Genomic DNA, 113,596 nt, shown 5'->3' with positions numbered 1-113,596 from the left:
TGGTGAGGCTGACGCCGGGCTTGGCGACCACGAACATCTTGATCGCCTCGCCGGATTTCTCGTCCGGCACGCCGATGGCAGCGCACTGCAGCACGCCCGACAGGGTCGCCAGCACGTCTTCCAGTTCGTTCGGATACACGTTGAAGCCGGAGACCAGGATCATATCTTTCTTGCGGTCGACGATGCGCATGAAGCCATCGTCCTGGATCACCGCAACGTCGCCGGTCTTCAGCCAGCCGTCGGCGTCGAGCATTTCATCAGTGGCTTCCTGGCGCTGCCAGTAGCCCTTCATGACCTGCGGCCCCTTCACGCACAGCTCGCCGGGCGCGCCCAGGCCAACGTCGTTGCCTTCGTCGTCCACCACCTTGCACTGGGTGGAGGGCACCGGAATGCCGATGGTGCCGATCTGGATGTTCTGGAACGGGTTCACCGACACCACCGGACTGGTCTCGGTCATGCCGTAGCCTTCGCAGATGGCGCAGCCGGTGACCTGCTTCCAGCGCTCGGCAGCGGCCAGTTGCAGGGCCATGCCGCCGGACAGGGTCAGCTTCAGCGCGGAGAAGTCCAGCTTGCGGAAGTCCTCGTTGTTGCACAGGGCCACGAACAGCGTGTTCAGCCCCACGAAACCGGTGAACTTGTACTTCGCCAGCTCCTTGGTCATGGCCGGCAGGTCGCGCGGGTTGGAGATGAGGATATTGTGGTTGCCGGTCAGCATCATCGCCATGCAATGGAAGGTGAAGGCGTAGATGTGATAGAGCGGCAGGGGGGTGATGAGAATCTCGCAACCTTCGTTCAGGTTGGCGCCCATCAATGCCTTGCACTGCAGCATGTTGGCGATCAGGTTGCGATGGGTCAGCATCGCCCCCTTGGCCACGCCAGTGGTGCCGCCGGTGTACTGCAGCACGGCAATGTCGCCACTCTGCGGGCTGGCCTCTTTGACGGCACGGCCACGGCCCTTGGCCAGGGCATCGTTGAGCTTGACTGCCTGGGGCAGACTGAACGGCGGCACCATCTTCTTCACATGCTTGATCACGGCATTGACCAGCAAGCGCTTGAAGGTCGGCAGCAAGTCGCCCACTTCGGTAACGATCACGTGCTTCACGCCGGTCTTGGGCAGCACGTCTTCGGCCAGGTGAGCCATGTTGGCCAGGCAGACCAAGGCCTTGGCGCCGGAATCGTTGAACTGGTGCTCCATTTCCCGCGCGGTGTAGAGCGGGTTGGTGTTGACGACGATCAGGCCGGCACGCATGGCGCCGAACACCACCACCGGGTACTGCAGGATATTCGGCAGCTGCACGGCGATGCGGTCGCCGGGCTTGAGGTCGGTGTGATTCTGCAGGTAGGCGGCGAAGGCGCCGGAGAGTTCGTAGAGCTCACCGTAGGTGAGGGTCTTGCCCAGGTTGCTGAATGCGGGCTTGTCGGCAAAGCGTTGGCAGGACTCCCTCAATACCGCCTGGACGTTGGGGTATTGGTCGGCGTTGATCTCGGCAGGAACGCCCGCTGGGTACTTGTCCTTCCAGAAGTTATCGGTCATGGAGGCCCACTCCTAAGCAACAGCTGATTTCACTACCCTCCAAGGGGCAGTTGTTTGTTGTGTTCTGTGCAATTGTGCGCCCGTGCGGGCAAAAAAACGCGCCGAGATTAACAGCTTTACCAAGGGCCCACCAGCACCAAACCAGCCCCACACAGTCACGAAAGTGACCAAAATGGTGCGAAGCAGTCACCTTTGGAGTCCAAACTCTAATTCGCCGACAAACGGCGTATTTCGGGGCTTTCACGGGTTCTGGGGAGCGAGATGAGCGAATCGGACAGGGCGGCCGGGGCGGAAAGTGGGTCACACGCGGAGGGAAGAACGAGGGCAGGACGGAGGACCCGTCCTGCCCTTTTCGGTCAAGCGATGTCGCGAAGCTCGCGACGCAGGATCTTGCCCACCGGGGTCATCGGCAGGGCGTCCTTCAGTACGATGTGCTTGGGCACTTTGTAGCCGGTGAAGTTCTCCTTGCAGTACGCCTTCAGCTCCTCGACGCTGACGCCGCCCTCGCGGGCCACCACGAAGAGTTTCACCGCCTCGCCGGACTTGTCGTCAGGCACGCCGATGGCCGCGCAGCTGGCCACCTTCGGGTGGGCCATGACCACATCCTCGATTTCGTTCGGATAGACGTTGAAGCCGGAAACGATGATCAGGTCCTTCTTGCGGTCGACGATGCGCACATAGCCATCCGGGTCGATCACGGCGATGTCGCCGGTCTTCAGCCAACCCTCGGCGTCCAGCACTTCGGCCGTCGCCTCGGGGCGCTGCCAGTAGCCCTTCATCACCTGCGGCCCCTTGATGCACAGCTCGCCGCGCTCACCGAGGGGCAGTTCGTTGCCCGCATCGTCGACGGTCTTGAACGCGGTGCCCGGCACCGGGATGCCCACGGTTCCCAGGCGTGCCTGGCTGCCATAGGGGTTGGTGCTGGCCACGGGGGAGGTTTCGGTCAGGCCGTAGCCTTCCACCACCGAGCAGCCGGTCATCGCCTGCCAGCGTTCGGCAGTGGCCTTGACCAGCGCGGTGCCGCCGGAGTTGGTGACCTTGAGGTTGGAGAAGTCGAGGTTCTTGAACTCGGGGTGGTCCATCAGCGCCACGAACAGGGTGTTCAGGCCCAGCAGCGCGGAGAAGCGCCACTTCTTCAGCTCCTTGATGAAGCCGCCGATGTCGCGCGGGTTGGTGATGAGGATGTTGTGGTTGCCATTGACCATCATGCACATGCAGTTCGCGGTGAAGGCATAGATGTGATACAGCGGCAGCGGCGCAATCATGATCTCCTGGCCCTGCTTCATCAGCGGCGCACCGTCCGGGCCCAGCTGCGACAGGCAGGCGTCCACTTGCTGCATGTTGGCCACCAGGTTGCCGTGGGTCAGCATGGCGCCCTTGGCCACCCCGGTGGTGCCGCCCGTGTACTGCAGCACGGCGATGTCGTCCAGGCCCACCCGGACCGGCTTCAGCGCATGGCCCTGGCCCTGCTTCAGTGCCTCCTTGAAGGGCACCGCCTGGGGCAGGTGGAAGTCGGGGACCATCTTCTTCACCTTCTTCACCAGGGTGTTCACCAGCCAGCCCTTGAGGCTCGGCAGCATGTCCCCCATGCGCGCCTCGATCAGGTATTCGATACCGGTGTCGGGCAGCACCTCTTCGACCAGCTTGCCGAACAGGTTGATGTAGACCAGCGCGCGCACCCCGGCGTCCTTGAACTGATGACGCATCTCGCGGGCGGTGTAGAGCGGGTTGGTGTTGACCACAATGAGCCCGGCGCGCAGGGCACCGAACACGGCAATGGGGTACTGCAGGACGTTGGGCATCTGCACGGCGATACGGTCGCCGGGCGCAAGGTCGGTGTTTTTCTGGAGGTAGGCGGCGAAGGCGGCGGACAGGCGATCCAGCTCCGCATAGGTCAGGGTCACGCCCAGGTTGCTGAAGGCCGGACGGTCGGCGAATTTCTTGCAGGACCGCTCGAACACCTCGATCACCGACTTGTAGGCGGCCAGATCGATTTGATTAGGCACACCGGCCGGGCGTTTGTCGCTCCAGAAATCAGGTTGCATTGTTCTTATCCTCGAATCCCTGAAATAGTCTGGCCCGCACTGCGGGGCTGCCCGGAACTTAGCAGTTCCGACGCAGCGCGCAAATACACGACCGAGTGTCATTGACCACGTGAATCTTGCCGATAGTCCAGTTAGATTCGCCTAGCATCAGAACAAGAACATGACATTCGGATTACCTATCACCCATGCGTTTGCCCCTGGCCCTGTGTGCGCTGCTGTCCTGCCTGTTCCTCAGCTGCGGCGTACGGGCCGACCTGCGTCTGGCCACTCTGGAATACCCTCCCTACTGCTCGCAGTACCTGCCGCAAGGCGGCAGCATCGTCGAGCTCACCACCCGTGCCTTCGCATCCCAGGGCTACAAGGTCCAGGTGGACTTTCTGCCCTGGGCCCGTGTTCGCGCCGCCCTGCACAGCGGCCACTACCAGGGCGCTCTGGCCCTCTGGCCACGGGAAGTGGTCGAGGAAAACCTGCGTGCCTCGCGGCCGCTGTTCTATAGCGAGCTGGGATTCTTCGTGCGCACCGACTCGCCGGTCCGGTTCAAGAACCTCACCGAACTCAAGGGACGCAAGGTGGGCGTAGTTCGGGGCTACGGCTACCCGGCCAGCGTGCTGCATTCGGGTTTCCGCGCCGAGGAAGCGGTGGACGATATCTCCAACCTGCGCAAGCTGGAGGCACGGCGTTTTGACCTGGTGCTGCTGGAGCGTGTGGTGGGCCAGTATCTGATCGCCACGGACGCGCACCTGCGCGGCAAGCTCCAATGGCAGTCCCCCGCCCTGGAACGCATCCCCCTGTTGGCGGGATTCACCGCACCGCAGCCCGGGCAGCCGGACTGGGCGCATGTGTACGAGCGCGGGCTCAAGACCCTGCTGGCCAGCGGCGAATACATGCGCATACTCGAGCGCCAGAACATCCCTCCCCGCTGAGCAGGCTTTGCGCCACTAGCGCACCCGTGCACAATGCGTCGATTCCCCGGCAAAAGGATCGGCCATGCGCCACGATGCCTTCTGGCTCGACGCCAGCGATGCAGTGCCCTTGTACGTCAATCACTGGTCCGGCGAGGCACCACCCCGGGCGGTGGTCATGCTGTCCCACGGCATGGCCGAGCACAGCGGCCGCTATGCCCGCCTGGGTGAGGCCCTGGTGGCCGCCGGGTTCGAACTCTATGCCCTCGACCAGCGCGGACACGGCCGCACCGCCGAGCATGGCGTCCTCGGTCAGTACGCCGCAGATGACGGCTGGAGCAAGGTCATCAACGACCTCGCCAGCCTCAACCACCATATCCGCCAACAACATCCGCAAGCGCCCATCCTCCTGCTGGGCCACAGCATGGGCAGCTACATCGGCCAGGCCTACCTTATGCAGCACAGCTGCAGCCTGCAGGGCGCCATCCTCTCCGGCTCCAACTACCAGCCGGTGGCGCTGTACAAGGTGGCCAGCCTGGTAGCGCGGTTCGAGCGCTGGCGCCAGGGCAAGGAAGGCCGTAGCCCGCTGATGGAGTTACTCTCCTTCGGCTCCTTCAACAAGGCCTTCAAGCCCAACCGTACGGCCTTCGACTGGCTCAGCCGCGACCCGCAGGAAGTGGACAAATACGTCAACGATCCGCTCTGCGGCTTCCGCTGCACCAACCAGTTGTGGCTCGACCTGCTCGGCGGGCTTCAGAACATCACCCCGCCGAAGCACCTGGCGCAGATCGACCCCGACCTGCCGATGCTGGTGATAGGCGGTGAACGCGACCCGGTCAGCGAAGGCCGGCGCCTGCAGGATCTGGCCGCGGCCTTGCGCCGGGCCGGCCTCAGGAACGTGCAGTTGAACATTTACCCCGGCGCCCGCCACGAGTTGCTCAACGAGAGCAACCGCGACGAGGTGACCAGCGACTTGATCGACTGGCTGGAGCAGACCCTTGCCCACAGTCGGCCCAACCAAACGCAAGCCAAGGAGACCGCATGAGCCAGGTAACCAACTTCACCTACGATGCCCTGGAGGTCGGCCAGAAAGCCACCTTCTCCACCACCGTCGAAGAGCGTCACATCCAGCTGTTCGCCGCCGTTTCCGGCGACCGCAATCCGGTGCACCTGGACGCGGCCTATGCAGCGACCACGATGTTCAAGGAGCGCATCGCCCACGGCATGTTCACCGGCGCCCTGATCAGCGCCGCCATCGCCTGCGAAATGCCTGGCCCGGGCAGCATCTACCTTGGCCAGCAGCTCAAGTTCACCCGCCCGGTGAAGCTGGGCGACAGCCTGACCGTGGAGCTGGAGATCCTCGAGAAACTGCCGAAGAACCGCGTGCGCATCGCCACCCGCGTGTTCAACCAGAACGCTGAACAGGTGGTCGATGGCGAAGCCGAAGTGCTGGCGCCCAAACAGCAGCTGTCGGTGGAGCTACCAGAGCTGCCGCCGATCACCATCGGTTGAGGTTGCGCTGGATATGGAAAAGCCCGGACTCGATCCGGGCTTTTTTTTTGGCGCTGAGTTACCGCACCTGTGGGGGCGAATTCATTCGCCAAGCAGGCCGAAGGCCTGCCCTACTCCTCCACCGTCACACTGGCCGTCATCCCGGCGCTCAGGATCACGTCCTCCGGCACCTTGTCCAGTTTGATCCGCACTGGAATCCGCTGGGCCAGGCGCACCCAGTTGAAGGTCGGTTCGACATTGGCCAGCAGCTGGGTATCCGGAATCGCATTGCGGTCGGTGATCCCACGGCTGATGCTTTCCACCTTGCCGGCGAGCGGTTCGCCGGCACTCATCAGCCAGACCTTCACTGGTGCGCCGACCTTGATGCGCGGCAGCTTGGTTTCCTCGAAGTAGGCCTGGACATAGAACGAGCCGTCGTCCACCAGCGCCATGACCGGCTGACCGGCACTCACGTAGTTGCCCTGGGCGAGGCGCAAGTTGGTCACCTGCCCGTTGCGCGGCGCGCGCAGTTCGCTGCGGGCGAGGTTCAGTTCGGCCACCTTGAGTTCAGCCTGGGCCTCGCGGAATTCGGCACGGGCGACCTCAGCCGTGATCAGGGCGTTCTCACGCAGCTCCGCGCTGATGGCCTGGGGGCCGAGGTGCTGGCGGCGGGAGGCCTCGTGCTCGCGAAGGCGCAACTGGTGTTGACGCGTATCGGCCACGGCGCGGGCCTTTTCCATCGCCGCCACATAGCGCTCGCGGTCAACGGTAAGCAGCAAGTCACCCGCCTTCACCTGCTGGTTGTCCTGAACCTTGAGGTCCATCACCCAGCCGGACACATCCGGCGATATCACCACCACGTCGGCGCGGACCCGCGCGTCCCGGGTCCAGGGTGCAAGCATGTAGTGCTGCCAGAGGCCATAGCCGGCCACCAGGGCCACCACGACCAGGGAAAGAGTTATCAGCACACGCAGCATGGAACGCATCTTTTTCTCCTCTACCAGTGCCCGGTCAGCGCAACCAGCGCGGCCAGCACACAGACATACAGGGCACAATCGAACAGCGCTTCGTGCCAGATCCAGCGCGCCAACCCGACTCGCGCCAGGCCGATGCGCAGCACGCCGGTCACCAGCAGCGCCAGCAACGCATAAAGCAGAAAGGGACTGAGCAGCACGCCGCCCAGGGACCATTCACGCAAGCCCATGGCTCGCCTCCTGTTGTTCACACCATTGCCGCCAGCTCTGCTGCAACTGCAGCAATGCTGCCTGGGCCAGACGACGGTCGATGCTCCGCCCCGCGCCGCGTAAAGCCTCCAACAACTCCCTTGCGGGCTCATCGAGGAGCTGGGCGCGACCGGGTGCCGGACCTTGCAGCAGGATGCGCTCTAGCTTGCGCAGGAAGCGGTCCTCCGACTCCCCGAGCGGCCTGTCGGCAGCTGCCAGGCAACGCCGCAGATGCAGCAATTCGTCGCCCAGGTCCAGGCTGGCAATGCCGTCGTCCCAGCGACTACGGCTCTGCTCCGGCAGCACCGGGTAGAGTCGCGCCAGTTGCAGCAGGCGGTCGGCCATGCGCCCACCGAACCAGTTCTCCGCACCGGCCAGCCGCACGCCGGTCAGGCGCGCCAGATCGGCGAGCGACGCCTTGAGCAGGCGCCGGCCATGCCACATGGGATTGCGCAGCGGAATCAGGCGGAACGCGACCACCGCGAAGCCCACCCCCAGCAACATGGAAACCGCCTCGTTGAAGAACAGCCCGACGTCGAAGCGCATGAGGTTCTGTGGCGCGCAGAGCACAATGAAATGCAGGCAGAAGGACGTAGCCGTAGCGCCCAGAGCCGGCTTGGCCATACCCAGCGCGCCGAAGAACAGCGGCACGCCCAGCGCCATGCAGAGCATCGGGAAACCACTGAGCTGGGGCAGGAGTACCTGGCCAACGACAAAGGCCACCGGCAGTGCGTAAACGATCCCGCGCAAAAAAAGCATACCTATCTGCTCGGCGTTCTCGCGGCTGGCGAACAAGCCGCAGATCACGCAGGTCAGGGTCAACGCCCCGACCGCCGAGGTCCAGGCAGTGGCCAGCCAGAATGCCGACAGACCGAGGAAAGCCAGGGCACTGCGCAGTCCGTAGATGGTGGCGGTCTGGATATCACGATGGGTCGACAATGGCGGCGGAGCGTCCGCCGGTGCGTCGCCCCGCTCCACCGCGTACATGGCAGCCACCGCCTCGGCGGCCTGGCGCATCACCACCGCCATGCGCCCCAGGCAGTATTGCTGGACAGTGGAATATGACTCGTCCTCCGACAGGTGCAGCAGGCGTTGGCGAACATCATCCAGCCAGGCCACATCCGGCTCGGCCAGGGCCATCTCCACTTCTTCCAGCCAAGGCCGCAAGCTTTCCGCTTCGCCTTCACTCAGTTGCCGCCACTGACGGGCGACACCACGGGCCAAGCGCAACAGGCTGAGCAGGTCGCGGCTGAGCACCTGCAGGGCCGCCGCGCGCTGGCGGCCGCGGTGGCCCTCGAACCAGGCGTGCTCGCGTTGGGCGTCGACAGCCACGATGCGTCCCAGCACACCGAGCAGGCCCTGGCGCTCCTGACGCTCGCCCTTCAGGGCAGAAATCGCCGCCTGGATGCCGCACTGCCAGGCATCCCGCGCCTGGCGGGCCAACTGGCGCTCGACCCGCTGCGGCCATAGCAACGCACTGGTGGCCGTGGCGCAGATGATCCCAAGGCAGATCTCCGTCGAGCGCGCCACCGCCTGGTCGAACACCGTCAGCGGATGAGCGATGGCGGGCAGGCCGATGATGGCGACCGTGTAGCCGGCCAGCACGAAAGAATAAGACCAGGCGCTGCGCATCATGGTCGAGGCGGCAGTACAGATGCCCAGCCAGGTCGCCAGTGCCAGCAGGAACAACCAGGGCGTCTGGGCGAACAGACCGACAATCGTTACCGACATCACGGTGCCCACCAGGGTGCCGAGCAATCGCGCCAGGCCCTTCTGCACCACCATGCCCGACAGCGGCTGGGCGACGATGAAGGCGGTCATCAACGCCCACTGCGGCTGCTGCAGGTCGAAGCGGAATGCGCACCAGAGCGCTATGGCGCCGCCCAGCAGGGTCTTGATCGCGAATTGCAGCGCCGGGATATCAGGCGCCAGGAACGCACGCAGGGTATCGCGCACAGGCAAGGTCCAAAGGTGGTTCAAATAGGTAATGAAGATAGCCCGTCGGAACCGACGGGCTATATACAAAACTTATTATTAGCTTGCTATCTGTATGTCGTCCAGATCCGCCTGTGCATTCGTCGGCTTCTCGTTGTTAATTAATTAAATGCATATTTAAATAAAACATCTTCACTTGTCCGGAGAAAGTTACCGTGACCCGCCCCCGCTCCCCCGGTCGCCCCACAGGCGATTCCCAGTTCCAGCGCGAACGCCTGCTGAACGCTGCCACCGACGCCTTCGCCCATATCGGCATCCACGCGGCCAGCCTGCGTGGCATCGCCCAGCAGGCTGGGGTGACGCCTGCCCTGGTCAACTACTACTTCGGCAACAAGGAACGCCTGGTGGATGCCGTGGTGGAAGAACGCCTGTTGCCCCTGTTCCAGGGCATGGCCGAACGCCTGCAGCAGGTTGGCGATGATCCACTGGAACTGGTCGGTGCCTTCGTTCGCGGCATGAGCGCCAACCTCCGCAGGAACCCCTGGCTGCCGCCGCTCTGGGTACGCGAAATACTCTGCGAAGGCGGCGCTCTGCGCGAAATGCTCACGTCCCGTTTCGCCCCCATGGTGCCCATGCTGCTGGCCGAACGCTTTGCCAAGGCCCAGGCGGGCGGCCACCTCAACCCCGATATCGACCCCCGCCTGCTGGTGGTCTCGCTGGTCGGCCTGGTGATGCTGCCCTACGCCGCCGGACAGATCTGGCGCGGCATTTTCGCCAGCCCGGAGCTGGGCGACGAAGCCATGGTGAAGCACATCCTTGCCCTGCTCGAACGTGGCCTGGAGGTGAAGCCATGAAATGCTTGCTTCCTTGCCTGATGGCCTTCGTGTTGCTCAGCGGCTGTGAAGACCCCGCCCGAGAACCCTTGCTCGGCACCCTGGAATGGGACCGCATCGGCCTGCCCGCCGAAGCCTCGGAAACCATCCTTGCCTGGCGCGTAGTCGAAGGTGACCGGGTGCAGGAAGGCCAACTGCTGCTGGAACTCGACCCCCGCCGCCTCGACGCTCGGCTCAAGGAAGCCGAGGGCGATGTCGGCCAGGCAAAGGCGCGACTGGACGAACTCACCAACGGTGCGCGCAGCGAAACCATGGACGCCGCCCGCGCCACCCTCACCCGCAGCCGCGCGGAGCTGACCGATACCGAGCGCAACTTTCAACGCATCTCGACCCTTTACCAACGCCGCCAGGTGGCCATCGCCGAACTGGACCGCGCCCGCGCCGCACGCGACCAGGCCCTCGCCGCGGTGAACAACGCCGACGCCCAACTGCGCGAGCTCACCAACGGCACCCGCCCGGAACAGATCGAGCAGGCCACCGCCCTGCTCCAGGCCGCCCAGGGCCGCCTGGCGCAACTGCAGGTCACCCGCGAGCACCTCAGCCTGCGTGCACCCCGTGCTGGCCGGGTGGACGCCCTGCCCTTCAAGCCCGGTGACCAGCCCCCCGTGAACGCCGAACTGGTCAGCCTGCTGGTGGGCGACTCGCCCTATGCCCGGGTCTATGTGCCGGCCTCCGTGCGCCCGCAGATCGCCATCGGCGATGCGCTCAAGGTGAAGGTGGAAGGCGTGGCCGAACCCTTCGACGCCACCGTGCGCAGTATCGCCAGCGAATCGAGTTTCACCCCTTACTTCGCGCTGACCGGCGAGGATGCCAGCCGCCTGGTCTATCGCGCTGAACTGGTATTGCAGGGGGACGCGGCACGCAAGCTGCCCGCGGGCCTGCCGGTGCAGGCAGAGCGAGTCAGCCATGAACAACCATGAAGCAGTGATCCGCGCCAGAGGCCTGACCAAGCGCTTCGGTCAGCTCACGGCCGTCGACGGACTGAACCTGCACGTCAACCGCGCCGAAGTGTTCGGCTTTCTCGGCCCCAATGGCTGCGGCAAGTCCACCACCATCCGCATGCTCTGCGGCCTGCTGCTGCCCAGCGCCGGCGAGATTGAAGTGCTCGGCTGCCGCATCCCCCAGGACGCCGAAGAACTGAAGCGGCGCATCGGCTACATGACCCAGAAATTCTCCCTCTACGAAGACCTGACGGTGGGCGAGAACCTGGAGTTCCTCGCCACCGTCCAGGGATTGGACCGCCGCGAAGCGCGCCAGCGCATCGACGAACTGCTGGAACGCTATTGGCTGGCGGACCGCCGCAAGCAACTCGCCGGAACCATGAGCGGCGGCCAGAAGCAACGCCTGGCCCTGGCCGGCGCCGTATTGCACAAGCCCGACCTGCTGCTGCTCGACGAACCCACCAGCGCGGTGGACCCACAGTCGCGCCGGGAATTCTGGGATTCGCTGTTCGAGCTGGCCGAAGCCGGCACCACCCTGTTGGTCTCCACCCATTACATGGACGAAGCCGAGCGCTGCACCCGCCTGGGCATTCTCGACGCCGGCCGCCTGGTGGCCGACGGCAGCCCGGCGGAACTGATGGCCTCCCTGCCCGGCCGGCCGATGCTGGTGGAATGCGCCCAGCCACGCCGGGCCCAGCGTTGCCTGCAAGGTGCCGAAGAGGTCATCGCCATGGCCCAGATCGGCGCCTCGCTGCGGGTGCTCAGTGCCGTGGAAGATGCCCAGGAGCGCATCGCCCAGCGCCTCGCTGCCGCAGGCATCGAAGCCGAGGTGACCCCCACCGAAGCCAACCTCGAAGACGTCTTCGTCGCTGTCACCCACCGCCCGCTGGAACGAGCCGGAGCGCCGTCATGAACCTGCGCCGCCTGGGAGCCATCGTCCTCAAGGAACTGCGCCAGCTGCGCCGCGACCGGCTCACCTTCGCCATGATCGTCGGCATTCCCATCATGCAACTGGTGCTCTTCGGCTACGCCATCAACATGGACGTGCGCGGCCTGCACGCGGCCGTGCTGGACCAGGCCGACACTGCCCGCTCCCGCGAAGTGGTGGCCGAACTCGGCGCCAGCCAGGTGCTGGACTTCCGCTACAAGCTCAGCAGCCCGCAACAGCTGGACGCGCTGCTGCGCGATGGCAGCATCAGCGCCGCCCTGGTGGTCCCGCCCGATTTTGAGGCCCGCCTGCAACGCAAGGACCGCCCGCCACTGCAACTGGTGGTGGATGGCTCCGACCAGGTGGTGCAGGCCTCCGCGCGACAACTCGCCGCCTACCCGCTGCCCGGCTGGCCCAGCCTCACGGGCGTGCAAGTGGTGAATTTCTACAACCCCGAACGCCTGGCGCCGCTGAACACCGTGCCTGGGTTGATCGGCGTGATCCTCACCATGACCATGGTGCTGTTCACCGCCATCGCCCTGGTGCGCGAACGGGAACGCGGCAACATGGAACTGCTGATCACCACGCCGCTGTCACCCTGGGAACTGACCCTGGGCAAGGTGCTGCCCTTCGTCGGCATCGGCGTGGTGCAAGTGACGGTGATCCTGCTGGTGGGGCTGTGGCTGTTCGACGTGCCGGTACGCGGTTCGCTGCTGGAGCTTTACGGCGCGTCGCTGGTGTTCATCTTCGCCAGCCTGACCCTGGGGGTGTTCATTTCCACCCTGGCGCAGAGCCAGTTCCAGGCTATGCAAATGGCCTTCTTCACCTTCCTGCCGCAGATCCTGCTGTCCGGCTTCATGTTTCCCTTCGCCGGCATGCCGAAGGCGGCGCAGTGGATCGCCGAAATCCTGCCGCTCACCCACTTCCTGCGCCTGACCCGCGGCATCATGCTGCGCGGTGCCGGCCTGGCCGACCTCTGGCTGGAGCTGGTGGTGCTGCTGGTGTTCACCCTGGTGATGCTCACCGTTGCGGTGATGCGGGTGCACAAGCGGCTGGATTGAGAAGCGCCCACGTGGGGCACGCTTCTCTGTGGGGGCGAATTCATTCGCCCCCACAGAGACATGGCCATTCGCTACCCGAATCAGCCCAGCAACCCCGCCATGGTCCGCTCGCCCAGCGCCGGTCCGACGCTCATGCCCACGCCGCTGTGCATCAGCACGGCGGTCACCCCGGGCGCTGCCTTGAGCACCGAGAAGGGCCCCGGTCCACGCGCGCCGTATACGCCCTGCCAGCGCTCCACTACCTGCAGACGGGTGCCCAGGGTGTGCTCGGCCAGTTCCAGCATGATGTCGTCCACGGCTTCGGCGTTGAAGGGCGAGGCGTCGCTGCCGTAGTGGTGGGAGTCACCGACGATCAGCTCACCGTAGGGCGTCGGGCTCACCAGCAGGTGAATGCCGTGCTCTTCCAGTTCCGGCTGTTCGTTCTGGATCTGCTCGCGAATGGCCTCGGCTTCCGGCAGGTCGGCGAAGGCGCCGTAGTGCACGCAGCTGAGGCCGGTGAGCACCGCCTGGTTCAGGCCGAAGTCGTGCTCCGGGCGCACCCGCAGCATCTGCAGGCGGCACACCTGGGGTTGCAGCGGCGCGATCTGTTCAGCCAGCAGCGTCTGGTAGTCGTGCCCCGAGCAGATGACGATCTGCTCCGCGCGGCAACTGCCCTGGGTGCTGTGGATAACCCCCGGTTCGACCTCGCGCACCAGGGTGGAGAAATGGAATTCGACGCCATGCTCGCGGCGCAAGTAGTCCACCAGCGCGGGAATGGCCTCGCGGGAATAGATCTGCTGGTCGTCCAGGCCGAGCAATGCCGCGCGGTGGTGGCTGAACTGCCCCTGGTAGAGGTCGTGCAGGCGCTCGCCATGCAGCAATTCGACGCGGTAGCCGTGTTCCGGCGCGCGCACTTCGCAGAAGGCTTCCAGCAGCTCTTCCTCGGCGCGGGTGCGGGCGAACAACAGGGAGCCGTTGCGGCGTATCTGGAAGCCGGCGCCTTCGGCCCAGCCGGCCCAGATTTCACGGCTGTCACGGGCCAAGGCATGCATGGGGCCAGGCGGCTGGCCAGTGACCAGGGCCTGACCGAAGTTGCGCACCGAGGCGCCCAGCGGTGTGGCGCTGCGTTCGAAGACGCTGACGCGCAGACCGCGCCGGGCGGCGGCGTAGGCGTGGGAAAGGCCGAGGATGCCGGCGCCGACGATGGCGATATCGGTGTCTTGCAAGGGCATGGGTGACTCCTTGAAATCGAGCGGGGCCTGGCATCCCTCACCCCAACCCCTCTCCCAGAGGGAGAGGGGCTAACCGTGCATGAGGCCAGGCTTGTGTATTACTGCGGCAACTTCTCGGACTTGCCGTCGTAACGTTTGCGCCATTCGGCCAGGATCTGGTCGCGGTTCTGCGAGGCCCAGGCGAAGTCGTTCTTGATCAGGCGCTGCTCGTAGTCGGCCGGCAGTTCGGTCTGCGGCTTGGCGATGCCGGGGGCGGCGAGCACGGCGAAGTTCTCCTTGTACAGCTCCATGGCCGCCGGGCTGGCGGAGAAGTCGGCGAGTTTCTTCGCTGCTTCCAGTTGGTCAGTGCCTTTGACGATGCCAGTGGCTTCGATTTCCCAACCCAGGCCTTCCTTCGGCAGGACGATGTCCAGCGGCGCGCCCTGGCGCTTCAGCTGCACGGCGGGGTATTCGAAGGAAATGCCGATGGGGAACTCGCCGGCGGCGGCCAGCTTGCACGGTTTGGAGCCGGAGTGGACGTACTGACCGATGTTCTGGTGCAGGCGATCCATGTAGGCCCAGCCCTGCTTCTCACCGAAGGTTTGCAGCCAGGCGCTGACATCGAGGAAGCCAGTGCCGGAGGACGCCGGGTTGGGCATCACGATCTTGCCCTTGTACTCGGGCTTGGTCAGGTCTTCCCAGCTCACCGGCTTGGTCAGACCCTGCTTCTCGGCTTCCACGGTGTTGAAGCAGATCGTGGCGGCCCAGACATCCATGCCCACCCAGGCCGGCGGGTTGGCGGCGTCGCGGTAGTTGGCGCCGATGGTTTCCAGGTGCTTGGGCGCGTACGTCTCCAGCATGCCCTGCGCATCGAGGATGGCCAGGCTGGAGGCGGCCAGGCCCCAGACGGCGTCGGCTTGCGGGCGATCCTTCTCGGCCAGCAGCTTGGCGGTGATGATGCCGGTGGAGTCGCGCACCCACTTGATCTCGATATCCGGGTTCTGCGCTTCGAAGGCCTTCTTGTAGGCGGACAGCTGTTCGGCTTCCAGGGCGGTGTAGACGGTAAGCGTGGTAGCGGCCTGGGCCTGGAGGCTGAAGCCGGCCATCACGGCGGCGGCGAGAGCGAGGCGTTTGAACATGGAAAGCTCCTTGTCGGGATTGGCTTGCGGTTGTGGTTGTTCAGGCGGTGGCCGGCGCGCCCTGGCGCCAGGCCTGGGACCGGCGTAGCAAGCCGCGCGAGGTCCAGGCCAGCAGCAGGGATACGGCAGCCGAGGTGAGCAGGATCAGGGTGGACATGGCGGCCGCGCCGCCGACGTTGCCGGCGTCGTCCATGTTCAGCACCGCCACGGCGGCGAGGATGCTGTCCGGGCTGTAGAGGAAGATCGCGGCGGACACCGTGGTCATGGCCGAAACGAACAGGTAGCGGATGATGTCCAGCAGCGCCGGCAGGCAGATCGGCACCGACACCCGCAGGTAGTGGCGCCAGAGCGGGGCCTTGAGCGACAGCGCGGCGGCTTCGAACTCGCCATCCAGCTGACGCAACGCGGTGGTGGCGGTCATCTGCGCTGTGGTGAGGAAGTGCGCGATGGAGCAGATCACCAACAAGGCCATGCTGCCGTAGAGGGCATGCAGCGGGTTGCCCGGCAGGTTGAAAAAGAACACGTAACCGAGGCCGAGCACCAGGCCGGGGACGGCCATTGGCACGAAGCTCAGGAAGCGCAGCGACTGGTTCAGCCACTGCTGGCCACGGGTTTTCTCCATCAGGTAGGCGCCGGTGAAGATCAGCGCGCTGCCGAAAATTGCCGTGCAGGTGGCCAGGGTAAGGCTGTTGCGGTAGGCCAGCCATCCGCCGCCTGCGGTTTCCTCGAAGGCGTAATGACGCAGGGACAGCGACAGGTTGTAGGGCCAGAACTTCACCAGGGACGAATACACCGCCATGCCCAGCACCAGCAGGAGGATGGCGCAAACCACCAGCACCAAGGCCAGGAAGCAGGCATCACGCCCCCGCGACGGCGCCGGGTGAAAGACCTGGGCACGACCGCTCATGGCCTCGCCCTGACGACGACGCAGCCAGGCATCGACGCCGAAACTGAGCAGTGCCGGCAGCAACAGCACCATGCCGATCAGCGCTCCACGGCCGAACTGCTGCTGACCGACGACGGCCTTGTAGGCCTCCAGCGCCAACACCTGATAGTCGCCACCGACGACCACGGGCACACCGAAGTCAGTAATGGTCAGGGTGAACACCAGGCAGAAGGCGGCAAACACGGCTTGGCGAGTGGCAGGCCAAGTGATGCTGCGGAAGGCCTTCCAGGGACCGGCACCCATGCTGGCGGCGGCGTCGAACAAGCGCGCATCCGCCATGCCCAGGGCCGAGAGCAGCACCATCAACGCATGGGGGAAGGTGTAGATGGCTTCACCAAGAACGATGCCCCAGAAGCCGTAGATGTTGTCCGGCAGCCAGTCGCGCAACAGGCCCTGGTTGCCGAACAGGTAGATCAACGCGATGCCCGGCAGCATCGACGGCGCCAGCAACGGCAGCAGGGAGATGCCACGCCACAGGCCCTTGGCCGGAATCAGCGTGCGTTGCAGGGCGTAGGCGAACAGGTAGGCGGTGGGCACCACGATGGCGGCCACACTGAGGGACACCTTCAGGCTGTTGCCCAGCAACCAGTGGAAGTTGGCGCTGGCGAACAGCTCACGGGCTGCCGCGAAGCCGCCGCCCTGCCCCGCTTCGCCGCTGAAGCCACGCCAGAAAATGGCCAGCAGCGGCAGCAGCACGGCGAGGGTCAAAAAGCCCAGCAGTAGGTACTTGCCACCCGCCACGAAGAGTCGGTCGCCCAGCTCGGCGCGAAGGGAGCCCTTGGCACGACATTTTTCCAGCTTGATCACGGCGTCCATCTCAGGCGAACACCTGCAGGCTGCGGGCGGGCAAGGCCACCCAGATATCCGACGTGCCCAGGCGCGGCAGGCTTTCAGGGGCCAGCTCGGCCAGCAGGGGATGGCCCGGCAGTTGCTCCAGCTCGAAGCTCATGCGGCAGCGGTTGCCGAGGAAAGTGATCTCCCGAACCTGGGCGCGGAAACGGTTGTCCTGCTGCTCGGAGGGGTTGATGGCGATGGCTTCCGGCCGGCAGAACAGGCGCCCGCTGGCGGCACCGTTGGTCGACTCGGGCAGGCGCAGATCGAGGCTGCCGACACGCGCATGACCGTTCTGGCGGGACTCGAAAGGCAGCCAGTTGCCCTGGCCGACGAACTCGGCGACGAAGGGCGTGGCCGGCTGGCGGTAGATGTCCTGGGGCGTGGCGTACTGCTCGACGCGACCCTGGTTCATCACCGCGATACGGTCGGCCATCAGCATGGCCTCGTCCTGATTGTGGGTGACCATCAGGGTGGTGATGCCGAGGCGCTTCTGCAGCTGGCGCAGCTCGGTGCAAAGGTGTTCGCGGACACGGGCGTCCAGCGCCGACATGGGTTCGTCCAGCAGCAACAGGGACGGCGCCGGCGCCAGGGCACGGGCCAAGGCCACGCGCTGCTGCTGGCCACCGGAAAGCTGGCCGGGGAACTTCTTCTCGCTGCCGGCCAGCCCTACCAACTCCAGCATCTCGACGACACGGGCGCGGACCTGCTCGCGGCGGCTGCCGGACAGACCATAGGCGATGTTCTGCTCCACCGTCAGGTTCGGGAACAGCGCATAGGACTGAAACAGGATGCCGTAGTCACGGGCCTGGGGCGGCAGGCGCGAGATATCCCGCGAGCCCATGTGCAGCGTGCCGCTGTCCTGCTGTTCCAGGCCGGCAATGCAGCGCAGCAGCGTGGTCTTGCCGCAGCCGGACGGCCCCAGCAGGCAGACCAGTTCGCCTTCGGCGATATCCAGCGAAACCCCGCCAAGTGCGGTGAAATGGCCGAAGCGCTTGTGGATATCACGCACCTTCATATGGGTGGCGTGCTGATTGGCTGGGGTCATGGCGGTACCTCGTTAAGCGGTTGGCATGCACAGGTGCATGGCTCGACGAGGTGGATGCTAGGGAGGGATTGCGAAGGCTAGATGGCGGTTGGCGAAAAGATGCCGATAGTGGCATTGGTGGATTTGGGATGCCTGCAGAAGCGGAGCACTCACACACCGGGACGAGGAACTCCACGGGTTGCGCCAGGGTGTGCACTCAAGCGCATTGCCAATCCACCGATCGAGACCGCCATGTCAGTTGCCCCCCTCAACCTGCCCGACGACATCGCCGCCCGCCTGGCGAAACTGGCAAAAGCGACCGGCCGCAGCACCGACACGCTCGCCCAGGAGGCTCTGAGCGAATACATCCGCCGAGAAAGCTGGCAGATCGACGAAGTCCAACAGGCAGTGAAAGAGGCCGATGAAGGCGACTTCGCCACTCCCGAAGAAGTACGAGCCATCCTGGAGAAATGGAACGGCAATGCGTATTGAATGGCTGCGCAAGGCGCTGCGGAACCTGGACGAAGAAGCCACCTAAATCGCTCGGGACAATCCGCAGGCAGCAGGTAGTCCAGGCCATCCTGGCCGACATACAGCAGTTGGCGCGCTTCCCTGCCATGGGACGCGAAGGACGTATTGCCGGCACTCGCGAATGGACCATGCCCAACCACCCGTACCTCATCCCCTATCGCGTGCGTGGCGATTGACTGCAGGTCCTGCGCATCTTCCATACCCGACGCTTACCACCCGAGCATTGGTGATCAGTCCGTAATTGGATGGACTCGCCCTCGCCAAGCTGCTGCTGACCCCGACCATCCAGAAGGCCATATCCGAGTGCGACAGGAACACGACGGACGCCGCACTTGAATGGATGCGCAACAACATCGGCGAGCAGAAGCATGTCGAATACCTGCTCAACGACCTGATCGAAGATGAAGCGATCAGCAGCAGCCAGTTGGAAGGCGCCGCCACCACCACGCAAATCGCCAAGGACATGCTCAAGCGCAAGAGGCAGCCAAGGACCCCCGATGAGAAAATGATCCTGGGCAATTTCAAGATGATGCAGTTTGCCTGGCGGAACAGGAGCGAAGCGCTTTCCCTGGACCTGATCGCCGAGCTTCATCAAACCGGCGTGGAGGGGATCGATGACGATAAATATCGCCCCGGAGCCTTCAGGGCTAACGACACGGTCGTTGTGGAAGATGGCGAGGGGAACACGATATACACCCCACCGCCCGCACATGGCCTGGAGAAGAGGCTGAAAAGGTTCGTCGACTGGGTCAACACCGACCACTGCCAGACCCTCAGCGACAAGTACATTCATCCCTTGGTCAAAGCCATCATCATTCACTTCACGATCAGCTTCGAGCATCCATTCCATGATGGAAACGGGCGAGTGGCGAGGTCGCTCTTCTACTGGTTCATGTTCAAGCATGGTTTCGGCGCGTTCAGGTACATCGCCATCAGCACCCTGCTCAAGACCGCCCCGGTCAAATACGGAAAGAGCTATCTCTATACCGAAAGCGACTATCTCGACCTGACCTACTTCGTCGACTATCAAGGCGAAGTGGTGATAAGAGCGGTTCGCGCCTACATGGACGAGTACAGGAAAGCCGTCCTGGATATCGAGAAGTTCAATGTATTCCTCTATGAGTCCGGGCTGTTCGGAAAGCTTTCAGACAAGCAGAAAACCATTCTCCAGGTGGCAAAGAATGGCAAGGCGCTGCACTTTTCAGCGCAAAGCGTGCGGGAGAACCTGGGCTGCTCCTACAACACTGCCTCCGCGGCACTGAATGGGCTTGTCGAGAAAAAGCTGTTCATCAAGCAGAAGGAAGGCAGGGAGTGGGTATTCAGAATGCTCCCTCCCGGACAGATCATGGAGAACTGGAGAAGCTAGCTTCACGACAATGGATCGGACGTGATGCCCAGCGCCGCGGCAACCCGCTCTCGCGTGACCGTGCGTGGCCTGGACGGTGGGCTGGAGCGGAACGCCGCCCGACCACCCTGCCCTTGGACGGGCCTTTCTGTGGGCGAATTCATCTGCGATTGGCCTCGCAGCGGACACAAGACGCCTCGTGGCAGGCCTGCTTCGCGATTGAAATCGCCCCTACAAGGCTACGATTCTTTCGCAAGCCCGCCCAAGGCTCCGAACAAGCCCGAATGCAATCCGGTGACAGTGGCGGGACTTTCCCGGATTTCATTGGGCCATTCACGTCATAGTCGCGGTCCGAGAGAAGACTCACTCATACCGGATCATAAGCACCAGACTGGCGTTCTTCGGCCCAGGCTCTATCTCGAACACATTCTGCCGGAGGTACCGCGCAGACATGCGCAAGCTAAACGCCGATGGACCTGCATCTATCCAGTTATCCATTCCGCGGAAGTTGATCGCGAGGGTTTGATACTCCGGATATCTGCTATCACCCTCCACGCCAAGCACATACCCGTAATACCAGCGATTAACGAAATTGCCCTGCGGCTCCACACGCGGGCGGTAGGGGTCCGAGTAGCTACTTACTAGCTTACCGGCGGAATCCCAATTCTGCTGCAACGAGCCAGCGATGCCTGAGCAGCCGGAAAAACTCACGTCGAATGAGACCCAAGGTGTAGCGCTACCTTCGTGTTTCAGGGCGCTTTCCGGATGCTCGCCCAAATCCACCACCTGCTCCTCCGTAACCACCTTGCACGTGGGACGCTCAACCGTCAGGAGGCCGCGGGGACGCAAGACCAGCGCAGGCTCCCCACCGCCCAATGCGCACTCAAACTTAATGCCGGGCGTCATGCCGATATCCAGAATGCCCTCGGCAAGGGCGCCGTCACTGGACGCCTCATAGAAAAAATCAACCCACGCCGACGAATAACTGCCCGCATCAGCCAACGACTGCCCTGGCTGCAATGTGAAGAGCACCGGTTCGTCAATAAAGTCAGTATTGAACCGAGCTCCCATGGCGAGACCGGGAATGTCCGTCTTGAACAAGTAGCCATCGCGCGGCAAATCGCGCTCCAGTCTGGCAACCAGAGCAACCGGCCCCGGCGCATCCGCAGGCAGCCTCATCAGATCCCCTACCTCATACCCCTGAGACATCAGCGTCTTCATATCGCCCGCGCCCGATGCCGATACCGAGGAGGAAGGAAACGGGAACTCGACCACACGCCCTCGCGGGTACTCCGCCCTGGCGAGAACGCTGGCGCAACTTTCCTCGGCCCGGGCATCGGGCAGGAGGGCCAATGTGCTCAGCAGTCCGGCGCAGAGGGCGGTAAGCAGGCGATGGGGTTTCATGGAAGGCTCCTTGCTTGTCGAGTCGATCAGCGGGCGCACAGGACCTCCTGCATGTCCAGGTCGTTGGCGGCTTCGGGCAGGGTCACCCGGCACTGTTGTTCGCTGCCCTGCCCCCAGCGCACCTGGGCGTAGCCGGTGCCTTCGGCGACGCGGGCGTAGAGTTGGCCGTCCTGGCCGACCATGCCGATGTTCTGCCCGTAGTCGTCCTGCACGTTGGCGCCGAAGGGCACCGGGGTGCCGTCGGCCAGGGTGGCGCGCAGCAGCACCGCGCGGCCCCGGCTGGTCTCGTACTCCAGCAGCACCACGGCGCCGGCGCGGGGCGCCACCTGGCGGCTGGTTTCGGCCAGTTCCACGTCCAGGGAGCTGCCGCGCGGGTCGATTCCCACCTCGTTCATCTCGTAGGGCTGCAAGAAAGGCAGCACCGCCTGGCCGGAGCGGTCCAGGCGCAGGTTGGAGCGCCCGGTCAGCCGCGCGCCGCTGGCGCCCGGCGCCACCACCACGGCGATGGTGTCGCCGTTCTGCGGGCTCAGGGTTATGCCCCGGGGGTGGGCGACGATGCTGCCGCTCAGTCCCAGAGAGGCGCTCTTGTAACCCTTGCCCCGGCTCAGGCTGCCGCTGGCGCTGGCGTAGGGGGCGGCGTAGCGACCGCTGACCGAGGGGCTGACGCTGCGGGTGCTGCTGTCGCGGGAACCCGAGACGCTGTAGGTGTATTGGCTGTCTTCGCCGGCGATGCCGCTGAGGGAGGCGCGCTCGTTATGGCGGCCATCGCTGCCGCGACTGTAGGAGGCCGACACATACTGCCGGCTGGCGCGGCCACCGAAATCCAGCGGTGCGCTGAGGCTGAGCAGCAGGTTGTTGTCGGTGCCGGAATCCCGGCTAGTGGTGCGGGTACCCGTGACGGACAGGCCGATGCCACGTATCTGGCGGGCGTAGCTGAACTGGTACTGCAGGTCGTTGCCGGGCAGGTTCCAGTAGTTCTGGGCGATGCCGTTGAAAGTCACCCGCCCCCAGTCGCCGAGGTCCTGGCTGACCGTGGCGGAGAGGCGACTGCGCGTGCGGCCAAGGGCGCGGGCGGCGTAGCCGCGCTGCTCGTCGTCACGAATCCGCGCGGCGGTAGCCAGGTCCATGTAGTTTTCGGTGGAGAACCGGTAGGCGGCGATGGCGATGTTGGTGCCGCTCTGGGCCAGGTTCTTGTTGTAGGTCATGCGCAGGCTCCGGCCGTTGCGATCGCCGCTGGCCAGGCGCGCCTGGGCCTGGGTCAGGTCGATGGCGAGCGCGCCGACGGCGGTGCTGTAGGCCGAGCCGGCCATGAGCGCCATGAAGTCCTCGCTGGCCTGCGCCCCACCATAGGCGGTGACCAGATTGCTGAGGCCCTGTTGCAGGGTGCCCTGGGCGAAGTACGGCTCGTCCTTCAGGCTCTCGTTGCGCAGCCGCCCGGCGGACAGGTTGTAGCGCCGCGCGCCGGGGCGCAGCAACTGGGCCACCGAGGCGTAGGGCACGAAAAAGCGCTGTTCGCTGCCGTCGGCTTCGAGCACGGTGACCTCCAGGTCGCCGCCATAACCCATGGCATTGAGGTCGTCGATGACGAAGGCGCCGGGGGCCACGGTGGTTTCCAGCACCAGGTTGCCGAACTGCCGCACCTGCACCCGCGCGTTGGTTCGGGCGATGCCCTGGATCACCGGCGCATAGCCGCGCTGACTGTGGGGCTTCATACGGTCGTCGCTGGCCAGTTGCACGCCGGTGAAGGGCACGCTGTCGAACAGTTCGCCGCTGCTGGAGGTCTCGCCCAGGGTCAGTTGGCTTTTCAGGGCCGTGATGTCGCGTTGCACGTATGTGTTCAGCGCCTGGTAATCCTGCCCACTGCCGTCCTGCCAGGTCAGCGAGCCGTTGTGGCGTACGCGCCAGTCGCCCAGGTTGATGCCGCTGTCGAGCCCGGTATAGAGCGAGTCGGTGTTGCCTGAGCGGTTCTCCGAGCGGGTGGCGTTGAGGTTGTAGCCCAGTATCCCGGCGGTGACGCCGCTGTCCCAGAGCTCCGGGCTTACGTAGCCCCGGGCGTTGCGCCGCAGGCTGGCCTGGGGAACGCTCAGGTCCAGGCGCAGGGCACCCATGTCGAAGGTGGCGCTGGCGTTCTCGATCAGGGCGGCGAGGTCGGCGCAGGGGGCGGTCTGGTCGAGCAGCAGGCGGGCGGCCGAGTCCAGCCCATCGAGGTCCACGCCGACCTGTTCGAGCATCTCCCGGTCGACGCAGACCAGGGGCTCGCCCGCGGCGTCGCGGGCCACGCGCACGTCGCGGCGCAGCGTGAGCTTGCCGTTGAGGCGGATATCGGCGCGGTAGTCGCCGGGCACCAGGGGGTTTTCCTCGTTGAACAGGCTGAGGTCGACGATGCGTTCGTCCGGCGCGAGGAAGATGTCGTTGAAGATCACCTTGTCCGTCGCCTTGCCCTGCTCGGTCGCCACGGCGGCACCCGGCATCAGTGCCAGGCCGCCCAGCACAGCCGCACTGAGCGGGGCCAGGGCGAATCCTGGGGAACGATGTTCGTCCATGATCGCTCCCGGGGCTCAGCGGCCGAGCGGCAGGATGACGGGCACGGCGCCACCGAAGTCGTTGATCACCGAGAACTCGACCTTGGCGTCGGCCGGCGGGCGCGGCGCCCCAGCCGGCAAAGGGAACTGCCGGGTCTCCCCGGGCGCAAGCATGCCGCTGCCCACGGCTGTGCGGCTCTGGCCGGCCAGGGCCACTTCGCTGAAGGAGATGTGGAACTTCGAGGGATTGTGCCCTTCCAGGGCCTGGCCCTTGCCGTCGCCGGCGTCGGCCAGCCGCCAGCGTATCTGCTGTGGCGCCTCGTCCGCGCCGCGCAGGCCGGCGGGGCGGTAGAACAGCTTGATTCGGGTGCGGAAGGCCAGCTGCAGCATGTTCCGCCCGTCGACCTCGGCGGAGTCCGGCTTGGGCGGCAGCTCCAGCACGTTGAACCAGTACAGCGACTCTCGATCCTGCGGCAGGTCCTTGGCCAGCAGCCGCAGGCGCACGCTCTGGCCCTTCTGCGGGTTGACGCGGAACACCGGCGGGGCCAGCAGGAAGGGGCTCTTGGCCTTGGCCGCGCTGCTGTTCTCGTCACCATCGTCCACCCAGGCCTGGGCCAGCACCGGTGTCTGGCTGTTGTTCTTCAGTTGCACCGTCACCTCCTGCTGTTCGCCGGGGTAGATGACACGGGTGCCGGTGATGACCAGGGCGGCTTCGGCGGCGGGGCCGGAGAGGATGACGGCGAGCACGAGCAGCAGCCTCGGCAACGATGGAATGCGGAACATGGGACCTCTGGATGGATTCGGTGCGAGGAATGACCCAGCCATGCCGAGGGGTCGGCGGCCTTCGGGCACTTGCCAGCGAAGCGGGTCGGGGCACGGGTGATTCATGGAGGGCCGTCCTTGGCTGGAACGAATGGAAAGCGGCCTCACTCGCGGGCTGCCACGGGGCAAAAACCATATCCGGGGGCGAACCTCCGCTCCATGGCACGGCACCCCACGAACTTGTAGGAAGCGTCTATTTGGCTGGCAGGGGGTGGCCCCCATCCGTTCGGGGGGCGCGGCGGGGCCTGGACGGCGCAGGGTGTCGGGGCTTTCCCGGATTGCATCCGGGCTCCCAGGCTATGTCCGGGTCACGTGTTGGAGCTTTGTTCAGAGGCCCGTAAGGTGGGCCGGGCGGCGCTCCGCTTTGGCCCACCGAGGGACGTCCGCGTGGGCTAAAGCCCACCCTTGTATCTACGCGGCTAATCCAGGCACCAGATTGCCGAGAGCAGGCCATGCACGAAATAGCCCGCTCAGGTGACCTGAGCGGGCTCGGTGAATAAGTCAAGCGCGCCGTTGGGCGAGCTCCTAAACCTCGTCGACGCGATACACGATGCGGGAATCGCCAACCCGGATACGGCGGCACCCCGCCAAGCTTCCAGCCAGGGGCTTGCCCAGTTTGTCCGGCGCCCCCTCGATGATTCGATCCTGGATCACTTTCAGGATTCGCCTTGCTTCGGCCTTGCCCAGACGCTCAAGGGCGTCGCCAACCTCTTCGTGATATTGGTCACTCGCGCGTCAGTGGTACTGGATAGTGAACTCCGTGGCGGCTTCGAGATTGCCTTGGGTTGCGGCGCCGGTGGCATAGTACTCGGCTGTGTAGTCCAGCGTGGCTGCGCCGTTCCAGATGCTGAGCGAAGGGGTCGAGCTTTCATTCCCCACATCGATGATCCCATTTGTGAAAAACCAGTTACGCCTGAGCTGCAACTGGACGTTCTTGGCAGGATTCAATGACGCCATGTTGTCCAGTCGCCCATTGGTGACGGTCGTACCATTGCCGCCCTTGAACATGGCGCGCACGAACAAACGATTGTTGTTCGGACAGTTTTTCAGGTCGATCGAGAAGCCCGTTTTGCCATCGGTATCACCCTCCTTGGCAAGGCGAACAACCCGGGCATCCTGGAGGACCACGGTCGCCGGGTTCGGGGTTTCCACGCCGTCGACCGAGACAGTACAGGTGGTGCTCTTCACCGCCCCGTCGAACTGGAGGTTGCTAGTGGCAGGCGATGCCTGGGCCACCTGGCTTGCAGCGGCCATCAGCACCGCCAGGGAAAGTCGTCTGATCAGCATGAAGGCGCTCCTTGCTGGTCTGTCGTGGCTTGCCGAGGCTCCTGGCAAGCATGGCAGGAAAGCGGCCGGTGCTGGCCCGGCCGCTGGCTCCCTTACTGGTATTGGATGGTGTATTCGACGGCGCCCTCGACCTTGCCCTCGGTGGCGGCACCGGTGGCGTAGTACTGCACCGCGTAACCCAGGGTGGCCGCGCCGGCGGTGATATCGGCATAGGGCTGCGCGCTCTGGTCGCCAGCCACCTGGATGACGCCGTCGCTGGCACCGTAGGTCTGCTCCAGCTGCAGCTGGACGTTCTTGGCTGCGCCGGCGGCGCCAGCCATGTTGTCCAGGCGGCCATCGGTAATGGTGGTGCCGTTGGCGCCCTTGAAGCTGGCGCGCACCTTGGTCGCGGTGCCCGCGCAGTTCTTCAGGTCGATGGAGAAGGCGGATTTGCCATCGGTATCACCCGCCTTGCCCAGGCGCTCGGCCAGGGCATCGTTGAGGATCACGGTCGCCGGGTTGGGGGTGGTCACGCCATTGACCGAGATGTCGCAGGTATTGCCCAGCACCGAGCCCTTGAAGTGGATGATGCTGGTGGTCGGCGAGGCCAGGGCGGCCTGGCTGGCGACGGCGACCAGGGTGGCGAGGGTGGCGAGGGAGAGTCGTTTGAACAACATGGATGTACTCCTTGTACGAGTCGCTGTGTGCTTGGTCGCAGCGCGTGGCATGGCCCGGAGTGTCGGGTGACAGCGACCACGGAAGCCCAAGGCCGGGCCGTGCGGATGACGCCCGTCGTCGCACCGTGGAATTACGGGGCGCCGGGTCGGGCGAAGTGGTTCTAGCTGTGGGTATTTCACATGGGCCATCCTTGGCAGGAGAAACTGCTATCGCAGCCGTATTTCCAGGTGGGATACGGGACTGGAATGCTATTTCAGGAACCAAAAGCCGCACCATGGAGCCAGACCCCGGGAGCTCGTAGGAAACGTCTATCTGGCTGGATGGAAGGCCACAGGAAAGGCTTCGAGCGGGGCGAGCCGGCATGCCGAAGGGCGGCAGGCATCTGAGCGAGGTCGGTCACGGGACATGCGACGTAGCCCCGGGCCCGCCGGTTGGTCCGAGCGCGGCGAAGCCCAGCGTCGAGTGTCCCGCTCGGACAAGTGGGGCTTCAGCGGAATGCCGTCCGGCCCGATCCGTGGTTATTCCGTACTTTCCCGCGCCAGCGCCAGGAAAGCCGCCGGCAGGCGGGCCTGGCGCCGTTCCTTGAGGCAGTAGAGGTATTCGTCGATCTGCGGCGCGCCCTTGAGCTCGATCACCCGCAGCTCCGGGTTATCCGGTACTTCGTGGCGGGCGATGATGCTGATGCCGAGGTTGCGGATCACCGCCTCTCGGATGGATTCGCGACTGCCGATTTCCAGCAGCGGGCCAATGGAGATGCCGGCATCCCTGAGCATGTCTTCGGTGAGCTGGCGCGTGGTGGAGCCGGATTCGCGCATCAGCAGGCAGTGGCCCTTGAGATCTTCCAGGCTGACGGACTTGCGCCGCGCCAGGGGGTGTTCACGGTGCACCGCGAGCACCAGCGGGTCGCTGCCGAGGACGATGCGGGTCAGGCGGGCATCGTCCAGCTTTTGCGAGGAGGCGGCGAGGTCGACGCGGTACTCCTCCAGGGATTCGATCACCTGCTGGGAGTTGCCGATCTCCAGTGAGACATCCGTCTGCGGAAAGCGAGTGCGAAAGACCCGCACCAGATCAAGGATGTAGTAAGGCGCGGTGGCGCCGATACGCAGCGTGCCCTGAATCTGCCCGCAGTTACGCAGGAAGAACTCGATATCGGCCTCCTGCTGAAGCAGCACCTTGACCATGGGCTGCAACCGCGCGCCCTCCTCGCTCACCGTCAGGCGGCGGCCGCCCCGGTGGAACAGCTCGACGCCGTACTGGCTTTCCAGGTTGCGGATCTGGGTGGTCACTGTGGGCTGGCTGAGGCCGAGCTTCTTCGCCGCCTGGGTGATGCTGCCCAGGCGGGCGACCATGTAGAAGGCCTTGAGCTCAGCGCTGAGCATGGCAATGGAACCTCGGAGCTGGGAAGTCCGGGCATTCTAGCCGTACACCAGGACAGCTCCGATAGCTGTGGGCGCGAATTCATTCGCAAAGGAGGACGAAGCCCCCCCCGACGCTTGGCGTCAAGCGAAGCGCAGCCCGGCAAACCACCGTTCTTCGACTGTGCCGGGCTCCGTCTGCCACGGCCCAACAGGATTGAGCTCATGGGCGAAGCAGGACACAGACCTGCCTGTGGAACCTACAGCGTGTGCGCGATGCTACTTTCAGGAAAGATCAAAGACTGTCAAAAGCCATCAGAACGACACCCGCCATGGCCGATGCTGTGACCGTTTCCCGCTACACCGCCCTCCTCTGCCTGCTGAGTGGCGAGCAGGTGAGTGCGGCCGATCCGCAACCGCTGGAAGCCCCCGCGCTAGTGATCAGTGGCAGCCGTTATCAGGCACCGGCCTTCGACCTGCCGTTCTCGGTGGACCGGGTCGACCCGGTGCAACGGGCACAACCGGGCATCAACCTGTCAGAGCAGCTCTCTGGCGTGCCCGGCCTGGCCATCCAGAACCGCCAGAACTACGCCCAGGAACCGCAACTCTCCTCCCGCGGCTTCGGCGCCCGCTCAGCCTTCGGTGTGCGCGGCATCAAGCTACTCAGTGACGGTATTCCCGCCACTACTCCGGACGGCCAGGGTCAGGCCTCCAGTTTCGACCTCGACGTGTTGGACCATATCGAGGTGCTGCGCGGCCCCTTCGCAACCACCTACGGCAGCAATTCCGGCGGCGTGATCCAGTTGTTTTCCCGCGATGGAGAAGGTCCGCCGCGCCTGTCCGGTGGTGCCACCCTGGGGAGCTGGGCGACCCAGCGGGAAAGGCTGACCCTGGAAGGCGGTGACGGCCGTGTCGGTTACTTGGTCAACCGCTCTCACTTCGAGACCGACGGCTACCGTGACCACAGCGCCGCGCTGATCGACAAGACATTCGCCAAACTCACCCTGCGCCCCGACGCCGATACGCGCTTGGCGCTGATCTATAGCGACCTCGGCCAGGACAGCACCCAGGACCCGCAAGGCCTGACCTGGCAGGCCTATCGCCAGGACCCTCGCTCGGTGTCGGCCAATACCCTGCTGTTCAACACCCGCAAGACGGTGGATCAGCGCCAAGGCGGCCTCAACCTGGAACACCGCTTCGGTGAGGGCAGTTGGCAGACGACGCTCTACAGCGGCACCCGGCGGGTAACCCAGTTCCAGTCCATCCCGGTGGCGGTACAGGCCAACCCACGGCATTCCGGTGGAGTGATCGACTTCGAACGCGACTACCAGGGCATCGGCAGCCGCTGGATACAGCCCTTCGACACCGAGCAGGGGAGTTTCACCGCTACTGCGGGCGTCGACTACGACCGGTCCAGCGACGATCGGCAGGGCTATGAGAACTTCAACGGCGACAGCCTGGGGGTAAAGGGTGCGCTGCGCCGTGATGAGCGCGACGAGGTGACCAGCGCCTCGCCCTACATGCAGCTCTCATGGGAACGCGGCGATTTCCGGGTGCTCGCAGGTCTGCGGCACAACGAGGTGGCGTTCGAAGTGGACGACCACTACCTGGCCAATGGTGACGACAGCGGCAGCGTCACCTACCGCGAGACGACACCCAGCCTGGGCCTGACCTACGCCCTGACGCCGGACCTGAACCTGTACGCCAGTTGGGCACGTGGCTTCGAGACGCCGACGCTCAACGAGTTGTCCTATTCCGGCGCCGATGGAGGGTTCGGCTTCGGCCTTCAACCAGCCAGCAGCCGTCAGTTGGAAGTCGGACTCAAGGCCCTGCTGCCGCGAGACGGACGACTGGAGCTGGCGCTGTTCGAGATCCGCACCGAGGACGAACTGGTGGTGGCCGCGTCCTTGGGCGGACGCACCCGCTACCAGAACGCCGCCGAGACCCGCCGCCAAGGCCTGGAGTTGGGCCTGGAGCAACCGCTGCACCAGGACTGGCGCCTCGAGCTGGCTTACACCTGGCTGGACGCCCGCTACACGGAATCATTCAGCAGCGCCGGGCAAACCATCCCGTCGGGCAAGCGCATGCCGGGCATCGCCGAACACACCCTTTTCGCCACCCTGGCCTGGTCGCCCCGCAGCGGCCTGGACGCCGGCCTGGAGGGCCAGTGGCGCAGCAGCCTGGAGGTGGAGGACAGCGCCCGGGCCCGCGCCGCGCCGGGCTTTGCCCTGGCCAACGCGTATCTGCGCCTGGAGCAGCGCCAGCGCTCCTGGACCTTTAGCCAGACCCTGCGGCTCGACAACCTCTTCGACCGCGACTACGTCGGCTCGGTGATCATTGGCGAAGGCAACCAGCGCTACTACGAGACAGGGGCCGGGCGCAGCTGGTACGCCGGCCTGGCGTTGGAGTACGCCTTCGACTGAAGCCGCATCAGTCACGTCCCAGCAAAGGATCGAGCTGCCCTTGCCGCTCCAGCGCCGCCAGGTCGTCGAAGCCCCCGACATGGTGCGAGCCAATGAAGATCTGCGGCACGCTGCGACGTCCGCCGCTGCGCTCGAGCATTTCCCGGAAGCGCTCCGGGTCGAGCTGGACATCCACCTCGGTGGCCAGCACACCCTTGCGCTGCAGCAGGGACTTGGCGGCGACGCAGTAGGGGCACGTGCGGGTGGTGTAGAGGATCACATCGTTCATGGCGAAGCTCCTGGCGAGCGGGCAGTCACCTGCCCGCGTGGATAGAGGGTCACTGGGCCGGCGGGAAGTCCATGTCGGTCTGGGCGAGGTTGTTGAGGTAGTTGGTCAGGGTCATGAGCGCGATCTGGGCCACCACCTCGATCAGCTTGGCGTCGGAAATCCCGGCAGCACGGGCGGCCGCCAGTTGAGCGTCGTCCAGGGCACCACGATTCTCGGCCACCTGGCGGGCGACGCGAGTCAGGGCGTCCAGCTCACCGGCCCTCGCAGCCTGGATCTCGCCGTCGGACAGGCCGGCCTTGGCACTGAAGTAGCCGTGGGCGGCCAGACAGTAGTCGCAACCGTTGAGTTCGGAAACCGCCAGAGCGATCTGCTCCCGCTCCCGGGTACCCAGGGTGCCCCGGGACAGTGTCTGGGAAAGCTGCAGGTAGCCGGACAGCACGGAGGGTGCATGAGCGAGGGTCTGGAACAGATTGGGGACGAAGCCGATCGTTTTCTGCACGCCGTCCAGCAGCGGACGGGCAGCAGTGGAGACTTCTTCTGCGGTGGCAATGGCGATACGGGGCATGGCGTACTCTCCTGTAGATGAGTATCCCCTGTTGGATACGGCGTCCATCCTAGGGTCCTACCCAGCCCCTTTGGACGCAGGAACTCGCCAATTTGCAACCAATCATCCAGACTTTTGTTTTTGACAGGAGTCCGACTATGGACCGTCTTTCCGTCCTGCTGGGGCACTTCGGCGTCCAGGCCGGCACCTTCTTCAGTGGCGTTTTCTGCGGCCTGGAAGCCTTCGGCCGGGAAGGCCATAGCGGCCACGTCCACCTGCTCCAGGGGGGCCGGGCGGACCTGCACATGGCGGACGGCAGTCATTGGAAACTGGAGGAGCCCACCCTGGCCTTCTTTCCCCGGCCCTACGCACATCGCCTGGAGTCCGCCGAGCGCGACGGCACCCGGCTGGTGTGCGCCACCCTGGCCTTCGGCGGTGCCTCGGGCAATCCCCTGGCGGGCGCCCTGCCTGACTATCTGCTGCTGCCGCTGAAGGACTTGCCGCTGCTGGCGGGCAACCTGGATTGGCTGTTCGCCGAGGCCTTCGGCGAGGAATGCGGTCGCCGCGCGGTGATGGATCGCCTGTTCGAGCTACTGGTGATCCAGTTGCTGCGCCACCTGCTGGCACACAGCGGCCTCGCCACCGGCATGCTGGCGGGCCTGGCCGACCCGCGCCTGTCCAGGGCCCTGAACCTGATGCATGAAAATCCGAAGCACCCCTGGACCGTGGCCGAACTGGCCAGCGCGGCCAACATGTCCCGCGCTGCCTTCGCCGCGCACTTCCGCGAAGTCACCGGCCAGACCCCTGCCGACTACCTCGTGCATTGGCGCGTGGGCCTGGCGCAGAAGCTGCTCCGCGATGGCCGGCCAATTCCCCATGTGGCGGACGCAGTGGGCTACGAAAGCCCTTCAGCGCTGGCACGGGCGTTCCGCCGCAAGACCGGGGCGAGTCCGCGGGAATGGTTGCAGGCACAAGGTTGAACGAAAGGAAACGACGGCCGGAGCGGCGAGGAAATGGCGTCCCAGAGTGGGTTCGAACCACCAACCTTCCCCTTAGGAGGGGGATGCTCTATCCAATTGAGCTACTGGGACGCGGCGACCCCGCCGGGCGGCGAGGTCGTGAGGACGGGCGGCATGTTAGCGACGTCCGTGCGTTTTGTCATGCCTTGCGGGACAGGCGTCCCGCAAGGCATTGCCGTCAGCGGCCGAAGCGCTCCTCGGCCAGGCGGTCGGCCACCGCAGTGGTGGTGCGGCCTTCGCTGTCGGCGCGCACGAAAATCTCCTGCAGGGTCTCGCCGATGCCTTCCACATGCTGGCGCAGGGCGGCCTCGCTGCCGTTGCTGCGCTCGTACCAGACATCAATGATGCCGCCGGCGTTGATGGCGTAGTCCGGCGCGTAGAGGGTGCCGCGACGGCGCAGCTCCTCGGCGAGGCCCGCGTCGGCCAGCTGGTTGTTGGCGGCGCCGGCGATGATGGGGGCACGCAGGGCTTCGAGGGTTTGCAGGTTGATGATGCCGCCCATGGCACAGGGCGCGAAGACGTCCACATCGAGGCCGTAGATCTCGTTCTGCCCGACTACCTGGGCGCCCAGTTGCTCGGCGGCGCGGCGGGCGTTGGCGTCGTGAATATCGCAGACCCAGAGCTGGGCGCCAGCGTCCTTGAGGTACTGCGCCAGGCTGAAGCCGACTTGGCCGACGCCCTGGATGGCCACGCGTAGGCCGGAGAGGTCATCGCGTCCGAGGCGATGCTTCGCCGCCACACGGATACCAACGAAGGTGCCGTAGGCGGTGGATGGCGACGGGTTACCGTCACGCACGCCGCCGCCCAGGGCTTCGCGGGTGCCGGCACCGGCCACATGGCGGCTGCGCTCGGCCATGATGCGCATCTCGGTGACGCCGGTGCCGGAATCGGCAGCGGTGATGTAGCGGCCACCCAGGCTATCGACGAAATCGCCCATGGCCTGGAACAGCGCCTCGCTCTTGTCGCGGTGCGGATCGCCGATGATCACGGCCTTGCCACCGCCCAGCGGCAGGTTGGCCAGGGCGGACTTGTAGGTCATGCCACGGGACAGGCGCAGCACGTCGCGCAGGGCCTGCTCGTCATTCAGGTAGGGCCACATGCGGCAACCCCCCAGGGCCGGGCCGAGGTTGCTGTTGTGGATGGCGATGATGGCCTTGAGACCGGAGGCCTTGTCGTGGCCGTAGACCACCTGCTCGTGATGATCGAACTCGACGTGTGTGAAGACGGACATGGGTGTTCCTCGATTCTGTGGTGACGTATTGCGAATTGAACGGGTGCCCGCCCCCCTCTCCGCAAGCGGAAGAGGGAGGTGAGCTGGAGTGGGTGGGTTCAGGCAGCCGGGTCGAACAGGTGCAGCACCTGGATTTCGCTGGCGGTGAAGCGGGTGCGCAGCTGCTTCTCCTGCTCGCGGACCTTGGCCAGGGCGCGTTCCTTGACCGGGCCGTAGCCACGGATCTGCTCAGGCAGCTCGGCCAGGGCGACCGCCGCTGCGTAGTTGCTCGGCTTCAGTTCCTTGATCAGCAAGTCGACGGTGGCTTCGTACTCGGCGATCAGCTCGCGCTCGAGCTTGCGCTCCTCGCTGTAGCCGAAGGGATCGAAAGCGGTGCCACGGAGGAACTTGAATCCGGCCAGCACGCCGAACGCTTTGAGCATCCAGGGACCGAAGCGGCGCTTGCGCGGCTCGCCGGTGACCGGGTCAGCCTTGGCCAGCCAGGACGGCGCCAAGTGGAACTCCAGGTGGTAGTCACCCTGGAACTGGGCTTCCAGTTGCTTGCGGAAGGTAGCGTCGCTGTAGAGGCGCGCCACTTCGTACTCGTCCTTGTAGGCCAGCAGCTTCGCGTAGTAACGGGCCACGGCGCGGGTCAGGGCCTTGTCTTCGCTGCTGTCGGCTTTGCGCACGCGCTCCACCAGAGCACGGTAACGCTCGGCGTAGGCGGCGTCCTGGTAGGCACGCAGGTGATCGGCGCGATACTGGACGATCTCTTCCAGGGTTTCACAGCGCGGCGCTTCCTCTTCGACAGGCTTGGCCAGCTTCTCTACCGCGGTCAGGTCGTGGGCAGCACGGCGACCCCAGAGGAAGGCCTGCTGGTTGAGGGCGACCGACACGCCGTTGAGTTCGATGGCTTTATCGATGGCATCAGCGGAAATGGGTACCAGGCCGCGCTGGTAGGCGTAACCGAGCATGAACAGGTTGGTGGCGATGCTGTCGCCCAGCAGGCGGGTGGCCAGGCGGGTGGCATCGACGAAATGGGTCTTGGCCTCGCCCACCGCTTCCACCAGTGCCTCGCGCATGGCCTGGCCCGGTACCTGGGCGTCGGGGTTGCGGGTGAACTCGGCAGTGGCAGCCTCATGGCTGTTGACCACCGCGTGGGCGATGCGGTCATTGAGCTTGGCCAGGGCCTCTTCGCTGGCGGCCACAACCAGGTCGCAACCCAGCAGCAGATCGGTTTCACCGGCGGCGATGCGCACGGCGTAGATGTCGTCCTGCTTGGCGGCAATGCGGATGTGGGTGATCACCGGGCCGAACTTCTGCGCCAGGCCGGCCTGGTCGAGGACGGTGCAGCCCTTGCCTTCAATGTGTGCGGCCATGCCCAGCAGCGCGCCGACGGTGGTTACGCCGCTGCCGCCGACGCCGGGCAGGAGAATATTCCAGGGGCGGTTCAGGCTCGGCTGACGCGGTTCCGGCAGGGCCACGAAGAGCGCCTTGGCACCGGCAGCCTCAGGCTTGCGCAGGCTGCCGCCATGCACGGTGACGAAGCTCGGGCAGAAGCCTTCGACGCAGGAGAAATCCTTGTTGCAGGCGTTCTGATCGATCTGACGCTTACGCCCCAGCTCGGTTTCCAGTGGCAGCACGGAGAGGCAGTTGGACTTGACGCTGCAATCGCCGCAACCTTCGCACACAGCCGGGTTGATGAAGGCGCGCTTGGCCGGGTCGACCAGCTTGCCGCGCTTGCGGCGGCGGCGCTTCTCGGTGGCGCAGGTCTGGTCGAAGATCAGCACCGACACGCCCTTGAACTCACGCAGCTCGCGCTGCACGGCGTCCAGCTCGCGGCGGTGGTGGAAGGTGACGATGGGCGCGAAGGTGGCGCGGGTCGGGTACTTCTCCGGCTCGTCGGAGACCAGGGCGATGCGCTTCACGCCTTCGGCGAAGACCTGCTGGCTGAGCTGGTCGACGCGCAGCTCGCCGTCGATCGGCTGGCCGCCGGTCATGGCCACGGCATCGTTGTAGAGGATCTTGTAGGTGATGTTGACCCCGGCGGCCACGGCCGCACGCAGGGCCAGTTGGCCGGAGTGGAAATAAGTGCCGTCACCCAGGTTCTGGAAGATGTGCGAGGTGTCGGTGAAGGGCGCCTGGCCGATCCAGGTGGCACCCTCCCCGCCCATCTGGGTGAAGGTGTCGGTGTTGCGGTCCATCCACTGGGTCATGTAGTGGCAGCCGATGCCACCTTGGGCGCGGCTGCCATCCGGCAGCTTGGTGGAGCTGTTGTGCGGGCAGCCGGAGCAGAAATGCGGGGTGCGCGTGGTCGTGTGCTTGGGTTCGGCCAGCGCCTTTTCCTTCGCGGCGAGGAAGGCCAGGCGGGACTCGATCTGCTCACTGGAGTAGATCGGCGCCAGGCGCTTGGCAATGACGCGGGCGATCATCGCCGGAGTCAGTTCGCTGAGGTTGGGCAGCAGGGAGGTGCCCTCCTCGTCGAACTCGCCCACCACGCGCGGGCGCTTGTCCACAGGCCAGTTGTAGAGCTGGCCGGTGACCTGGTCTTCGATGACGCTGCGCTTCTCTTCCACCACCAGGATTTCATCCAGGCCTTGGGCGAACTCGTGGACGGAGACGGGCTCCAGCGGCCAGCTCATACCGACCTTGAGCACCCGCAGGCCGACCTTGGCGCAGAGCTCCTCGTCGAGGCCCAGGTCATTCAGGGCCTGGCGCACGTCGAGGTAGGACTTGCCGGTGGTGATGATGCCGAGGCGCGGGGTTGGCGAGTCGAGCATCACCTGATTGAGGTTGTTGGCGCGGGCGAAAGCGCGGGCGGCGTAGATCTTGTACATATTCAGGCGCTTTTCCTGCGCCAGGGGCGGGTCCGGCCAGCGGATATGAACACCGTCTTCCGGCAGTACGAAGTCTTGCGGAATTTTCACATCCACGCGCAGCGGGTCTACTTCCACCACGGCGGAAGAGTCGACGTTCTCGGCGATGGTCTTCAGCGCCACCCAGCAGCCGCTGTAGCGCGACAGCTCCCAGCCGATAATCCCGTAGTCGAGGATTTCCTGGACGTTGGCCGGATTCAGTACCGGGATGGAGGCGCCGATGAAGGCATGCTCGCTCTGGTTGGCGATACTGGAGGATTTGCAGCCGTGGTCGTCGCCGGCCAGCAGCAGGACGCCGCCATGGGCCGAGACGCCGGCGGAGTTGCCGTGCTTGAAGACGTCGCCGCAGCGATCCACACCTGGCCCCTTGCCGTACCACATGGAAAACACGCCATCGTACTTGGCACCAGGGAACAGGCTCGTCTGCTGGCTGCCCCAGCAGGCGGTTGCGGCCAGTTCTTCGTTGACGCCCGGTTGGAAGTGAACGTGGTTTTCCTTGAGGAAGGACTTGGCTTCCCAGAGGCTCTTGTCGAGGTTGCCCAGCGGCGACCCCCGGTAGCCGGAGATGAAGCAGGCGGTGTTCAGGCCATGGGCCTTGTCGCGTTGCTTCTGCAGCATCGGCAGGCGGGTGAGTGCCTGGGTACCGGTGAGGTACAGGTGTCCGGTTTCGAGGCGGTATTTGTCATCCAGGCGGATCTCGGCCAGAGACATGCGGGCGCTCCTTTTGTTTTTATGGCGACCTTGATGGCAACGGTGGGTGCCATCTCTTGTTCAGCCCGACGCAGGATCGCTGCCTCGGACGCGTGGCTAAGAATATGACCGGACGGTGCTGATTTTTTCTTTCTATTTTCGGATTCCAACGCCAGACTTGCGCATGATCCTTCCAACAAAAACAAGATTCTGGACAGATTCATGCAGAACCCGCTGAGCCCCATCGATCGTAAGATCCTGCGCCTGTTGCAACATGACGCTGACCTGTCCGCCGCGGAAGTGGCGGAGAAGGTGGAGCTGTCCCAGTCGCCCTGCTGGCGGCGCATCCACCGCATGCAGGAGGACGGGCTGATCGAACGCAAGGTCGCCCTGCTCAATCCCAAGCTGCTGGGTTTCTCGATCACGGTATTCGTCAACATCAAGCTGTCTGCCCACGGCCGCAACAACCTCACCGAGTTCGAGGAAGCCATCGTCGGCTACCCGGAAGTGCTGGAGTGCTACACCATGGCCGGCGGCTCGGACTACCTGCTGAAGGTGGTAGCCAAGGACATCGCCAGCTACGAACGCTTTCTGCGGGACCAGTTGCTGCAACGCCCTCATGTACTGGAGGCGCACTCGAACATCGCCATGAGCGAGGTCAAGCGCACCACGGAGCTGCCGCTGGATTGAGAGCCTGTTTACGATTTCGGGAGCTAGAGCCATGCAAGGCGCAACGACCAACGGGAGCAACTGCCGAAGGCTGGCCCAAAGGGTGAGCGCCAGCGAATCAAAACAGGCGAGGAAGCGGACTGGGCTCGCACGCGAGATTACGAGCTGTAAATGAGCAGTCCGAGCCTGTTTTTTAACGCCGCGGGACCGACGCGCAGCAGATCGTATGAAGGTTCTTAGGAATCAGGCCGAGTCGGGCCAGGCGCAGGGGCGATGGTCTTCGATGAGCTTTAGCAGACGCTCGCAGGACTGGGCGAGGGAACCGGAATTGTCCAGCAGGCAGAGGTCGGCGTTTTCCCCAGCCAGCAGGGTGTCGGCAAAACCGGCGTTACGTGCCAGGCGAACCTCGATCTCTTCCGCCGATTCACGGCCACGGGCGTGCAGGCGCTTACGCAGGACTTCGTCCTCTACAGTCAGCAGCACGGCCAGCAGGTGCGGGTAGCGCCGACGCGCTTCAGGCAGGTAACCGCGAGAGCCGTTCAGCAGCACGTCGTCGCCCGCATCCAGCCATTCGTCGATGACTCGGGGGATTCCGTAGGACAGCCCATTCGCGTGCCAGCTCATGGCGAAGTCGCCACGGCCCTCTCGCTGGGCGAACTCCTCGGGACTGACCGCTTCGGCCAGCTCACCCTTGGCTTCCGCCGAGCGGGTAATGACCCGACGCGCCACTCGGCAACCGTGACTGCCCGAGCCCTCACGCACGGCATCGAGCAGGCTGTCCTTGCCAGAACCGGAAGGGCCTATGAGGTAAATGAGCCTGCCTGTCATGGGGGCACCTGGAGAGGGTGGGTTGAGGCTATGGATCGTGGCCGCCAGCGAGCAGAAATCCGAAGGGAAAATTTTGAACCGCTTTTATGACAGCGCAAAGGAATTCTTTTGCACTGAGCGTGGTCAGACAACAGCAGCTACCCTTTAGCATGATGGCTAGACAGCATCACAGTGCCTTCATTCTCTGCAACGAGTAACAGGGTGCTCGCAGGAGAGAAGACTGCGATCAACGCGGCTTAGTCCCATAGGCGCATCGGAAGCGTGCGAATTGTTCAGCCACTCGCAATTCGGACAATTAGTGCTGGCCAAAAGCCGCTATATTGATCACAATCCGACACCAAATTGACGTCAAGGAAACGTTTTGCTGACCCAAGGGTCATACCGATTCGAATCGCGAAACTGGTTGAACAATTGCTGCCAAGGACAGTCAAACCGGTGACAATCTGCAGCTCATTGCCAGCATCGCTTTCCTGAACTAACCGGTTGAATGTATGCGCCCTATGAAACAGGCTATCTATTCCAGTCGCACGGCTGACAAGTTCGTTGTTCGCCTCCCCGAGGGTATGCGCGAGCGCATCGCTCTGGTCGCTCGTAACCACCACCGCAGCATGAACTCCGAAATCATTGCCCGCCTCGAGCAGAGCATGCTCCAGGAAGGCGCACTGGATGAAGGTGTTTCCCTGCGCCTGGACAGCCCGGAGCTGACCCTGCACGAGCGCGAGCTGCTGCAGCGTTTCCGTCAGCTGTCGCGGCGCCAGCAAAACGCGTTGGTTGCACTGATCGCACACGATGCGGAGCTGGCGGCCGAAGAGTCGTGAGACCACCCCACATCGATTGAAGAAGCCGGCAACTGCCGGTTTTTTCATACCTTCGATTTCGCATCGAAGCAGCCTCTGCACCCCGCGTTTCCCCAGAAACGAAGAAGCCGCCCTCTTGAGGCGGCTTCTTCGTTTACAGAAAGGTCAGAGCAGGAACAAGGTGGCCAGGCCAAGGAAGATGAAGAAGCCACCGCTGTCAGTCATGGCCGTGATCATCACACTGGACCCCATGGCCGGGTCGCGTCCCATGCGCACCAGCGTCATGGGGATCAAAACCCCCATCAGCGCCGCGAGCAGCAAGTTCAAGGTCATGGCACCCGTCATCACAACGCCAAGCGACCAGCTCCCGTAGAGGTAGTAGGCCACCAGACCGATTACGCCGCCCCAGACCAGGCCGTTGATCAAGGCGACGCCCAGTTCCTTGCGTACCAGGCGCGACGTATTGCCGGTACCCATCTGGTCCAGGGCCATGGCGCGCACAATCATGGTAATGGTCTGGTTGCCCGAATTGCCGCCGATGCCGGCGACGATGGGCATGAGCGCGGCCAGGGCCACCAGTTTCTCGATGGAGCCCTCGAACAGGCCGATGACCCGCGAGGCGATGAAAGCTGTGATCAGGTTGACAGCTAGCCAGGCCCAACGGTTGCCCACTGACTTCCAGACCGAGGCGAAGATATCTTCCTCTTCGCGCAGACCGGCCATGTTGAGGACTTCGGTCTCGCTCTCCTCGCGAATCAGGTCGACCATTTCATCGATGGTCAGACGACCGATCAACTTGCCGTTTTTGTCCACCACCGGCGCCGACACCAGGTCGTATCGTTCGAATGCCTGGGCAGCATCGTAAGCGTCCTCATCCGGATGGAAGCTCACCGGGTCGGTGGCCATCACCTCGGCCACCTGCTTGTCCGGGTCATTCACCAACAGACGCTTTATAGGCAGCACACCCTGAAGGATGCCGTCGTAGTCCACCACGAAAAGCTTGTCGGTGTGACCGGGGAGCTCCTTGAGCCGACGCAAGTAGCGCAGAACCACTTCCAAGGTCACGTCATCGCGGATCGTGACCATCTCGAAGTCCATCAGCGCACCGACCTGATCCTCCTCGTAGGACAGCACGGAGCGCACGCGTTCGCGTTGCTGGGCATCGAGGGACTCCATCAGCTCGTGGATCACGTCTCGCGGCAGCTCTGGCGCTAGGTCGGCCAGCTCGTCGGCGTCCATTTCCTTGGCGGCGGCGAGCAGCTCGTGATCGTCCATGTCGGCGATCAGCGATTCGCGGACGGCGTCGGATACTTCGAGGAGGATGTCGCCGTCACGCTCGGCCTTGACCAACTGCCAGACCGTCAGACGGTCGCTCAGCGGCAGGGCTTCGAGGATGTGAGCGATGTCGGCCGGGTGAAGCTCATCCAACTTGCGTTGCAGCTCGGCAAGGTTCTGCCGGTGAACGAGATTCTCGACGAGGTCACGGTGCTGGCCTTCCTGACGGTGGGTCAGGTCTTCCACCAGCTTGTGGCGATGCAGCAATTCGATAACCTGGGCCAGGCGGTCCTGCAGGCTCTCTTGCGGCTTTTTGGCTTCTACTTCAGTCATATAGCGCGCTCCACCCCCAGTGGCAGAGCACGCCAGAAGGGGTCAGACAGTCATTTCGCGATTGTGCAATCGGGATTCTGAGTAACTACTGGGTAAGTCCATGATGGTTGTCCGAAGGCCCCGGCGGGGCTGACCGCGCAATGATAACACCGCCGTTCCACTCACGCGTTACAAAATCATGGAAAGAACAATCGCTTGCATCGCAAAGCTGGGATTGCCTTCACCCTGCTGCGACGATGGCAACCCTCTGTAGGACACGCGCACACACGGAAAATCACGGGATACCCTCGAGAGCCCACGCCAAGGAAAAGGCACTATGCGAATGCTCTCGATCCTGCTCATCACCACCCTACCCTGCTGCCTCTACGGGCCGGCGCACGCGGCTTCCGTGTACCGTTGCAGCGACGCCGACGGGAACATCAGCTTCAACCAACATGGTTGCCCACCGGACAGTCAGGCCGAGCAACACCGCACCCGGACGCCGAATCTGCTAAGCGACGAGCCGATACAGGAAGAACCGGGTAGCAGGAATATTCCGACTCAGAACTGGGGAGTTTCTGAACAGCTTCAGGAAATAGTAGTGGTCGGCGAGCGAGAGGACGGATGCGGAAACCTGATTTCTCCGCAGGAACGTCGCCAAGCCATCATTCGCAAGCAGATTCGCAGCGGCATGACCCGTGCCGACGTGGAGAGCGCCCTGGGCAAGCCTGATCGCATAAGCGGCAAGAACGGTCGGCTTCTTTATCACTATCAGCCAAAGAAGGGACCCCGCCACCTGGTGCAATTCGATGAGGCGGGCTGCGTGAAAGGCGGGCGTTGAAACAATAAAAAAGGGCCTGCATTTCTGCAGGCCCTTTCGGTATGGCGCACTCAGGAGGATTCGAACCTCCGACCGCCCGGTTCGTAGCCGGGTACTCTATCCAGCTGAGCTATGAGTGCGCAATTGGTGTTTTTAGACCAGATCACCGCTGGTTTCTTCAGGATTCCGGCATAAGCCGAATATCTTGAAAATGGCGCACTCAGGAGGATTCGAACCTCCGACCGCCCGGTTCGTAGCCGGGTACTCTATCCAGCTGAGCTATGAGTGCGTTGTGGGCGCGCATTATAGGGAATTTTTTGCTTCGGTCAACTGCTTTTTCGAGAAGTTTCAATAACTTATCGATCTAGCCTTTAACCACCCTACAACACGAAAAATGGCGGAGAAGGGGGGATTCGAACCCCCGACACCCTTTTGAGGTGTACTCCCTTAGCAGGGGAGCGCCTTCGGCCACTCGGCCACCTCTCCGCAACACGGGGCGCATGATAACCATGTTTTCCCCGTTTGCAAAGCCAAAAATTGCAGAAAAATTAGTGGCTTGGTTCTTGGTCTTTCTCTTTCTGTATGCGTTGATAGATTTCCTCGCGGTGCACGGCTACCTCCTTGGGAGCGTTCACTCCAATGCGCACCTGATTACCTTTCACGCCTAACACGGTCACAGTGACATCGTCACCCACCATCAGGGTCTCTCCGACCCGGCGAGTCAGAATCAGCATTCCTTTCTCCTTACGGATTCGTTTCGGGACAACAGTCTGCAAAAAAAGAAATGGTTACGGCCCCGGCACGGTTAAGCCGCTGGAGCTTACACCCAAGTATTGACCAGCCCCGGCAAAAGGAAAGCTCCGCCGTAGCAGCCAAAAACGACAAAAGGCGCGGGGTGAGCCGCGCCTTTTGAAAATTGCCTTATTCGCCCTGTCGAGTCGGGGCGTCGAGCTCGAATGCGGTGTGCAAAGCACGGACCGCCAGCTCCAGGTATTTTTCCTCGATGACCACAGATACCTTGATTTCCGAGGTAGAGATCATCTGGATGTTGATGGTTTCCTTGGCCAGGGCTTCGAACATGCGGCTGGCAACGCCAGCGTGGGAACGCATGCCGACACCGACAATGGAGACCTTGGCGATCTTGGTGTCGCCGATCACTTCGCGAGCGCCAATTTCGCTGGCGGTCTGCTCCAGCACGCGCTGGGCGTTCTGGTAGTCGTTGCGATGAACAGTGAAGGTGAAATCGGTGGTGTTATCGTGCGCCACGTTCTGCACGATCATGTCCACTTCGATGTTGGCGGCACTGATCGGGCCCAGGATCTTGAAGGCCACGCCGGGGATATCCGGCACGCCACGGATGGTCAGCTTGGCTTCGTCGCGATTGAAGGCGATGCCGGAGATGATCGGCTGTTCCATGGATTCCTCTTCATCAAGGGTAATGAGGGTGCCCGGACCCTCCTGGAAGCTGTGCAGCACGCGCAGCGGGACATTGTATTTGCCGGCGAATTCCACCGAGCGAATCTGCAGCACCTTGGAACCGAGGCTGGCCATTTCCAGCATCTCTTCAAAGGTGATCTTGTCCAGGCGCCGCGCCTGGGGCACCACGCGCGGATCGGTGGTGTAGACACCATCTACATCGGTGTATATCTGGCACTCGTCGGCCTTCAGCGCCGCGGCCAGCGCCACGCCGGTGGTGTCGGAACCGCCACGACCAAGTGTAGTGATGTTGCCGTGCTCATCCACGCCCTGGAAGCCGGCGACCACGACCACGCGGCCGGCCTTGAGGTCGGCACGAATCTTCTGGTCGTCGATCTGCAGGATGCGCGCCTTGTTGTGGGCACTGTCAGTGAGAATGCGCACCTGGTTGCCGGTGTAGGAAACTGCCGGTACACCGCGCTTGATCAGCGCCATGGCCAGCAGCGCAATGGTCACCTGCTCGCCCGTGGAAACCATCACATCCAGTTCACGCGGTACCGGCTGGTCGCTGATCTGTTTGGCCAGATCGATCAGGCGGTTGGTTTCGCCACTCATTGCGGAAACCACGACCACGATGTCATCGCCGCCTTCGCGGAACTTCTTCACCTTCTCGGCCACCTGTTCGATGCGTTCGACAGTGCCGACCGAGGTCCCCCCAAACTTCTGTACGATCAAAGCCATTTCAAAAGCCGCCTAATCCCGTGAAGGGCGCCCATTAAACAATCAACGCAGAACACTGCCAAGGCCCGCCGGGCGTGGGGCGGGCCAATGGCGGAGGGCCTTAGAGCCCCTGCTCGACGAACGGTACGGCCAGGGCCAGAGCCTGCTCCAGGGCCGCAGCGTCGGTACCGCCGCCACGCGCCATGTCAGGGCGACCACCGCCCTTGCCGCCAACCGCTGCCGCGGCCTGCTTCATCAGATCGCCGGCTTTGAGTTGGCCGGTCAGGTCCTGGGTGACGCCGGCGACCAGTGTCACCTTGCCCTCCAGCGCACCGCCGAGCAGGATCACCGCGCGGCCGAGCTTGTTCTTCAATTGGTCGACCAGCGCCAACAGCGCATCGCCGTCCAGTCCGTCCAGACGCGCAGCCAGCACCTTCACGCCTTTGACGTCGATAGCGGAAGACGCCAGATCGTCGCCGGCAGCGCTGGCCGCCTTGGCCTTGAGCTGCTCCAGCTCTTTCTCGAGCTGGCGATTGCGCTCCAGCAGTGCAGACAGCTTGTCCAGCAGGTTGTCGCGACTGCCTTTAACCAGGCCCGCGGCTTCCTTGAGTTGTTCTTCGGCACCGTTCAGGTAGGCCAGCGCAGCGGCGCCGGTCACTGCTTCGATACGACGAACACCGGCAGCCACACCGCCTTCGCTGGTGATCTTGAACAGGCCGATGTCGCCGGTGCGGGACACGTGGGTACCACCACAGAGCTCGACGGAGAAATCGCCACCCATGGTCAGTACGCGAACCTGATCGCCGTACTTCTCTCCGAACAGGGCCATGGCGCCTTTGGCCTTGGCTGTGTCGATATCGGTTTCCTCGGTCTCGACTTCGCTGTTCTTGCGGATCTCGGCGTTAACGATGTCTTCAAGCGCTTTCAACTGCTCAGGCTTTATCGACTCGAAGTGGCTGAAGTCGAAGCGCAGGCGCTGACTGTCCACCAGGGAGCCTTTCTGCTGCACATGGTCACCCAGCACTTGGCGCAGGGCCGCATGCAACAGGTGGGTGGCAGAGTGGTTGAGCGCGGTGGCCTGGCGCACGGTAGCGTCCACCTGTGCGGTGACGGCAGCGCCCACACGCAAGGTGCCGTGGTCGACCACGCCGTGGTGCAGGAATGCGCCCCCGGCCTTGGTGGTATCACGAACGTCGAAGCGCAGACCACTGCCGGCGATGAAGCCACAGTCACCCACCTGGCCACCGGACTCGGCATAGAACGGGGTGCGATCGAGGACCAGTACGCCCTCCTCGCCTTCGGCGAGCTGTTCGACGGCCTGGCCGTCCTTGAACAGAGCGAGGACCTTGGCGTCACCATGAGTGCAGACATAGCCGGTGAAATCGGTATCCGCGTCGACTTTGACCAGCGCGTTGTAATCCATGCCGAAGGCGCTGGAAGCACGGGACAGCTCCCGCTGCTTATCCATTTCGCGCTCGAAACCTTCCTCGTCGAGGGTCAGGCCGCGCTCGCGGGCGATATCGCCGGTCAGGTCCATGGGGAAGCCGTAGGTGTCATACAACTTGAACACAACGTCGCCCGGGATCACGGTACCGGAGAGGCCAGCCAGGTCCTGTTCGAGGATGCGCAGGCCCTGCTCCAGGGTCTTGGCGAACTGCTCTTCTTCGGTCTTCAGCACGCGCTCGATATGCGCCTGTTGCTGCTTGAGTTCGGGGAAGGCTTCACCCATCTCGCCAACCAGGGCGGCAACGATCTTGTGGAAGAAGCTGCCCTTGGCGCCCAACTTGTTACCGTGACGGCAGGCGCGACGGATGATGCGACGCAGCACATAACCACGGCCTTCATTGGACGGCAGCACGCCATCGGCGATCAGGAAGCTGCAGGAGCGGATGTGGTCGGCCACTACTTTCAGCGACGGTGCGTCGTCGTTGGCGCAACCAACAGCTTCGGCGGAGGCTTTCAGCAGGCTCTGGAACAGGTCGATCTCGTAGTTCGAGTGCACGTGCTGCAGCACAGCACTGATGCGCTCCAGGCCCATGCCGGTGTCCACGCTCGGGGCCGGCAGCGGATGCATCACGCCGTCAGCCGTACGGTTGAACTGCATGAACACGTTGTTCCAGATCTCGATGTAGCGGTCGCCGTCTTCTTCCGGGGAACCGGGCGGGCCGCCCCAGATGTCGGGGCCGTGGTCGAAGAAGATCTCGGTGCAGGGACCGCACGGGCCGGTATCGCCCATGGCCCAGAAGTTGTCCGAGGCGTACGGGGCGCCCTTGTTGTCACCGATGCGCACCATGCGCTCGTGGGGAATACCGACTTCCTTGGTCCAGATGTCATAGGCCTCGTCATCGGTGGCGTAGACAGTGACCCAGAGTTTGTCTTTCGGCAGTTTCAGCCACTTGTCGCCGGTGAGGAACTCCCAAGCGAAATGGATGGCATCACGCTTGAAATAGTCGCCGAAGCTGAAGTTGCCCAGCATTTCGAAGAAGGTGTGGTGACGCGCGGTGTAGCCGACGTTTTCCAGGTCGTTGTGCTTGCCGCCAGCGCGCACGCATTTCTGGCTGGTGGTGGCTCGGGTGTAGGCGCGCTTTTCCAGGCCAAGGAAGCAGTCCTTGAACTGGTTCATCCCCGCGTTGGTGAACAGCAGGGTCGGGTCGTTGCCCGGAATCAGGGAGCTGGAAGCGACACGGGTATGCCCCTTCTCTTCGAAGAAGCTCAGGAAGGCTTCACGGATTTCTGCGCTTTTCATAGGTTCTTCCACGGAAACTGCGGCCACGACGGCGGGTGCAAATCGTTATCGGCGAAGGGCGGCAAGTGGAAATCAGCGAGAAAGCAGCAGGTTTTCCAGAACATCCCGGCATTTCCCACCTGTTTCCAACATTGCGCGCGAAACTCGCAGCCGTCTGGCGACAGGCATACGAATCACCGGCAAAGGGCCGCATTATATCGGCCCTGCGCTGCGGGGATAGTCTCTTTGTGCGATAGATGGCGGCTATTTATGCACGCCGCCGACTCAGGCCTGCCGGAAAGCCGCAAAAGCCTCGATCACATCTGGAACATCGGCGGCCCGCACGTCCAGGTGGGTCACCAGACGCAGGCGCGCGGCCGGGCTCACGCGGATACCGCGAGCGGAAAGGAACGCTCCCAATGCACCAGCCTGATCACCGACTTGCACATAGACCATGTTGGTCTGCACCGGTTCGACGGCAAAACCGAGCTCGCTCAGCCCAGCGCCCAGACGCTCGGCGTTCGCGTGATCCTCGGTCAGGCGCTCGACCTGGTGGTCCAGCGCGTAGAGGCCCGCTGCCGCGAGCAGGCCAGCCTGACGCATGCCACCGCCGACCATCTTGCGCAGGCGCCTCGCCTTGCCGATCAAGGCCGCGCTGCCGCACAGCACCGACCCCACCGGCGCACCCAGGCCCTTGGACAGACATACGGAAACCGAGTCGAAGTGCCGGGTGATCTCGCGGGCGTCCACGCCCAGCTTCACCGCCGCGTTGTACAACCGGGCGCCATCCAGGTGCAGGCCGAGGCCACGCCGGCGCGTCAGCTCACGGGCTGCCGCCAGGTAGGCCAGCGGCAGTACCTTGCCTTGCATGGTGTTTTCCAGGGCCAGCAGGCGGGTGCGGGCGAAGTGGAAGTCGTCTTGCTTGATGGCGGCTTCGACCCTGTCGAGGTCGAGGCTGCCGTCGGCCTCGCCATCGATCGGCTGGGGCTGGATGGAACCCAGCACGGCGGCGCCACCTCCCTCGTACTTATAGGTGTGGGCCTGCTGGCCAACGATGTACTCGTCGCCGCGTTCGCAGTGGGCCATCAGCCCCAGTAGGTTGCTCATCGTGCCCGTCGGCACGAAGAGCGCTGCTTCGAAGCCCAGGCGCTCGGCCAGAGTGGCTTCCAGGCGGTTGACAGTCGGGTCTTCGCCATAGACGTCGTCGCCCAGTTCGGCGCGCAGCATGGCGTCCGTCATTCCGGCAGTAGGTTGGGTGACGGTGTCGCTGCGCAGGTCGATCAGGCTCATGCCGGGCTCCTTGGATGGGCGAAGAGCCCGATCCTAAAGCCCGGCGCCTTGCGGGTACAGGTACAGAAAGGGGCGAATCGTCAAACTTCGGCCGGCACAATCAGGATGCCCGCCCGCAAACCGTTCTTCACCTTGGGATTGGGGAAGATGATCCGCGCGCCCTGCTCTTCCACCACCCAGCGGGTACCGGCGATATCTTCCGCCAGTAGATACCCGACGGGCAGCTCGCTGAAGTTCTCGATGTCCGGTGCCAGGTGCAACCGGAAGGACTCGCTGTGCTTGATGATCTCCCGGGAAACCGAGAACAGCTGCAAGCCATCCAGGCTTTCTCCGTCAGTGGCCGGCTCGCATCCTTCGACGAGTGCGTGCAGGCGAGCCTCCAGGCGATCGAGGTTGACCTCCTCGTTGCTGCCGAAAGGCCTTGCCTTGCCCAGCTCCAGGGTAAAGGCTTCGGCCCCCAGGCACGCGTAGGTGTAGGAACTGAAGGTGATACCGGTCTTGTTCTGCAGCAGCACCGCGTCTATCCCGGCGTCGCGCAGGCGGGCCAGTTCCTGGCGCGAATGCGCGCGGCCCTCGACATAGGGGTACAGCGCGAACTGCTCGATCTTGGAGCCACGGATGGCGGTGTGCAGATCGTAGTGCAGGCGGTCGCGGCCGGGCTTGCTGAAGAACGCAGCAGCGTATCGCTCCAGCTCTCCGGCACGCATGGCTTCGAAGCCACTGGATTCGGCATGGCGGCCATTGAACAGACGGTTGACGTCCTGCTCGACGAAGCGCTCGCCGCGACGGATGGCCTCGGGGTTGCCCAGCAGGAAAAGTATGCGTGCGCGCGGCTTGAGCTGGCCGCGGGCGATGGACTGGACCAGGCGGTCCAGCAGTTCGATCGGGGCGGTCTCGTTACCATGCACCCCTGCCGAAAGCAGCAGGTCCAGCCCGCTGTCTTCGGCGGCTGGCGGGGTGACGTCCAGCGCCCCCTCCCCCAACCAGTGCAGGCGCACGCCCCCGGATGTCAGCTGGATCTTCTCGGTCGGCTCACGGCCGGCGAGGGTCAATTCGAGCAGTTTTCCGAGGGCTAGCATCCTGTTACCTCAATGATCGTGATCGCAGTCGGGACCATGGACATGGTCATCGTCAGCGTCGGCGTCAGCCGGTTCCATTTCCAGTTGCAGGCTGACCAGGTTGGTAGCCAGCGGGCGCAGCAGCAGGTTGGCGTACTCGGTGTCGCCTTCTTCCACATCTACGCCAATCAGCAGCTGACCGTTGCCAGCCTGCTGGATCCAGACTTCCTTGCCCTGCCAGATAACGGCGAAACGGGTGCAGGAGGTTTCGAGCTGGGTGCCGTCGGTATCTTCGAGGATGAGTTGCAGGGCATCGGACATTTCAGGTTTCTCAGTTGAGCTGGAAGGGATAAACAGCGCCCAGTTTAAGGATCTGCGTCAGTTCATCCAATGCCGTCCGGCACTCCACCAGCAATTGCGGGTCGGCCAGGTCGGCTTCACTGAGGCGGTCACGGTAGTGCTTCTCGACCCAGGTGCTCAGGGTGGTGTGAAGCTGCGGAGTCATGATCACCCCCTGGTTCACCGCTGCCAGCTCGTCTTCCTTCAGCGCCACGCGCAGGCGAAGGCAAGCCGGCCCGCCGCCGTTCTGCATGCTCTGCTTGAGGTCGAAGACCTTCACTTCGCGGATCGGACCCCGCTCCGAAGTCAGCTGGTTCAGGTAGCTCCAGACGTTGGCGTTGCTGCGGCATTCTTCCGGCACGATCAGCAGCATGCTGCCGTCAGCACGGCTGAGCAGCTGGCTGTTGAACAGGTAGGAACGCACCGCGTCCTCCACGCCCACTGCGCTGCGCGGTACGCGCACCGCCTGGAAACGGCCACCACGCTTGCCCAGCTTGCTGTCCAGCTCGGCCAGCACCTTGTCGGTCTCGAGGAAGGCATCCTCGTGGTAGAAAAGCACTTCGCCGTTGCCCACCGAAATTACGTCGTTGTGGAACACACCCTGATCGATCACCGCCGGATTCTGCTGAGCGTAGACCACGCCTTCAGATCCCAGGCCATGCAGACGGGCGACCGCCTGGCTGGCCTCCAGGGTCTGTCGCGCCGGGTAACGTTGCGGCGCCGGGAAACGGCTGTCGAAGGCACTGCGGCCGAACACGAAGAACTCGACACCGGCATCACCGTAACCTTTGCAGAAGCGGGTGTGGTTGGCTGCACCTTCGTCGCCGAACTGGCCAACGGCAGGCAGCGCAGCATGGTGGGCAAAGAATTTGTCATTGGCGAACATCGCACCCAGCACGCGACTGGTAGTCGGGTGCTCGATGGAGCGATGGAACTTGCAGTTCAGGTTGGCAGCGGTGAAGTGCACGCGACCATCCGCGGTGTCGGCGCTGGGGCTGACGGTGCAGGAGTTGGCGGTCCACATGCTGGAGGCGGAGCTGCAGGCGGCCAGAAGCGGCATGGCTTCCTTGGCGGCCTTGGCGATCACTTCGGCATCGGTGCCGGAGAAACCCAGGCTGCGCAGGGCGGCGACGTCCTGGCGCTCCTGCGGGGCGAACACACCCTGCTTGAAGCCCATTTCCATCAGTGCCTTCATCTTGCCCAGGCCCTGCAGCGCAGCTTCCTTCGGATTGGAAACCGCCTGGCTGTTGCTCTGCGAGGCGACGTTACCGTAAGACAGACCGCCGTAGTTGTGGGTCGGACCGACCAGTCCGTCGAAGTTCACTTCATAGGCGTTCACAGGCTGACTCCTGGAGTAAGGGTTGCAGGCAGGGCAAGGGTTTCGCTTTCCAGCGATGCGACCGGGTAGGCGCAGTAGTCAGCGGCATAGTAGGCGCTGGCGCGATGGTTGCCGGACGCGCCGACACCGCCGAAGGGTGCGCTGCTGGCGGCACCGGTCAATTGCTTGTTCCAGTTGACGATGCCGGCGCGGCTCTCGATGAGGAACTGCTGGTAGCGCTCGGCGGAGTCCGACAGCAGACCGGCAGCCAGGCCGTACTGAGTGGCGTTGGCCTCCGTGATGGCGGCATCGAAGTCACGGTAACGGATCACCTGCAGCAACGGGCCGAAGAACTCCTCGTCGGGGCGGTCGACCACGGCGGTCACGTCAAGAATGCCGGGGGTCAGCAGCGCGGCGTTCGCCAGGGGCTGGGACATGGCCAACAGTACCTTGGCTCCACCCGCGACAAGATGGTCCTGCGCCTTGATCAGATGACGTGCAGCATCCAGGGAAATCACCGACCCCATGAACGGTGCGGGTTGGGCGTCGAAGGCACCGACCTTGATGGTACTGGCGACACTCACCAGGCGTGCCAGCAGGGCATCGCCCCAGGCGCCTTCCGGCACCAGCAGGCGGCGGGCACAGGTGCAGCGCTGGCCGGCGGAAATGAAGGCCGATTGAATGATGGTATAGACCGCGGCGTCCACGTCCTGGACCTGGTCCACCACCAGCGGGTTGTTGCCGCCCATTTCCAGGGCAAGGATCTTGTCCGGTCGGCCGGCGAACTGTTGGTGCAGCAGGTTGCCTGTGCGGCTGGAGCCGGTGAAGAACAGGCCGTCCAGACCCGGATTGCCCGCCAAGGCGATGCCGGTCTCACGGGCGCCCTGAACCAGGTTGAGCACGCCAGCCGGCAATCCGGCCTCGATCCAGCACTTGACGGTAAGCTCGGCGACCTTTGGGGTCAGCTCGCTGGGTTTGAAGATCACCGCGTTACCGGCCAGCAGTGCGGGCACAATGTGGCCGTTGGGCAGGTGACCGGGGAAGTTGTAGGGGCCGAACACCGCCACCACGCCGTGGGGTTTGTGGCGCAGCACGGCGGTGGCATCGGCCAGGGGGCCGCTCTTCTCGCCGGTACGCTCGCGGTAGCTCTGAATGGAGATGGCGACCTTGTTGACCATGCTGGTCACTTCGGTGGCCGATTCCCACAGCGGCTTGCCGGTTTCCTCGCCAATGCACCGGGCCAGTTCGTCGGCGTGGCCACGGAGGGCCACCGCGAACTGTTCGAGGATGGTGATGCGCTCTTCCAGCGGGCGACGCGCCCAGGCCGGGAAGGCGACACGAGCGGCCTTGACCGCCTCATCCACCTGAGCAGCATTGGCGCCACGGCCGGACCAGACGACCTCCTGGGTCACGGGATTCAATGAATCGAACGCCTCGCCCTGCCCTGCCTGCCAGTTACCAGCAATGAAATGAGTGCTCATTTATACGGACTCCTTGGCCGACAGTGGTACGGCGCGAACCGAGGCGCCGGCGGAGAGCTTCAGGCGCTTGGCGGTCAGCGCGTCCACCACCAGGGTACCGGCGGCCAGACGGGCGGGCGCTGCCGTGATGCGGCAGTCTTCGCGCTTGCGATTGTGGATCAGGAAAGGCGTAGCGTCGTCGCCCGGCGTGCCGACAGCCAGCACCAGGTTCTGGCTATCGCGCACGGCGCGAATCTTCGCGGTCTCGCACTCGATGGCCGGACCGGCGTCGAAGATGTCGACGTAGCCCTGATAACTGAAGCCCTCGCCCTTGAGCATGGCCAGCGCGGGTTCGGTATCGGTGTGCACACGGCCGATGATGTTACGCGCCGCTTCAGACAGGAAGCAGGTGTAGAGCGGGAACCTGGGCATCAGTTCGGCGATGAAGGCCTTGTTGCCCACGCCGGTAAGGTAGTCGGCGCGGGAGAACTCCATCTTGAAGAAGTGCCGGCCGAGGCTTTCCCAGAACGGGGAAACACCGTGCTCGTCGGACATGCCGCGCATCTCGGCAATCACCTTGTCACCGAACAGTTCCGGGAACTCGGCGATGAACAGGAAGCGTGCCTTGGACAGCAGCCGGCCGTTCAGCCCCGTGCGATGACCAGAGTGGAGGAACAGCGAGCAGAGCTCGGAGTTGCCGGTCAGGTCATTGGCCAGGAACAGCGTGGGAATCTGGCGGTGGATATGCAGTTCCTGGGAGGCGCTGACGGTCAGGCCGACCCGGTAGTTGTACCAGGGCTCACGCAGACCCACGGCGCCGGCCACGGCGGATATACCAATGACGGTGCCGTTGTCGTCCTCGAGGACGAACAGGTAGTCCGCATCGGCGCGCTCGGCCTTGCCATGGAATGCCTTCTCGGCCCAGCCGACTCGATGCGACAGGCGCTCCTCATTGGCCGGCAGCGTGGTCAGGCCTGCGCCAGTGCTGCGCGCCAGGTCGATCAGGGCCGGTAAATCGGCGCTGCGTACGGGACGAACGATCATAGTGCCTCCAGAAATTGCGCTTCCTTCCGTCCGGGAAGGAAGCCAGGGAGAGAGCTGTGCTCTCATCCGGCCCAACCAGGGGCCACCTCCTCCCGACGGGAGGAGGGTCTAAGACTCAAACGGCAATCAGTCGAACACTGGCGCCTTCGCCAACACCCAGGGCTTCAGCGGCTTCTTCGCCAAGTACCACAGGTTTGCCGGGCACCCAGTCGAGTTCGGCGACGATCGCACGGAAATCCTGCAGCTGGCCGTTACACACCAGGTACTGGCGGCCACCCTTGCCCTGCTCACCCAACCTCACTGGCACCATGCGGCTCTGGGCGATGGAGCGGATGCTCGAAGTGCGGGCGTGAAGGGTCGGACCACCGTCGAAGATGTCGATGTAGTTGTCGGTCTCGAAGCCTTCGCGCATCAGGATGTCAAAGGTGATCTGCGCACGCGGATGCACCTGCCCCATGGATTCCTGGGCTTCATCGGGCAGCAGCGGCACATAGATCGGGTAATGCGGCATCAGCTCGGCGAGGAAGGTGCGACTCTTCAGGCCGGACAGGCGCTCGGCCTCGGTGTAGTTGAGGTCGAAGAAATTACGCCCCACCGCATCCCAGAACGGCGACTCGCCATGCTCGTCGCTGTAGCCGACGATCTCCACCACCACCGCGTCGGCGAAGCGCTCCGGGTTGCTTGCCATGAACAGCAGGCGGCCGCGGGAGTTGAGTTCGGCAACGGAAGTGTTCACCAAGTCGCGCTCGACGTAGAAACTGGTCAGCAGGCTGTTGCCGGTGAGGTCATGGCAGAGCGACAGGACATGGATCTTGTTGTGGATCGACAGCGAACGAGAGGCATGCACGAAAGTCTCGTTACGGAAGCTGTAGAAGGGTTCGGAAAATCCGGCCGAGGCGACGATCGCCGAGCAACCTGCCAAACGGCCGGTCTTGCTGTCCTCAAGGACGAAGAAGTAACTCTCCTCGCCGTTGAAGCTCACCTCGGCAGAGAAGGAAGCCTCGGACGCGGCAATCTTCTCGCCCAGCACCTGGGCGTCATCCGGCAGCGAAGTGACACCCACGGGGCTGTCCGCGGCCAGGCGCTGGACTTCAGCGAGATCGGCCATTTGCGCGGGGCGCATCACCAACATGGGGGTCACTCCTTTTCTTGTTGAAAACCCCGAACGAATCAGTGGTTCCATTCGGAGAAAAGCCGGACCCCTATGGCCCGTGCTCACGCATGAATCTATTCCATCCCTGGGATCGCAGCGCAGCGCTTCCCTGCGCCGCGTCCAGCGGAGGCTTACGCCTGGGTCAGCTTGGCGACAGCGCGCTCGAAGCGATCCAGGCCTTCATCAATGTCCGCATCCGGAATAACCAGGCTGGGCGCGAAGCGCACCACGTCCGGGCTGGCCTGCAGGACCATGACGGCTTCCTGCTCGGCGGCATTCAGCACATCCTTGGCCTTGCCCTTCCAGGCGTCGGAGAGGACGGCGCCAATCAGCAGGCCCAGGCCGCGAACTTCGGTGAAGATGCCGTACTTGGCACCAATGGCTTCTAGACGGGTCTTGAAGCGGTCGTGCTTGGCGTTGATGCCGCGGAGCACTTCCGGGGTGTTGATCACGTCCAGCACGGCTTCGGCGACAGCGCTGGCCAGCGGGTTACCGCCATAGGTGGTGCCATGAGTACCCACGGACAGGTGCTTGGCGATTTCGCTGGTAGTCAGCATGGCGCCGATCGGGAAACCGCCGCCCAGGCTCTTGGCGCTGGAGAGGATGTCCGGCGTCACACCATAGTGCTGGTAGGCGAACAGGTGGCCGGTACGACCCATGCCGCTCTGCACTTCGTCGAAGATCAGCAGCGCGTTGTGCTCGTCACACAGCCTGCGGGCGCCTTCCAGGTAAGCCTGGTCGGCCGGTAGAACGCCGCCCTCACCCTGCACGGGTTCCAGAACCACGGCACAGGTCTTGTCGGAAATGGCCGCCTTCAGGGCATCCAGATCGTTATAGGGCACATGGCTGATGCCTTCCATCTTCGGACCGAAGCCGTCGGAATACTTCGGCTGGCCGCCAACGGTCACAGTGAACAGGGTACGACCATGGAAGCTGTTGGTGGCGGAGATGATTTCGTGCTTCTGCGGGCCATAGACGTCATGGGCATAACGACGGGCCAGCTTGAAAGCGGCTTCGTTGGCCTCGGCGCCGGAGTTGGCGAGGAATACGCGCTCGGCAAAGGTGGCGTCCACCAGTTTCTTGGCCAGGCGCAGGGCCGGCTCGTTGGTGAAGACGTTGGAGACGTGCCAGATCTTGTTGGCCTGCTCGGTCAACGCCTTGACCAGCGCCGGGTGCGCGTGGCCCAGGGAGTTCACTGCGATACCGCCGGCAAAATCGATCAGCTCGCGACCGGACTGGTCCCAGACTCGGGAACCCTGGCCACGCACCGGAATGAATGCGGCGGGGGCGTAGTTGGGAACCATCACCTTGTCGAAATCGGCGCGCTCGACCTGCGCATGCTCAACGGACATCAGTTTCTCCTGCCATGAACGGCTAGTGATGAAGGGATTGTAGGGACTGATTCGGGGTTGGCATTGCCGCCATGCGACAACTTCTTACAGCGCCAACCCCGCGAAAACCGGCGCTTATGGAAATGCGACAGAAAGCGTCGGGAAGGCGCAGTTTAAACGCTGATCGCCACCGCTACGCACCCGCGGGGAAAATTTCTCCACGGGGTGACTGGTGGGTATTGGGAGCAATTAGGAATGGAAACCGAGTAAGGGCGAATTCATTCGCCAAAGGCAGCGCAGCTGCCCCATGAGAACCCGAAGGGCAGGCCTTCGGCCTGCTTGGCGAATGTATTCGCCCCTACAGGATTCGCCCCAGGCTCAGCCCCGCTCCGCCACGAGAGCCGGCTGCTGGGTTTCGAAGGGGCCGGCACCACGACGCTGGTTGCGGTCTTCGCGAGGGGTGACACCGAAGAAGTTGCGGTAAGCGCTGGAGAAGTGCGGGCCGGAAGAGAAGCCGCAGGACAGGCCGATCTGGATGATCGACTTGCTGGTTTGCATCAGCATCTGGCGCGCCTTGTTCAGGCGCAGCTCCAGGTAGTACTGGCTGGGCACGCGATTGAGGTACTGCTTGAAGATCCGCTCCAACTGACGACGGGACACGCAGACATGCTGGGCAATCTCGTCAGTGGTCAGCGGCTCTTCGATGTTGGCCTCCATCAGCAGCACGGCCTGGGTCAGCTTCGGGTGGCTGGAACCCAGACGATTCTGCAGTGGAATGCGCTGCCGTTCGCCGCCTTCGCGGATGCGCTCGACCACCAGCTCTTCGGATACCGCCCCAGCCAATTCGGCACCGTGGTCACGGGCCAGCACTGCGAGCAGCAGGTCAAGCACCGCCAGACCACCGCAGGCAGTGAGACGATCACGATCCCAGTCGAACAAATGGCTGGTGGCGATCACCTTGGGGAAGCGCTCGGAGAAGTCATCCTGCCAACGCCAGTGCACCGCCGCGCGATAGCCATCCAGCAGGCCCAGCTGCGCCAATGGATAGACACCCGCGGACAGGCCGCCAATCACGCAGCCGGCACGTACCGAATGCTTGATGGCCGCTGACAGCGCCGGCGAGATCTGCGCCGGCGGCTCATCGGCCAGCAGGAACAGGCGCTGCAGACCATCCAGCTTGCCGGTCCAGGCTTCGCCGGGCAGGCGCCATGCCGCTTCGGCGGCCGGTTCGGCCTGCAGGAAGGACATCTCGTAAACCACCTCCGGATGCAGTCGCTGGGCAACGCGCAGAGCTTCCTCGGCCAGCGCCAGGGTCAGCGCCTTGGTACCGGGCCAGAGGAGAAAAGCGATTCGATGGGCAGTCATGGCAGGCAGCTTAGCAGACCCCGGCAAAAGGAAAGAGACAAGGCAAGGACAGGTTTCGAATGCGTTGCGGCGGCTCTGGGGCCGTCGCGACGGAGATCACTTCAGGCTGCCGGAAAGGAACTGCTTGAGGCGATCGGATTGCGGATTGGCCAGCACTTCCTTCGGACAACCACGCTCTTCCACCAGCCCCTTGTGCAGGAACACCAGCTGATTGGAAACCTCGCGGGCGAAACCCATCTCGTGGGTGACCACCACCATGGTGCGGCCTTCCACCGCCAGGTCTTTCATGACCTTGAGCACTTCACCCACCAACTCCGGATCCAGTGCAGAGGTGGGTTCGTCGAACAGCATGACTTCCGGCTCCATGGCCAGGGCACGAGCGATGGCCACGCGCTGCTGCTCACCACCGGACATGTGCGCCGGGTAGGCGTCCTTGCGATGGGCCACGCCCACCTTGGCCAGGTAGTGCTCGGCTTTCTCGATGGCTTCCTTCTTCGGCACGCCGAGCACATGCACGGGCGCCTCGATGACGTTCTCCAGGGCGCTCATGTGCGACCAGAGGTTGAAATGCTGGAACACCATCGCCAGACGCGAACGCATGCGCTGCAGCTGTTTGGCATCGGCCGCTTTCAGGCCACCGTCCCTGTTGGCCACGAGCTTCAGCTCTTCGCCATTGAGGAGAATCTTGCCGCCGTGGGGCTGCTCCAGCATGTTGATGCAGCGCAGGAAGGTACTCTTGCCCGAGCCGCTTGAGCCGATGATGCTGATGACGTCGCCAGCCTTCGCCGCCAGGGACACGCCCTTGAGGACTTCGTGGCTGCCATAGCGCTTGTGCAGATCTTGGACTTCGAGTTTGTACATGGTTTCGGTCTCGTTTGGCTCAGTCGCTCAGCAGGCGTCCCTGACGAATGGGTTCACGGCCAGCCACCTTGGCCAGCCAAAGTCCAGGTTGCGCGAAGCGCATCCGTTCGCGCGCAAACAGCACGCCGTCCACCGATGCACACACCACGGCATGGCGGTCTTCCAGCGGATCGATCACCTCGAACAGCGGATCGCCCGCTTTGACCTTCGCGCCAGCGGGCTGCAGGAAGCTCACCACACCGGAATGCGGCGGGTAGAGGTATTCGGCGCCCTCGAAAGGCGTGGCCTCGCAGCAGGCCTCGGGCGCCACCGGCCACTCACCGCTGATCAGACCCTGCTCGGCAAGGTGGGCCAGGATGGCTTCGGCGCGCGCTTCGGCCAGCGGCTTGTCGGTATCAGCCATGCTGCCGAGCTCCACAGTGGTCGCCATACAGGCCGGAGGAATCGACGCTTCGGGAAAGCGCTGAGCCAGGCGCAGCCAGGGCAACGAGCAGGACTCATCGAACGAGCTGCCACCGGAATCTTCGGCGGTCAGTACCGCACCGGCCTCCAGACGCGCGGCCAGCGGACGCAGTTCGTTCCAGTGCTGCGGCAGGCAGTAGAGATGCACCGCAGCCTCGAAGTCGCAATGCAGGTCCAGCACCAGGTCGGCATCGCAGGCATGCTGCAACAGCAAACGCTGCATGCCCGCCAGCTCGGAACCGGCCGGGGGCAGTGCGGCCAATGCCTCGCCCATGGCCTGACGGATCAGCGCCACGTTGGCCGTGGCATCAACACCCAGACGACCTTCCAGGCGCTCGGCCACCAGGCCGGCCAGATCAGCGAAGTCACGGTTGAAGTTCTTGCCGCTGCCCAGCTCGAAGCGACCCTGCTGGACCGCCTGGAGCACCTGACCAAGTCCCAGAGGGTTGGCCACTGGCACCAGTTCGATCACGCCGCTCAGACGCCCCTGCCCTTCCAGCTCACGCAGGCGACGCTTGAGCTCGACCGCAACGCGCATGCCCGGCAACTCATCAGCATGCAGCGAGGCCTGGATGTAGGCCTTGCGCGCGCCATTGCCGAATCGAAAGACCGTCAGTTGGCGGCGGGTTCCCAGGCATCCCCAGGGCAGTTCGTGGTCAATACGTTGCATGAGTTCAGGCCTTGCGCGGGGCCAGGTAGGCCAGGTAGCGACGCTCGGCGGCCTTGAACAGGCGCACCAGGATGAAAGTCAGGCACAGATAGAACGCGCCAGCGGTAATGAAGGCCTCGAACGGCAGGTAGTACTGCGAGTTCACAGTGCGCGCGGCGCCGGTTATGTCGATCAGGGTGACGATGGACGCCAGGCTGGTGGTGTGCAGCATCATGATGACTTCGTTGCTGTACTGCGGCAGCGCACGACGCAGGGCCGACGGCAGCAGGATGCGACGGTAGAGCTTGGCGCGGGACATGCCCATGGCCTTGGCCGCCTCGATTTCGCCGTGGGGCGTAGCCTTGATGCTGCCGGCAAGAATTTCCGCAGTGTAGGCGCTGGTGTTGATGGCAAAGGCCAGGCAGGCGCAGAACGTCGCATTGGACAGGTAGGGCCAGAGGACGCTCTCGCGCACGGCCTCGAACTGCGCCAGGCCGTAGTAGATCAGGAACAGCTGCACCAGCATCGGAGTGCCGCGGATCACGTAGGTGTAGAGCCAGGCCGGGAGATTCACCCAGGGCTGCTTGGATACACGCATCAGCGCCAGCGGAACAGCTGCAGTCAGCCCGAGCGCCAGGGAGATGGCCAGCAGCTTCAGGGTCACCAGCACGCCACCGAAGTAGAGCGGCAGGCTCTCCAGGATCACGTTGTAGTCGAAGATCATAGTTCAGCCGCCTTGATGCCTACCGAGTAGCGTCGCTCCATGTAGCGCAGCGCCAGCAGGGAAACGCTGGTCAGCACCAGGTACAGCGCGGCAACCGCAAGGTAGAAGGTGAAAGGTTCACGGGTTGCGTCCGCTGCACTTTTGGCCTTGAACATCATGTCCTGCAGGCCGACCACCGAAATCAGCGCGGTGGCCTTGGTCAACACCAGCCAGTTGTTGGTGAAGCCGGGAATCGCCAGGCGAATCATCTGCGGCACGAGAATGCGGAAGAACACCTTGGGACCGCTCATGCCATAGGCCATCCCCGCCTCGCCTTGCCCTTTCGGGATTGCCATGAAGGCGCCGCGAAAGGTCTCGGACAGGTAGGCGCCGAAGATGAAGCCGAGGGTAAAGACGCCAGACCAGAAGGGGTCCAGGTCGATGTAGTCGTCGTAACCGACCATCGGCGCGACGACGTTAACGATCTGCTGACCGCCGTAGAAGATCAGCAGGATCAGCACCAGGTCAGGAATGCCACGGATCACGGTGGCGTAGGTTTCGCCCAGCAAGGACAACCACTTGATCGGGGACAGTCGGAACGCCGCACCGATCAGGCCGAGCACCACTGCCATGGTTATGGAAGACAGGGCCAGCAACAGGGTGAGCCAGGCACCATCGAGAATGGTCGAGCCGTAGCCGTTGAGCATGATTCAGATCCTCATGCAGCGCGCCGGAGTGCTCCGGGCGGCACCGCCACAACGAAAAAGTGGCACAAACCGCTATGTGAAGTTTGTGCCACTTTCAGGGAAAAGCGATTACTCGCCGTAGACGTCGAACTTGAAGTACTTGTCCTGTACTTCCTTGTACTTGCCATTGGCGCGGATGGCGGCGATGGCATTGTTGATCTTCTCGGCCAGGGCTTTGTCACCCTTGCGCACGGCGATACCGGCGCCTTCGCCGAAGTACTTCTTCTCGCTGAAGGCAGGACCTACCAGGGCGAAGCCCTTGCCGGCATCGGTCTTGAGGAAACCGTCGTCGATGTTCACCACGTCCGCCAGGGTGGCGTCGAGGCGGCCAGCGGACATATCCAGGAAGATCTCGTTCTGCGAGCTGTAGCGAACCACTTCAACACCCGCCGGTGCGAAGACGTCAGTGGCGTAACGGTCATAGATGGAAGCACGCTGCACACCGACTTTCTTGCCTTTGAGGTCGGTCAGCGGGTCATTGATGACAGCGCCTTCCTTCATCGCGAGGCGAGCGGGGGTGTGGTAGTACTTGTTGGTGAAGTCCACCGATTTCAGACGTTCTTCGGTGATGGTCATGGAGGAAAGTACGGCGTCGAACTTGCGTACTTTCAAGGCCGGGATCAGGCCGTCGAACTCCTGCTCGATCCACTTGCACTCGACTTTCATCTCGGCGCACAGCGCGTTGCCGATGTCGTAGTCGAAGCCGGTGATGGTGCCTTCCGGCGTCTTGAAGGCGAAGGGCGGGTAAGCGGCTTCGATACCAATGCGCAGCGGCTTGGCGTCATCTGCAATGGCGGCCAACGGCGACAACAGGGACAGCGCCATGGCGCCGAGAAGTGCAATCTTCTTCATGTTATGACTCCTTCAAAGGGATATGGCTTCTGTTGGCAGCGTGAGAATTCGCCCAGACGGTCCACGAATTGTAGAAAGAGTCGTCGTCTTTGCTGGCTGAAAGCCGTAGGCAAAAGGCTCCGACTGGGTGTGCGGCATTCTAGCCACAGCCCCGAAGTCGATATTTCTTCAATGCGACAACAAATTACAGAAGCACTGGAGACGACTCGAAAGAGCATTGACAGGCACAGAGAAAAGTGCCGAAAAGACAAAATACAAAACCTTTTAATAAAGCAATTATCGAACCACAAACAACAAAGACCCTCTATTCTGTGGCCTTGCGAAATTCATCTTGTTTGCGGAACCGCAAAAAATGCCCTGAAAGCGCACGGCACGTTCCCAATGGAACCGGTTTGGTGCACCACGTAACCAGGACTGTTACCCAGGCTCCCCTCCCCCACCTGAAACCCGATAAAAAATCGGTAATTACCGCGAGCAGTTGATGTGCGCCTCGACACCGATCAAGTGTCACCCTGCATTTCAGCAACTCGCCACTTTCCCTGGCGTAGAAATGCAAAACCCCGCCCCGGCTTGTGGCCAGGGCGGGGTTTTGCGACAAGCCCCGATCAGGCGGCTTGCATGGTGCGATGAGTATCGATGAGGTGTTGCACCACGCCGGGATCAGCCAGGGTGGAGATGTCGCCAAGGGCATCGTATTCGGCGACGGCGATCTTGCGCAGGATGCGGCGCATGATCTTGCCCGAGCGGGTCTTCGGAAGGCCCGGAGCCCACTGGATTACATCGGGGGTAGCGATTGGACCGATCTCCTTGCGCACCCAGTTCCTAAGCTCCTGACGCAGTTGCTCAGAAGACTCCTCTCCAGCGTTCAGCGTGACGTAGACGTAGATGCCCTGCCCTTTGATGTCGTGGGGCATGCCCACCACCGCAGCCTCGGCAACTTTCGGGTGGGCGACCATGGCGCTCTCGATTTCTGCGGTACCCATGCGATGACCAGAGACGTTGAGCACATCATCCACACGACCGGTGATCCACCAGTAGCCGTCTTCGTCGCGACGAGCGCCGTCGCCAGTGAAGTACATGCCTTTGAATGTTTTGAAGTAGGTGTCGACGAAGCGGTCGTGATCGCCGTACAGGGTGCGCGCCTGGCCCGGCCAGGAATCGATGATCACCAGGTTGCCTTCAGTCGCGCCTTCCAGGATGTTGCCAAGGTTATCCACCAGTGCCGGTTGCACGCCGAAGAACGGACGCGCAGCGGAACCCGGCTTCATGGCGTGGGCGCCTGGCAACGGGGTCATCAGGCAGGCACCGGTTTCGGTCTGCCACCAGGTGTCGACGATCGGGCAGCGGCCCTGGCCGACGTTCTCGTAATACCAGTGCCAGGCCTCCGGGTTGATCGGCTCACCCACCGAACCCAACAGGCGCAGGCTGGAGCCGTCAGCGCCTTCCACCGCAGCCTTACCCTCGGCCATCATGGCGCGAATGGCGGTGGGGGCGGTGTAGAGAACGTTGACCTTGTGCTTGTCGACGATCTTGGCGACGCGGGTCATGTCCGGGTAGTTCGGCACGCCTTCGAACATGACAGTCGTCGCGCCGTTGGACAGCGGACCATAGACCAGATAGGTGTGGCCGGTGACCCAGCCGATGTCGGCGGTGCACCAGAACACCTCGCCCGGCCGGTAATCGAATACGCGCTCATGGGTCAGCGACGCGTAGGTGAGGTAACCCCCAGTGGTGTGCAGTACACCCTTGGGTTTACCGGTGGAGCCGGAGGTGTAGAGGATGAACAGCGGATCCTCGGCGCCCATCTCCTTCGGCGCACAGGTGCTACCCGCCACCTTCATCAGATCCTCGTACCAGACATCGCGATGCTGGTTCCACTTGATATCACCGCCCGTGCGCTTGACCACGATGATCTTCTGCACGCTGCTGGTTTCCGGGTTGGTCAGCGCGTCATCGACGTTGGCTTTCAGCGGGGTCTTCTTGCCGCCTCGCAAGCCTTCGTCGGCAGTGATCACCACCTTGGAGCGGCAGTCGATGATACGACCGGCCAGGGCTTCAGGGGAAAAGCCGCCGAACACCACGGAATGGATGGCACCTATACGGGTGCACGCCAGCATGGCCACCACGGCTTCCGGGATCATCGGCATATAGATGGTCACCACGTCGCCACGGTGAATGTCCTGGCCGCGCAGGGCGTTGGCGAACTTGCAGACGCGCTCATGCAGATCGCGATAGGTGATGTGCTCATGTTCGGAAGGGTCGTCGCCTTCCCAGATGATCGCGACCTGGTCGCCACGCTCGGCAAGGTGGCGGTCCAGACAGTTGGCGGAAACGTTGAGGGTGCCATCAGCGAACCACTTGATATCGACGTGGTGGTCGTCGAATGAGGTCTGCTTCACCTTGGTGAAAGGCTTGATCCAGTCGATGCGCTTGGCCTGTTCACGCCAGAAGCCATCGGGATTGATCACGGACTGCTGGTACATGGCTTTGTAGGTCGCCTCGTCCGTCAGGGACTGGGCGGCCACTTCAGGGCGGACCGGATACAGAGAAGCAGCACTCATGGGGTCTTACCTCGGTGGGTAGTTGTTTTTGTATGGCGCCTTTTGTATCCCCCACCCTTCTGTAGGGCCATTCGACCATGGTCTTACCAAACACGGACTATGGTCGAAGCTACAAAAATGACGTACGGCTGAGGCCTGGCGAACAGGCCCCGCCCAGGCACGCCACAACCTTTTCCAGGGCGAAAAAAAACCGGCCCGATATCCGAAGACATGGGCCGGCGAAGCACTATCGGGTCGTTGGTGAGAGCCCGGACATCAAGCCCGGCCGATCGCACGCGGACGACCGGCCGCGCGCCATACAGGGTCAGACGTGGGCGTCCTGGTATTCCTTCTCGGCTTCGTCGAAGCGCTTGAGCATGGCGGCGGACGGGCCGTTGCCGATGCGGCTGAAGATCAGGATGCCGAGGGTGCAGAGGATGAAGCCCGGAACGATTTCGTACAGACCGGTCCAGCCGAAGAAGTTCTTCCACAGGACCACGGTGACCGCGCCAAGGACCATGCCGGCCAGCGCACCGTTACGGGTCATGCCTTTCCACACGAGGGAGAGGATCACCACCGGACCGAAGGCGGCACCGAAGCCAGCCCAGGCATAGGACACCAGGCCCAATACCTTGCTTTCCGGGTCAGCGGCGATGGCGATGGCAATCACGGCCACCAGCAGCACCATGGCGCGACCCACCCAGACCAGCTCGGTCTGGCTGGCGTTCTTGCGGAAGAAGGCCTTGTAGAAGTCTTCGGTCAGGGCACTGGAGCACACCAGCAGCTGACAGCTCAGGGTGGACATCACGGCAGCCAGGATGGCGGACAGCAGCACACCGGCGATCCACGGATTGAAGAGGATCTTGGCCAGCTCGATGAACACGCGCTCGTGGTTGGCGGTAACGGCACCAGCCTGGTCCGGATGAGCGGAGAAGTAGGCGATACCGAAGAAGCCCACAGCCACGGCGCCGGCCAGGCAGAAGATCATCCAGGCCATGGAGATGCGACGGGCGTTCGGGATGGACTTGACGGAGTCAGCGGCCATGAAGCGCGCCAGGATGTGCGGCTGACCGAAGTAGCCCAGGCCCCATGCCAGCAGGGAAATCACGCCAACGAAGCTGGCGCCCTTGAGCATGTCGAAATGAGCCGCATCCTTCATCTCGATAGCAGCGAAGGTGGTGTCCATGCCGCCGGTGGCAATCATCACGATGATCGGGGTGAGGATCAGGGCGAAGATCATCAGGCTGGCCTGCACGGTATCGGTCCAGCTCACTGCCAGGAAGCCACCGACGAAGGTGTAGCAGATGGTCGCGGCCGCACCCGCCCACAGGGCGGTTTCGTAGGAGATGCCGAAGGTGCTCTCGAACAGGCGGGCACCGGCGACAACGCCGGAGGCGCAGTAGATGGTGAAGAACACCAGGATCACCACGGCAGAGAAGATGCGCAGGATACGGCTGTTGTCTTCGAAGCGGTTGGTGAAGTAGTCCGGCAGGGTCAGGGCATTGCCGTTGTGCTCGGTCTGCACGCGCAGACGGCCGGCAACCAGCAGCCAGTTGAGGTAGGCGCCGATGATCAGGCCAATGGCGATCCAGCTTTCGGAGAGACCGGAGAGGTAGACAGCACCCGGAAGGCCCATCAGCAGCCAGCCGCTCATGTCGGAGGCACCGGCGGACAGTGCGGTAACGAAGCTACCGAGGCTGCGACCACCGAGGATGTAGTCGGAAAGGTTGTTGGTGGAGCGATAGGCGGCGAAGCCGATCAGCACCATGGCCGCGATATAGATCACGAAAGTGATCAGCATCGGGTTGCTCATACTCATGGGGGTCTCCCCTGCTCGTTTGTTTTTATTCGGAGGCGGCGGGTATCCGCTCCCGTGGTTGGTATTTGGCGGCCACTTGTGGCGGCTACCGGTTGGCTTCCCAATCACGTCGGCCATGGGGCCGACGTAATCCCGATCGGGCAATGATCACAGGGCGTCCGGCCCTGCCAATGCGACAGCGCACCTCACCCCTGAGGGCTCGGTCCACCATGCGAATCAGTTGTTCTAGTACTCCCTGGTTGCCTCGCAATGGCTGTTCACAACACGGCAGACGGAAGAACTGGCGAGCGCCTGACCACGAGAAGAGCAAGAAAGCAGAGCAACAGTGCGGACATGCCTGACCTGGCCCGAAAAGACGTGACTGACTTTCAACATCACGCCCCTCCTTTCTCTGGATTCGCTTCTACTTTGGTCTAGTACAACCTCTCCAGCCCGCAAGAACGCTTCGAGCGCCGGGCAGCCGCAAGGCGAGTGCGGAATTTAGAGATATGGCACTGCGCCTTTCTTTTTGGATTCTCTGATTCCTTTGTCGAATTCTCTGATCAGGGGAACTTTCCGCCCAAAGGTGCAACCTGCTTTAAGGCCCATTAATCCGAGATTTTCGAATTTAGCCGATGCCCATACGAAACATCGGGTTGCCCACAGGGTACAACCGATTCGAGCAACCCTCGACAAAGGTTGCAACTTCGGACGCACGCACAGGCAAATACAGATCGATGGCGGATTCGAGCGGACGCTAACGCTGCAGCAGGAGGGATCTACTTGGCGCCGCGCAGGCGCTTGGGCGTCAGGCCAAGATAGCGGCGCATGGCCGTGGTCAGCGCGCTCTGACTGGAGAATCCGCATTCTTCGGCGATACGCACCAGCGGCTGCTCACTTTCGCGCAGCAGGCGGGCCGCGCGATCCAGGCGGGTTTTCAGCAGGTATTGATGAGGGGTCAGGCCCAGGCTGTCCTTGAACTGCGCATGGAAGTGGCTGGGGCTCAGGCAAGCGACCTGCGCCAGTTCCGCCACGCTGATCCGCCGCGACAGGTTGCCCTGGATGTAGCCGTCCAGCCGCTCGATATCGAGATTGCTGACCGAACGCCGTTGCGTCTCGCCGAACAGGCGCAGGTACAGGGCACGCAGCAGGATGCCCCCGAGGGAGCGGGCCAGCATAGGATCGCTGCCGTAACGGGCGAGTTCGGCGCCGGCGTAGCTCAAGAGGTTGTGGAAGTCCGCATCCAGTTCCGGGTAGCGCGGAGTCTCGAAGAGGCGACCGAGTAGTTCGAGATCCTCGGCCGGACTGCCTTGCTCATCCAGATCGAGAATCAGCATGCGGTTGTCCCCAACGCCGGCGAACTCGTGCCGGGCATCCCCCGGCACCAGGCAGGCGCGCATCCGACAAACCTCACCGCCACGGCCATCCACCTCGAACGCGGCGCGGCCGGCGACAGACATCACCAGTTGGTGATGGTCGTGGGCGTGGTGATGGGCCTGATCGTCCAGGCGCAGGAGACGGGCTTCGAGCATGGGGTGACTTGATCAAATTTTGCGCATTCTAGCCGTCGCAACCCGGGTTGCACAGCGCCACCTGGCAGAGTGCCGCGGCTCGGCGCAGTTGAAATGCCCACCGCGTTCCCCCATCTAGCCTGGGTAAGCCATTAGCCAGGTGCCCCCATGAGCGATCAGGACATCAACGCCGACATCGTCGACGAAGCCACTTCAAGCCAGCGGACCGGCCTGGTACTGCCCGGCCAGACCCTGCCGGACAAGGTCTACGTCATTCCCATCCACAACCGCCCGTTCTTCCCGGCCCAGGTGCTGCCGGTCATCGTCAACGAAGAGCCCTGGGCGGAAACCCTTGAGCTGGTGGCCAAGACCGAACACCACTGCCTGGCGCTGTTCTTCATGGAGAATCCGCCGGAGAATCCGCGCCATTTCGACCCCAGCACCCTGCCCGAGCACGGCACCCTGGTGCGGGTGCACCATGCCAGCCGCGAGGGCGGCAAACTGCAGTTCGTGGCCCAGGGCCTGTCACGGGTGCGCATTCGGGGCTGGCTCAAGCGTCACCGCCCGCCCTATCTGGTGGAGGTGGATTATCCACAGAGCCCGCTGGACCCGCGTGACGAGGTCAAGGCCTACGGCATGGCGCTGATCAATGCCATCAAGGAACTGCTGCCGCTCAACCCGCTGTACAGCGAAGAACTGAAGAACTACCTCAACCGCTTCAGCCCCAACGATCCTTCGCCGCTGACCGACTTCGCCGCTGCCCTGACCACTGCGCCCGCCCGAGAGTTGCAGGAGGTTCTGGACACCGTTCCGATCCTCAAGCGCATGGAGAAGGTGCTGCCGCTACTGCGCAAGGAAGTGGAAGTCGCGCGGTTGCAGAGCGAGCTGTCCGCCGAGGTGAACCGCAAGATTGGCCAGCATCAGCGCGAATTTTTCCTCAAGGAGCAGCTCAAGCTGATCCAGCAGGAACTCGGCATAACCAAGGACGACCGCAGCGCCGACAGTGAGCAGTTCACCCAGCGCCTGGTAGACAAGGTTCTGCCCAGCCAGGCAAAGAAGCGCATCGATGAAGAGCTGAACAAGTTGTCGATCCTGGAAACCGGATCGCCGGAGTACGCGGTCACCCGCAACTACCTGGACTGGGCCACTTCGGTGCCATGGGGTGTCTACAAGGCAGACAAGATCGACCTCAAGCATGCCCGCAAGGTCTTGGACAAGCACCACGCCGGGCTGGATGACGTGAAAAACCGCATCCTCGAATTCCTCGCGGTGGGCGCCTTCAAGGGTGAAATATCCGGTTCCATCGTCCTGCTGGTCGGTCCGCCCGGCGTGGGCAAGACCAGCATTGGCAAGTCCATTGCCGAATCCCTGGGGCGCCCCTTCTACCGTTTCAGCGTTGGCGGCATGCGCGACGAAGCTGAAATCAAAGGCCACCGCCGCACCTACATCGGCGCCCTGCCCGGCAAGCTGGTGCAGGCACTGAAAGAGGTGGAGGTGATGAATCCGGTCATCATGCTCGACGAAATCGACAAACTCGGGGCCAGCTATCAGGGCGATCCGGCCTCGGCCCTGCTGGAGACCCTGGACCCGGAACAGAACGTCGAATTCCTCGACCATTATCTGGACCTGCGCCTGGATCTGTCCAAGGTGCTGTTCGTCTGCACCGCCAACACGCTGGACTCCATTCCGGGCCCCCTGCTGGACCGCATGGAGACCATTCGCCTCTCCGGCTATATCACCGAGGAAAAGCACGCCATCGCCAAGCGCCACCTCTGGCCGCGCCTGCTGGAGCGTACCGGCGTACCGAAGGGGCGCCTGGCCATCACCGATGGCGCCCTGACCTCCGTGATAGAGGGCTACGCCCGCGAAGCCGGGGTGCGTCAATTGGAGAAGCAGTTGGGCAAGATCATCCGCAAGGCGGTGGTCCGTCTGCTGGAGGAGCCCGAGACGAACATCAAAGTCGGCCAGAAGGACTTGGAGCACTACCTGGGCCTGGCGCCGTTCCGCAAGGAGCAGCTGCTGTCGGGGGTCGGCGTGATCACTGGCCTGGCCTGGACCAGCCTGGGCGGCGCAACCCTGCCCATCGAGGCGACTCGCATCCACACCCTCAACCGCGGCTTCAAGCTCACCGGCCAATTGGGTGATGTCATGAAGGAGTCGGCCGAAATCGCCTACAGCTACATCAGCTCGCACCTGAAACGCTACGGCGGCGACCCGACCTTCTTCGACCTGGCATTCGTCCATCTCCACGTACCGGAAGGTGCCACGCCCAAGGATGGCCCAAGTGCCGGCATTACCATGGCCAGCGCGTTGCTCTCCCTGGCACGCAACCAGGTACCGAAAAAGGGCGTGGCCATGACCGGCGAGCTCACCCTCACTGGCCAGGTGCTGCCGATCGGTGGCGTACGCGAGAAGGTGATCGCCGCACGCCGGCAGAAAATCTTCGAGCTGATCCTGCCTGAGGCCAACCGAGGTTCATTCGAAGAACTGCCGGACTACCTCAAGGAAGGCCTGACCGTGCACTTTGCCCGACGCTTCAGCGATGTGGCGAAGGTATTGTTCGACTGAGGGACCGCGCCTGTTTGAGAAAAGTCGCCGGCACTTTTTGAACCAAGTCTACGCAAGGGCGGAGTCAGCCGTTATGCTGACCCCGCCCTTGACCGACGGAGCCGCCGATGTTCTTCGTTCCCGCCTCTCGCCTGTTGTTGCCCCTGGGCCTCGCCCTGCTCGCCGCCTGCGCCCAGCAGAAGGCCGGCCCGATGGTGGTCCAGGACCAACAGGATGACTGCCCGCTCTCCCTCAGCCAGGGCCAACCCCTGGTGCTGACCCTCCCCAGCAACCCCACCACCGGCTTTCGCTGGGTGTTGCGCGACGCCGCGACCAACGTGCTGCAGAGCCTCGGCCCGGAGGTCTACTCGACGCCGGAAGATGCCGGCCTGGTGGGCAGCGCGGGCCAATCCACCTGGCGCTTCAAGGCCAGCCAACCCGGCGAAGGCCGACTGCACCTCGACTACCAGCGCCCCTGGGAGACCGACGTGGCGCCGGCCGAATCCTTCGACTGCCAGATCAGCGTCAAGTAGCGCCAAATGACTGCACCGTTGGCGTCCGCCGCCTGGCGGGCGCATCGGCAGCTTTCCATAGTGATGCCCTGACCGATTTGCAGGAGCACTCATGGGAACCTTGATCTTCGGGCTGGCCGGCGTGCTGGCTTTTCTCACTGGCCTTGTGCTGGAACTCGACTGGTTGTGCTTCGTCAGCAAACCGGTTCCCATCATTGCCCTGCTGCTCTGGCTGCGCCGAGCGCCATCCGGCCCTTACCGCCGCTGGATAGCCATCGGCCTGACGTTGTCGCTGCTCGGCGACATACTGCTGGAATGGCCTGCCGATCTGTTCGTCTTCGGCCTTGGTGCTTTCCTGCTGGCCCATCTGGCCTACTTGCGCGCCTATCTGCTGGACACCCGTCGGCTGGCCCCGATGGCCCTGCTGGTGGCGACTGGGAGTGGCGGCGCCATCTTCGCCCTGCTCGCCTCGGGCGGCCTGGGCGTCCTGCTGGTTCCGGTAGCCTGCTACGCACTGGCCATCAGTGCCATGCTCTGGCGTGCACTGGCCCGTCTGGGTGCCGATCTCGACCGCCAATCGGCGCTCTTGGCAGCCGGGGGTGCAGCGCTATTCGTGCTATCCGACAGCCTGATCGGGATCAACCGCTTCGTCTCCCCCTTTGGTGCCGCGAGCTATTTGATCATTCTCAGCTACTGGCTCGGCCAATGGGGCATCACCGCCTCCGCCGTTGCAGTGTCGACCTCCACCCCATCGCCGAAGAAACCCCCGGCACCCTCCCGGGAAATCGGCTATAGCAAATAGGCGGACACTCAAAAAAGGGAACGAGCAATGGGCGGCCTGGTACGACTGTGGAGCTTGCTGTGCTGTGCAGTTCTTCTCGCAGGTTGCGGCAGTCTATTGCCCAGCGAACGGGCCGAAGTGTTGTCACCCTTTCGGGACTACACCGATGCGGAGGCCCGCTACTCCCAAGCGATGCCGGGCAGGACTACCCGCCCCGAGCTTTTTTCCCTGGGCTTTGATCCGCTGATCCAGGGCAACGGCAAGATGCTCTCGTTCATCGACGTGCGGTTGATGTTCGTCCAGCCCAATGTCCCAATCGATTATCTGCCCGAAGGGCTGATGAAGTGCCTCGAAGCCAAGGACCGCTGCATTGGCTACGCCTTCGAGTTCACCAAAACCGATACCCAGCGGGTCGGCAGCTTCTGGGCTGACGTTTTCAATTTCCGCAAGAATCGCGAGCTGCAGGGCTGGGTGTTTCGCGCAGTCTTCGTGCTGGTGGACGACGTGCTGGTGCACAAGGTGAGTAACGGCGAACCGAACATCCGTCGCCACGAGGTCAAGCGAAACCCGCTTGGCCCCCTGCAGGGGGCGGGCGAGTTCTTTTCCGATCAGTTGAAGTAAGGGTGGTTTGGCCGCGTCGCGCAGTCCGTTAGAATGCCGGCCTTTTCCACTGCTGGTACCGGCCCGTGACCGAAAGCCCTGATCGCATCTACGCCAATCCCCAGGCCCAAGTCGGCGACTTCGCCTTCAACGAGGACGTGGTCCGGGTCTTCCCGGACATGATCAAGCGCTCGGTGCCAGGCTACCCCACCATCGTCGAGAACATCGGCGTGCTGGCAGCGCAGTTCGCCCAGACCAGCACCCCGCTCTATGACCTGGGCTGCTCCCTCGGTGCCGTGACCCAGGCCCTACGCCGCCATGTGAAGACCGACGGCTGCCGGGTCATTGCTGTGGATAACTCCAGCGCCATGGTGGAGCGCTGCCGCGAGTACCTGCACGCCCAGGACGCCATGTTTCAGGAACTGCTGCCGGTGGAGGTGATGGAGGCCGACATCCTTGCCCTGGACTTCCAGCCCTGCTCCCTGGTGGCGATGAATTTCACCCTGCAATTCGTGCCCCGCGAGCGCCGTACCGAACTCCTAGGCCGTATCCGCCAGGCTTTGCTGCCTGGCGGCGCGCTGATCCTCTCGGAAAAGCTGCGCTTCGAGGACACCGACGAGCACCTGTTACTCACCGACCTGCACATTGCCTTCAAGCGCGCCAATGGATACAGCGAACTGGAAATCGCCCAGAAGCGCAGCGCCCTGGAAAACGTCATGCACCCTGACAGCCTGGAAGAACACCGCGAGCGCCTGCTGGCCGCCGGATTCTCCAAGGTTGTGCCCTGGTTCCAATGCCTTAACTTCGCCTCGCTGATCGCCCTGCCATGATTAGTACGCTGGACCTCGATGCCCTGCAGCAAAAACTGGCAGGCACTCCCCTGCAGGATTGGGCCGCCGACCTGCCCGCACAACTCGACGCCCGGATGGCCGTTGGCCACGGCGACCTGGAACGCTGGGGGGCTGCAGTCAACGCAATTCCACCCTTGCAGGCAGAACAGGTGGAACTGGCTGAGCGCCTCCTGCTCGACGGCCCCTGCGACGACGCCACCCGCGCCCAACTGAAAGCCGCGCTGCAAGGACTCATTCCCTGGCGCAAAGGTCCCTTCGAGGTGTTCGGCGTGCACGTCGACACCGAGTGGCGTTCGGACTGGAAGTGGTCACGGGTAGCGCCCCATCTCGACCTGCGCGGTCGTCGGGTGCTGGATGTCGGCTGCGGCAACGGCTACTACCAGTGGCGCATGCTCGGTGCCGGTGCGGACAGCGTGGTGGGTATCGATCCCAACTGGCTGTTCTTCTGCCAGTTCCTGGCCATGAAACGCTTCCTCCCAGACCTGCCGGCGTGGCATCTGCCCATGGCTCTGGAGGACCTGCCACCGAAGCTGGAAGGTTTCGACACCGTGTTTTCCATGGGCGTGCTCTACCATCGTCGCTCGCCCATCGACCACCTGTTCGACCTCAAGGACTGCCTGCATCGAAACGGCGAGTTGGTGCTGGAAACCCTGGTGGTTGAAGGTGATGCCCAACAGGTGTTGGTGCCCGAGGACCGCTACGCACAAATGCGCAACGTCTGGTTCCTGCCCTCGGTACCGGCGCTGGAGTTGTGGTTGCGCCGCGCGGGCTATGTGGACGTCCGCTGCGTGGATGTCAGCTACACCAGCGTGGAAGAACAGCGCAGCACTGACTGGATGCGTTACCAGTCGCTGCCCGAGTTCCTCGATCCCGCCGACCACAGCCGCACCATCGAGGGCCTGCCGGCGCCAGCGCGCGCCGTGCTGATTGCGCGCAAACCCTGACTGGGTACGGGACCGCTTCGCGGTCCATGGCGAATGAGTTCGCCCCTACAGGAAGCGTGTAATCTCCTCATAGGGGCGAATTCAGGCCGAAGGCCTGCCTTGCTTAATGCTTGGGAGCGGCCGAAACGATCAGCTGCTTCATCTCGACCACCGCCTGCTTGAAGCCTACGAAGAGTGCATGGGCCACCAGGGCGTGGCCGATGTTCAGTTCGTTGATGCCGGGGATGGCCGCAACTGGCTCGACGTTGTGATAGTGCAGGCCATGACCGGCGTTGACGATCAGGCCGAGCTTGAGGCCGAGGGCGACGCCGTCCTGGATACGCTGCAGCTCGCGAACCGCTTCTTCCGGAGTGTGGGCATCGGCGTAACGGCCAGTGTGCAGTTCGATGGCCGGAGCGCCGACGCGATGGGACGCCTCGATCTGCGCCGGATCGGCATCGATGAACAGCGAGACCTCGCTGCCCACCTTGGACAGGCGCTCCACGGCAGCCTTGATACGGGCTTCCTGGCCAGCGACGTCAAGGCCACCTTCGGTGGTCAGCTCCTGGCGGGTTTCCGGTACCAGGCAAACGTGTGCGGGGCGGATCTCCTCGGCGAAGGCCATCATTTCCTCTGTCACGCCCATTTCGAAGTTCATGCGCGTCTGCAGAACCTCCTTGAGCACGCGCACGTCTCGCTCCTGGATGTGGCGACGGTCTTCGCGCAGGTGCACGGTAATGCCGTCGGCACCTGCCTCTTCAGCATCCAGCGCCGCCTTGACCGGGTCCGGGTAGCGAGTGCCACGGGCCTGGCGAAGGGTGGCGACGTGATCGATGTTGACGCCGAGAAGTACGCGGTTGGCTTCAGTCACGGGGAGGTTCCTTGATCGTCATGAATAGCTCGCGGCTGACCAGAGGTCGGCCGCCCAGATGAGGTGCCAGGGCCTGGCGCATCAGGCGCTTGGCCGCGCCGAGCGCACCGGGGGCGCTCCAGTCGGCGTCGGCCAGGGCGAGGAGTTCGCGGCCATGGAAAAGACCGGGCTGCAACTGCCCCACCGGCTCCAACCCTGCGTCGGGCAGCAGGCGATAGATACCGTCGGGGGCAATGGGCTGTCCTGCCAGGTCCGAATCCAGGGCGAAACCATAGCCCAGCTCGTCCAGCAGGCGCCATTCGAACGCGCGCAGCAAAGGTTCCAGCGGTCGGTTGGCCGCCAGGGCTTGGAGCGTAACGGCGTAGTGTTCGAAGAGCGCCGGCTGCGCGTCTTCAGCCGGCAGCAGGCGAATCAGCAGCTCATTGAGATAGAGACCACTGAACAGCGCTTCGCCGGCAAGCAGGTTAGGGATGCCGCCCGCCTCCAGGCGAGCGACATTCTTCAGCTCGCCGCGGCCGCGGAATTCGGCTTCCAGCGGCAGGAAGGGGCGCGCCAGGGTTCCCGCCTTGCCTCGAGCACCACGCATTACGGCGCGCAGGCGGCCTTCAGGGGTGAAAAAGTCCACCAGCGCGCTGCTTTCCCGATAGGCCCTGCTGTGCAGGACAAACGCCGGTAGCGCCGCGCTGATCATGGGGAGGCTCAGAGGTCGTTGTAGCCCAGGGAACGCAAGGCACGCTCGTCGTCGGACCAGCCTCCCTTCACTTTCACCCAGAGGTTGAGCATGACCTTGGAGTCGAACATGGTCTCCATGTCCTTGCGGGCGTCCTGGCCGATGCGTTTGATGCGCTCGCCACCGTCGCCGATGATGATCTTCTTCTGGCCATCACGCTCCACCAGGATCAGGGCGTGGATGTGCAGGATATGACCTTCCTGCTTGAACTCTTCGATCTCCACGGTGATCTGGTAGGGCAGCTCGGCGCCCAACTGCCGCATGATCTTCTCGCGCACCAGCTCGGCTGCGAGGAAGCGGCTGCTGCGGTCGGTGATCTGGTCTTCCGGGAAGAAGTGGTCACCTTCCGGCAGACGCTCGGACACAAGGCGCTCCAACGTATCCAGGTTGTGTCCCTGAAGGGCGGAAACCGGAATCAGTTCAGCGTTTGGCAGTTGCTCCTGGAGCCAGGCCAGGTGCGGGATAAGGTCGCCCTTCTCTTCCAGGCGGTCGGTCTTGTTCACCGCGATCAGCACGGGGCCTTGCACGTACTGCACGCGCTCCAGCACCAGTTGGTCTTCTTCGGTCCAGCGGTCACGGTCAACCACGAAGACAACCACGTCCACGTCCTTCAGGGCCGCCGAGGCGCTACGGTTCATGTAGCGGTTCAGCGCCTTGTCGCTCTTCTTGTGCAGGCCGGGGGTGTCGACATAGATCGCCTGGACATTGCCCTCGGTCTTGATGCCGAGCATGTTGTGCCGGGTGGTCTGTGGCTTGCGCGAGGTGATCGCCAGTTTCTGCCCAAGGATGTGGTTGAGCAGCGTGGACTTGCCCACATTGGGGCGGCCGACGATGGCAACGTAGCCGCAGCGGGGGGTATCGATATCAGTCATTGCCGTTCTCCACACCGAGGGCAACCAGGGCGGCAGCCGCAGCCACCTGTTCGGCGATACGGCGGCTGGCGCCCTGGCCCTGGGTCTTGTCATTCAACAGGGTGACCTCGCACTCGACGAAAAACGTCCGGCAGTGCGGTTCACCCTGGATATCCACCACTTCATAACGTGGCAGTTCGCAGGCCCTGGACTGCAGAAATTCCTGCAAGCGGGTCTTGGGATCCTTGTTGGTGTCCACCAGGGTCAGGCCTTCGAGTTCGTTGGCCAGCCAGGCGAGTACGCGCTCACGCGCGGCCTCCATGCCGGAATCCAGGTAGATGGCGCCTATCAGCGCTTCCAGTGCGTCAGCGAGAATTGATTCACGGCGGAAACCGCCACTCTTCAGCTCACCCGAGCCCAGGCGCAGGTACTCGCCCAGCTCGAAACCGCGGGCGAGCAGCGCCAGGGTCTCGCCCTTAACCAGTCGCGCACGCAGTCGTGACAGTTGCCCCTCGCGGGCCTGCGGAAAACGCTCGAACAGCGCCTCGCCGGCGACGAAATTGAGGATGGCATCGCCGAGGAATTCGAGGCGCTCGTTGTTGCGCCCCGCGTAACTGCGGTGGGTCAGGGCCAGAATCATCAGACTCTGGTCCTTGAAGGTATAGCCGAGCTTACGCTCGAGACGGCTGAGGGATACGCTCACTGGGCTCGCACACGGAATTCTTTATCGAAGCGCACCACCAGATCGAGGTTCTCGACCAGAGGTTCGCGTTTTTCATACTTGAGGTGGGCCTGGAATTCGTTGTTCTCCAGGGTCACCTTCAGGGACTTTTCCAGGTCAAGGTCACGGATGCCATTCACCTGCATGCCCTTGCTGACATGGCTGTAGAAATCGGGAATGGACCTGATTTCCAGGGCCTTCTCGGTTTCCACCGAAGTAATGATCTTCTCCAGAGAGAAGAAATCGAGATAGTGCGGGATGACCTTGAAGGCGGTGCTGGCCAGGAAAGCCACTATGGCCAGAACCAGCAGCCAGCCCATAACCGACATACCCTTCTGCTTACGCGCGAACGTCATGATCGACCTCAATGTCTGTGTTTTTATGGAGGCCGGTTGGCCCGCAAGCAAGACTATATAGCGACTGCGGCGCTGTCATGAACAACGCCGCAAAACCGCAATGGCGAGCGGGTTATCAGTGAATCAGGCCCACTCGGGAGAAGTTCGGCAGATTGCGCATCTTGGGATCGGGCCAGCTCATCCACACGGCAAACGCCTTGCCGACGACATTCCGGTCCGGGACCATGCCGAGCTGGTCCTTCGGGATACGCGAATCGTTCCAGTAGCGGCTGTCATTGGAGTTGTCCCGGTTGTCGCCCATCATGAAGTAATGACCCTGGGGCACTACCCACTCGCGACCCGGCTCCATGCGGTAGCGCTTCATTTCCTTGCGGATCAGGTGCTCGGCTTCGCCCAGTTTCTCTTGGTAAAGCATGGCGCTACCCAACGTGCCCGGCTCTTCGCCCAGCAGCTTTTCGGCGACGGGCTTACCGTTGACGGTCAGATGCTTGTCGCTGCTGTAGGCAATGCGGTCGCCCGGCAGGCCGATCACCCGCTTGATGTAGTTGATGTTCGGGTCGCTGGGATAGCGGAACACCATGACATCACCGCGCTGCGGATCGCCCACCTCGATCACCTTGTTATCCAGCACCGGCAGGCGGATGCCATAGGCGAACTTGTTGACCAGGATGAAATCGCCCACTTCCAGGGTCGGCTTCATCGAGCCGGACGGGATCTGGAAGGGTTCCACCAGGAAGGAGCGCAGCACCAGTACGATGGCCAGTACCGGGAAGAAAGACTTCCCGTACTCCACCAGCAGTGGCTCCTTGTTCAGCTTGTCGACCACCTCCGGGTCGGGCTCGCCGACTTGCCCCTCGTAGGCAGCAATCGCAGAGCGCCGGCGCGGGGCCAGCAGAACCAGATCGATAAGCGCGAGCACGCCGCAGACTGCCACGGCGATAACCAACAACAGCGGGAAATTGATCGACATAGACCCTAGCTATCCACTTTGAGCACAGCGAGGAAGGCTTCCTGCGGGATTTCCACGCTGCCGACCTGCTTCATCCGTTTCTTACCGGCCTTCTGCTTCTCCAGCAGCTTTTTCTTACGGCTTACGTCGCCGCCGTAGCACTTGGCCAGAACGTTCTTCCTGAGCGCCTTTACGGTAGTACGCGCAACAATCTGACCACCGATCGCCGCCTGAATCGCCACGTCGAACATCTGCCGCGGGATCAGTTCCTTCATCTTCTCGGTCAGCGCACGACCCTTGTAGTGGGCCTGGTCGCGATGCACGATGAGTGCCAGGGCATCGACCTTCTCGCCGTTGATCAGCACATCCAGCTTCACCAGATTAGCCGGTTCGAAACGATCAAAGCTGTAGTCCAGCGACGCATAGCCACGACTTACCGACTTCAGGCGGTCGAAGAAGTCCAGCACCACCTCGTTCATCGGCAGGTCGTAGCAGACCTGGACCTGCGAGCTGAGGAACTGCATGTCGCGCTGGACGCCGCGTTTCTCGATGCACAGGGTAATGACGTTGCCCAGGTGCTCCTGGGGAACCAGGATGTTGGCGCGCACGATGGGCTCGCGCATCTCGTCGATGGACGCGAGGTCGGGCAGCTTGGACGGGTTGTCGACGTAAATCGTCTCGCCATTCTTCTGCACGATCTCGAAGACCACGGTGGGGGCAGTGGTGATCAGGTCCAGGTCATATTCGCGCTCCAGGCGCTCCTGGATGATCTCCATGTGCAGCATGCCGAGGAAGCCGATGCGGAAACCAAAGCCCAGGGCTTCGGAGCTTTCCGGCTCGTACTGCAGGGCGGCGTCGTTCAGGGTCAGCTTCTGCAGGGCTTCGCGGAAGTCTTCGAAGTCATCGGAGCTGACCGGGAACAGGCCGGCGTAAACCTGCGGCTTGATACGCTGGAAGCCCGGCAGCACGTCCACGTCAGGGGTGTTGGACAGGGTCAGGGTATCGCCCACCGGCGCACCATGGATGTCCTTGATGCCCGCAATGATGAAGCCCACTTCACCGGCCTTCAGATCGGCCATCTCGGTGTGCTTCGGGGTGAATACGCCGACGCTGTCCACTTGGTGGAGCTTGCCGGTGGACTTCACCAGGATCTTGTCGCCCTTCTTCACCCGGCCGTGCTTGACGCGTACCAGAGAGACAACGCCCAAGTAGTTGTCGAACCAGGAGTCGATGATCAGGGCCTGCAACGGTGCGTCGATCTCGCCTTCAGGGGCAGGGATCACCTCGACCAGACGCTCCAGCACATCGATCACGCCCATGCCGCTTTTGGCACTGCAGGGCACGGCGTCGGTGGCGTCGATGCCGATAATGTGTTCGATCTCTTCCTTGACCCGCTCCGGCTCGGCCTGGGGCAGGTCCATCTTGTTCAGCACCGGCATTACCTCGAGGCCCTGCTCGATGGCGGTGTAGCAGTTGGCCACGGACTGAGCTTCCACGCCTTGGCCGGCATCCACCACCAGCAACGCGCCTTCGCACGCGGCCAGCGAACGACTGACCTCGTAGGTGAAGTCCACGTGGCCGGGGGTATCGATGAAATTCAGTTGGTAAGTCTTACCGCTCTGCGCCTTATAGTGCAGCGTGACGCTGTGGGCCTTGATGGTGATGCCACGCTCGCGCTCCAGGTCCATGGAGTCCAATACCTGGGCCTCCATCTCGCGATCGGACAGGCCGCCGCACATCTGGATGAAGCGGTCTGCCAGGGTCGACTTGCCATGGTCGATGTGGGCGATGATGGAGAAATTGCGGATATGACTCAGGTCACTCACAGGTCAACACTCAAGAAAGCCGCAAGCAGGTTGCTCGCCGAAAAATAGCGGGGGAGTTTACCTGATCGGCGGCCAGCCCGTCACGCCCATGCGGCGGAAGGCATAAACGAAAAAGGGCGGCCATTGGCCGCCCTTATGCACTCTAACCGCGCTACTCAGCCAGTTTGAAGGTGATGAAGCTGGCACGCCCCTGACGCAGCACACGCATGGATACCGAACGATTCTTCGGCAGTTCCTTCGCCACCTGGGTGAAAGCCTTGGCCGAGGTGATGGCCTGATTGTTCAAGTGGGTGATCACATCACCCGGACGCAGGCCCATCATGGCCGCCGGACCGTCCTGGACCTCCTTGATCACAACGCCACCCTGGATATCCAGCGCCTTTTTCTGCTCATCGGTCAGTTCGACCACGCTCACACCAAGGCGATTAATGTTGCGTTCGACGCCATCGCCGGTGGCGGCGGCCATTTCCTCGCCATCTTCCGGCAGGGCGCCAATGGCCATGTCGAGGGTCTTGCGACTACCGCCGCGCACGACTTCCAGCCGGATCTTGCTACCAGGCTTGAGATTTCCTACCAGGTGCGGCAGGTCAGCGGAAACCACAATGGGCTGACCATTCATGCTGAGGATGACATCCCCCACCTGCAGACCACCCTTGGCTGCTGGGCCACCTTCCTGAACCTGGGCCACCAGCGCGCCGGCCGGCTTGTCCAGACCAAAGGATTCGGCCAGGTCTTTATTCACTTCCTGGATCACGACGCCGAGCCAGCCGCGGTTCACCTTACCCTCGGACTTCAGCTGATCCGCGACGCTCATGGCCACGTCGATCGGGATGGCGAAAGACAGCCCCATAAAGCCGCCGGAGCGGGTGAATATCTGCGAGTTGATACCGACCACTTCGCCATCCAGGTTGAACAGCGGGCCACCGGAGTTACCCGGGTTGATGGCGACGTCGGTCTGGATGAACGGCACATAGTTCTCGTTCGGCAGGCTGCGCCCCTTGGCACTGACGATACCGGCCGTCACCGAGTGGTCGAAGCCAAACGGCGAACCGATGGCCAGCACCCAGCTGCCCACCTTGAGCTCATCGGATTTACCGATCTTCACGATCGGCAGATCCTTGCCCTCGACCTTCAGCAGTGCCACGTCGGTACGCGGATCGGCGCCAATCAACTTGGCTTCCAGCTCGCTGCGGTCGGAGAGGCGCACGATGATCTCATCGGCGCCAGCCACCACGTGATTGTTGGTCAGGACATAACCGTCCCTGGAAATGATGAAACCGGAACCAAGCGACTGTGCTTCGCGCTGGCGACCGCCCTGCGGATTACGCGGTACCTGCGGCATGTTGCGCTCGAAAAACTCGCGCAGCATCGGCGGCAGACCTTCCAGATCTGGCATTACTTGGGCCCCGGCCGCACCACGTTGTGGCAGCTTCTGCCGGGTACTGATGTTGACGACTGCCGGAGACGCCTCTTCGACGAGAGGCGTGAAGTCCGGCAGTTCGGCACGAGCCACAAGGGTCTGACCAAGCAACAGCATGGCTGCCATGGCAGTCATGCAGGATTTGAGGTTAAGCATCGACATACAGCTCCCGTCGCATAACGAGTGGTATGAACTCGCCGAGCCGCCCGGCCCGACGAGCAAAGCAGAAACATAAAAGCAAAACGAGCCCGGAGCGTCAGCCCCAGGCTCGGTGGAACATCGTGAAAAAGACAAAGCGGGAGCCGAGACTCCCGCACCGCGATACGGTTACAGATCCTGTAGCAGGGATCATTGTGTCGCAGAGGCCTCCGCTGCCCGCATGGACAGGGCGACCCGTTCGGCCGTTCCCAGCGGGATTTCGCCGACCACAGTCACCATCACGTCGCCGTCCGCCGTACTGAGCCGCTTGGACACCATCACCGTCGGCCCTAACTGGCTGCGCGCATCTTCGACCACTGCGCCATGCAGTGGCTCGAGAAACACCGAGAAACGTGCAAGGCCATCGCTGTAAAGCAGGCTGGACACAGGATCGGATGACACAGGGCTACGACGCTCCTGGGCACTGGACAGGCTGAACCCCGGAGGCAGCCACTCGGACCGCCAGTGGGCAGGCTTGTCGCCCGACGCCTCGGCGAAGCGCACGGCCTTGCAGGCGGAGCTGGGTTGCAGATCAGCATCAGCCGGAGTCCCTGCGGTATCGATACGGGTGAACTGGAAGCGCTCCAGAAGCTGCCCCTTGTCGCTGAGGAGCAGGGACTTGAGCGGCAGGCCGGTATCGCGATCCAGATGCAGCTCGAAGCCGTAGCGATGCTGGTCGCGCGGGGTCAGGGTCAGCACCGTGGCCGGTCGCCCGGCTACACGTGATTCACCCGCCAGACGCAGGTCATACCACTCGGAAAGCTGCTTGGTGTCGAGCGTCCGGGCAGGCCAGACCTGGGCATCGGACAACTGATCGGAAAGGGACCCCCCCACGCACTGGGTGCGGCCATTGACCCGCACCACTTCCTGAGCTGGCCCATCGAGCTGTAACAGACGCTCGCGCACTTCCCCACCCTGCTGGACCTGATGCCAGACTTCATGCGTGGAGAAGCTCCCATTTCGCTCGTAGACGAACGTTCCCTGGAAACTCTGGCGCAGCTCCGCATCAGCGAGGCGCTGCAGCCAGTCCTGAGCGTCGGCGGCCAGAGCTGGTTGAGCCAACCAGCCGCCAAGCAAAAAGAATACCGGTAGTGCGCGCATGTTCCTCCTCAGCGGCTCTCCAGACTGGCAGCACGGGCATAGGGCAATGCGCTATCACTACCACTCATCGCAGCCTGCTGCGCGTGCTGCCGCAGGTAGGCCGGCAAACGCTTCTCGTGCCAACCGGAAGACGACTGTGTCGCGCCGATGGGCTGCTGAACCTGCTGGGCATCTTCACTATAGCCAGCCAGAACGGCACCTTTCTGCGCCTGCGGCATAACCATCGTGGGTTGGCTGCCCTGCTGCTGCGCCAACTGCTGGACGCCTGCGACCTCGTCCTGGTTATACAGGCGTACACCGGCCAGCACAGCCACGGTCACCGAAGCTGCAACGGCCAGTCGCCCCAGGCTGCGCCACGGACCCCGTACCACCTTCGTCGGTGGCGCGGCTTCTTCGGCCAGGGCGGCCGATACCGCGGCTGCGATGTCCAGGCGCGGCTCCAGCAGCTCCTTGTGCATCACGGCCCGAGCAATCTGGTAACGCGACCAGGTAGCCCGTAGTTCTTGATCTCCGCTGGCGGCGAGAACTCGACGCAGCTCCAGTTCGTCCGCCTCGTTATCCATCACCGCGGACAGCGATTCCTGCAAAGCTTCACGACTCATGGCGGTTCCCCTCTTGGCTGTCGCCGCTGTCTCAGGTTCCATGCAACAAGGGTTGCAAGGCTTTATCGATGGCTTCCCGCGCTCTGAAGATACGGGATCGCACAGTACCCACCGGACACTGCATGACACTGGCAATGTCTTCATAACTAAGACCATCGAATTCGCGCAGGGTTAGCGCCGTGCGCAAATCTTCCGGCAGTTGCTGGATGCTCCGGTGCACTGTGGCCTCGATCTCATCGCGGAGCAGGGCTCGCTCCGGCGACTCGATATCCTTGAGGGCGTGGTCACCGTCATAAAATTCGGCGTCCTCAGCACTTACATCACTGTCTGGCGGGCGTCTTCCACGCGCCACCAGATGGTTTTTCGCCGTGTTGATGGCGATGCGGTACAGCCACGTATAAAACGCACTGTCGCCGCGGAAGTTTCCGAGCGCGCGGTAAGCCTTGATGAAGGCTTCCTGGGCTACGTCCTGGGCTTCCTGGGCGTCATGCACGAATCGCACGATCAGCCCGAGAATCTTGTGCTGGTACTTCAACACCAGCAGATCAAAAGCCCGCTTGTCGCCCTGCTGCACCCGTTCGACCAGTTGCTGATCCTCTTCCTGGGTTAGCATGAACACTCCTCGTCGATCTGGAAGGGGTGTTGCGCCAGCCAGTGGATCGGCTTGCCAAAATAGACTCGGGCGTTGCGCAAAAGTTCTCCCCTCCAAGCAAGCTTCCTGCAGATTGTTTTTTCATCTGCACGGAATGACGCAGCAGAGCCTGCGGCCATGCTGCGCCGAATATAAGTCGCTTGATCTACAGGCATCCGGGCTGCACATTTCATGTGCATTCGTTGCGTAAGTGTAAGCAAGCACCGTCTCTTCAAAATGGTGACCCTGAATGGAACCTGAACGACTAAAAAAGTTCCGTGGCACCACGCAGGATCATAAGCGCGCTATTGTGCCGCCCACCCCGGCTATATACTAGCCGCCGCTTTTTTCGCGGGAACCGACATGAGCCAACATTTCCAGCATGACGTACTGGTCATCGGCAGCGGCGCCGCCGGCCTGACCCTGGCCCTCACCCTGCCCTCGCACCTGAACATCGTCGTACTCAGCAAGGCCGACCTCAGCAATGGGTCGACCTACTGGGCCCAAGGTGGTGTGGCTGCTGTGCTGGACGATACCGACACGATCGATTCCCACGTCGAAGACACCTTGATCGCAGGCGCCGGCCTGTGCCGCGAAGACGCCGTGCGCTTCACGGTAGAGCACAGCCGCGCGGCCATCCAATGGCTGATCGACCAAGGCGTGCCCTTTACCCGCGACGACGAAAGCGCCCGCGAAGACGGCGGCTTCGAATTCCACCTCACCCGCGAAGGCGGCCACAGCCACCGGCGCATCATCCATGCTGCCGACGCCACTGGCGCTGCCATTTTCAACACCCTGCTGGAGCAGGCGAAGAAAAGGCCGAACATCCAGCTACTGGAACAGCGTGTCGCCGTCGACCTGATCACCGAGCGCAAGCTCGGCCGCGAGGGCCAGCGTTGCCTGGGCGCCTACGTGCTGAACCGCAATAATGGCGAAGTGGACACCTTCCATGCCCGCTTCACTGTGCTCGCTTCCGGCGGCGCGGCCAAGGTCTACCTCTATACGAGCAACCCCGACAGTGCCTGCGGTGACGGCATCGCCATGGCTTGGCGCGCCGGCTGTCGGGTGGGTAACCTGGAATTCAACCAGTTTCACCCCACCTGCCTTTATCACCCTCAGGCAAAGAGCTTCCTGATCACCGAAGCCGTGCGCGGCGAAGGCGGCCTGCTCAAGCTGCCCAATGGCGAACGCTTCATGCAGCGTTTTCATCCGCGCGCCGAACTGGCCCCGCGCGATGTGGTGGCCCGCGCCATCGACCATGAGATGAAGCGCCTCGGTGTGGACTGCGTCTACCTGGACATCAGCCACAAGCCAGCCGAGTTCGTGAAGAGCCACTTCCCCACGGTCTACGAGCGCTGCCTGGACTTCGGTATCGATATCACCCGTGAGCCGATTCCGGTGGTACCGGCGGCCCACTACACCTGCGGCGGCGTGGTGGTGGACCAGCATGGGCGAACCGACATCCCCGGCCTCTACGCCATCGGCGAGACCAGTTTCACTGGCCTGCACGGCGCTAACCGCATGGCCAGCAACTCTCTGCTGGAATGCTTCGTCTATGGCCGCTCGGCCGCGATGGACATCCTCAGCCAACTGGGCGAAGTGCCGATGCCCGCCCACCTTCCAACCTGGGACGCCAGCCAGGTAACCGACTCGGACGAGGACGTGATCATCGCGCACAACTGGGACGAGCTTCGGCGGTTCATGTGGGACTACGTCGGCATCGTGCGCACCAACAAACGCCTGCAGCGCGCCCAGCACCGGGTACGCCTGCTACTCAGCGAAATCGACGAGTTCTATAGCAACTACAAGGTCAGCCGCGACCTGATCGAACTGCGCAACCTGGCGCAGGTGGCGGAACTGATGATCCGATCGGCCATGCAGCGCCACGAGAGCCGTGGCCTTCATTACACCCTGGACTATCCGGATCTGCTGCCCGAGGCCAAGGACACTATTCTGGTTCCGCCCATCTTCGGCGACTGAAGCCCAACCTCACCCGCAACCGGCGGTGCTGTTCCTGATGCAGGGCATCCGCCGGTATGCACAGCCCCCTCCCCCAACACTGCCCCGGTACTTGGAAGCGCAGGATCACCGCCAACGGCAGCGCCAGGCTGTCCGGGCGCAACTGCACCGGCCGCCAGCCGTCGGCCGCGCACCAGAGCTGCCAGCCGTCGTTATCATGACGCAAGCCGGTAAAGGCGTTGGGAGAAGTCAGAAGAATCTGCCTGGGTAGGCACCAGGCAGCGTGCACCGCGCAAGCCACGAAGCCGGCAATCCGCGCCCAGAGTGGAACATTGGCAACCGACAGGGCCAGGACGGCCAGGCACGAGAGGATCAGGTAGAGCGCCAGTAGGCGCCGCGATGGGCGCCAGTGGCATTCGAAGGTGTTACTTGGGCTGGACACGATCCAGGATCATGCGAACCATGCGCCGCAGGTCCGCATCCTCCGGCTCGCCGCGCTGCATGAACCAGCCGAACATATCCTGGTCTTCGCATTCCAGCAGCTTGCGGTAACGAGCCTGGTCTTCGGCGTCAAGGCTCGGATATACCTCCTTCACGAAGGGCACCAGCAACACGTCCAGTTCAAGCATGCCGCGACGGCTGTGCCAGAAGAGTCGGTTCAGTTCAATTGAGTCGGCCATCACAGCGCCTCCAGGAAATAGGCGCGCATTATAACCACAGCCGCCGCCCCGAGCACCCGCTGACAAGCCACCAGCGGAACTCTATGATGGCGCCCCAGACATTTTTCCAGCGATCCGCAATGGCCGACTCAGCATACTTCTGTCCGCTCTCCCACGAAGGCCTGCTCGCCGTACGCGGCGTGGATGCCGCGAAATTCCTCCAGGGCCAGGTGACCTGCAACCTCAGCTACCTGGACGAGACCACCACCAGCCTGGGTGCCCGTTGCACGCCCAAGGGCCGAATGATTTCCAGCTTCCGCATCCTCACCCAGGGCGAGGGCTTCCTGCTGGCCCTGGCCAGTGACCTGGTAGAAGCGCAACTGGCCGACCTGAAGAAATACGCCGTCTTTTCCAAGTCCACCCTGACCGATGAAAGCGCCAACTGGGTGCGTTTCGGTCTCAGCCAGGGCGATGGCGCCCTGCTCGCCCTGGGCCTGGACCTGCCGCAGTCCGCTGACAGCGTCACTCGCAAAGGTGACCTGATCGCCGTACGCCTCTCCGACGGCCGCGCCGAACTCTGGGCCCCCAAGGACGAAGCCACCACCCTGGAAGCCCGCCTGGCTGCGCAGCTGCCACAGGCACCGCTGGACGCCTGGCTGCTGGCCCAGGTACGCGCGGGCATCGGCCAGGTGTTCGGTGCTACCCGTGAGCTGTTCATCCCGCAGATGATCAACCTCCAGGCGCTCGGCGGCGTCAGCTTCAAGAAAGGCTGCTATACCGGCCAGGAAATCGTCGCCCGTATGCAGTACCTGGGCAAGCTCAAGCGTCGTCTCTACCGCCTGGCTCTGGTCGCAGGCGAACTGCCCCAACCGGGCGTCGAGCTCTTTTCCCCTGTGCACCAGAGTCCGGTGGGTGAAGTGGTGTTGGCGGCCCCGACGACGGACGGTTGCGAGCTGCTCGCCGTGTTGCAGGAAGACGCCGTGAACGACGGGCGTATCCACCTGGGAGCCGCCGATGGTCCGGCACTGAACCTGCTCGACCTGCCCTATACCCTGAACGCTGACCGCGAAATCCAACGCTAGCCCGCCCCTGCCGGCCACTGACGAGACATTCAATGAGCAAGCTTGCCGACAAAGTCCTACAGGAGCTCATCCAGGCCATCGAAAGCGATGAACTGGTGCTTCCGACCCTACCGGAAGTCGCGCTAAAGGTGCGCGAGACCGCCGAAGACCCGAACGCCGGCATCCAGGACCTGACCAAGGTGATCGGAAACGATGCCGCGTTGACTGCCCGCATCATCAAGGTGGTGAACAGCCCGCTGCTGCGCACCAACAAGGAAATCACCGACCTGCAGATGGCCATCAGCCGGCTGGGCATCAACTACACCAGCAACCTGGCCACCGGTCTGGCCATGGAGCAGATGTTCCAGGCCACCACGGACGTGGTCGACCGCAAAATGCGCGAAGTCTGGAACAAGAGCACCGAAATCGCTGGCATTTGCCATGTGCTTTGCCGCCACTACACCCGCTTGATGCCCGACCAGGCGACCCTGGCTGGCCTGGTGCACCAGATCGGCGTGCTGCCCATCCTCACCTACGCCGAGGAACACAACGAACTGCTGGCCGACTCCATCAGCCTCAATCATGTAATCGAGCGCATCCACCCGCTGATCGGCGACCGCATCCTGCGCGCCTGGGAATTCCCCGAGCCGATCGCCGCCGTGCCCAGCCAGTACCTGGACTTCAGCCGCAACTCGGCGCGCGTCGACTACATCGACATTGTCCAGGTGGCCACCCTGCAGAGCTACCTCGGCAGCGAGCACCCCTACACCCAACTGGACTGGAGCCAGGTGCCCGCATTCGCCAAGCTCGGCCTCGACCCGAACGTCGACATGCAGGCAGACGAAGACCTCTCCGCCGCCATGGAGGCGGCTATGAGCCTGCTCCAGTAAAACCCGCACGCATCCTCCATCCAGCGCTAGACTCAGGCTTCCCCTGACGTCGCTGGATGGACCCGGATGCGCGTACTCCTTCTCTCCTTATGCCTGCTTTGCCACGGCTTGGTCGCGGCAGAAGAAGTGCGCCTGACCAACGGAGAATGGGCGCCGTACCTGGGCGCCAGGCTTCCCCACCAGGGGGTGGCCTCACGCATTGTCGAGGAAGCCTTCGCCCTGGAAGGCATCAAGGTGAAGTGGGAGTTCTACCCCTGGGCACGCTCGATGCATCTGGCCGAGCGCGGCGAGCGCGCTGGCACGGCCGTCTGGCTGCGCAGCCCGGAGCGGAAAGCGCGCTTCTTCATCAGTGAGCCGGTGGTGGACAGCACCTACTACTTCTTCCACCGCAAGGATCACCCTCTGGACTGGCAGCAGGTTTCCAACCTCAAGGGTCTGCAGCTCGGCGGCGCCCTGGGCTACGACTATGGGGCGGACTTCCAGCGCGCCGAAAGTCACGGCCAGATCAAGGTCAAGCGACTGAGCGGTGAAGAGCAAGGCCTTCGAATGATCCTGGCCGGTCGGCTCGACGCATTTCCCATGGACAAGGTCGTCGCATTCGCCCTGCTGAACGACAAATTCAGCTCCGCCGAACGCGCACAGATGAGCTTTCACCCACACCCGCTACGCAGCGACAGCCTGCACCTGATGCTTTCCCGAGAGGTGCCCGGCAATGCCGAGCTGATCGCACGCTTCAACAAGGGCCTGTCGCAACTACGGGAAAGCGGCAAGGTCGCCCGCTACCTCATGGAAGTGCAGCAGCCGCTGAGCCTGGCGCCATAGGGCGGTTAACAGCCTACCCACCCGGCGATTCCCTACCGACGGTGGAAACCCGCGGCAGTCATTGCCACAGCAAGCATTAGGCCGGTGGAAAGCTCACCCGCACCTTCAGCCCGCCGCCTTCGCCATCGTGCAGGCTGATCTCGGCCTGGTGGGCGCGGCAGATCTCGCCGACGATGGCCAGCCCCAATCCCGCCCCACCGCTCTGCACATTACGCCGGTAGAAACGCTGGAACACTTTGTCGCGCTCCTCAGGCGGGATGCCGCTGCCGTCATCTTCCACCTCCAGCACCGCCGGCGAGCATACCCGCAGGGTCACGTTGCCGCCCTTTGGGGTGTGGGCCAGGGCGTTGTCCACCAGGTTGCACAGCAGCTCATTGAGCAACGTCGGTTCGCCCATCACCCAGACCTGGTCTTCCGCCTCCAGCGCCAGGGCGACGCCGCGGGCATGAGCCAGGGGCGCCAGGGCCATGCCCAGCTCACGGGCCAGTTGACCCAGTTCGATACGTTCGGCGCCGCCCTCGGCGATAGCCCGCGCGCCACTCTCGATGCGTGCCAGAGATAGCAACTGGTTGGCCAGGTGAGTCAGGCGATCGGTGTTCTGCGCGGCTTCCTCCAGGGTCGAGCGCCAGACCGCGGGTTCCTGATCGCGCAGGCCCAACTCCACCCGCGCCTTGAGCGCTGCCAAAGGGGTGCGCAGTTCGTGGGAGGCATCGGCAATGAAATCCGCCTGACGCTGGAACAATCCGCGCAGGCGCTCGGTGAACTGGTTGAGGGCGTCCACCAGGGGACGCAACTCGCGCTGTACCGCCACTTCGGGCAGGGGCCGAAGGTCATCGGCCTGACGCTCCTCCACCGCCAGGCGCAGCTTGTTCAAGGGCCGCAACGCCGCGCTGACCGCCAGCCACACCAGTACCAGCGCCGCCACTACCAGCAGCACCAGCCGCCACAGGCTGTCCACCAGCAGGCCCCGAGCCAGTCGCTCGCGTGCGCTTTCGGTTTCGGCGACACGAATCTCGGCGATGCCATTCAGGCGCGGTTCGCTGACCGGTTGCAGCAGGCTCACCACCCGCACCCCAACGCCCTCGTACTCAGCATCGTAGAAGCGCGCCAGCGCCGGATAGTCGTCAGTGCGCGGCGTGCCCGGCGGTGGCGCCGGCATATGCTCATAGCCCGACACCAGCTTCCCGTCCGGGTCGATCACCTGGTAGAAGATGCGCCCCGCGCTGTCGTAGGCGAACACATCCAGCGCCACATAGGGAACATCCGCCCTCAGGCGACCGTCGGTTTCGTAGAGACCATCGGCAATCGCGCGGGCCGACGCCAGCAATGTGCGGTCGTAGGCGGTGTCGGCGGCTTCGCGGGCGCTCCAGTAAGAGCTCAGGCTGGCGATTAGCAGCAAGGCGCCCAGCATCAGCGCCAGGCGGCGCAGCAGCCGCCCGCGCAGGCTGCCGGCTTCACGCATCCTGGCTCTCCAGCAGATAGCCCAGACCCCGGAACGTGACGATGCGCACCGCGCTGCCTTCCAGCTTCTTGCGCAGGCGGTGGATGTAGATCTCGATGGCGTCGGGACTGGCCTCCTCATCCAGGCCGAACACCTGGGAAGCCAGTTGTTCCTTGCTCATCACCCGCCCGGGCCGTGCGATCAACGCCTCCAGGACGGACTGCTCACGCGACGTCAGACTGAGGATTTCATCCGCCAGGCTGAAACGCCGCGTACCCAGGTCATACACCAGCGCCCCGCAACGCTGCTGCGCCTCGCCGCCAAGCACGCTGCGACGCAGCAGCGCCTTCACCCGCGCCTCCAGCTCAGTCAGCTCGAAGGGCTTGGCCAGGTAGTCATCCGCCCCCAGGTTGAGGCCGTGAACCCGGTCTTTCACCTCGCCGCGGGCGGTGAGCATCAGCACCGGCAGGGTCTTGCCACGTCCGCGCAAACGCGCCAGCACCTCGAAGCCATTCATGCGCGGCAGCCCCACGTCCAGTACTGCCAGGGCGTAATCCTCACTGGCCAGGGCCAGGTCGGCGGCCACGCCGTCATGCAGCACATCCACCGTCCAGCCCGCGCCCTTGAGCGCCTGGGCAACGCTTTCAGCCAGTTGGGGATGGTCTTCGACCAGCAGGATTCGCACGAGAATGTCTCCAAAATGGCAGCGATCACTCGGAAGTTTAACGGCCGATTAAAGGCTGTGAACGTTGCACGAACTTTCTTTCACGCTGAAAGGCTGGCGAAAGTTTCACTGCATAGCATCGCGACAGGGTGGCAACGACCACCCGTAAAAAAGCCGGCCCGTGGTTGCGCCGGCTAACAAGAACAACAACGGAGACCACTCGATGCTCACTGCCGCACGGCAGGCATTTGCGCCTGTTTGCACCTTCAGTCTCGCCATCGCCAGCAGCACCCTGGCCACCCAGGCCCATGCCGAGTTCTTCAAGGACAGTTCGGCCACCCTCGAAGCCCGCAACATCTACCTCAACCGCGATTTCCGCGAAGGCTCCGGCCAGTCGAAACGCGAAGAATGGGCGCAAGGCTTCATCCTCAACCTCGAATCCGGCTACACCGAAGGCACTGTCGGCTTCGGCCTCGACGCCCTTGGCATGCTCGGCATCAAGCTCGACTCCAGCCCCGGCCGCAGCGGCACCGACTTGCTGCCAGTGCAGGACGATGGCGGCACCCCGGACGAGTACAGCAAGCTCGGCCTGACCGCCAAGCTGCGCGCTTCCAAGAGCGAACTGCGCCTGGGCACCCACATTCCCGAACTGCCCGTGGTGAAAGCCAGCGACAGCCGCATCCTGCCCCAGGTATTCGAGGGCGGCCTGCTCACCTCCAAGGAGATCAGCAACCTGACTTTCACCGGCGGACGTCTGTCGGAGGTCAAGGACCGCGCTTCCACCAACTCCGAAGACCTGGCCATCAACAACAAGAACAAGCGCTTCGCCGCAGCCGCCACTGGCGATCACTTCGACCTCGCCGGTGCCGACTACGCCTTCAACACGCACTACACCGGCCGGTACTACTTCGCCGAGCTGGATGAGGTCTACCGCCAGCACTTCTTCGGCCTGCTCGCCAGCCAGCCACTGGGTGCCGGCACCCTGAGTGCCGACCTGCGCTACGCCATCAGCGACGACACCGGCCGTGCCGAGGCCGGCAAGGTGGACAACCGTGCCCTCAACGGCATGGTCAGCTACGGCCAGGGGAGCCACAAGGTTGGTCTGGGCTATCAGCGCATGAGCGGCGACACCGGTTACGCCTACATCGATGGAAGCGACCCCTTCCTGGTGAACTTCGTGCAGATCAACGATTTCGCCAACGCCGACCAGCAGTCCTGGCAGGCCCGCTACGATCTGGACTTCGCCGCCATGGGCGTACCTGGCCTGAGCTTCATGACCCGCTACATCACCAGCGACAACGCTGAAGTCACTGGCAGCAGCGACGAAGGCCGCGAGTGGGAGCGCGACGTCGAGTTCAAGTACGTCGTGCCCAGCGGCAGTCTGAAGAACCTCACCCTGCGTGCACGCCACGCCGGATTCCGCTCCAGCTTCGCCCGCGATGCGGATGAACTGCGCCTGATCGTCAGTTACGCCCTGCCGATCTGGTAAAGCCTGAACCACAATAAAACTCCACAGGAGAACCCCGATGAAAACCGCCCTCTCCCGCATTGCCCTGATCACTTCTGGCCTGTTGCTGTCCACCCAATTGCTGGCCGAGCCCAAGCGCCCCGAGTGCATCGCCCCGGCCAAGCCCGGCGGCGGCTTCGACCTCACCTGCAAGCTGGCCCAGAGCGGCCTGAAGGACGGCGGCCTGCTCGAGGCGCCCATGCGCGTCACCTACATGCCCGGCGGAGTTGGCGCCGTGGCGTACAACGCCGTGGTAGCCCAGCGCCCGAAAGATGCCGGCACCATCACCGCCTTCTCATCGGGCTCCCTGCTGAACCTTGCCCAGGGCAAGTTCGGCCGCTACGACGAGAACGCCGTGCGCTGGCTGGCCGGCATCGGCACCGACTACGGCGCCATCTCCGTGCGCGCCGATTCCCCGTACAAAACCCTGGGCGAACTGGTGGAAGCGGTGAAAAAAGACCCTGCCTCCATCGTCTTCGGCGCCGGCGCCACCATCGGCGGCCAGGACTGGATGCAAACCGCGCTGATCGCCCGCGCCGCCGGCATCGACCCGCAGAAGCTGCGCTACGTTGCCTTCGAGGGCGGCGGCGAAACCCTCACCGCCATGCTCGGTGGCCACGTGCAAGTGACCAGCAGTGGCCTCGGCGAGATCACCCCGCAACTGGCAGCCGGCAAGATCCGAGTTCTCGCCGTGCTCTCCGACCAGCGCCTGCCGGGCAAGCTGGCCGAAATCCCCACCGCCAAGGAGCAGGGCTTCGATATCACCTGGCCGGTGATCCGTGGCTTCTACATGGGCCCGGAAGTCAGCGACGAAGACTTCAACTGGTGGAAACAGCAGTTCGACACCCTGCTGGCCAGCGACGATTTCTCCAAGCTGCGTGAACAGCGCGACCTGTTCCCCCTCAGCCTCACCGGCGACCAGTTGAAGGCCTACGTCTTCGAGCAGGTGAAGCAGTACAAGCAGCTCGCCGGCGAATTCGGCCTGGCGCAGTAGCCCTCCCCTGAAGATCGGGTGATGCGGTCAATTCCCTCACCCCCGGCCCCTCTCCCAATGGGAGAGGGGGAATCAATGATTCCTAGGTAAACCGCCATGTACGTACGAATCTTCGCTGCGGTCTGGCTGCTCGTCTGCGCCCTGCTCGCAGTGGTCGCCTGGGGCTTTCAGGCCCCCTTCAGCTACGACCCGGTCGGCCCACGCGCCTACCCCCTGCTGCTCCTCTTCCTGATGGCAACGGCCGCACTCTGGCTTCTGTACAAGCCGGGCGACGCCGAAGACCTGCCGATTTCATGGCCGTTGGCTCGCAAGGTCGCACTCTGCGTCGCTGCCCTGTTCGCCTACGCGCTGCTCTTTGAACCCCTGGGCTTCGTTGTCAGCACCTCCCTGGTCGGCTTCGGCCTCGGCCTGCTGTTCATGGGCCGGCCGCTGCCGAGCCTGGTCAGCGGCGTGCTGATGGGCGTGTTGCTCTACGGCCTGTTCGACTACCTGTTGGACGTTCCGCTGCCCCTGGGCCTGCTGGCCTTCCTGGAGAACTGAGATGGAAACCCTCAACTTCCTGGCCCAGGGCTTCGACGTCGCCCTGCGCCCGATCAACCTCCTGGTGGCGCTGTTCGGCGCCTTCGTAGGCACCGTCGTCGGCCTCTTGCCGGGCCTCGGCCCGATCAATGGCGTGGCCATCCTGTTGCCCCTGGCCTTCGCCCTCGGCCTGCCGCCGGAGACCGCGTTGATCCTGCTGGCCGCCGTGTACCTGGGCTGCGAGTACGGCGGACGCATCTCGGCGATCCTGCTCAACGTACCCGGCGACGCCGCCGCCATCATGACCACCCTCGACGGCTACCCCCTGGCGCGTCAGGGCAAGGGCGGCATCGCCCTGTCGCTGTCGGCCATGAGCTCCTTCATCGGCAGCACCATTGCCACCATGGGCGTGGTGCTCTTCGCGCCGATCCTGGCCAACTGGGCGGTAGCCTTCGGCCCGGCGGAGTACTTCGTACTGATGGTCTTCGCCATTGCCTGCCTGGGCGGCATGGTCGGCGACAAGCCGGTGAAAACCCTGCTCTCGGCGCTCATCGGACTGGGCCTGGCCACGGTCGGCGTGGACGCCACGACCGGGGTCTACCGCTTCACCTTCGACAGCGTCGGTCTCTCCGACGGCATCCAGTTCGTGATCGTGGTAATCGGCCTGTTCAGCGTCAGCGAAGTGCTGCTGATGCTCGAACACACCGCCACCGGTCAGCAGGCGGTCAAGGCCAGCGGGCGCATGCTGTTCAACTTCAAGGAGTTTTCCTTTACCTGGTGGAGCAGCGTGCGCAGTTCCCTGGCCGGTTTCGTCATCGGCGTGCTGCCGGGTGCCGGTGCCACCATCGCCAGCGCCATCACCTACATGAGCGAGAAGCGCATGGCCGGCAGCAGTGGCCGCTTCGGTGAAGGCGACCTGCGCGGCGTGGCCGCTCCGGAAGCGGCCAACAACGCCTCGGCCTGTGGCTCGCTGATCCCCATGCTGACCCTCGGCGTGCCGGGCTCGGGCACCACCGCCGTGATGATCGGCGCCCTGACCCTCTACAACATCACCCCCGGTCCGCTGCTGTTCGAGCAGCAGCCCGACGTGGTCTGGGGCCTGATCGCGTCGCTGTTCATCGGCAACGTCATCCTGCTGGTGATGAACATCCCGCTGGTGGGCCTGTTCGCGCGCATGCTCAGCGTGCCGACCTGGATCCTGGTGCCGGCGATCACCATCGTCAGCGTCGTCGGCGTGTATGCCGTTCACAGCACCACCTTCGACCTGGTGCTGATGGCCGCCCTCGGCGTGTTCGGCTACCTGCTGCGCAAGATGGACTTCCCGCTGTCATCGCTGATCCTCGGTTTCGTCCTGGGCGAGCTGATGGAATCCAACCTGCGCCGTGCCCTGTCCATCACCAATGGCGACCTCGGCATTCTCTGGAGCAGCCCGATCACCATCGCGCTCTGGGTGCTGACGGCGATCATGCTGGCGTTGCCGGGGATTCGCTGGATGCGCGCTCGGGCCAAGGCGAAGCTGGCCCATGCCTAAGTGGCTGCTGACGCCGCTGGTGGGTGCCGCTGGCGGCTGGCTGGCCAGCCTGGTTGGCTGGCCGCTGCCGTGGATGGTGGGCTCGCTACTGGCGGTGATCGCCGTACGCTGCATCGGCAATCTGCCACTGGCGGAAGTCCCTGGCGGACGTAAGTGCGGTCAGTGGATCGTGGGCGCGGGCATCGGCCTGCATTTCACTCCGGCCGTGATCGAACAGGTGCTGGCCAACAGCGCGATCATCCTGATCGGGGCCGTGGCCACCACCCTTTCCAGCGTCATTGGCATCAGCCTGATGCTGCGCAGCGGCGAGGACCGCGCCACCGCCTTCTTCGCCAGCATGCCGGGCGGCGCCAGTGAGATGGTCAACCTAGGCCAGCGTAACGGCGCTGTACTCAGCCGCGTCGCTGCCGGCCAGAGCCTGCGCCTGCTGCTGGTGGTGCTGAGCGTGCCGGCGCTGTTCCAGTTCTTTCTCGGCGTTCCCGCCGTCCAGCACCAGGCCGCAACCGTGGACTGGAGCTGGCTTGTGGCGCTGTTGGCCAGTGGCGCGCTGCTGGCTGCGTTGATGCAGCGCTTCCACCAACCCAACCCCTGGCTGATCGGCCCGCTGCTGGTCAGCGCCGCCATGAGCATCGGCTTCGACCTGCAGTTGGGCCTGCCGCAAGGCGCCAGCCAACTCGGCCAGTGGCTGATCGGCAGTGCCCTGGGCTGCCATTTCGATCGCGCGTTCTTCCGCCGCGCGCCCTCCTTCATCGCCCGCACACTGCTGGCCACCTCCCTGGGCATGGCCTTCGCCGCCGTGGCTGCAGAGCTGCTGGGCTGGCTGGACGGGCTCGACCACCGTTCGCTGATGCTGGGCATGATGCCGGGCGGCATCGCCGAACTCAGCCTCACCGCTGAAGCGCTGCAATTGTCGGTGCCTCTGGTCACCGCCCTGCAGGTACTGCGACTGCTGCTTGTGTTGTTCCTCGCCGAGCCAGTGTTCCGGCGCTGGCAAAAGCAAGAGACCCACGCTTAGCCCGCCTCGTGCGGGCTCTTTTTCTCCGGCAACATCCGGTTGCGGGTGCGAAATCATTCGCAACAAGACGCGCCTATGCTCTTCCTATCCGATGGTTGCCAAGGCTGACCGCCATGTCCGGACGCATCGCACCGCTTCGTCTCCTGCTGTTCGCCACCGCCTTGCTGCTGGCCTCCTGCAGCCGTCTCGACCTGGCCTACCGCAACCTGGACCTGATCATCCCCCTGTGGGTCAAGAGCTACGTCACGCTCGACGACCGACAGGTGCAATGGTTGGACAGTCACCTGCAACAGCACCTGGCATGGCATTGCCGTACGCAACTACCGATCTATGTCGACTGGCTGGAAAGCGTCCGCCTCCAGGCGAAGCAACCGCACCTGGAGCCAACCACGGTGCAAGGCTGGATCGACAATGTGCAGGGCTCGATCAAGCGCATATCCGTTGAAATCACGCCAACCGTGGTCGGGCTGACCGAAAGCCTGAGCCCCAGGCAAGTGGGTGAGCTTTATGTCGCCATGGACGAGAAGAACGAGGCGCTGCACGACGAGTACCTGGCGCCATCCATGACCGAGCAGGTGGACCAACGCACCCAGCGCATGGTGGAGCGGGTTGAGGACTGGATGGGCCGGGCCACAGCCCGCCAGCGGACAAGGATCGCCGAGTGGTCAAAAGCCCAGGGCGAGTACAACCGGATCTGGATGGAGAATCGCCAGGCCTGGCAATTGGCCCTACGCCGCACCTTGTACGCGCGTCACAACCCCGACTTCCAGGCGCAGCTGACCAGCCTGCTGCAGTCCCCGAAAACCCACGGGACCGCAGCGTTCCGGACCTTCGAGACCCAGCAGCTCCAGGCCTTCGCCAGCCTGCTTGCGGACCTGTTCAACCAGGCCGAGACGGACCAGCGCCAGCACCTGGACAATCGCCTGGCCGACCTGGCCAGCGACCTGCGCGGCCTGGCCTGCTACCCGCGCTGACCGCTCAGAGCGCTCAGAGCGCGGGCAGGCTCCATTCGATGGGCTCCAGCCCATGCTGGGCCAGGAATTTGTTGCAGCGGCTGAAGTGGCCGTTGCCGAGAAAGCCCCGGTACGCCGACAGTGGCGACGGATGCGCCGATTTCAGGATCAGGTGTTTGGTGGGGTCGATCAGGCGCTCCTTGCCTTGCGCGTGGGAACCCCAGAGCAGGAACACCAGGCGCGGACGACTCTGGCTGACCACCTCGATCACCTTGTCGGTGAAAGGCTGCCAGCCGGCAGCGGCATGGGAGCCGGCGCGGGCCTGTTCGACGGTAAGGGAGGTGTTGAGCATCAGCACGCCTTGATCGGCCCAGGACTGCAGGTAGCCGTGGGACGGAATCTCGATGTTCAGGTCGCGCTTGAGTTCCTTGTAGATGTTCTGCAGGGACGGCGGCGCCGGCACGCCCGGCTGCACCGAGAAGCACAAGCCATGGGCCTGACCCGGGCCGTGGTAGGGGTCCTGGCCGATGATCACCACCTTCACCCGCTCCAGCGGCGTGGAGTTCAGCGCATTGAAGATCAGCGGTCCCGGCGGGAAGATCACCTTGCCGGCGGCCTTCTCCTGGCGCAGGAACTCACTCAGGGCCTGCATGTAGGGTTTATCGAACTCATCTCGCAGGGCTTCTTTCCAGCTCGCTTCGAGCTTGATCCGGTCGTCGCTTTCAGTCATCGCTTTATCTGTTCCGTGGCGGTTGCCGGGGCGCTTCCCGCCCGATGGTCGGGCACCCTAAGAAATGCCCACTACCCTTGTCAATCAAGGACGCCAGGAGCAATCCCACATGGACAACCGTCACGACAACGTGAAACTCGCGCTCTACGAGCGCTTTCTCAAGGACGCCGGTGCATTGCCGCCGATGCCGGGGGTCTCCCTGCGCTTGCGCCAGCTGCAGACGGCGGACGCGGCCAACCACGAACAAGCCAGCGCCCTCCTGGAGGCCTGTCCCGCGCTGGCCGATCGCCTGAAGGAATTCGCCAGCCTGCCCCTGCTCGGCCACATCCACCCCGGCGCGCAATTGACGGACGTGGTCCAGCAACTGGACGGCAGGCGTCTGGCCAACCTGGTGCTGGCCTTTGAACTGCGGCAGCTGTACGAGGGCAGCGAACCTAGCCTGGAAAAAGTCTTCAACAAGCGCTGGCGTCTCAGCCTGCAACGCGCAGCCTTGAGCGCCGGCCTGGCGCAACACCTGCCCCACCTGGAAGCAGAAGACGCCCTGCTGGCCGGCCTGCTGCAGGACGTCGGCAGCCTGCCGCTGCTGAAGGAACTGCACCAATGGCCACAAGTGTCACGCCTGGAAGTCGACCTGCAGCGTCTCTGTGAACAACTCTCCGCCGAACTGGGCGTGCTGCTGCTCACCGCCTGGAAGCTTCCCGGCAACCTGCAGGACTGCGCCCGCCTGCGCCGCGACTGGTGCCGCCAGCACAAAGGCCCGGTGGATCTGGCGGACGTTGTGCAGGTCGCCAGCCAATTACTGGAAGAACCCCGCGACGATGATCGCCTGGCCCGGCTGCCCGCCTACCAGCGCATGGAGCTGCCGGCACCGCAGGTACTGCGCGCCGAACTGGCGGAAGTCGTGGCGTTGTGGATGAAGTTGCTGGGTGGGCGCCCGGTGGAGACCGACTGACGAGCTTGTTCGCAGCGCTCCCTCTTCACCCGCCGGGAAAGTATGGGCCGGAGGTGAGGGATGGTGGGTTTTCAAAGGCTTGGGAGGCAGCCCTTCGGCCTGTTTGGCGAATGAATTCGCCCCACAGGGTTCTGCTCCACCCAATCACCCCTGGTGCAAGGCCCGGTAATGACTGGGTGCCATCCCCACCACCTTCCGGAACAGCCGCGAGAAGTAGTAGACGTCCTCGTAACCCAACTGCTCGGCGATCTGCTTTACCCCCTGATCGCCTTCGTCGAGAAGGCGGCAGGCATGGGCCATTTTCAGTTGAATGAAGTCCTGGATCGGCGCATGGCCGGTCAGGGCTCGGTAGGTCTTGGCGAAGTGGAAGCGCGACAGCTTGAACTGCGCCGCCAACTGGTCGAGCTTGAGGCTGTCGTGAAGATGGGCACGCATCACCGCCTGTACCGCGTCCACGTCCAGCACCCGGCCGGACTTGAGATAGCCCCGCACCGGCAGTACCGCCAGGGAGGTCAGCAGGGTCTGCAACTGATGGGCGGCATGGACGAAATGCGGCAGGTTCAAGCCTTGCTTGCGCAGTCCCAGCAGGCCATCCAGGTCCGCCAGCAACCTCGGCTGCACGCCTATCCGGCGCATGGCCGACTGGCCCAGGGGGCGCAGGTAGTCCTCCACCAACTCGCCTTCGAAATGCACCCAGTAGATGCTCCAGGGGCGCTGTGCATCTGCCCCATAGGCATGGGCACGGCCCTTGGGCAACAGCAGCAGGTCACCCCCTGCCACCTCGAATCGTCCATCCCCGCTTTCCAGCCAACCCTGCCCGGAGCGGCAGTAGATCAGCAGGCTGTCTTCGGGTTCAAGGCGTTCCATACGGTGCCCCAAGGCCTCCGGGTAGTAGCCCAGGGCCAGTGGATAACAAGCGCAAGTCAACGGATGACGGGCCAGCAGACGGCGAAGCCGGGGCGGCGTGGTGAAGCGCACGCCGTTCGCCGGCAGGGGCCAGTTGGATGTCTCGACGGAGCGGCTCATGGTCGTTCTTGTAGTGGCCTGCAATACCAAGATCGTCCATCCCACAACCAAGATCGTCAATCCACAATTGGTTCGGCGGCCGCTATAAAAGCAAGAAACGACAAGGTCCCGTCTTACGGGTGGAGGACCAGATGGCCAGGACACTTCCACAACTGATCGGCGGTGAATGGCGCGAAAGCCGCGCCCGCGAGCTGATCGAAGTCACTGACCCGGCAACCCAGGAGGTCCTGGCCCTTGCGCCCAAGGCCACTGCCGAGGAGATCGAGGCCGCTGTCGCCAGCGCCAAGAATGCCTTCCAGAGCTGGCGCGAAGTCCCGGTGCCGGAGCGCGCCCGGCTGATGCTGCGCTACCAGCAACTGCTCAAGGACCATCACGACGAACTGGCCGAGCTGCTGGCCAGTGAAACCGGCAAGACCTTCGCCGATGCCAAGGGCGACGTCTGGCGCGGAATCGAAGTGGCCGAACACGCCGCTAACGTGGCCAGCCTGATGATGGGCGAGACGGTAGAGAACGTCGCCCGCGAGATCGACACGGCCAGCTGGGTACAGCCGCTGGGCGTATGCGTCGGTATCACCCCCTTCAACTTCCCGGCGATGATCCCGCTGTGGATGTTTCCGCTGGCCATCGCCTGCGGCAACACCTTCGTCCTCAAGCCGTCCGAGCAAGACCCGCTGACCCCCAACCGACTCGCCGAGCTCTTCATCGAAGCCGGCGCGCCCAAGGGCGTGCTGCAGGTTATCCACGGCGGCCGCGAGCAGGTGGACGCCCTGCTCACCCATCCCGACGTACGTGCCATCTCCTTCGTCGGCTCGGTGCCGGTAGGCCAGCACATCTACCGCACAGGCACCGCCCACCTGAAACGGGTACAGGCCTTTGCCGGCGCCAAGAACCACATGGTGGTACTGCCCGACGCCCACAAGGACCAGGTGCTGAGCAATCTGATCGGCGCCAGTTGCGGTGCCGCCGGCCAGCGCTGCATGGCCATCAGCGTGGCGATCTTCGTGGGAGAGGCGCGCCAGTGGATTCCCGAACTGGCTGCGCAGATGGCCGAGCTGCGCCCCGGCCACTGGAAAGATGCCCATTCGGCCTTCGGCCCTTTGATCAGCCAACAGGCTCGCCAGCGCGTACTGCGGCTGATCGCCGAGGGCAAGGCCGAAGGCGCCGAATGCCTGCTGGACGGTTCTCAATGCGAAGTGCCGGGCTACCCGAACGGCAACTGGCTGGGCCCCACGCTGTTCCGCGGCGTGACGGCGAAGATGGGCCTCTACCGTGAGGAGATCTTCGGCCCGGTGCTGCTGTGCATGGAGGCAGACACCCTGGAAGAGGCCATCGCCCTGGTCAACGCCAACCCCTACGGCAACGGCACCAGCCTGTTCACGCGCTCCGGCGGGGCCGCGCGGCACTTCCAGCACGCGATTGAGGTCGGCCAGGTGGGGATCAATGTTCCCATTCCGGTACCCCTGCCCTTCTTCTCCTTCACTGGCTGGAAGGGTTCGTTCTATGGCGACCTGCACGCCTATGGCAAGCAGGCGGTGCGCTTTTACACCGAAACCAAGACGGTCACGACGCGCTGGTTCGATGACACACCGGTCACCGGCCCGAACATGACCATCCACCTGAAGTAGGGGCGAACTCATTCGCCAAGCGGTGCGCAGCATCGCCACGGAACCGAGCACAGGCAGACGATCCATGGATTTCGACCTCACCGAAGAACAACGCCTGCTGGTGGACAGCGCCCGCGCCTTTGCCAGCCATGAACTCACCCCTCACGCAGCCGAGTGGGACCGCGACCATCACTTCCCGCTGGAGGTGATCCGCCGAGCCGCCGAACAGGGTTACCTGGGGCTGTATATCAGCGAAAACGATGGCGGCCTGGGTCTGTCCCGGCTGTCGGCCGCGCTGATTTTCGAGCAACTGGCCGCCGGCTGCGTGGCCACCACCGCCTACCTGACCATCCACAACATGGCCGCCTGGATGCTCGCCTCCTTCGGCGATAGCGAGCTGAAGGCACGCTGGCTGCCTGGACTGATCAGCGGCGAGCTGCTGGCCTCCTACTGCCTGACCGAACCGGATGCCGGGTCCGATGCCGCCCACCTGCGTACCCGCGCCCGCCGCGACGGCGACCACTACGTGCTGGACGGCAGCAAATGCTTCATCTCCGGCGCTGGCAGCACCCAGGTTCTGATCGTCATGGCGCGTACCGGGCAGGACGGTGCCAAGGGCATCTCCTGCTTCCTGGTGCCGGCCGATGCCGAAGGCATCCGTTACGGCCGCAACGAAGACAAGATGGGCTGGCGTGCCCAGCCAACCCGTACCATCACGTTCGAGGGGGTGCGAATCCCGGCTGGCCATCGCATCGGCCCGGAAGGCGAAGGCTTCGTCTACGCCATGAAGGGTCTGGACGGCGGCCGCCTGAACATTGCCAGCTGTTCCCTTGGCGCCGCCCAGGCGGCCCTGGAACAGAGCCTGCGCTACGTGGAGGAGCGCAAGCAGTTCGGCAAGCCATTGGCCGATTTCCAGGCTTTGCAATTCAAGCTCGCCGACATGCTCACGGCACTCACCGCCAGCCGGCAGATGGTGCGTCTGGCCGCCCACCGCCTGGACCAGCGCCACGCGGAGGCCAGCCTCTACTGCGCCATGGCCAAGCGCTTTGCCACCGACCAGTGCTTCGCGCTGTGCAACGAAGCCCTGCAGCTGCACGGCGGCTATGGCTACCTGAACGACTATCCTCTGGAGCGCTGGGTGCGCGATACCCGGGTGCACCAGATCCTCGAAGGCACCAATGAAATCATGCGCGTCATCGTGGCGCGCCGTTTACTGGAACAGGGCGGAACCCTTGACCGTCTGTTGTAAGGAGATGCACATGAGCACTGCCGTAGAACCCTACCAGCCCGGAATCTTCGACCTGACCCACAAGCTGACGGTGGAGAAGCACGGCCACACGGCGCTGATCACTATCAACCACCCGCCGGCCAACACCTGGGACCGCGAGTCGCTGATCGGCCTCAAGCAACTGATTGAGCACCTCAACCGCGACGACGACATCTATGCCCTGGTGGTGACCGGCCAGGGGCCGAAGTTCTTCAGCGCCGGGGCCGACCTCAATCTCTTCGCCGATGGCGACAAGGCTCGCGCCCGTGAAATGGCCCGGCGCTTCGGCGAGGCCTTCGAGGCCCTGCGCGACTTCCGTGGCGTGTCCATCGCCGCGATCAACGGCTACGCCATGGGTGGCGGCCTGGAATGCGCCCTGGCCTGCGACATCCGCATCGCCGAGCGCCAGGCGCAGATGGCCCTGCCCGAAGCCGCCGTGGGCCTGCTGCCCTGCGCCGGCGGTACTCAGGCCCTGCCCTGGCTGGTGGGCGAAGGTTGGGCCAAGCGCATGATCCTGTGCGGTGAGCGCGTGGATGCGGAAACCGCCCTGAGCATTGGCCTGGTGGAACAGGTGGTGGACAGCGGCGAAGCCCGCGGCACTGCCCTGCTGCTGGCGGCCAAGGTGGCGCGGCAGAGCCCGGTTGCGGTACGCACCATCAAACCGTTGATCCAGGGCGCACGGGAGCGTGGGCCGAACGGCTGGCTGCCGGAAGAGCGTGAGCGCTTCGTCGACCTGTTCGACGCCGACGACACCCGCGAAGGCGTCAACGCCTTCCTGGAAAAACGCGACGCGCACTGGCGCAACAAATGACCGAACGCGGGACGAGAACGACTATGAATGTGAGTTTCGAAGAACGCAGCGGCCTGCACGGGGCCCGTATCGGCATCGCCAGCCTGGACGCCGAGGCCAGCCTCAACGCCCTGTCCCTGCCGATGATCGAGGCCCTGGACGCCAAACTGCGCGCCTGGGCCGAAGACCCGGAAATCGTCTGTGTGCTGCTGCGCGGCAATGGTCCCAAGGCCTTCTGCGCCGGCGGCGACGTGCGCAAGCTGGTGGACGCCTGCCGCGAGCAGCCCGGCGTGGTGCCGCCGCTCGCGGGTCGCTTCTTCTCCGACGAATACCGTCTCGACCACCGCATCCACACCTATCCCAAACCGCTGATCTGCTGGGCCCATGGCCATGTACTGGGCGGTGGCATGGGCCTGATGCAGGGTGCCTCGATCCGCATCGTCACCCCGTCCAGCCGCCTGGGGATGCCGGAAATCAACATAGGCCTCTATCCCGACGTTGGCGGCAGCTGGTTCCTCGCCCGCCTGCCCGGCAAGCTCGGCCTTTTCCTTGGCCTGGGCGCTGGAACCATCAATGCCCACGACGCACTGGATCTCGACCTGGCCGACCGATTTCTCCTGGAGGACCAGCAAGACGCCCTGCTCGCCGGCCTGGTCCAGCTCAACTGGCAAGACCAGCCCAACGCCCAGCTCAACAGCCTGCTCAAGGCGCTGGAGCACGAATCGCGCAGCCAGTTGCCGGAAGCCCAGTGGCTGCCGCGGCGCAAACGCATCGATGAGTTGCTGGACGTCGCTGACCTGCCGGCGACCTGGAAAGCCATGACCGCCCTCCAGCACGACAGCGACGTGCCGCTGGCGCGCGCCGCCAAGACACTCGCCGCCGGTTGCCCGCTCACTGCCCACCTGGTCTGGGAGCAGATTCGCCGGGCGAAGCACCTGTCGCTCGCCGACGTATTCCGCATGGAGTACGCCATGAGCCTGAACTGCTGCCGCCACCCGGAATTCCCCGAAGGCGTGCGCGCACGGCTGATCGACAAGGACAACGCGCCGCGTTGGCACTGGCCGGATGTGGCGGCCATTCCCCGTGCGGTGATCGATGCCCATTTCGAGCCGGTCTGGGAAGGCCGGCACCCGCTGGACGATCTCTGAGACGCTGATCGCTACCGCGCAGCACCGGACAAGGAGAACCACGATGAGCAAGATCGCCTTTATCGGACTGGGCCACATGGGCCTGCCTATGGCCCGCAACCTGCTCAAGGCCGGCCATGACCTCAGGGTTTACGACCTGGTGCAGGCCGCCATCGACGAGCTCGCGGCCGAAGGCGCCAAGCCGGCACGGGATGCGCGGGACGCGGTCAGCGGTACCCGGGTGGTGATCACCATGCTGCCCGCCAGCAAACACGTAGAAGGGTTATTGCTCGGCAGCGACGGCCTGCTGGAGTCCATCGCCCCCGGGAGCCTGGTGCTGGAATGCTCGACCATCGCCCCCGAATCCGCACGCAAGGTGCATGCGGCGGCCAAGGCACGCGGCATCGAGCTGCTGGATGCGCCAGTATCGGGCGGCACGGCCGGCGCGGCGGCGGGCACCCTGACCTTCATGGTGGGCGGCGAAGCGGCGGCACTGGAAAAGGCACGGCCGGTCTTCGAGGCCATGGGCAAGAACATCTTCCACGCCGGCCCCGACGGCGCCGGCCAGGTGGCCAAGGTGTGCAACAACCAGTTGCTGGCGGTGCAGATGATCGGTACCGCCGAGTCCATGGCTCTGGGCGTGGCCAACGGCCTCGACCCGGCCATCCTCGCCGAGATCATGCGCCAGAGTTCGGGCGGCAACTGGGTGCTGGAACGCTACAACCCCTGGCCGGGCGTGATGCCCAACGCGCCGGCGAGCAGGGACTACGACGGCGGCTTCATGGCCGAGCTGATGACCAAGGACCTGGGCCTGGCCCAGGAGACCGCGCAGCACAGCCTCTCCAGCACCCCCATGGGCGCCCTGGCGCTGCAGCTCTATCGCCTGCTGCTCAAGCAGGGCAAGGGCAAGAAGGATTTCTCGGTGGTGCAGAAGCTGTTCGCGGAGTGAGGTCAGAAGGAGCTGGGCGGGAAACCGTAGGCGGTGGATAGAAGAGCACTATCCACCCTACAGGCCTGATCAGCGCTCGCGCAGAGCCTCTGCCTTGGCGCGGACGATGGGTTTGAGCAGGTAGCTGAGGATGCTCTTCTTGCCGGTCATGATATCCACCGAAGCGACCATGCCGGGAATGATCAGCAGCGGGTTCTGGTCGCTACCCAGGTGGCTCTTCTGGGTGCGCAACTTGATCAGGTAGAAGCTGTTGCCGTCTTCGTCCGTAATGGTGTCCGCGCCGATCTGCTCCAGATCGGCGGTCAGCCCGCCATAGATGGTGAAGTCATAGGCGGTGAACTTGACCATGGCGCGTTGTCCGGGGTGCAGGAAGGCAATGTCCTGCGGCCGAATGCGTGCTTCTACCAGCAGCGTGTCGTCCAGCGGCACGATCTCCACCAGGTCGCTGCCCGGCTGGATCACGCCACCGATAGTGTTGACCAGCAACTGCTTGACAATACCCCGCACCGGCGAGGTGACCAGGGTGCGCTTGACCCGGTCCTCCAGGGCCTTGCCGGTGGCATTGGCCTTGTTCAGCTCGGTACGCGCCTCGTTCAACTGGGCCAGCGCCTCGCTGCGAAAGCGCGAGCGGGTTTCGGCGATCTTGCGCTCAGCTTCCTTGATCGCTGACTCGGCGCGGGGAATCGCCAGGCTAGTGGCTTCCAGCTCGCCTCGGTTCTCCACTTCGGCACGGCGCAAGCGCAACACTTCCACCTTGGAGATCGCACCCTGGGCCACCAGGGGCTCAGAGATGGCGATCTCCTGACGCAGCAGCTGCAGGCTGTTGCGGTATTGGCCCTGCTTGGAGATGAACTCCTGCAGCTCCTGGCGGCGCTGCACCAGTTGTTCCTCAAGGCCGGCCACCTCTTCCTGAAGCTGTTGCTGCCGACTGCGGTACAGGGCGTCCTCGCTGTCCGCCTGCTCGGGGGCGACGTTGCGAAGCGCTTCGGAAATCTCCAGCGGGCGGTCGTCAACCTCGGCGCTCAGGCGCTCGACCCGCAGCTGCATGGCATTGCGGTCAGCCTCGGTCTCGCCGACGTTCGACTCGAAACGGGTTGGGTCCAGACGCAGCAACGGATCACCCACTTCCACTACCTGGCCCTCGCGGATGAAGAGCTCGGACACGATGCCGCCTTCCAGGTTCTGCACCTTCTGCAGCTTCGAGGAGGGAATCGCCTTCCCTTCGCCACGGGTGACTTCATCCACCTGGGCAAAGTGCGCCCAGAGCGCCATGAACAGGGTGAAGCCGATGAGGGTCCAGATGGTCAGCCGCACAACGCGCGGTGCATCTTCCACCAGGGCCTTGTTGACCTCCGGCAGCGGTTGGTCGGACAGCGAGTCACCGCCCTTGAAGTACTGGCGCAGCGCGCCGAAGCCCTTATGCGACACTGATCTGCCCCTTCTTCAGCGCTTCCATGACCGCTTCCTTCGGGCCGTCGGCAATGACCCGTCCACGGTCGATGATCAACAGGCGATCCACCAGCGAAAGCATCGAGGCGCGGTGAGTGACCAGCAACAGGGTCTTGTTGGCGATCACCGAGGCAAGGCGTTCCTTGAGGCGCTCCTCGCCAGGGTTGTCCATCGAACTGGTGGGTTCGTCGAGCAGCAGGATCGGCGGGTCGAGCAGCAAGGCGCGCGCCAGGGCAACGTTCTGCCGCTGGCCGCCGGAGAGGTTCTGCCCCCGCTCCCCGACCTGCAGCTCATAGCCCTGTGGGTGCATCCGGGCGAATTCGTGCACGCCGGACAGTTCCGCCGCCTGCAACACCAATTCATCTTCCACGTAACGGGCGCCAGACATCAGGTTGTCGCGCAGGGTACCGCTGAACAGCTGGATGTCCTGGGGGACGTAACCGACGTTGTGGCGCAGCTCGCTGACGTCCAGCTGGCGAATATCGGTGCCGTCCACCAGCAGGCTGCCGGAGTCAGCCTGGTAGAGCCCGACGATCAGCTTGGCCAGGGAACTCTTGCCGGAACCGCTGCGGCCGATGATGCCGATCTTCTCGCCCGGGCGAATGATCAGGTTGACGTCGCTCAGGGCCGGGATCTGCTGATGCGGGTAGGTGAAGCTGATCTGGCGCAGCTCAAGGCTGCCCTGCAGCTTGGAACGGACCAGCGGTTGCTCGCCCTCCTGGCGCTCCTGGGGCAGGTCCATCATCTGGTCCACGGAAATCATGGTCAGGCGCGCCTGCTGATAGCGCGTGAGCAGGCCGGAGAGTTGGGTCAGCGGTCCAAGGGCACGGCCGTTGAGCATGTAGCAGGCGATCAGCCCGCCCATGCTGAGGTCGCCGGCCATGATCAGGTAGACACCGGCCACTATCATCACAACGCCGGCCAGTTGCTGGATCATCAGCGTCAGGTTCATCGCCAGGCTGGAGAGCATCTTCACCCGCAGCTCGAGGCGGCCAAGGGTGCCGATGGTCTGCTCCCAGAGGTACTGGCGGTCGCTCTCGGCGTTGTTGACCTTCACCGCATCGAGACCGGCGAGGGTTTCGATCAGGCTCGACTGACGTTCGGCGGCCAGCGCCATGGTGCGATCCATGGTTGCCACCAGCGGTTTCTGCAACAACCAGCTGATGCCCATGGCCAGCGGGAAGGCAAGGATCGGAACCCAGACCAGATGCCCGCCCAGCAGGCCAATCACCAGCAGGATCAACAGGGTGAACGGCAGGTCGATGACGCTGGTCAGGGTCAGCGAGGCCAGGAAGTCCCGTAGCGTCTGGAACTCATGGATGTTCTGGGCAAAGCTGCCGACCCGCATCGGGCGGTACTTCATCGCCATGCCGACGATGCGCTCGAACAAGGTGGCGGAGATGATCAGGTCGGTCTTCTTGCCAGCCAGGTCAAGGCACAGGCCGCGCATGGTCTTGAGCAGCAGGTCGAAGAAGTAGGCGCCAGAAATACCGATGGCCAGCACCCAGAGGGTCGCGGCGGCCTGGTTGGGCACTACGCGGTCGTATACGTTCATCACGAAAAGCGGCGCGCCGAGCCCGATCAGGTTGATCAGCAGGCTCGCGGCAACGGCGTCGATATAGAGCCAGCGCGAGCGCTTCAGGGTGTCGCGGAACCAGGACTGGGTACGCGGAATCAGGCTGCCCTGGTTGAGGTCGTACTTGTGCTGGGGTTGGGCGAAGAATACCTGGCCGCTGTAGTCCTCCTGCAGCAACTCGCGAGAAACCTTCACCTCGCCGCCATCGCTCTCGCTGAGCAGCAGGCGAGCAGTTCCATCGTCGCTCCAGCCGAGCATCACCGCGCAACGGCCTTCCTTGAGCAGCAGCAGCGCGGGCATGGCGATCTTCGGGATCTGTTCCAGGCGGCGCTGCAGGAGGCGCCCCTGCAGACCGGCACGGGCCGCGGCGCGGGGCAGCAGTTCGGCAGTCAGGCGCTGTTTAGGCAGTGGCAGGCCACTGGTGAGCATGGCCCGGTTGGCGGGCTTGCGGTGCAGGACACAAAGGGATAGCAGCGAGTCCAGCAACGGGTCGTCATGCTGCCCACGGGGATCGGTATTGAGTTGAATCGGGCTGACTTCTGGATCCACGCCTGGGCACTCTGCTCTGGGTTCTACGAAAGACTCTGCCTGGAGCCGGACTCAACGCCAGGGCGAAGCAGGCGCTTCGACCCGGCGGTTCAGGTGGGATCCAGGGATTCAGTTCAAGCCGGGAAGGGTTGCCTCTGGCTTCAGTTCGGTCTGTACGACCGTTGCCATCGGTGCCACCACTCCCTGGCTCTTCAGCAACTCGCCTATGGTCGCCTTGATGCGGTACTGAGTAAACAGCTCGGTGTAACGCAGATCCACCAAGCGACGCGAGGCAGTGAAGAGTTCGTTCTCGCTGTCCAGCAGGTCGAGCAAGGTCCGTTCGCCGATGCTGAATTGCTGCTGGTAGGACGCACGCACGCGGGTGCTGTAGTCGACGTACTGCTGGGCAATCGGCACCTGCTCTCGGGCGTTGTTCAGGGCATTCCAGGACAGGCCCAGTTCCTCGTTCAGCACACGCAGGGCGTTGTTGCGAATGTCCAGCGCTTCGTTGATCTGGTAGGCCTTGGACTCCAGGTCAGCCTTGTTGCTGCCACCGGCGAACAGGTTGTAACGCATGCGCAACATTGCCTGCCATTCGTTGACGTGGCCGTTTTCGCCGTCCAGGTCATTGTCCGCTCCACGGGACAATTCGGCATCGAAACGCGGATAGAAGAAGGACTTGGCGGCGTCATACTGCTTCTCGGCAGCGGCGACATCGGACTCGGCGGAGCGCAGGATCGGGCTGTTGGCAAGCAGGGTCTGGCGAGCCGACTCCAGGGACTCCGGCAATTGCCCCGGCAGGCCAGCCGGCTCGCTGAGTTCCACCGGATCCACGCCCACGACGCTGTAGAAATTGGTGCGAGCGTCGCTCAGGTTGGTCTGTTCGGTGATCAGGTTGTTGCGAGCCTGGGCCAGGCGAGCTTCTGCCTGGTCCTGGTCGGCCAGGCGCCCTACCCCACGCTCACTGCGCAGGGTGATCTGGTCGAAGATGCGTTCGTGGCTGCGCAGGTTTTCCTGGGCCAGGCGCACCATCTCCTGGCGGCGCAGCACGTCGATATAGACCTGGGCCACGTCCAGCGCGGTGCGCTCGGAAGTACCGAGCAACGAGTAGGCGCGGGAGTTGACGGTGGCCTGCTGGCGGCCCACCTCGTTCTTGGTGGCAAAGCCGTCGAACACCATCTGTTGAAGACGCAGGCTGGACTCACCACGGGTCATGGTCTTCCAGTGGTCGTCGCCGGTGGCGCGAGTGGTGGTGTTGTCAGTGCCCTCACGGCCATATCCCCCCAGCAGGTCCACTGAAGGCAGATACCCCCCCTTGGCAGCCAGAAGCTGTTTGTCGGCCGACAGACGGCTGTTCACCCCAGCCTGGATCTCCGGATGGGCATCCATGGCACGTTGCATTGCCTCGGAGAGGCTCTGGGCGTGGGCGGGCAGGCTGACAGCCAGGGCGAACGGGAGAACGGTGGAGAAGCGCAGACGCATGTTCTTGGCATCCTTTTCGTTGAATTGGAGGTCCGGAAACTTCACCGGAAATGGCCTTTAGTCGAGGCCTGGCCGGCGTGACACAAGTCACACTTTACGGCACGGGACGATCAATGAATATCAAAGTGACAGCATGCAATCGATTGTTTAGGATGGGAGTCAATTGGTCAATACTTTGGCATATCTTCAATAGCCAATCGTAATAAGCCAATTTATTGGCGCCACCTTTATGCCACGTCTTAAACTATAGAAAAGGAATGTCAGTCCTGCGCTTGGTCGTCGACGGAACGACCCCCAGCGACGACAAGCCAGCTGAGAGCCACTCCAGGAGAGTCACCCCATGAGCAGTGTTGTTGCGATCGTCAAAAGCATTGTCGGCCAGGTATTTGCCATGTCGCCCGAGGGTATCCAGCGCCTGCTCATCGAAGGCGACAGACTCTTCAAGGGCGATCAGTTGCAGACCGGCCTCGAAGGCATGGTGACGCTCGAACTCACCGATGGCCGCACCGTCGACCTCGGCCGCGATAGCCAGTGGAGCGAATCCGATGCGGACGCCAGCACTGGAGCCCAGGCGCCCCAGCCGGCCACGCAGACGCCCGCCGATGACGTTGCACAACTGCAGAAGGCCATCGAGGCCGGCGTCGACCCGACCAAGGAACTCGAAGCCACTGCGGCCGGCCCGAGCGCGGGTGGCGCTGGTGGTGGTGCCGCCGGTGGCGGCCATAGTTTCGTGATGCTGGATGCAACGGGTGACCGGGTCGACCCAACCATTGGCTTCTCGACCGGAACCGAGCCACTGGCCGGCGCAGCGCTGGTCGAAGAGGACGGCACTCCCACCGTGAATGCCACGCTCCCGTCGAATGATGGCCAGCAGCCCACCCCTGACATTCCAGATAGCCCCAACTCGTCCCCGCAAGGCCAGGACGCCAGCATCACCACTGACGAAGACACCCCGATCACAGGTCAGCTGGGGGCCACCGACCCCGATGGCGACCCGCTCACCTATGCGCCTGGCGACGCCCCGCGCAACGGCACCGTGGCGATCAACCCGGATGGCTCCTACACCTACACGCCCAACCCGAACTTCAACGGCACCGACAACTTCACGGTCATCGTCGATGACGGCAAAGGCGGCACCGACACCATCGTCGTCACCATTGGCGTGAATCCGGTAAACGACGCCCCCGTTGCAGCCAACGATGGCCCGACTGCGGTCACCGAGGACACGCCCGCCACCGGAAACGTGCTGACCAACGACCGCGACTCCGACGGCGATACCCTCACCGTCACCCAATTCACGTTGGGCGGCACGACCTACACCGCCGGCCAGACCGCCAACCTCACCGGCGTTGGCACCCTGGTCATCAATGCCAATGGTTCCTACACCTTCACTCCGGCGCCGAACTACAGCGGCCCGGTACCCACCGCGACCTACACGGTCAGCGACGGCACCACGACCGATACCGCCGAACTGAACTTCGCCGATGTCACCCCTGTGGACGATGCCTCGGTCCTGAGCCCCGACAGCAACACCGTGGCCGAAGACAATCCAGCTACCGGTAACGTGCTCGGCAACGACAGCGATGCGGATAACACGCTCACCGTTGCCAGCTTCACCGTATCCGGCGTCACCGGCAGCTTCACCGCGGGCTCCAGCGCGGTCATCGCCGGCGTCGGTACCCTGACCATCGCCGCCAATGGCAATTACACCTTCACTCCGGTGGCCAACTGGAATGGCGCGGTACCTGAAGTCACTTACACCACCAACACCGGCAGCGAGACCACGCTGAACATCACCGTCACCCCGGTGAACGATGCGCCGCTGGCCACCAACGACGGCCCGATTGCGGTCACCGAGGACACCCCGGTAAATGGCAATGTGCTGACCAACGACAGCGACATCGATGGCGACAGCCTGACCGTCACCCAGTTCGAAGTGAACGGCACCACCTACCAGGCCGGCGATACCTCCACCATCAATGGCGTTGGCTCGCTGGTCATCAATGCCAACGGCAGCTTCACCTTCACCCCGGCGTCGAACTACACCGGTCCGGTACCGACGGCGACCTACACCGTCACCGACGGCACCACCACCGACACCGCCGAGCTCAACTTCGCTGACGTCACCCCGGTGGACGATGCGTCCGTCCTGGTGGCGGACACCAACACCGTGGCCGAAGACAACCCGGCCACTGGCAATGTCCTGGGCAACGACAGCGACGTAGACAACGCACTGACCGTCGCCAGCTTCAGCGTGGCTGGCGTCACTGGCAGCTTCACCGCAGGCTCCAGCGCGGTCATCGCCGGCGTCGGTGTCCTGACCGTCGCCACTAACGGCAACTACACCTTCACTCCGGTGCAGAACTGGAACGGCGAGGTGCCCGAAGTCACCTACGTCACCAGCACCGGCAGCAGCTCGACGCTGGATATCACCGTGACCCCGGTGGACGATGCGTCCGTCCTGGTCGCTGACACCAATACCGTGGCTGAAGACAACCCGGCCACTGGCAATGTCCTGGGCAACGACAGCGACGTAGACAACGCACTGAC

The 113,596-nt window shown here is 63.6% G+C and carries 98 protein-coding genes, 4 tRNA genes and 2 pseudogenes (1 of these 104 cut by a window edge); 38 read left to right on the top strand and 66 right to left on the bottom strand.

The window, feature by feature from the left end:
* Together fadD1 and fadD2 are read right to left on the bottom strand one after the other, a co-directional pair.
* Positions 1-1,534, bottom strand: the 5' portion of a protein-coding gene (fadD1, locus tag AAHM40_RS11935) for a long-chain-fatty-acid--CoA ligase FadD1 (RefSeq protein ID WP_342244833.1). The gene continues 173 nt to the left of window position 1, outside the view; 1,534 of the gene's 1,707 nt are visible here — the first part of the coding sequence; it begins with the start codon at positions 1,532-1,534; the stop codon falls past the left edge of the window.
* Positions 1,535-1,890: 356 nt separating this feature from the next.
* Positions 1,891-3,579: a long-chain-fatty-acid--CoA ligase FadD2 gene (gene fadD2, locus AAHM40_RS11930; RefSeq protein WP_342244832.1), complete on the bottom strand. Its 1,689-nt coding sequence runs from the start codon at positions 3,577-3,579 to the stop codon at positions 1,891-1,893.
* 185 nt (positions 3,580-3,764) lie between these two features.
* On the opposite strand from fadD2, the gene AAHM40_RS11925 reads away from it, so the two are divergent.
* From AAHM40_RS11925 to AAHM40_RS11915, 3 genes are all read left to right on the top strand, one after another.
* Positions 3,765-4,502, top strand: coding sequence for a substrate-binding periplasmic protein (locus AAHM40_RS11925; protein ID WP_342244831.1), 738 nt, complete (start codon positions 3,765-3,767; stop codon positions 4,500-4,502).
* A gap of 64 nt (positions 4,503-4,566) precedes the next feature.
* Complete coding sequence (locus AAHM40_RS11920) at positions 4,567-5,526, top strand: alpha/beta hydrolase (RefSeq protein ID WP_342244830.1); 960 nt, start codon at positions 4,567-4,569, stop codon at positions 5,524-5,526.
* Positions 5,523-5,993 (top strand): MaoC family dehydratase, encoded by a 471-nt coding sequence (locus tag AAHM40_RS11915; protein WP_342244829.1) that lies wholly within the window; start codon positions 5,523-5,525, stop codon positions 5,991-5,993. Before AAHM40_RS11920 ends, AAHM40_RS11915 begins: the two co-directional genes overlap by 4 nt.
* Before the next feature lie 110 nt (positions 5,994-6,103).
* Here the strand turns inward: AAHM40_RS11915 and AAHM40_RS11910 are convergent, their stop codons facing one another.
* Genes AAHM40_RS11910 through AAHM40_RS11900 form a run of 3 tightly spaced genes read right to left on the bottom strand, consistent with a single transcriptional unit; the run spans position 6,104 to position 9,151 of the window.
* The gene (locus AAHM40_RS11910) at positions 6,104-6,958 is read right to left on the bottom strand and encodes an HlyD family secretion protein (protein WP_342244828.1); all 855 of its coding nucleotides are present in this window, start codon (positions 6,956-6,958) and stop codon (positions 6,104-6,106) included.
* Positions 6,959-6,969: 11 nt separating this feature from the next.
* The gene (locus tag AAHM40_RS11905; RefSeq protein ID WP_028626407.1) at positions 6,970-7,176 is read right to left on the bottom strand and encodes a DUF1656 domain-containing protein; all 207 of its coding nucleotides are present in this window, start codon (positions 7,174-7,176) and stop codon (positions 6,970-6,972) included.
* Complete coding sequence (locus tag AAHM40_RS11900) at positions 7,163-9,151, bottom strand: FUSC family protein (RefSeq protein WP_342244827.1); 1,989 nt, start codon at positions 9,149-9,151, stop codon at positions 7,163-7,165. Before AAHM40_RS11900 ends, AAHM40_RS11905 begins: the two co-directional genes overlap by 14 nt.
* Before the next feature lie 194 nt (positions 9,152-9,345).
* On the opposite strand from AAHM40_RS11900, the gene AAHM40_RS11895 reads away from it, so the two are divergent.
* The 4 genes from AAHM40_RS11895 to AAHM40_RS11880 are packed head-to-tail and all read left to right on the top strand — an operon-like array spanning position 9,346 to position 12,953.
* Positions 9,346-9,984 (top strand): TetR/AcrR family transcriptional regulator, encoded by a 639-nt coding sequence (locus AAHM40_RS11895; RefSeq protein WP_342244826.1) that lies wholly within the window; start codon positions 9,346-9,348, stop codon positions 9,982-9,984.
* Positions 9,981-10,943, top strand: a complete 963-nt coding sequence (locus AAHM40_RS11890; protein WP_342244825.1) for an HlyD family secretion protein — start codon at positions 9,981-9,983, stop codon at positions 10,941-10,943. Before AAHM40_RS11895 ends, AAHM40_RS11890 begins: the two co-directional genes overlap by 4 nt.
* Entirely contained in the window at positions 10,930-11,877 is a 948-nt protein-coding gene (locus tag AAHM40_RS11885; protein ID WP_342244824.1) for an ABC transporter ATP-binding protein, read from the top strand. The genes AAHM40_RS11890 and AAHM40_RS11885 overlap by 14 nt, the downstream gene beginning before the upstream one ends.
* Complete coding sequence (locus AAHM40_RS11880; protein ID WP_342244823.1) at positions 11,874-12,953, top strand: ABC transporter permease; 1,080 nt, start codon at positions 11,874-11,876, stop codon at positions 12,951-12,953. The genes AAHM40_RS11885 and AAHM40_RS11880 overlap by 4 nt, the downstream gene beginning before the upstream one ends.
* 80 nt (positions 12,954-13,033) lie before the next feature.
* Here the strand turns inward: AAHM40_RS11880 and AAHM40_RS11875 are convergent, their stop codons facing one another.
* The 4 genes from AAHM40_RS11875 to AAHM40_RS11860 form a co-directional block, all read right to left on the bottom strand.
* Positions 13,034-14,164: a TIGR03364 family FAD-dependent oxidoreductase gene (locus tag AAHM40_RS11875; protein WP_342244822.1), complete on the bottom strand. Its 1,131-nt coding sequence runs from the start codon at positions 14,162-14,164 to the stop codon at positions 13,034-13,036.
* 98 nt (positions 14,165-14,262) lie between these two features.
* Positions 14,263-15,282, bottom strand: coding sequence for a putative 2-aminoethylphosphonate ABC transporter substrate-binding protein (locus AAHM40_RS11870; protein WP_342244821.1), 1,020 nt, complete (start codon positions 15,280-15,282; stop codon positions 14,263-14,265).
* Positions 15,283-15,322: 40 nt separating this feature from the next.
* The gene (locus AAHM40_RS11865) at positions 15,323-17,044 is read right to left on the bottom strand and encodes a putative 2-aminoethylphosphonate ABC transporter permease subunit (protein WP_342244820.1); all 1,722 of its coding nucleotides are present in this window, start codon (positions 17,042-17,044) and stop codon (positions 15,323-15,325) included.
* A 1-nt stretch (position 17,045) separates the two neighbouring features.
* Entirely contained in the window at positions 17,046-18,107 is a 1,062-nt protein-coding gene (locus AAHM40_RS11860) for a putative 2-aminoethylphosphonate ABC transporter ATP-binding protein (protein ID WP_342244819.1), read from the bottom strand.
* 231 nt (positions 18,108-18,338) lie between these two features.
* Here AAHM40_RS11860 and AAHM40_RS11855 point away from each other — a divergent pair, with 231 nt between their 5' ends.
* The 3 genes and pseudogenes from AAHM40_RS11855 (at position 18,339) to AAHM40_RS11845 (ending at position 19,983) form a co-directional block, all read left to right on the top strand.
* Entirely contained in the window at positions 18,339-18,578 is a 240-nt protein-coding gene (locus tag AAHM40_RS11855) for a CopG family ribbon-helix-helix protein (protein WP_342244818.1), read from the top strand.
* A 46-nt stretch (positions 18,579-18,624) separates the two neighbouring features.
* Positions 18,625-18,793, top strand: a pseudogene (locus tag AAHM40_RS11850) (type II toxin-antitoxin system RelE/ParE family toxin).
* A 65-nt stretch (positions 18,794-18,858) separates the two neighbouring features.
* Complete coding sequence (locus AAHM40_RS11845; protein WP_342244817.1) at positions 18,859-19,983, top strand: Fic family protein; 1,125 nt, start codon at positions 18,859-18,861, stop codon at positions 19,981-19,983.
* Between the two features lie 342 nt (positions 19,984-20,325).
* On the opposite strand, the gene AAHM40_RS11840 is transcribed toward AAHM40_RS11845, so the two are convergent.
* The 7 genes and pseudogenes from AAHM40_RS11840 to AAHM40_RS11810 all read right to left on the bottom strand — a co-directional run bounded on the left by AAHM40_RS11840 (position 20,326) and on the right by AAHM40_RS11810 (position 28,033).
* Positions 20,326-21,366, bottom strand: coding sequence for a fimbrial protein (locus AAHM40_RS11840; protein WP_342244816.1), 1,041 nt, complete (start codon positions 21,364-21,366; stop codon positions 20,326-20,328).
* Positions 21,367-21,392: 26 nt separating this feature from the next.
* Entirely contained in the window at positions 21,393-23,909 is a 2,517-nt protein-coding gene (locus AAHM40_RS11835; protein ID WP_342244815.1) for a fimbria/pilus outer membrane usher protein, read from the bottom strand.
* A 15-nt stretch (positions 23,910-23,924) separates the two neighbouring features.
* Positions 23,925-24,671 carry a fimbrial biogenesis chaperone gene (locus tag AAHM40_RS11830; protein WP_342244814.1) on the bottom strand — a complete coding sequence of 249 codons (747 nt, stop codon included), beginning with the start codon at positions 24,669-24,671 and terminating at the stop codon, positions 23,925-23,927.
* A gap of 564 nt (positions 24,672-25,235) precedes the next feature.
* Positions 25,236-25,400 (bottom strand): annotated as a pseudogene (locus AAHM40_RS11825) (type II toxin-antitoxin system RelE family toxin); the annotation flags it as partial.
* 45 nt (positions 25,401-25,445) lie between these two features.
* Positions 25,446-25,997, bottom strand: a complete 552-nt coding sequence (locus AAHM40_RS11820; RefSeq protein ID WP_342244813.1) for a fimbrial protein — start codon at positions 25,995-25,997, stop codon at positions 25,446-25,448.
* Positions 25,998-26,089: 92 nt separating this feature from the next.
* A complete protein-coding gene (locus tag AAHM40_RS11815) occupies positions 26,090-26,653 on the bottom strand; it encodes a fimbrial protein (RefSeq protein ID WP_342244812.1) in 564 nt (187 codons plus the stop codon).
* Between the two features lie 519 nt (positions 26,654-27,172).
* Positions 27,173-28,033, bottom strand: coding sequence for a LysR family transcriptional regulator (locus tag AAHM40_RS11810; protein ID WP_342244811.1), 861 nt, complete (start codon positions 28,031-28,033; stop codon positions 27,173-27,175).
* A 308-nt stretch (positions 28,034-28,341) separates the two neighbouring features.
* Between AAHM40_RS11810 and AAHM40_RS11805 the strand changes: the two genes are divergently transcribed.
* Positions 28,342-30,432 carry a TonB-dependent receptor family protein gene (locus AAHM40_RS11805; RefSeq protein WP_342244810.1) on the top strand — a complete coding sequence of 697 codons (2,091 nt, stop codon included), beginning with the start codon at positions 28,342-28,344 and terminating at the stop codon, positions 30,430-30,432.
* A 7-nt stretch (positions 30,433-30,439) separates the two neighbouring features.
* Here the strand turns inward: AAHM40_RS11805 and grxC are convergent, their stop codons facing one another.
* A complete protein-coding gene (gene grxC / locus AAHM40_RS11800) occupies positions 30,440-30,700 on the bottom strand; it encodes a glutaredoxin 3 (protein ID WP_342244809.1) in 261 nt (86 codons plus the stop codon).
* A gap of 49 nt (positions 30,701-30,749) precedes the next feature.
* Positions 30,750-31,265, bottom strand: a complete 516-nt coding sequence (locus tag AAHM40_RS11795) for a carboxymuconolactone decarboxylase family protein (RefSeq protein ID WP_342244808.1) — start codon at positions 31,263-31,265, stop codon at positions 30,750-30,752.
* Between the two features lie 137 nt (positions 31,266-31,402).
* On the opposite strand from AAHM40_RS11795, the gene AAHM40_RS11790 reads away from it, so the two are divergent.
* A complete protein-coding gene (locus AAHM40_RS11790) occupies positions 31,403-32,224 on the top strand; it encodes an AraC family transcriptional regulator (protein ID WP_342244807.1) in 822 nt (273 codons plus the stop codon).
* Positions 32,225-32,258: 34 nt separating this feature from the next.
* Here AAHM40_RS11790 and AAHM40_RS11785 read toward each other — a convergent pair.
* From AAHM40_RS11785 to AAHM40_RS11775, 3 genes are all read right to left on the bottom strand, one after another.
* A tRNA-Arg gene (locus AAHM40_RS11785) sits at positions 32,259-32,335 on the bottom strand.
* A gap of 106 nt (positions 32,336-32,441) precedes the next feature.
* Positions 32,442-33,494, bottom strand: coding sequence for a Glu/Leu/Phe/Val dehydrogenase dimerization domain-containing protein (locus tag AAHM40_RS11780; protein ID WP_342244806.1), 1,053 nt, complete (start codon positions 33,492-33,494; stop codon positions 32,442-32,444).
* Between the two features lie 98 nt (positions 33,495-33,592).
* Entirely contained in the window at positions 33,593-37,060 is a 3,468-nt protein-coding gene (locus tag AAHM40_RS11775) for an indolepyruvate ferredoxin oxidoreductase family protein (protein ID WP_342244805.1), read from the bottom strand.
* 201 nt (positions 37,061-37,261) lie between these two features.
* Between AAHM40_RS11775 and AAHM40_RS11770 the strand changes: the two genes are divergently transcribed.
* Positions 37,262-37,729 (top strand): Lrp/AsnC family transcriptional regulator, encoded by a 468-nt coding sequence (locus tag AAHM40_RS11770; RefSeq protein ID WP_342244804.1) that lies wholly within the window; start codon positions 37,262-37,264, stop codon positions 37,727-37,729.
* A 222-nt stretch (positions 37,730-37,951) separates the two neighbouring features.
* On the opposite strand, the gene phnN is transcribed toward AAHM40_RS11770, so the two are convergent.
* Positions 37,952-38,536: a phosphonate metabolism protein/1,5-bisphosphokinase (PRPP-forming) PhnN gene (gene phnN, locus AAHM40_RS11765; protein ID WP_342244803.1), complete on the bottom strand. Its 585-nt coding sequence runs from the start codon at positions 38,534-38,536 to the stop codon at positions 37,952-37,954.
* A 491-nt stretch (positions 38,537-39,027) separates the two neighbouring features.
* Between phnN and AAHM40_RS11760 the strand changes: the two genes are divergently transcribed.
* Positions 39,028-39,354 carry an Arc family DNA-binding protein gene (locus AAHM40_RS11760; protein WP_028626387.1) on the top strand — a complete coding sequence of 109 codons (327 nt, stop codon included), beginning with the start codon at positions 39,028-39,030 and terminating at the stop codon, positions 39,352-39,354.
* 144 nt (positions 39,355-39,498) lie between these two features.
* Here AAHM40_RS11760 and mgtE read toward each other — a convergent pair whose 3' ends face one another.
* Positions 39,499-40,941 carry a magnesium transporter gene (mgtE, locus tag AAHM40_RS11755; RefSeq protein ID WP_342244802.1) on the bottom strand — a complete coding sequence of 481 codons (1,443 nt, stop codon included), beginning with the start codon at positions 40,939-40,941 and terminating at the stop codon, positions 39,499-39,501.
* 322 nt (positions 40,942-41,263) lie between these two features.
* Here mgtE and AAHM40_RS11750 point away from each other — a divergent pair, with 322 nt between their 5' ends.
* Positions 41,264-41,761 carry a DUF4124 domain-containing protein gene (locus tag AAHM40_RS11750; RefSeq protein ID WP_342244801.1) on the top strand — a complete coding sequence of 166 codons (498 nt, stop codon included), beginning with the start codon at positions 41,264-41,266 and terminating at the stop codon, positions 41,759-41,761.
* 42 nt (positions 41,762-41,803) lie between these two features.
* On the opposite strand, the gene AAHM40_RS11745 is transcribed toward AAHM40_RS11750, so the two are convergent.
* The 23 genes from AAHM40_RS11745 to AAHM40_RS11635 form a co-directional block, all read right to left on the bottom strand.
* Positions 41,804-41,880 (bottom strand) — tRNA-Arg (locus AAHM40_RS11745).
* A gap of 72 nt (positions 41,881-41,952) precedes the next feature.
* Positions 41,953-42,029 (bottom strand) — tRNA-Arg (locus tag AAHM40_RS11740).
* A gap of 106 nt (positions 42,030-42,135) precedes the next feature.
* Positions 42,136-42,226: transfer RNA gene (locus tag AAHM40_RS11735), tRNA-Ser, on the bottom strand.
* A gap of 62 nt (positions 42,227-42,288) precedes the next feature.
* Positions 42,289-42,474, bottom strand: coding sequence for a carbon storage regulator CsrA (csrA, locus tag AAHM40_RS11730; RefSeq protein WP_003283978.1), 186 nt, complete (start codon positions 42,472-42,474; stop codon positions 42,289-42,291).
* 187 nt (positions 42,475-42,661) lie between these two features.
* Positions 42,662-43,897: an aspartate kinase gene (locus AAHM40_RS11725; protein WP_342244800.1), complete on the bottom strand. Its 1,236-nt coding sequence runs from the start codon at positions 43,895-43,897 to the stop codon at positions 42,662-42,664.
* A gap of 100 nt (positions 43,898-43,997) precedes the next feature.
* Complete coding sequence (alaS, locus tag AAHM40_RS11720; RefSeq protein ID WP_342244799.1) at positions 43,998-46,622, bottom strand: alanine--tRNA ligase; 2,625 nt, start codon at positions 46,620-46,622, stop codon at positions 43,998-44,000.
* Between the two features lie 264 nt (positions 46,623-46,886).
* Positions 46,887-47,891 (bottom strand): low-specificity L-threonine aldolase, encoded by a 1,005-nt coding sequence (gene ltaE / locus AAHM40_RS11715; RefSeq protein WP_342244798.1) that lies wholly within the window; start codon positions 47,889-47,891, stop codon positions 46,887-46,889.
* Positions 47,892-47,971: 80 nt separating this feature from the next.
* The gene (astE, locus tag AAHM40_RS11710; protein WP_342244797.1) at positions 47,972-48,970 is read right to left on the bottom strand and encodes a succinylglutamate desuccinylase; all 999 of its coding nucleotides are present in this window, start codon (positions 48,968-48,970) and stop codon (positions 47,972-47,974) included.
* 9 nt (positions 48,971-48,979) lie between these two features.
* Positions 48,980-49,270: a hypothetical protein gene (locus AAHM40_RS11705; protein ID WP_028626380.1), complete on the bottom strand. Its 291-nt coding sequence runs from the start codon at positions 49,268-49,270 to the stop codon at positions 48,980-48,982.
* Positions 49,271-49,280: 10 nt separating this feature from the next.
* The gene (gene astB, locus AAHM40_RS11700; protein ID WP_342244796.1) at positions 49,281-50,627 is read right to left on the bottom strand and encodes an N-succinylarginine dihydrolase; all 1,347 of its coding nucleotides are present in this window, start codon (positions 50,625-50,627) and stop codon (positions 49,281-49,283) included.
* Positions 50,624-52,087, bottom strand: a complete 1,464-nt coding sequence (gene astD / locus AAHM40_RS11695) for a succinylglutamate-semialdehyde dehydrogenase (protein ID WP_342244795.1) — start codon at positions 52,085-52,087, stop codon at positions 50,624-50,626. Before astD ends, astB begins: the two co-directional genes overlap by 4 nt.
* A complete protein-coding gene (gene astA, locus AAHM40_RS11690) occupies positions 52,088-53,110 on the bottom strand; it encodes an arginine N-succinyltransferase (RefSeq protein WP_342244794.1) in 1,023 nt (340 codons plus the stop codon).
* Between the two features lie 115 nt (positions 53,111-53,225).
* Positions 53,226-54,242 (bottom strand): arginine/ornithine succinyltransferase subunit alpha, encoded by a 1,017-nt coding sequence (gene aruF, locus AAHM40_RS11685; protein ID WP_342244793.1) that lies wholly within the window; start codon positions 54,240-54,242, stop codon positions 53,226-53,228.
* Positions 54,243-54,394: 152 nt separating this feature from the next.
* Entirely contained in the window at positions 54,395-55,615 is a 1,221-nt protein-coding gene (locus AAHM40_RS11680; protein ID WP_342244792.1) for an aspartate aminotransferase family protein, read from the bottom strand.
* Between the two features lie 357 nt (positions 55,616-55,972).
* A complete protein-coding gene (gene argR / locus AAHM40_RS11675; RefSeq protein WP_342244791.1) occupies positions 55,973-56,959 on the bottom strand; it encodes a transcriptional regulator ArgR in 987 nt (328 codons plus the stop codon).
* Between the two features lie 96 nt (positions 56,960-57,055).
* Complete coding sequence (gene aotP / locus AAHM40_RS11670; RefSeq protein ID WP_342244790.1) at positions 57,056-57,820, bottom strand: arginine/ornithine transport ATP-binding protein AotP; 765 nt, start codon at positions 57,818-57,820, stop codon at positions 57,056-57,058.
* Between the two features lie 19 nt (positions 57,821-57,839).
* Entirely contained in the window at positions 57,840-58,952 is a 1,113-nt protein-coding gene (locus AAHM40_RS11665) for a succinylglutamate desuccinylase/aspartoacylase family protein (RefSeq protein WP_342244789.1), read from the bottom strand.
* Positions 58,953-58,956: 4 nt separating this feature from the next.
* Positions 58,957-59,655: an ABC transporter permease gene (locus AAHM40_RS11660; protein WP_342244788.1), complete on the bottom strand. Its 699-nt coding sequence runs from the start codon at positions 59,653-59,655 to the stop codon at positions 58,957-58,959.
* Entirely contained in the window at positions 59,652-60,341 is a 690-nt protein-coding gene (locus tag AAHM40_RS11655) for an ABC transporter permease (RefSeq protein WP_028626370.1), read from the bottom strand. Before AAHM40_RS11655 ends, AAHM40_RS11660 begins: the two co-directional genes overlap by 4 nt.
* Positions 60,342-60,449: 108 nt before the next feature.
* The gene (locus AAHM40_RS11650; protein ID WP_342244787.1) at positions 60,450-61,232 is read right to left on the bottom strand and encodes an ABC transporter substrate-binding protein; all 783 of its coding nucleotides are present in this window, start codon (positions 61,230-61,232) and stop codon (positions 60,450-60,452) included.
* A gap of 605 nt (positions 61,233-61,837) precedes the next feature.
* Positions 61,838-63,793 (bottom strand): acetate--CoA ligase, encoded by a 1,956-nt coding sequence (gene acs, locus AAHM40_RS11645; RefSeq protein ID WP_342244786.1) that lies wholly within the window; start codon positions 63,791-63,793, stop codon positions 61,838-61,840.
* 304 nt (positions 63,794-64,097) lie between these two features.
* Positions 64,098-65,591: a sodium/proline symporter PutP gene (putP, locus tag AAHM40_RS11640; RefSeq protein ID WP_342244785.1), complete on the bottom strand. Its 1,494-nt coding sequence runs from the start codon at positions 65,589-65,591 to the stop codon at positions 64,098-64,100.
* Between the two features lie 758 nt (positions 65,592-66,349).
* Positions 66,350-67,102 (bottom strand): helix-turn-helix transcriptional regulator, encoded by a 753-nt coding sequence (locus AAHM40_RS11635; RefSeq protein WP_342244784.1) that lies wholly within the window; start codon positions 67,100-67,102, stop codon positions 66,350-66,352.
* 147 nt (positions 67,103-67,249) lie between these two features.
* On the opposite strand from AAHM40_RS11635, the gene lon reads away from it, so the two are divergent.
* From lon to cmoB, 6 genes are all read left to right on the top strand, one after another.
* On the top strand, positions 67,250-69,649 hold the full coding sequence (lon, locus tag AAHM40_RS11630; protein WP_342244783.1) for an endopeptidase La: 2,400 nt from the start codon (positions 67,250-67,252) through the stop codon (positions 69,647-69,649).
* 107 nt (positions 69,650-69,756) lie between these two features.
* A complete protein-coding gene (locus tag AAHM40_RS11625) occupies positions 69,757-70,161 on the top strand; it encodes a protease inhibitor I42 family protein (protein ID WP_342244782.1) in 405 nt (134 codons plus the stop codon).
* Positions 70,162-70,252: 91 nt separating this feature from the next.
* On the top strand, positions 70,253-70,942 hold the full coding sequence (locus AAHM40_RS11620) for a lysoplasmalogenase (RefSeq protein ID WP_342244781.1): 690 nt from the start codon (positions 70,253-70,255) through the stop codon (positions 70,940-70,942).
* A gap of 27 nt (positions 70,943-70,969) precedes the next feature.
* Positions 70,970-71,542, top strand: a complete 573-nt coding sequence (locus AAHM40_RS11615) for a hypothetical protein (RefSeq protein ID WP_342244780.1) — start codon at positions 70,970-70,972, stop codon at positions 71,540-71,542.
* 65 nt (positions 71,543-71,607) lie between these two features.
* Positions 71,608-72,351: a carboxy-S-adenosyl-L-methionine synthase CmoA gene (cmoA, locus tag AAHM40_RS11610; RefSeq protein ID WP_342244779.1), complete on the top strand. Its 744-nt coding sequence runs from the start codon at positions 71,608-71,610 to the stop codon at positions 72,349-72,351.
* On the top strand, positions 72,348-73,316 hold the full coding sequence (gene cmoB, locus AAHM40_RS11605) for a tRNA 5-methoxyuridine(34)/uridine 5-oxyacetic acid(34) synthase CmoB (RefSeq protein WP_342244778.1): 969 nt from the start codon (positions 72,348-72,350) through the stop codon (positions 73,314-73,316). Before cmoA ends, cmoB begins: the two co-directional genes overlap by 4 nt.
* Positions 73,317-73,419: 103 nt before the next feature.
* Here the strand turns inward: cmoB and pdxJ are convergent, their stop codons facing one another.
* From pdxJ to rpoE, 11 genes are all read right to left on the bottom strand, one after another.
* Entirely contained in the window at positions 73,420-74,166 is a 747-nt protein-coding gene (gene pdxJ, locus AAHM40_RS11600) for a pyridoxine 5'-phosphate synthase (RefSeq protein ID WP_342244777.1), read from the bottom strand.
* On the bottom strand, positions 74,159-74,857 hold the full coding sequence (gene recO, locus AAHM40_RS11595; RefSeq protein WP_342244776.1) for a DNA repair protein RecO: 699 nt from the start codon (positions 74,855-74,857) through the stop codon (positions 74,159-74,161). The genes pdxJ and recO overlap by 8 nt, the downstream gene beginning before the upstream one ends.
* An 8-nt stretch (positions 74,858-74,865) precedes the next feature.
* The gene (gene era, locus AAHM40_RS11590; RefSeq protein WP_028626356.1) at positions 74,866-75,768 is read right to left on the bottom strand and encodes a GTPase Era; all 903 of its coding nucleotides are present in this window, start codon (positions 75,766-75,768) and stop codon (positions 74,866-74,868) included.
* Positions 75,761-76,450: a ribonuclease III gene (rnc, locus tag AAHM40_RS11585; protein ID WP_342244775.1), complete on the bottom strand. Its 690-nt coding sequence runs from the start codon at positions 76,448-76,450 to the stop codon at positions 75,761-75,763. The genes era and rnc overlap by 8 nt, the downstream gene beginning before the upstream one ends.
* Complete coding sequence (locus AAHM40_RS11580; RefSeq protein WP_028626354.1) at positions 76,447-76,824, bottom strand: DUF4845 domain-containing protein; 378 nt, start codon at positions 76,822-76,824, stop codon at positions 76,447-76,449. Before AAHM40_RS11580 ends, rnc begins: the two co-directional genes overlap by 4 nt.
* Before the next feature lie 115 nt (positions 76,825-76,939).
* Positions 76,940-77,794 (bottom strand): signal peptidase I, encoded by an 855-nt coding sequence (lepB, locus tag AAHM40_RS11575; RefSeq protein ID WP_342244774.1) that lies wholly within the window; start codon positions 77,792-77,794, stop codon positions 76,940-76,942.
* Between the two features lie 5 nt (positions 77,795-77,799).
* The gene (gene lepA, locus AAHM40_RS11570) at positions 77,800-79,599 is read right to left on the bottom strand and encodes a translation elongation factor 4 (RefSeq protein WP_137823094.1); all 1,800 of its coding nucleotides are present in this window, start codon (positions 79,597-79,599) and stop codon (positions 77,800-77,802) included.
* A 151-nt stretch (positions 79,600-79,750) separates the two neighbouring features.
* Positions 79,751-81,175, bottom strand: coding sequence for a DegQ family serine endoprotease (locus AAHM40_RS11565; protein WP_342244773.1), 1,425 nt, complete (start codon positions 81,173-81,175; stop codon positions 79,751-79,753).
* A 192-nt stretch (positions 81,176-81,367) separates the two neighbouring features.
* Positions 81,368-82,318, bottom strand: a complete 951-nt coding sequence (locus tag AAHM40_RS11560) for a MucB/RseB C-terminal domain-containing protein (protein WP_342244772.1) — start codon at positions 82,316-82,318, stop codon at positions 81,368-81,370.
* Positions 82,319-82,326: 8 nt separating this feature from the next.
* On the bottom strand, positions 82,327-82,920 hold the full coding sequence (locus AAHM40_RS11555; protein ID WP_342244771.1) for an RseA family anti-sigma factor: 594 nt from the start codon (positions 82,918-82,920) through the stop codon (positions 82,327-82,329).
* Positions 82,921-82,951: 31 nt separating this feature from the next.
* The gene (gene rpoE, locus AAHM40_RS11550; RefSeq protein WP_028626348.1) at positions 82,952-83,533 is read right to left on the bottom strand and encodes an RNA polymerase sigma factor RpoE; all 582 of its coding nucleotides are present in this window, start codon (positions 83,531-83,533) and stop codon (positions 82,952-82,954) included.
* 381 nt (positions 83,534-83,914) lie between these two features.
* On the opposite strand from rpoE, the gene nadB reads away from it, so the two are divergent.
* The gene (nadB, locus tag AAHM40_RS11545; RefSeq protein ID WP_342244770.1) at positions 83,915-85,531 is read left to right on the top strand and encodes an L-aspartate oxidase; all 1,617 of its coding nucleotides are present in this window, start codon (positions 83,915-83,917) and stop codon (positions 85,529-85,531) included.
* Here nadB and AAHM40_RS11540 read toward each other — a convergent pair.
* Positions 85,500-85,952 carry a protein YgfX gene (locus AAHM40_RS11540; RefSeq protein WP_342244769.1) on the bottom strand — a complete coding sequence of 151 codons (453 nt, stop codon included), beginning with the start codon at positions 85,950-85,952 and terminating at the stop codon, positions 85,500-85,502. The two genes, nadB and AAHM40_RS11540, sit on opposite strands and share 32 nt — an antisense overlap.
* Positions 85,936-86,190 carry an FAD assembly factor SdhE gene (locus AAHM40_RS11535; protein ID WP_028626345.1) on the bottom strand — a complete coding sequence of 85 codons (255 nt, stop codon included), beginning with the start codon at positions 86,188-86,190 and terminating at the stop codon, positions 85,936-85,938. Before AAHM40_RS11535 ends, AAHM40_RS11540 begins: the two co-directional genes overlap by 17 nt.
* Positions 86,191-86,309: 119 nt before the next feature.
* Here AAHM40_RS11535 and ygfZ point away from each other — a divergent pair, with 119 nt between their 5' ends.
* The 3 genes from ygfZ to AAHM40_RS11520 all read left to right on the top strand — a co-directional run bounded on the left by ygfZ (position 86,310) and on the right by AAHM40_RS11520 (position 88,942).
* On the top strand, positions 86,310-87,251 hold the full coding sequence (gene ygfZ, locus AAHM40_RS11530; protein ID WP_342244768.1) for a CAF17-like 4Fe-4S cluster assembly/insertion protein YgfZ: 942 nt from the start codon (positions 86,310-86,312) through the stop codon (positions 87,249-87,251).
* 32 nt (positions 87,252-87,283) lie between these two features.
* Positions 87,284-88,120, top strand: a complete 837-nt coding sequence (locus AAHM40_RS11525; protein ID WP_342244767.1) for an HDOD domain-containing protein — start codon at positions 87,284-87,286, stop codon at positions 88,118-88,120.
* Positions 88,121-88,186: 66 nt separating this feature from the next.
* Complete coding sequence (locus AAHM40_RS11520; protein WP_342244766.1) at positions 88,187-88,942, top strand: substrate-binding periplasmic protein; 756 nt, start codon at positions 88,187-88,189, stop codon at positions 88,940-88,942.
* A gap of 76 nt (positions 88,943-89,018) precedes the next feature.
* Here AAHM40_RS11520 and AAHM40_RS11515 read toward each other — a convergent pair whose 3' ends face one another.
* Together AAHM40_RS11515 and AAHM40_RS11510 are read right to left on the bottom strand one after the other, a co-directional pair.
* The gene (locus AAHM40_RS11515; RefSeq protein WP_342244765.1) at positions 89,019-90,404 is read right to left on the bottom strand and encodes a sensor histidine kinase; all 1,386 of its coding nucleotides are present in this window, start codon (positions 90,402-90,404) and stop codon (positions 89,019-89,021) included.
* Positions 90,397-91,068, bottom strand: a complete 672-nt coding sequence (locus tag AAHM40_RS11510) for a response regulator (RefSeq protein WP_342244764.1) — start codon at positions 91,066-91,068, stop codon at positions 90,397-90,399. Before AAHM40_RS11510 ends, AAHM40_RS11515 begins: the two co-directional genes overlap by 8 nt.
* 202 nt (positions 91,069-91,270) lie before the next feature.
* Here AAHM40_RS11510 and AAHM40_RS11505 point away from each other — a divergent pair, with 202 nt between their 5' ends.
* The 6 genes from AAHM40_RS11505 to AAHM40_RS11480 all read left to right on the top strand — a co-directional run bounded on the left by AAHM40_RS11505 (position 91,271) and on the right by AAHM40_RS11480 (position 97,587).
* Positions 91,271-92,536 (top strand): OprD family porin, encoded by a 1,266-nt coding sequence (locus tag AAHM40_RS11505; RefSeq protein WP_342244763.1) that lies wholly within the window; start codon positions 91,271-91,273, stop codon positions 92,534-92,536.
* Between the two features lie 37 nt (positions 92,537-92,573).
* Complete coding sequence (locus AAHM40_RS11500) at positions 92,574-93,548, top strand: Bug family tripartite tricarboxylate transporter substrate binding protein (RefSeq protein ID WP_342244762.1); 975 nt, start codon at positions 92,574-92,576, stop codon at positions 93,546-93,548.
* 96 nt (positions 93,549-93,644) lie between these two features.
* Positions 93,645-94,088 (top strand): tripartite tricarboxylate transporter TctB family protein, encoded by a 444-nt coding sequence (locus AAHM40_RS11495; RefSeq protein WP_342244761.1) that lies wholly within the window; start codon positions 93,645-93,647, stop codon positions 94,086-94,088.
* A 1-nt stretch (position 94,089) separates the two neighbouring features.
* Positions 94,090-95,598 carry a tripartite tricarboxylate transporter permease gene (locus AAHM40_RS11490; protein WP_342244760.1) on the top strand — a complete coding sequence of 503 codons (1,509 nt, stop codon included), beginning with the start codon at positions 94,090-94,092 and terminating at the stop codon, positions 95,596-95,598.
* Positions 95,591-96,613: an AbrB family transcriptional regulator gene (locus AAHM40_RS11485; RefSeq protein ID WP_342244759.1), complete on the top strand. Its 1,023-nt coding sequence runs from the start codon at positions 95,591-95,593 to the stop codon at positions 96,611-96,613. Before AAHM40_RS11490 ends, AAHM40_RS11485 begins: the two co-directional genes overlap by 8 nt.
* 113 nt (positions 96,614-96,726) lie before the next feature.
* The gene (locus AAHM40_RS11480) at positions 96,727-97,587 is read left to right on the top strand and encodes a DUF6279 family lipoprotein (RefSeq protein ID WP_342244758.1); all 861 of its coding nucleotides are present in this window, start codon (positions 96,727-96,729) and stop codon (positions 97,585-97,587) included.
* 13 nt (positions 97,588-97,600) lie between these two features.
* Here the strand turns inward: AAHM40_RS11480 and ung are convergent, their stop codons facing one another.
* Positions 97,601-98,296 (bottom strand): uracil-DNA glycosylase, encoded by a 696-nt coding sequence (gene ung, locus AAHM40_RS11475; protein ID WP_028626333.1) that lies wholly within the window; start codon positions 98,294-98,296, stop codon positions 97,601-97,603.
* Positions 98,297-98,405: 109 nt separating this feature from the next.
* On the opposite strand from ung, the gene AAHM40_RS11470 reads away from it, so the two are divergent.
* The gene (locus tag AAHM40_RS11470) at positions 98,406-99,248 is read left to right on the top strand and encodes an HDOD domain-containing protein (protein WP_342244757.1); all 843 of its coding nucleotides are present in this window, start codon (positions 98,406-98,408) and stop codon (positions 99,246-99,248) included.
* A gap of 144 nt (positions 99,249-99,392) precedes the next feature.
* Here AAHM40_RS11470 and AAHM40_RS11465 read toward each other — a convergent pair whose 3' ends face one another.
* Positions 99,393-100,274, bottom strand: coding sequence for an AraC family transcriptional regulator (locus AAHM40_RS11465; protein ID WP_342244756.1), 882 nt, complete (start codon positions 100,272-100,274; stop codon positions 99,393-99,395).
* Between the two features lie 131 nt (positions 100,275-100,405).
* Here AAHM40_RS11465 and AAHM40_RS11460 point away from each other — a divergent pair, with 131 nt between their 5' ends.
* From AAHM40_RS11460 to mmsB, 5 genes are all read left to right on the top strand, one after another.
* Positions 100,406-101,899, top strand: coding sequence for a CoA-acylating methylmalonate-semialdehyde dehydrogenase (locus AAHM40_RS11460; protein ID WP_342244755.1), 1,494 nt, complete (start codon positions 100,406-100,408; stop codon positions 101,897-101,899).
* Between the two features lie 64 nt (positions 101,900-101,963).
* Complete coding sequence (locus AAHM40_RS11455; protein WP_342244754.1) at positions 101,964-103,127, top strand: isobutyryl-CoA dehydrogenase; 1,164 nt, start codon at positions 101,964-101,966, stop codon at positions 103,125-103,127.
* Between the two features lie 10 nt (positions 103,128-103,137).
* Positions 103,138-103,956 (top strand): enoyl-CoA hydratase, encoded by an 819-nt coding sequence (locus AAHM40_RS11450; RefSeq protein ID WP_342244753.1) that lies wholly within the window; start codon positions 103,138-103,140, stop codon positions 103,954-103,956.
* A 23-nt stretch (positions 103,957-103,979) separates the two neighbouring features.
* Complete coding sequence (locus AAHM40_RS11445) at positions 103,980-105,083, top strand: enoyl-CoA hydratase/isomerase family protein (RefSeq protein WP_342244752.1); 1,104 nt, start codon at positions 103,980-103,982, stop codon at positions 105,081-105,083.
* 43 nt (positions 105,084-105,126) lie between these two features.
* The gene (gene mmsB / locus AAHM40_RS11440; protein ID WP_342244751.1) at positions 105,127-106,011 is read left to right on the top strand and encodes a 3-hydroxyisobutyrate dehydrogenase; all 885 of its coding nucleotides are present in this window, start codon (positions 105,127-105,129) and stop codon (positions 106,009-106,011) included.
* A gap of 69 nt (positions 106,012-106,080) precedes the next feature.
* Here mmsB and AAHM40_RS11435 read toward each other — a convergent pair whose 3' ends face one another.
* The 3 genes from AAHM40_RS11435 to AAHM40_RS11425 form a co-directional block, all read right to left on the bottom strand.
* Positions 106,081-107,439 (bottom strand): HlyD family type I secretion periplasmic adaptor subunit, encoded by a 1,359-nt coding sequence (locus tag AAHM40_RS11435; protein ID WP_342244750.1) that lies wholly within the window; start codon positions 107,437-107,439, stop codon positions 106,081-106,083.
* Positions 107,429-109,585: a type I secretion system permease/ATPase gene (locus tag AAHM40_RS11430; RefSeq protein ID WP_342244749.1), complete on the bottom strand. Its 2,157-nt coding sequence runs from the start codon at positions 109,583-109,585 to the stop codon at positions 107,429-107,431. Before AAHM40_RS11430 ends, AAHM40_RS11435 begins: the two co-directional genes overlap by 11 nt.
* A 108-nt stretch (positions 109,586-109,693) precedes the next feature.
* Entirely contained in the window at positions 109,694-111,046 is a 1,353-nt protein-coding gene (locus AAHM40_RS11425) for a TolC family outer membrane protein (RefSeq protein WP_342244748.1), read from the bottom strand.
* Positions 111,047-111,386: 340 nt separating this feature from the next.
* Here AAHM40_RS11425 and AAHM40_RS11420 point away from each other — a divergent pair.
* A partial coding sequence (locus AAHM40_RS11420; protein WP_342244747.1) for a retention module-containing protein occupies positions 111,387-113,596 on the top strand: 2,210 nt, incomplete at its 3' end.

The sequence above is a fragment of the Pseudomonas sp. OTU5201 genome (genome assembly GCF_038440135.1).
GTDB classification, from domain to species: Bacteria; Pseudomonadota; Gammaproteobacteria; order Pseudomonadales; family Pseudomonadaceae; genus Metapseudomonas; species Metapseudomonas resinovorans.
This window is presented reverse-complemented; position numbering and strand designations above follow the sequence as displayed.

Excerpts from the sequence above, each read along its gene's own strand:
- fadD2 (WP_342244832.1), bottom strand. The coding sequence starts at position 3,579 with ATGCAACCTGATTTCTGGAGCGACAAACGCCCGGCCGGTGTGCCTAAT.
- AAHM40_RS11925 (WP_342244831.1), top strand. The coding sequence starts at position 3,765 with ATGCGTTTGCCCCTGGCCCTGTGTGCGCTGCTGTCCTGCCTGTTCCTC.
- AAHM40_RS11920 (WP_342244830.1), top strand. The coding sequence starts at position 4,567 with ATGCGCCACGATGCCTTCTGGCTCGACGCCAGCGATGCAGTGCCCTTG.
- AAHM40_RS11915 (WP_342244829.1), top strand. The coding sequence starts at position 5,523 with ATGAGCCAGGTAACCAACTTCACCTACGATGCCCTGGAGGTCGGCCAG.
- AAHM40_RS11910 (WP_342244828.1), bottom strand. The coding sequence starts at position 6,958 with ATGCGTTCCATGCTGCGTGTGCTGATAACTCTTTCCCTGGTCGTGGTG.
- AAHM40_RS11905 (WP_028626407.1), bottom strand. The coding sequence starts at position 7,176 with ATGGGCTTGCGTGAATGGTCCCTGGGCGGCGTGCTGCTCAGTCCCTTT.
- AAHM40_RS11890 (WP_342244825.1), top strand. The coding sequence starts at position 9,981 with ATGAAATGCTTGCTTCCTTGCCTGATGGCCTTCGTGTTGCTCAGCGGC.
- AAHM40_RS11885 (WP_342244824.1), top strand. The coding sequence starts at position 10,930 with ATGAACAACCATGAAGCAGTGATCCGCGCCAGAGGCCTGACCAAGCGC.
- AAHM40_RS11880 (WP_342244823.1), top strand. The coding sequence starts at position 11,874 with ATGAACCTGCGCCGCCTGGGAGCCATCGTCCTCAAGGAACTGCGCCAG.
- AAHM40_RS11875 (WP_342244822.1), bottom strand. The coding sequence starts at position 14,164 with ATGCCCTTGCAAGACACCGATATCGCCATCGTCGGCGCCGGCATCCTC.
- AAHM40_RS11870 (WP_342244821.1), bottom strand. The coding sequence starts at position 15,282 with ATGTTCAAACGCCTCGCTCTCGCCGCCGCCGTGATGGCCGGCTTCAGC.
- AAHM40_RS11865 (WP_342244820.1), bottom strand. The coding sequence starts at position 17,044 with ATGGACGCCGTGATCAAGCTGGAAAAATGTCGTGCCAAGGGCTCCCTT.
- AAHM40_RS11860 (WP_342244819.1), bottom strand. The coding sequence starts at position 18,107 with ATGACCCCAGCCAATCAGCACGCCACCCATATGAAGGTGCGTGATATC.
- AAHM40_RS11855 (WP_342244818.1), top strand. The coding sequence starts at position 18,339 with ATGTCAGTTGCCCCCCTCAACCTGCCCGACGACATCGCCGCCCGCCTG.
- AAHM40_RS11840 (WP_342244816.1), bottom strand. The coding sequence starts at position 21,366 with ATGAAACCCCATCGCCTGCTTACCGCCCTCTGCGCCGGACTGCTGAGC.
- AAHM40_RS11835 (WP_342244815.1), bottom strand. The coding sequence starts at position 23,909 with ATGGACGAACATCGTTCCCCAGGATTCGCCCTGGCCCCGCTCAGTGCG.
- AAHM40_RS11830 (WP_342244814.1), bottom strand. The coding sequence starts at position 24,671 with ATGTTCCGCATTCCATCGTTGCCGAGGCTGCTGCTCGTGCTCGCCGTC.
- AAHM40_RS11820 (WP_342244813.1), bottom strand. The coding sequence starts at position 25,997 with ATGCTGATCAGACGACTTTCCCTGGCGGTGCTGATGGCCGCTGCAAGC.
- AAHM40_RS11815 (WP_342244812.1), bottom strand. The coding sequence starts at position 26,653 with ATGTTGTTCAAACGACTCTCCCTCGCCACCCTCGCCACCCTGGTCGCC.
- AAHM40_RS11810 (WP_342244811.1), bottom strand. The coding sequence starts at position 28,033 with ATGCTCAGCGCTGAGCTCAAGGCCTTCTACATGGTCGCCCGCCTGGGC.
- AAHM40_RS11805 (WP_342244810.1), top strand. The coding sequence starts at position 28,342 with ATGGCCGATGCTGTGACCGTTTCCCGCTACACCGCCCTCCTCTGCCTG.
- grxC (WP_342244809.1), bottom strand. The coding sequence starts at position 30,700 with ATGAACGATGTGATCCTCTACACCACCCGCACGTGCCCCTACTGCGTC.
- AAHM40_RS11795 (WP_342244808.1), bottom strand. The coding sequence starts at position 31,265 with ATGCCCCGTATCGCCATTGCCACCGCAGAAGAAGTCTCCACTGCTGCC.
- AAHM40_RS11790 (WP_342244807.1), top strand. The coding sequence starts at position 31,403 with ATGGACCGTCTTTCCGTCCTGCTGGGGCACTTCGGCGTCCAGGCCGGC.
- AAHM40_RS11780 (WP_342244806.1), bottom strand. The coding sequence starts at position 33,494 with ATGTCCGTCTTCACACACGTCGAGTTCGATCATCACGAGCAGGTGGTC.
- AAHM40_RS11775 (WP_342244805.1), bottom strand. The coding sequence starts at position 37,060 with ATGTCTCTGGCCGAGATCCGCCTGGATGACAAATACCGCCTCGAAACC.
- AAHM40_RS11770 (WP_342244804.1), top strand. The coding sequence starts at position 37,262 with ATGCAGAACCCGCTGAGCCCCATCGATCGTAAGATCCTGCGCCTGTTG.
- phnN (WP_342244803.1), bottom strand. The coding sequence starts at position 38,536 with ATGACAGGCAGGCTCATTTACCTCATAGGCCCTTCCGGTTCTGGCAAG.
- AAHM40_RS11760 (WP_028626387.1), top strand. The coding sequence starts at position 39,028 with ATGCGCCCTATGAAACAGGCTATCTATTCCAGTCGCACGGCTGACAAG.
- mgtE (WP_342244802.1), bottom strand. The coding sequence starts at position 40,941 with ATGACTGAAGTAGAAGCCAAAAAGCCGCAAGAGAGCCTGCAGGACCGC.
- AAHM40_RS11750 (WP_342244801.1), top strand. The coding sequence starts at position 41,264 with ATGCTCTCGATCCTGCTCATCACCACCCTACCCTGCTGCCTCTACGGG.
- csrA (WP_003283978.1), bottom strand. The coding sequence starts at position 42,474 with ATGCTGATTCTGACTCGCCGGGTCGGAGAGACCCTGATGGTGGGTGAC.
- AAHM40_RS11725 (WP_342244800.1), bottom strand. The coding sequence starts at position 43,897 with ATGGCTTTGATCGTACAGAAGTTTGGGGGGACCTCGGTCGGCACTGTC.
- alaS (WP_342244799.1), bottom strand. The coding sequence starts at position 46,622 with ATGAAAAGCGCAGAAATCCGTGAAGCCTTCCTGAGCTTCTTCGAAGAG.
- ltaE (WP_342244798.1), bottom strand. The coding sequence starts at position 47,891 with ATGAGCCTGATCGACCTGCGCAGCGACACCGTCACCCAACCTACTGCC.
- astE (WP_342244797.1), bottom strand. The coding sequence starts at position 48,970 with ATGCTAGCCCTCGGAAAACTGCTCGAATTGACCCTCGCCGGCCGTGAG.
- AAHM40_RS11705 (WP_028626380.1), bottom strand. The coding sequence starts at position 49,270 with ATGTCCGATGCCCTGCAACTCATCCTCGAAGATACCGACGGCACCCAG.
- astD (WP_342244795.1), bottom strand. The coding sequence starts at position 52,087 with ATGAGCACTCATTTCATTGCTGGTAACTGGCAGGCAGGGCAGGGCGAG.
- astA (WP_342244794.1), bottom strand. The coding sequence starts at position 53,110 with ATGATCGTTCGTCCCGTACGCAGCGCCGATTTACCGGCCCTGATCGAC.
- aruF (WP_342244793.1), bottom strand. The coding sequence starts at position 54,242 with ATGTTGGTGATGCGCCCCGCGCAAATGGCCGATCTCGCTGAAGTCCAG.
- AAHM40_RS11680 (WP_342244792.1), bottom strand. The coding sequence starts at position 55,615 with ATGTCCGTTGAGCATGCGCAGGTCGAGCGCGCCGATTTCGACAAGGTG.
- argR (WP_342244791.1), bottom strand. The coding sequence starts at position 56,959 with ATGACTGCCCATCGAATCGCTTTTCTCCTCTGGCCCGGTACCAAGGCG.
- aotP (WP_342244790.1), bottom strand. The coding sequence starts at position 57,820 with ATGTACAAACTCGAAGTCCAAGATCTGCACAAGCGCTATGGCAGCCAC.
- AAHM40_RS11665 (WP_342244789.1), bottom strand. The coding sequence starts at position 58,952 with ATGCAACGTATTGACCACGAACTGCCCTGGGGATGCCTGGGAACCCGC.
- AAHM40_RS11660 (WP_342244788.1), bottom strand. The coding sequence starts at position 59,655 with ATGATCTTCGACTACAACGTGATCCTGGAGAGCCTGCCGCTCTACTTC.
- AAHM40_RS11655 (WP_028626370.1), bottom strand. The coding sequence starts at position 60,341 with ATGCTCAACGGCTACGGCTCGACCATTCTCGATGGTGCCTGGCTCACC.
- AAHM40_RS11650 (WP_342244787.1), bottom strand. The coding sequence starts at position 61,232 with ATGAAGAAGATTGCACTTCTCGGCGCCATGGCGCTGTCCCTGTTGTCG.
- acs (WP_342244786.1), bottom strand. The coding sequence starts at position 63,793 with ATGAGTGCTGCTTCTCTGTATCCGGTCCGCCCTGAAGTGGCCGCCCAG.
- putP (WP_342244785.1), bottom strand. The coding sequence starts at position 65,591 with ATGAGTATGAGCAACCCGATGCTGATCACTTTCGTGATCTATATCGCG.
- AAHM40_RS11635 (WP_342244784.1), bottom strand. The coding sequence starts at position 67,102 with ATGCTCGAAGCCCGTCTCCTGCGCCTGGACGATCAGGCCCATCACCAC.
- lon (WP_342244783.1), top strand. The coding sequence starts at position 67,250 with ATGAGCGATCAGGACATCAACGCCGACATCGTCGACGAAGCCACTTCA.
- AAHM40_RS11625 (WP_342244782.1), top strand. The coding sequence starts at position 69,757 with ATGTTCTTCGTTCCCGCCTCTCGCCTGTTGTTGCCCCTGGGCCTCGCC.
- AAHM40_RS11620 (WP_342244781.1), top strand. The coding sequence starts at position 70,253 with ATGGGAACCTTGATCTTCGGGCTGGCCGGCGTGCTGGCTTTTCTCACT.
- AAHM40_RS11615 (WP_342244780.1), top strand. The coding sequence starts at position 70,970 with ATGGGCGGCCTGGTACGACTGTGGAGCTTGCTGTGCTGTGCAGTTCTT.
- cmoB (WP_342244778.1), top strand. The coding sequence starts at position 72,348 with ATGATTAGTACGCTGGACCTCGATGCCCTGCAGCAAAAACTGGCAGGC.
- recO (WP_342244776.1), bottom strand. The coding sequence starts at position 74,857 with ATGATCAGCGCGGCGCTACCGGCGTTTGTCCTGCACAGCAGGGCCTAT.
- era (WP_028626356.1), bottom strand. The coding sequence starts at position 75,768 with ATGACTGATATCGATACCCCCCGCTGCGGCTACGTTGCCATCGTCGGC.
- AAHM40_RS11580 (WP_028626354.1), bottom strand. The coding sequence starts at position 76,824 with ATGACGTTCGCGCGTAAGCAGAAGGGTATGTCGGTTATGGGCTGGCTG.
- lepB (WP_342244774.1), bottom strand. The coding sequence starts at position 77,794 with ATGTCGATCAATTTCCCGCTGTTGTTGGTTATCGCCGTGGCAGTCTGC.
- AAHM40_RS11565 (WP_342244773.1), bottom strand. The coding sequence starts at position 81,175 with ATGCTTAACCTCAAATCCTGCATGACTGCCATGGCAGCCATGCTGTTG.
- AAHM40_RS11560 (WP_342244772.1), bottom strand. The coding sequence starts at position 82,318 with ATGCGCGCACTACCGGTATTCTTTTTGCTTGGCGGCTGGTTGGCTCAA.
- AAHM40_RS11555 (WP_342244771.1), bottom strand. The coding sequence starts at position 82,920 with ATGAGTCGTGAAGCTTTGCAGGAATCGCTGTCCGCGGTGATGGATAAC.
- rpoE (WP_028626348.1), bottom strand. The coding sequence starts at position 83,533 with ATGCTAACCCAGGAAGAGGATCAGCAACTGGTCGAACGGGTGCAGCAG.
- nadB (WP_342244770.1), top strand. The coding sequence starts at position 83,915 with ATGAGCCAACATTTCCAGCATGACGTACTGGTCATCGGCAGCGGCGCC.
- AAHM40_RS11535 (WP_028626345.1), bottom strand. The coding sequence starts at position 86,190 with ATGGCCGACTCAATTGAACTGAACCGACTCTTCTGGCACAGCCGTCGC.
- ygfZ (WP_342244768.1), top strand. The coding sequence starts at position 86,310 with ATGGCCGACTCAGCATACTTCTGTCCGCTCTCCCACGAAGGCCTGCTC.
- AAHM40_RS11525 (WP_342244767.1), top strand. The coding sequence starts at position 87,284 with ATGAGCAAGCTTGCCGACAAAGTCCTACAGGAGCTCATCCAGGCCATC.
- AAHM40_RS11520 (WP_342244766.1), top strand. The coding sequence starts at position 88,187 with ATGCGCGTACTCCTTCTCTCCTTATGCCTGCTTTGCCACGGCTTGGTC.
- AAHM40_RS11515 (WP_342244765.1), bottom strand. The coding sequence starts at position 90,404 with ATGCGTGAAGCCGGCAGCCTGCGCGGGCGGCTGCTGCGCCGCCTGGCG.
- AAHM40_RS11505 (WP_342244763.1), top strand. The coding sequence starts at position 91,271 with ATGCTCACTGCCGCACGGCAGGCATTTGCGCCTGTTTGCACCTTCAGT.
- AAHM40_RS11500 (WP_342244762.1), top strand. The coding sequence starts at position 92,574 with ATGAAAACCGCCCTCTCCCGCATTGCCCTGATCACTTCTGGCCTGTTG.
- AAHM40_RS11495 (WP_342244761.1), top strand. The coding sequence starts at position 93,645 with ATGTACGTACGAATCTTCGCTGCGGTCTGGCTGCTCGTCTGCGCCCTG.
- AAHM40_RS11490 (WP_342244760.1), top strand. The coding sequence starts at position 94,090 with ATGGAAACCCTCAACTTCCTGGCCCAGGGCTTCGACGTCGCCCTGCGC.
- AAHM40_RS11485 (WP_342244759.1), top strand. The coding sequence starts at position 95,591 with ATGCCTAAGTGGCTGCTGACGCCGCTGGTGGGTGCCGCTGGCGGCTGG.
- AAHM40_RS11480 (WP_342244758.1), top strand. The coding sequence starts at position 96,727 with ATGTCCGGACGCATCGCACCGCTTCGTCTCCTGCTGTTCGCCACCGCC.
- ung (WP_028626333.1), bottom strand. The coding sequence starts at position 98,296 with ATGACTGAAAGCGACGACCGGATCAAGCTCGAAGCGAGCTGGAAAGAA.
- AAHM40_RS11470 (WP_342244757.1), top strand. The coding sequence starts at position 98,406 with ATGGACAACCGTCACGACAACGTGAAACTCGCGCTCTACGAGCGCTTT.
- AAHM40_RS11465 (WP_342244756.1), bottom strand. The coding sequence starts at position 100,274 with ATGAGCCGCTCCGTCGAGACATCCAACTGGCCCCTGCCGGCGAACGGC.
- AAHM40_RS11460 (WP_342244755.1), top strand. The coding sequence starts at position 100,406 with ATGGCCAGGACACTTCCACAACTGATCGGCGGTGAATGGCGCGAAAGC.
- AAHM40_RS11455 (WP_342244754.1), top strand. The coding sequence starts at position 101,964 with ATGGATTTCGACCTCACCGAAGAACAACGCCTGCTGGTGGACAGCGCC.
- AAHM40_RS11450 (WP_342244753.1), top strand. The coding sequence starts at position 103,138 with ATGAGCACTGCCGTAGAACCCTACCAGCCCGGAATCTTCGACCTGACC.
- AAHM40_RS11445 (WP_342244752.1), top strand. The coding sequence starts at position 103,980 with ATGAATGTGAGTTTCGAAGAACGCAGCGGCCTGCACGGGGCCCGTATC.
- mmsB (WP_342244751.1), top strand. The coding sequence starts at position 105,127 with ATGAGCAAGATCGCCTTTATCGGACTGGGCCACATGGGCCTGCCTATG.
- AAHM40_RS11425 (WP_342244748.1), bottom strand. The coding sequence starts at position 111,046 with ATGCGTCTGCGCTTCTCCACCGTTCTCCCGTTCGCCCTGGCTGTCAGC.